The following is a 115,343-nucleotide window of genomic DNA, read 5'->3' as shown; positions in this document are numbered from 1 at the left end:
AGAAGAACCTCTATATAATAAGGTTAAGTCCTTTTTTTCTAAAATAAAAGGACCATCAATTAATACATCTATTTGTTCTAAAAATTCATTCCATAAAGGATTATTTTCATTAAGAAGTTGTTCGTAGGTATACCCAGTATAAGTCCATACATCCCAACCTATACTATGGCAAAACCTAGCTATTTCACTGCAGGCTTTTGGCTGAATAAAAGGTTCTCCGCCAGAAAAAGTAATTCCTTTTTGTAATTTTATATTTTTTAACTTCTCAATAATCTCTTCTGTTGAAGTTTCAAAACCTCCATTTAAGGGATGAGTTTCTGGATTATGGCATCCTAAACAATTATGGTTACAACCTTGAGTCCAAATAACAGTTCTAAGTCCTGGACCATCCACTATACTGTCATGAGTTATGGAAGAAGCAAGCCTTATTTTCATTTTATCCCCCCTAGAAATTTATATAAATCAAATTATATATAAAAACACTTTACATTATAAAAATAACATAAATAATATAAAATATAAAATTATACTTTTAATTTGTATTTTTTAAATATATTTTTTGCCATTTCAATTGTTTCAGCTGAAGGGGTAGGAGTATTTTTTAAACTATAAGAATATCCTAATTCTTCCCATTTGTATTCTCCCATTTTATGAAAAGGAAGAATTTCTACTTTTTCAATATTAGTTAATGTGGATAAAAAATTAGCCAAAGCCTCTATATGGGCTGGATTGTCAGTTAAATTGGGAACAAGAACATAACGTACCCACATAGGTTTATTAATATCTGAAAGATATTGTGCCATTTTTAATGTAGGTTCATTGGAAACTCCAGTTAAATCTTTATATAAATCAGGGTCAAAGGATTTAATATCTAATAGAACAAGGTCTGTATATTTAAGTACTTCTTTAACATTTTCTAGAGGAATGTATCCAGAGGTATCTAGAGCTGTATGAATACCTTCTTCTTTACATCTACGAAATAATTCTTTTGCAAACTTTGGCTGCATTAGAGGTTCGCCACCAGTTAATGTAACGCCACCTTTTGAAAAATTTATATAAGATTTGTATTTTTTTATATCCTCAATTAACTCATCAACAGTAATTTCTTGGCCATGGGATATATTCCAAGTATCAGGATTATGACAATATTTACATCTAAGAGGACATCCTTGAGAAAAAATTACGTATCTAATACCAGGGCCATCTACAGTTCCACAAGTTTCGATAGAATGAATTTTACCGGTTATACTCATAATAAGGCTCCTTTCCATAAGAATGAAGGAGAAGGTTTTTATTTCCTTCTCCTAATAATTTGCATACCTTATTTTAAAAATAAATTTTTAATTTTTATATATTTTAATGTTAGAGGGGATAAAAATTAGTCTAATTATTATATTTTAATTTATTATTTGGGAAGGGTAAATATATCTTAAAATCTATTATGGAAAGTTCTATTAATAACATCTAATTGTTGTTCTCTTGTAAGTTTTATAAAGTTAACAGCGTATCCAGAAACACGAATTGTAAGTTGAGGATATTTTTCAGGATGATCCATAGCATCAAGTAATGTTTCTCTATCAAGCACATTAACATTAATATGATGTCCTTCATCGTGGAAATATCCATCAAGTATACCAACTAAGTTATTTATTTTTTCATCTTCAGTTTTTCCTAAAGCTTTAGGAACGATAGAGAAAGTATATGAAATACCATCTTCAGCATGTTGATAAGGAAGCTTAGCAACAGAAGCCATAGAAGCAATAGCTCCTTTTTTATCTCTTCCGTGCATAGGATTAGCACCAGGAGCAAAAGGTTCGCCAGCTTTTCTTCCATCAGGAGTATTTCCTGTCTTTTTACCATATACAACATTAGAAGTAATAGTTAAGATAGATAATGTTGGAATAGAATCACGATAAGTTTTGTGTTTTCTTAACTTATTCATAAATCTTTTTACTATGTCACAAGCAATAGAATCTACTCTATCATCGTTATTACCAAATGCAGGATAATCTCCTTCTACTTCATAATCAACAGCTAAACCATCTTCATTTCTTATTACTTTAACCTTAGCGTATTTTATTGCAGATAAAGAGTCAGCTACAACGGATAATCCAGCAATACCACAAGCAGAAGTACGAAGAATATCTTTATCATGTAAAGCCATTTGAAGTTTTTCATAAGCATATTTATCATGCATATAATGAATGATATTTAATGTGTTAATATATAATTGAGATAACCAATCCATAATTTGGTCAAATTTACTCATCACTTCATCATAATCAAGATATTCAGAAGTAATAGGTGCAAACTTAGGAGCAACTTGTTCTCCGCTTTTTTCATCTTTACCACCGTTAATAGCGTATAAAAGGGCTTTAGCTAAGTTAGCACGAGCTCCAAAGAATTGCATTTGTTTACCAATTCTCATGGCAGATACACAGCAAGCAATTCCATAGTCATCTCCATACCATCTTCTCATTAAATCATCATTTTCATATTGAATAGAACTAGTATTTATAGATATTTTAGCACAGAATTTTTTAAAGTTTTCTGGTAATCTTTCAGACCATAAAACTGTTAAGTTTGGTTCTGGAGCAGGACCTAAATTATTTAAAGTATGAAGAATACGGAAACTAGATTTAGTTACAAGGGTTCTTCCATCTTCACCCATACCACCTATAGATTCAGTAACCCAAGTTGGATCTCCAGAAAATAATTCATTATAGGCAGGAGTTCTAAGGAATCTAACCATTCTTAATTTCATAACAAAATGGTCTATTAGTTCTTGAGCTTGTTCTTCTGTTAAAACTCCTTCTTTTAAATCTTTTTCAATATATATATCAAAGAAAGTAGATACACGTCCTAAAGACATTGCAGCTCCATCTTGTTCTTTAATAGCTCCTAAATATGCAAAATAAGTCCATTGAATTGCTTCTTTTGCATTAGCTGCAGGACGACTGATATCAAATCCATAGCTTTTAGCCATTTCTTTTAAGTCATTTAAAGCCTTAATTTGTTCTGTTATTTCTTCACGAAGACGAATAAGGGGGCTTTCCATATATTCCATTTCTAAAAGTTTCTTTTCGTTTTGTTTTTCTTCTATTAATCTATCCACCCCATAAAGTGCAACTCTTCTATAATCGCCAATAATACGTCCTCTACCATAAGCGTCAGGAAGTCCAGTTATAATACCAGTATGTCTTGCCTTTCTCATATCTTCTGTATAGGCATCAAATACTCCATCATTATGAGTTTTTCTATATGTCTTAAAAATTTTGCGAGTTTCTGGGTCAAGTTCATATCCATAAGCATCTAGAGCTTTTTCTACTACACGAATTCCACCAAAAGGCATAATTCCTCTTTTAAGGGGTTTATCTGTTTGGAATCCTACAATTTGTTCTAATTCTTTATCAAGATATCCAGGACCGTGGGAAGTAATACTAGAAGGAATTTTTGTTTCAACATCTAAAATTCCTTTTTCTCTTTCCTTTTTCATTAATTCTAGCACTTCGTCCCAAAGTTTTTTAGTTCTTTTTGTTGGACCTGCAAGAAAAGAATCGTCTCCTTCATAAGGAGTATAATTTCTTTGTATAAAATCCCTTACATCAATTTCTTTCATCCAATTACCTTCATTAAAACCTTTCCATTCCTCAAACATAGAAAAGCCTCCTTTAAAAAAATAATTCGTTTCATTGTTATTATTTTAACATATAAATGATATTATTTTATCATTTAGGTATATTATACATGAATACTGTATACACGTCAAGAGTTATTTAAAATAATAATTATTATTAAGATGTCAAACAGTAATGAATAAATCAATAAAAACTTTAATTTTTAAAAAGCTAAATAAATAAAAATAATAATCAATATCATTAAAAACAGATTTAAATTAAAAAAATATAGAATAAAATTCGACAAATCATTAACGATTTATATGTTTAGAAAAGCATAATAATATTTAATTTAAATTAAGAATTTATATGATATTGTCATATATGGATTTAAGAACTATAATAATAATGTTAAAATTTTATCTGATTATTATACGAGGTAAATATTTAGTTATTTATTAAAAATTAACAAAGAAATCAAAGACATAATGTGTTTGAATGGTATGATAAAGGATGATAAAATAACAAAAGGGGAGGTGTATTATGAAAATAGACAAGGATAATTCTCTTCCTATTTACATACAGTTAAAAGATATTATAGAAAAACAAATTTCAGAAGGCATTTTACAGCCAGGACAAAAAATTCCTTCTGAACGGCAATTAAGTGAAGAATATAAAATAAGTCGTATGACGACAAGACAAGCAATAAATGAATTGGTAAAAGAAGGGAAATTATATAGAGAAAAAGGAAGAGGAACTTTTGTATCTTCTCCTAGATTTCTTCAAGAAAATATGATGAGTTTTACAGAAACTATAAAATCTCAAGGGTATAATCCAGAAACTAATGTTTTAGAGTTTGAAACAGTAAGAAATTTAAAAGATATAAGTAAAAAGTTAGATACTCCTAAAGAACAAATATATTATAAGATAAAAAGACTTAGATTTGCAGATTTAATTCCTGTAGCCTTAGAAACAGTTTATATACCAAAAAACTATTGTGAAGATTTGGATAAATATAATTTGGCTACAGATTCTTTATATAATATTTTAACTAAAGAATATCATCATTCTATAAGTTCTACTTTTTCTACTTTGGAAGCTATTTTATCGGATAAAATGATGATGAAGATTTTTCAAGTTAATAAGGCCATTCCCTTGTTGAAAGCGGAGGGAATTACAAGAACTGAAGAAGGTAAAAATTTATTTTATGAGATATCTTATTATAGATCGGATATATATACATATAAAGTTAACATATATAGAAAAAAGACTGGATGGGGATAATTATGAATAAGACTATTTTTGTTTTTGGGCATTTAAATCCTGATACAGATTCTATTTGTTCTGCTATTGCTTATGCAAATTTAAAAAAGGAATTAGGATATAAAAATGTTCAAGCAGCAAGGTTAGGGAAAATAAATAAGGAAACAACTTATGCTTTAAATTATTTTAAAGTAGAACCTCCCAAATTATTAGATAATGTAGAACCTCAAGTAATGGATTTGAATTTTTATTCTACAGATGTAGTTCATAAAGAAGAACCTATAAAAACAGTATGGGAGCTAATGAAAAAAAGTAAAAGGAGTATGTTTCCAGTAGTAAATGAAGAAAACAGACTAAATGGGATAGTATCTATCACAGATATTGCCAGAACATATATGGAATTTGAAGATGAAACGGCCATAAATAATAATAAAACTAAGTTTTCTAATTTATTAAATGTATTAGAAGGAGAAATTATATATGGGAATTATCCATATGAATATATTGAAGGGAATATATATACAGATTCTACTTTAGAGGAAGATAAAAAGCTTAAAAAAGGAGATATAGTAATAACAGGTAATTTTAAAAAACTTAACAAAGCAGTAATAAAATCTGGAGCAGGATGTGTTATTGTAGCAGGAGGAGAAATTTCTGATAAACTTTATAAGATGGGAAAAGAAGTTAATTGTGCCATAATTAAAGTTCCACATAGTTTTTTTAAAACAATAAAATTAATTAATCAGAGTATTCCTGTATCTTATATTATGAAAAAACATAATTTAATTTATTTTCAAATGGATGATTATGTATATGAAATTAAGGAAATTATGCAAAGTTCAAGATACAGAAATTTTCCAGTAGTAGATTCTCAGGGAAGAGTAAAAGGAATTATATCTAGAAGACATTTAGTAGATATAAATAGAAAACAAGTTATCTTAGTAGATCATAATGAAAGAGGACAGTCAATAAAAGGTTTGGAGAAAGCTGATATATTAGAAATAATAGACCATCATAGAGTAGCAGATATTTATACTATGTCTCCTTTATATTTTAGAGCAGAACCTTTAGGTTGTACTGCTACTATTATTTCAAAAATGTATAGAGAAAATAATATAACTCCTACAAAATCTATGGCAGGACTTATGTTAAGTGCTATTTTATCAGATACTCTTTTATTTAAATCTCCTACTTGTACAGAAGAAGATAAAAAAGAAGCTGAGATTCTTGCTAAATTAGCTGAAGTAGATATAAAAACCTATGGAATGGACCTTATTACAGCAGGAACTTCCTTAGAAGGAAAAACTGCAGAAGAAATATATTATACAGACATGAAAAAGTTTGTATTTGGGAAATATAATGTTGCTATATCACAGATAAATACAGCAGATTTTAAGGGTGTATTTAATTTAATTAAAGATATAAAGAAAATTATGAATAAATTATGTGAAGTAGAAAAATTTGATTTAGCTCTTTTAATGGTAACAGATATTGTTTTAGGAGGAACGGAATTAATTGTCGTAGGAAAAAGAAAAGAATTAGTAGTAGAAGCTTTTGGCATGAATAGTAAAGATGAGAGCATATTCCTTCCAGGAGTATTATCAAGAAAAAAACAAGTTGTTCCAAAACTTATGAATGCAGCACAATAGTTAATAAATAATTAGCTAGATTTTCTATTGCATTATATCTATTAATTAAGATATAATAAAAAAGAAAAATAAAAATACTTATTTTATATATAAAGGAGGATGTAATATGGCTGCTAAAATAACAAAGGATATGATTATTGCAGATATAATTGCTATAGATAGAGGACTTATTCCTATCTTAATGGAAGCAGGTATGCATTGTATTGGATGCCCTTCATCTCAAGGAGAAACATTAGAAGAAGCAGGAATGGTTCATGGACTTAATGTAGATGAAGTAGTAGAAAAAATGAATGAGTATTTAGCAAATAAATAAAAAGCTGGTGCGTATGCACCAGCTTTTTATTTTTAAGCTAAATGTTTTTTTAGAATTTCGATAGCATTATTTTTAATCATAAGTTCTCCGTGTTCATTTAAAAATTCTTCGCTTAAAGGAGATGATTTATGTTTTTCTCCATATTCACTTAAAATAGCTTCTATGTGATTAGTATTAGAAGTTATAAAATAGTTTTTATGAAGGACAAGAAAATATTTCCCATTATTTATGTCTTTATATAAAGAATTGATACCACAATATAGTGAATAAATACGAGATGAAACATGTACCACATCATTTAAAGTGTTAAAAGAATAAATTAACAAATTATTAGTTTCAACTTTTTCTTCTACCCCAGTTTTTTTCTTAAAAGTACGAGTATTAGGTTTAGGACGAAAAGCATTTAATTTTTCTTCAATTTCTTCAGGATTTTCAACTTTAGTTACAATAATCATAATGCTATCCATAGAAAGAGGAACAGCTTCAATCATTAAAGGAGCGTTTTCCACATCAAAACCATATTCTTCAAAAGCTGCTTCCATCATATCTCTAAATAAATCTTGAGCTTTTTTAGAACCATAAGCTAATTCACTAATTTTTATGTCTCTATGCTTAAGATCTGCTTGATTTAAGATAATTTTAATTTGTGTATCACTAATTTTTTCTATTTTCACAAGCATCACTTCCAATCTAATTTAATTACAAATATAATTATATGTATAGTATATAGATATTGAGGGAAAATGTAAAGAGGGGAAAAATGTAACTTTAAAATCGAACATTTAATAACTATTCAAAAAAAATATTCGATATATATTGATTTTCTTTTTCTTTTTTGATATTCTTATGAAGAATTGTGTATTTATTATGGTGTTATTACTTTAGCACTCTATATGATTGAAGTAATGGAAAGGGGCGATTTTATGCCAGCTAAAGTTGTTATAGGAGCTCAATGGGGAGATGAAGGTAAAGCTAAAATCATTGATATTTTATCTGAGGAAGCGAATGTAGTGGTTCGTTCCCAAGGTGGAAATAATGCAGGTCATACGGTATCCGTAAATGGAGAAGTATATAAATTTCATCTTGTTCCTTCAGGTATATTATATCCAGGTACTATTTGTGTAGTAGGGAATGGTGTAGTAGTAGACCCTAAAGGCATATTAGAAGAAATTGATATGTTAGTTTCTAGGGGTATTTCTGTTTCAAATTTAAAAATTGATTTAAGAGCACATGTAGTTATGCCTTATCATAAAGCCTTAGATGGAATTAAGGAAAAATATAGAGGTAAAAAAGATATAGGTACTACTAAAAAAGGTATAGGTCCTTGTTATATGGATAAGGCAGAACGCAGTGGCATTCGTATAGGTGATTTTCTTTATCCTGAAATTTTCAAGGAAAAAGTTAGAGAAAATGTAAAAATTAAAAATGCTATTATATCAAAAGTATATGAAAGTGATGAGGTATTTAATGCCGAAGAAATAATAAAAGAATATATGGAATATGGAGAAAGATTAAAACCATTTTTAACTGATACAACAGCTATTATATATGAGGCTATTAAAGAAGGAAAAGAGGTATTATTTGAAGGAGCTCAAGGAACTCTTTTAGATATAGATTTAGGAACATATCCTTATGTTACTTCTTCACATCCTATTACGGGAGGAGTTTGTGTTGGAGCAGGTATAGGTCCTACTATGATAGATGAATGTATAGGAGTTATGAAAGGCTATGTAACAAGAGTAGGAAAAGGTCCATTTCCAACAGAACTCTTTGATGAGGATGGAGATAGAATTAGAGAAGTAGGAAAAGAATATGGAACAACTACAGGAAGACCAAGAAGATGTGGTTGGTTTGATGCTGTGATAGGAAGATTTGCAGTTAGAACTAGTGGACTTACAGCTATTGCATTAAATAAAATAGATGTATTATCAAATATTCCAGTAATTAAAATTTGTACTGCTTATAAAAAGGGAAATGAAATTATAAAAGAATTTCCAGCTCATTTAGAAGATTTAAAGCAATGCGAGCCAGTATATGAAGAGCTAGAAGGTTGGGGAGATATAAGTCATATAAGAAGATATGAAGATTTCCCAGAAGCTGTTAAAAAATATATAAAAAGAATAGAAGAACTTTGCGGAGCCAAGGTTACTATGGTAGGAGTAGGGCCATCAAGAGAACAAAATATAAATATATAAGAACGGTTTATGACCGTTCTTTTTATTTTACATTGAAGAATAATTTTTTGTATAATAGAAAATATATTAAATATGAATAAATAAGGGGTGATAATATGTATGATATGATTATAATAGGAGCAGGTCCTGCAGGTATGGCAGCCGCAATTTATGCTGGAAGAGCTAAATTAAATGCTCTTATGTTTGAAAAAGAGTTTCCTGGAGGCCAGGTTACAAAAACCTATGAGGTAGCTAATTATCCTGGAATTGCTGATGTAATAGGCCCAGAACTTGCTATTAAAATGCAAGAACATGCTAAAGAATATGGTATAGAACCAGTAGTAGAAGAAGTCATAGAAATAGATGTAGAAGGAAAAGTTAAAAAAGTTAAAACTAAAAATAAAGTATATAAAGCAAAAACTCTTTTATTAGGAATGGGAGCTAATTGGAGAGAATTAGGTGTTCCGGGAGAAAAAAAATTAAAAGCCCGGGGAGTATCCTATTGTGCTACTTGTGATGGAGCATTTTTTAATGGTAAAAATACTGTAGTAGTAGGAGGAGGGAATACAGGAGTAGAAGATGCAATTTTACTAGCTAAATTTTCTCCTAAGGTTTATTTAATACAGGACTTACCTCATCTTACAGCTCAAAAAATTTTACAAAACAATCTTTTTGCTCTAGAAAATGTAGAAGTGCTTACAAATCATAAAGTATTAGAAATATTAGGGGAAGATAAAGTATCAGGAATTAAGATACAAAATAAAGAAAGTGGAGAAGAAAGAGTATTAGATGTAGAAGGAGTTTTTATAGCAGTTGGAATGACTCCTAATTCTGATATTGCAAAAGGAAAGGTAGAAATTAACCAATGGGGATATATAAAAGCTAATGAAAATTGTGAAACTAATGTCCCAGGAGTATATGCTATAGGAGATGTTAGAGAAAAGAGTTTAAGACAAATTATAACAGCAACGGCTGATGGAGCTATAGCAGTATCAGCAGCAGAAAAATATATATTAGAAAATTATTAATAAAAAGATAGTATACCATTTATACAGGTATACTATTTTTTTATTATTTCTTGTAAAAAAATGTTTAATTATATGATATAATAGAGAAACATATTAAAAAGGGGGGATATTTTGAGGAAAAGAAAAATAAGATTCATAAGTTTATTCTTTATTTTAGGAATTATAATATTAATATTTATGATTAAAAAGTATATGCCTAATTTTAGGGTAGTTTCTGTACAAGAAGTATTCAATAATTTTGGAGGAGAAAAAACAGGATTAATTCTTGGTAAAGATATAATTGTTATGGAAAATGAGCCTAAAATTATTGATGAAGAAATTTTTCTTCCCTTTGATTTTGTAAAAGAGTATGTAGATCCTTATATATTTTGGGATGAAGAGGTTGAAAAGTTAACTATTACAACAAAAAATAAAGTTATTCGTATGAAAACAGATGAATTAACATATTATGTGAATCAACAACCTTTAACATTACAGCTTCCCCTTAGAAAGTTTGGGGATGTACCTTATATATCTTTTTCTTTTTTAAAGGATTTATTTAATATAGAAGCTAATTATAATGAAGAAAATAACATTGTTATTATGGATTATACAACTGATGTAAAAAAGATAGGAGAAATTATAACAAAAAAAGCTCCTATTCGTTATGAAGGGAATATTAAAAGTCCTATATTAAAAAAGTTAATTTTAGAAGATAAGGTTAGAATTTTTGAAGAAAATGAAGATTGGTATTATGTTAGAACTGAAGATGGAATCATTGGATATATTGCGAAAAAACATATAGGGAATATAGAGACTATACAAGGAGAAGAATTAGAAGTAGAAGATATAAGTCCTTCATGGAAACCGGTAGAGGGTAAAATAAATTTAGTTTGGGATCAAGTATTTAAGCCAGAAGATAGTGAAGCATCTTATAAATTTAATGAAATAAAAGGACTTGATGTATTATCTCCTAGTTGGTTTTCTATAGAAAATGAAAATGGAGATTTGAAAAATATAGCTAGTAAAAAATATGTAGATTGGGCTCATAGTAAAGGATATCAAGTATGGGCTATGATTACTAATCCTTTTACAGATTCTGACCTTACTCATAAAGTTTTGAGTAATACAGATAAAAGAGAAAACATTATAAAACAGCTTTTAGCTTTTGCATCTTTATATGATTTAGATGGAATAAATATAGATTTTGAAAGTTTAAGAACGGAAACAGGAGAATATTATGTACAATTTATAAGAGAATTAACTCCTCTTTTAAAAGAACAGGGATTAGTAGTATCTGTTGATATGTATGTGCCATCAGGATGGACTAGGCATTATAATCGTGCTGAAGTAGGTAAGGTAGTGGATTATATTATAGTTATGGCTTATGATGAGCATTGGAGTACATCTCCTGAAAGTGGTTCTGTGGCTTCTATTGGTTGGGTTGAAGAAGGAATAAAAAATACCTTAGAGGAAGTGCCAAAAGAAAAAGTAATATTAGGACTTCCTTATTATACAAGGCTTTGGAAGGAAGAAATAATAGATGGAGAAATACAGGTTTCTTCTAGAGCCTATGGAATGGCAAGAGGGGAAAATATTTTAAAAGAAAATAATGTAGAACCTGTTTGGTTAGAGGATATAGGTCAATATTATGGAGAATATAAAGAAGGTGATATAACCTATAAAATTTGGCTTGAAGAAGAAAGATCTATAGAAGAAAAAGTTAAGCTAGTAGATAAATATGATTTAGCAGGAGTAGCTGGTTGGAAAAGAGGATTAGAAAAAGAAGAAATATGGGATGTATTATATGAGTATTTAAAAAATTAAGCGGATGTAATTAATATCCCATAATTTATTCAATATAAAAAACTCCTTTCTGGTTTTATTGTTTTATATAATTATTACCAGAAAGGAGTAATTATTTTCGTTTAAGCACAGATTTTTTTACACTACTAGATATCTCATTTTTATTTCATTAATAATTCTTGAATTTGTTCTACCTGTTCTTCTGTTATTATTCCTTCTTCTACTAATTCTTCGAATAAAGGTTTATTTTCTTCTTTATTTTTTTCTAAATAAGCTCTTTTTTCTTCTTCTGTCATAGATTGAATGCTTTGTATTTCTGCTTGTCTTTCTTCTTCTTTTTCTTGATTAAATGCTTCCCATGCAGTAGCTTCATCTTCTGTTATTATTCCTTCTTCTAATGCTAAACTAATAATATTTCGAAATCCTTGTTGATTTTTTTGTTGTGGCATTGTTAATTTAATTTCTTCAGCCTGTTCTTCTGTTATTATTCCTGCTTCTACTAATTCTTCAAGTAAAGATTTATTTTCTTCTTTATTTTCTACTAAATAAGCTTGTCTTTCTTCTTCTGTCATAGATTGAATGCTTTGTATTTCTGCTTGTCTTTCCTCTTCTTTTTCTTGAACAAATGCTTCCCATGCAGTAGCTTGTTCTTGAGTTATAATTCCTTTTTCTATTAAATTTGATAAATTAAATCCTTGATTGTTTCTTATCATATTATTTACATTAACTGTAGGGCGTATAGGTTGTTGATTAGCAACATTTAAATTTAAAGCAAAAATATTAGAAGCACATGATAAAGTTAAACCTCCAGCAATAACCATACTTAATAAACTTTTTTTATTCATTTGTATCTCCCTTTCTTTATTTTTTATTTATTTACATTGACATTATGAATTATCGTTGTCACAATTTTGTTACAATAATTTAAATATTTCATGTATTTTATTTTAATAGATAGGTTGTTGAATAACTAAAATTACTATGTAAATAGTTGTCACTTAATATTATCATGTTAAATACCAACCAAAGACAATTATCTAGAAATGACGATTAATATAATCATAATATTTAACGTTATAAAATATAATTCTTTGAAAATTGTTAAAATATTTATGTTAAAAAATATATAACTAGTTTTGGTCATATATATTATTAATAAGAATAAAATATAATAACATAAGATATATTGGGGTGAAGATATGAATTTACATGTTAAAACTCCTAAGATTTATGTTGCTATTGGAATAATTTTAGTAATTTTTTTAGGTTATAATATATATGCAACTAGGACAGTAAGTACTTTTGCATTGCCTACTGCTAAACGAGTGATAGTTATTGACCCGGGGCATGGAGGATTTGACCCAGGAAAGTTGGGAACTAACGGAGTACATGAAAAAGATATTAATCTTGCAATAGCCTTAAAACTCCAATCATATTTAGAACAAAGTGGAGCTTATGTAATTATTACAAGAAATACTGATGAAGGATTAAATGAAGAAGGGGATACAAATAAAAAAAGTTCAGATATGAGAAGAAGAAAGGAATTAATTAATAGTAGTGAGGCAGATATATTAATTAGTATTCATCAAAACAGTTTTACTCAATCTAAATATAAAGGAGCACAAGTGTTTTATCATGGCCATTCCAAAGAAGGGGAAAGATTAGCAAAATCTATTCAAAATAAATTTAAAGAATTTGTAGATGCTACTAATAAAAGAGAAGCAAAAGCAAATACAGATTATTATATTTTAAGAACTACCGAGATACCAGCAGTTATTGTAGAATGTGGTTTTTTAAGTAATCCAGAAGAAGAAGCTAATCTAAATAATGAAATTTATCAAGAAAAGGTAGCTTGGGCTATATATGCGGGGATAGTTGATTATTTTAATAATGCAGAAGAAATGAATGATGATAAATAAATATAAATTTTAAAAATCCTCTTTACAAATTTTTGATATTTTCATATAATATAAAAAAGTAAAAATTTTAAAATCGATGATTAGAAAGAGTACTTTTAGGGTTTTGTTTCAGCGAGCCGGCGTTTGGTGTGAGGTCCGGTACAAAGTCCTTTAAGGAATGGTTCTAGGAGATGCTAGGTGAAATGTAAAAGAGTAGCCGATGCCGGGGCCTCCCGTTATAGAGGAAAGATATCGAGCGTAAGCTCCGTATCGGATTAGTAATACTTAAATGTATTGGGTGGCTAAATAAGACATTTGTCCCAAAGGATGAATGTCTTTTTTTATTTAAACCTAATACTTTAAGATATTGGGTGGCATAGCGAAGTAAATCCTTCGTCCCAATTTGGGGCGAAGGATTTTTTAGTTAATAATTTGTTTAGGAGGAATGATATGGAATTTAAAGTATATTTAAAACAATTAGAAGGAGATAGTTATACTCCTATAACTTTATTTCAAAAATATGTAGGATGTGAAAAAGGTTTTTTACTAGAAAGTAATCACGAAGAAAAGGGAAGATATTCCTTTATAGCAAAAAATCCTTTTGCAGAATTAAAAGGAATGGATAAAAAAATTATTATAAAGGAAGGTGATAAGATAACAGAAAAAAATGGGAAGATAATGAATATATTAAGGGAGTATATGTCAAATTTCAAAATAAAAAATCATAGTTCTATTCCCTTTGCAGGAGGTGCAGTAGGAACAGTAGGATACGATATTGTAAGGCAATATGAAAAATTACCAAAACCCAATAAAGATACTATAAAAGTTCCGGATGTTCATCTTATGTTTACTAAGGAAATCATAGCTTATGATAATTTAAAAGAGCAGGTTTTTCTTATGGTTTTAGAAGAAGATAATGAAGAAGGAAAGAAAAAAGCAGAAGAAAAAATAGCTTATATGGAAAGAGAATTGCAAAATAAACAAGAGATAGATATTCCCCGATTTGATAATAAAAATATTAAAAAAATCACTAGTAATATGACTGATGAAGAATATATGGATAAAGTTAAAAAAGCAAAAAAATATATATACGAAGGAGATATATTTCAAGTAGTTCTTTCTAAAAGATGGGTTGTAGAAGCTGATATAGATTCTTTCTTGCTTTATAGAAAACTTAGAAAACTTAATCCATCACCCTATCTTTTTTACTTAAATTTTGGAGAATACCAAGTAATAGGAAGTTCTCCTGAAATGCTAGTAGAGCTTAGAAAGGATAAGATTTATAACTGTCCTATTGCAGGGACAAGAAAAAGAGGAAAAGATAAAAAAGAAGATGAACTACTATCTAAGGAATTATTAAATGATGAAAAAGAAAAAGCAGAACATATTATGCTAGTAGATTTAGCAAGAAATGATATGGGAAGAGTAGCAAAAATAGATTCTGTTTCTGTTAAAAATTTTATGGAAGTGCATTATTATTCCCATGTAATGCATTTAGTATCTTTAGTGGAAGGAACTAAAAAGGAAGGAGAAGATGCTTTTTCTATACTTCATTCCTTTTTGCCAGCAGGAACCTTATCAGGAGCTCCTAAAATTCGTGCTATGGAAATAATAGATGAATTAGAAGAAGAAAAAAGAGGTATATATGGAGGAGCTGTTGGATATTTTGGTTTTGATGGTGATATGGATATGTGTATTGCTATTAGAACTATGATTAAAAAAGAAGGGAGAATATATATGCAAGCAGGAGCAGGGATTGTAGCTGATTCAGACCCTAAAAAAGAAAATGAAGAATCTGAAAATAAAGTGAAAGCCTTATTAAAGGTTTTAGAATAGGAGGGTAATATGGTTTTATTAATAGATAATTACGATTCTTTTACTTATAACTTATATCAATATATAGGTAGATATGAAAAAAATATAAAAGTAGTAAGGAATGATGAAATATCTATAGAAGAAATAGAAGATATAAATCCTGATTATATTGTTTTATCTCCAGGGCCTAAAACGCCAAAAGAAGCAGGAATTTGTGTTGATGTAGTAAAAAGATTTTATAAAAAAATACCTATACTTGGTATTTGCCTGGGACATCAATGTATAGGAGCAGCCTTTAAAGCTAAGATAGTCCATGCTAAAAAATTATTCCATGGAAAATCCAGCATAATAATGCATAAGGGTACTAGGATTTTTAAAGGAATAAAAAATCCTATGAAAGCAGCAAGATATCATTCTTTAGCAGTAGATATTAATACTATACCAGATTGTTTTGAAGTTGCAGCTACCACAGAAGATAAGGAAGTAATGGCAATATTTCATAAAGAATATCCTCTATTTGGACTACAATTTCATCCAGAGTCTATATATACACCTGATGGTATGAAAATAATAGAAAATTTTTTAAGAAAGGAAGATGAGCTATGTTAAGAGAAGCTGTAGAAACCTTATTGGAAGGGAAAGATTTAACAGAAAATCAAATGATAGAAGCTATGGAAAGTATTATGAATGGGGAAGCTACTAATACTTTAATAGGCAGTTTTTTAACAGCTCTTAAGATAAAAGGTGAAACCCCTGAAGAAATTACAGGGGGAGCTAAAGTAATGAGAAAAAAAGCAGAAAAAATAGATTTAGAAGGCCTTTATACTTTAGATACTTGCGGAACAGGTGGTGATGGAGCAGGAACTTTTAATATATCAACTGCAGTAGCGTTTATAGCAGCTTCAGCAGGGATTTATGTAGTAAAACATGGAAATCGTTCAGTGTCTAGTAAAAGTGGAAGTGCTGATGTATTAGAAGCATTAGGAGTTAATATATCCCTCACTCCAAAACAAGTAGAAGAATGTATAAAAGCTCAAAATATAGGATTTTTATTTGCTCCAACATTTCATAAGGCAATGAAATATGCCCTAGGGCCAAGAAAAGAATTAGGATTTAGAACTATATTTAATGTTTTAGGTCCTCTTACTAATCCAGCAGAAGCAAAAGCTCAAGTTATGGGTGTATTTGATGATAGCTTAACAGAAATTATGGCTAGAGTACTTTTAAACTTAGGAGTAGAACATGCTATGGTAGTCCATGGAATGGATGGATTAGATGAGATAACTATAACTGATAAAACAAAAGTAACAGAATTAAAAAATAAGGAAATAAATACTTATTTTATATCTCCAGAACAATATGGAATAGAAAAAGGGAAAAAAGAAGATTTAGTAGGAGGGGATGCTAAAGAAAATGCAGAAATTATAATGAATATATTAAAAGGCGAGAAAGGGCCTAAAAGAGATATTGTTCTTTTAAATAGTGGAGCAGCCCTTTATGTAGGCAAAAAAGCAAAATCTATAGAAGAAGGAATAAATATGGCTAAAAAATTAATAGATGAAGGTTATGCCCTTAATAAATTAGATGAATTTAGAGAATATACTAGGAGGTTTTTATGATACTAGATAAAATTGTAGAAAAGAAAAAAGAAAGATTAGAAGAACTAAAAAAAAATATAAGTATTTCTGTTCTAGAAGAAAAAATAAAAACACAAAAAATTCCTAAATCTTTTTATAAAGCTATGACAAAACCAGGGCTTTCAATTATAGGGGAGATAAAAAAAGCTTCCCCATCTAAGGGAATAATAAAGGAAAACTTTAAACCTATAGAAATAGCAAAGGAATATGAAACCTGCGTTGATGCTATTTCAATTTTAACAGAAGAAGATTTTTTCTTAGGGTCTAAAGAATATCTTAAGGAAGTTAATAAAGAAGTAAAATTACCTTTACTTAGAAAAGATTTTATAATAGATCCTATTCAAATTTATGAAGCAAGAGCTTTAGGAGCTAGTGCAGTTCTTCTTATAGCAGCTATATTAGATGATTATAAATTAAAAGAATTTATTAATATCACCCATTCCCTTTATATGGACGCTTTAATAGAAGTTCATGATGAAGTTGAATTAGAAAGGGTGCTTAATACTAATGGAGCAATAATAGGTATTAATAATAGAAATTTAAAGAATTTTAGTGTGGATATAAATACTACAATAAAACTTAGAAATAAAATTCCAAAAGATAAAGTAGTTATAAGTGAAAGTGGAATTTTAACTAAAGAAGATATAATAAAACTTAAAAAAGCTGAAATAAATGGGATTTTAGTTGGAGAAAGTTTTATGAAATCAGAAAATATTAGAAAAAAAGCTGAGGAGTTTAAAAATGCTTATAATACCTAAAATTAAGATTTGTGGTTTAAAAAAGTTAGAACAAATACATATGATAAATAAATATGAAGTAGATTATGTAGGGTTTGTATTTGCAAAAAGTAAAAGACAAATAAGTCCGAAGACTGCAAAAGAAATGAAATTAGCTTTAAGAGAGGATATAAAGGCTGTGGGAGTATTTGTTGATACTCCTATAGAAGAAGTAAATAAAATAGCTAAGTATTGTAATTTAGATATAGTTCAACTTCATGGAAGGGAAACGCCTAAAGAATGTGAACAGTCTATAGTTCCTGTATGGAAGGCATTCTCTGTTAAAGAAAAACTAGAACTTAATTTAATAGATGAATATAAAAAAGTATCAGGTTTTTTATTTGATAGTAGTAGAGGGGGGTCTGGAAAAACTTTTGATTGGGATTTAATAAAAGGAATTTCAAAATCTTATTTTACGATTTTAGCTGGAGGATTAAATATTGATAATATAGAAAATGCCATAAAAAAAGTTAACCCTCATGTAATAGATGTAAGTTCTGGAGTAGAAACTAATGGAGAAAAAGATGAAGAAAAAATAAAAGAGTTTATTAGACGAGCTAAAGCAATATAAAATATCAAAAAATAATGAATTATATAATTTTATAAAAATATCTTGACAAAACATATTTTAATCCTTATAATTCTTATAAAAATACTATAAATTAAAAATCAAAAACTCTTATCAAGAGTGGTGGAGGGACTGGCCCAATGAAGCCCAGCAACCGGTATTTTACCAGGTGCTAAATCCTGCAGTATATTTTTATACTGAGAGATAAGAGGGGAAATAAAACTCTCCTTTTATTTTAGGAGAGTTTTTTATTTTATAAATAATTTTAAAAGGAGAGATGGTTATGAATGAAAAAAAATACAAATTTGATACTATTCAAGTTCATGGAGGTCAGGAAGTAGACCCAGTAACAAGGTCAAGAGCAGTTCCTATTTACCAAACAACTTCCTATGTTTTTAAAGACGCAGATCATGCTGAAAATTTATTTGCCCTTAGAGAATCAGGGAATATTTATACAAGAATTATGAATCCTACAACAGATGTATTTGAGAAAAGAGTGGCACAGTTAGAAGGAGGAGTAGGAGCTCTAGCAGTAGCTTCTGGTTCTGCAGCTATAACTTATGCTATAACAAATATAGTAGGAGCAGGAGAAGAAATAGTTTCTGCATCTACCTTATATGGAGGAACTTATAATTTATTTGCCAATACCCTCCCTCGTTTTGGGATTAAAACCAAGTTTGTAGATCCGGATAATGTAGAAAATTTTAGAGAGGCAATTAATGAAAAAACAAGAGCTATTTATATAGAGTCTATTGGAAATCCAGGAATAAATATAATAGATATTGAAGAAGTAGCTAAAATTGCTCATGAAAATAAAATTCCACTTATTATTGATAATACTTTTGCAACTCCTTATCTTTTAAGACCTATTGAATATGGAGCTGATATAGTTGTTCATTCTGCAACTAAATTTATAGGAGGACATGGAACTTCTATAGGAGGAGTGATAGTAGACTCTGGAAATTTTGATTGGGAAGGAAGCGGGAAATTTCCTATTTTAACAGAGCCTGATAGGAGTTATCATAATATTAGATATACTGAAGCTGTAGGAAATTTAGCTTATATAGTAAAAGCTAGGGTGACACTTTTAAGGGATACAGGAGCAGCTATTAGTCCATTTAATTCCTTCTTATTTTTACAAGGTTTAGAAACTCTTTCTCTTCGTATGAAAGCTCATGTTTCAAATGCTAAAAAGATCGCAGAGTTTTTGCAAAACCATCCAAGAGTAGCTTGGGTAAATTATCCTGGATTAGAAGGAAATAAATATTATAAATTAGCTAAAAAATACTTACCAAAAGGAGCAGGTTCTATTTTAACCTTTGGAATAAAAGGAGAGGAAAAGGAAGCTAAAGAATTTATAAACAAATTAGAATTATTTTCTAATCTTGCTAATGTGGCAGATACTAAATCTTTAGTAATCCATCCAGCTAGTACTACTCATCAACAATTATCTAAAGAAGAACAGCTTAGTGCAGGAGTAACTCCAGATACGATTAGATTATCTATAGGTATAGAAGATGTAGAAGATTTAATAGATGATATAAAACAAGCGTTAGAAAATTAACAAAAAGATAGCCAGAGAAAATATAAAGTTTCTCTGGCTTATTTATTTTATGTAGATTAAAAATTTAAGAAAAAGATATTTAAATTTCAATAAAGTTAATGTAAGTAATACTGTTTAAGTAATTTTTTATTGCAAACTTATATATTATATGAAATAATATTAGCCGTATAATATAAATTGGAGGATAGTATTATGTTTTTACCAGATGGATATGGAAGTTTAGAAGTAATTTGTGGACCTATGTTTTCAGGAAAATCTGAAGAACTTATTAGAAGACTAAGAAGAGCTAAAATAGCAAAACAAAATGTATTAGTTTTTAAACCTAAAATAGATAATAGATATGAAAATGAATATGTTTGTTCTCATGATGGTAATAATATCAAGGCGATTAATATAACTAATTCAGAAGAAATATTAGAATACATAGATGCAGAGACAGATGTTATAGGTATTGATGAAGTACAATTTTTAGAAGGAGATATTGTATCTATATGTAGAAAGTTAGTAAAAGAAGGGAAAAGAGTGATATGTGCAGGATTGGATATGGATTTTAGAGGAGAACCCTTTGGATTAGTTCCGCAGCTTTTAGCTGTAGCTGATAATATAACAAAATTAACAGCTATTTGTATGAAATGTGGAAAACCTGCTATATTTACGCAAAGACTTGTGGATGGAAAACCAGCTAAATATGATGACCCTTTAATACTTATAGGGGCAAAAGAGTCTTATGAAGCAAGATGCAGAAAGTGTCATGAAATATAACATATTAGATATATTTTACTTAAAAAAAGTGCCAATAGGTTAACCTAATGGCACTTTTTTTACTTGAGAAGATATAGTTATTTTAACACATATAATTCCTAATATCATACCTACTATCCATCCGGTTACAATGCTCCACCAAATAGAATTATATCCTATAAAGTTAGCTAGAAAATAAGATAAAAATACTCTTAAAAATAGATTGGTTAAAGTTATAAACATAAAAGACTTCATTTTTGAAAACGCTCTAAGAATTCCGTTACTAATCATTAAAAGAGAAAAAGGAAAATAAAATAATGATGTAATAGTAAGATAAGAAACTCCTATTTTAATAACTTCTTTGTTAGAATCAGAATCTATAAAAAACCCAATAAAATTATTTTTGAATATAAATATAATAATAGCAGAAGCCACACTATAAATAAGCATGGCTTTAATAGCTGAATTTTTCCCATCAATAACTCTATCTAATTTTTTTGCACCTATATTTTGAGCTGTAAAGCTAGATACAGAATTTCCCATAATTATAGCTATAATTTTAAAAAATGAATCAATTTTAATGGCAGCAGAATATCCTGCTACTACATTAGAGCCAAAGCTATTGACTAAAGCTTGTATAAATAGCTGCCCTAAGGAAACAATTGATTGTTGAATTATACTAGGGATAGCTATTTTACTCATTTTAATTAACATATTAAATTCAAAATATTTAGGAGGATTTTTAGTTTCAATCTTTTTAATTGTGTAAAATAAATATACAATAGTAAGTATAGAAGAAATTCCTTGAGCAATAAAAGTAGCCCAAGCAGCTCCAGCAACTCCCATATTAAATCCTGCCATAAAAATAAGGTCGAGGATAATATTTAACATAGAAGAAAAAATTAAAAAATACAAAGGCGTTTTAGAATCTCCTAAAGCATTAAAGGTAGATGTTCCGATATTATAAATAAATAGAAATATTAATCCTAATACGTAAATACGAAGATATAAAGAAGAATCATCAAATATATTTTGAGGTGTATTTAAAAGTTTAATAATATGGGAACACAAGATATTACCTAAAATTGTTAGCAATATACTTAAAGTAGTGATTGAAATAATAGCTGTAAAAATAGCAGTTTTGGTTTTAGTATAATCTTTAAATCCAAATAATTGAGATATAATTATAGAGCATCCAATCCCACTTCCAGTAGCAATAGCAATAAAAAGCATGGTTATAGGATAAGAGGCTCCAATTGCTGCAAGGGCATCTACTCCAGCAAAATTCCCTGCAATTACACTATCAGCGATATTGTAGAATTGTTGGAACATTCCACTTAATATCATGGGCATAGCAAAACTTAGTAGTATTTTGGAGGGGTTTCCTTTCGTCATGTCTTTAATCATTTGGCTCACCTTCTGTCAAATTAAAATTTTATTCTAGTAATTATAGCAGAAAAAGATATGAGTGTCATGTATATTTAGGAAATTAGGGTCATTGTAAAAAAAATAATATATTGGTAATATAAATATACATATTATAAAGAGTGGAGGTATTGCCTTGAAATTAGTTAATTGCAAAAGGTGTGGTAAGTTATTTCAATATAATGGTATATCTCAATATTGTCCAGTATGTATGCGTTATGATGAAGAAAATTTTAAAAAGATAAAAGAATATCTTTATGAACATCCAAAAGCTACTTTATTCCAAGTAGCAGAAGATTTAGATATTCCCGTGAAAATGATTGAACATTATTTAAAAGAAGGACGCCTAGAAATTGTGGAATCAGAAAATCTTTTTTTAAAATGCGAAATTTGTGGAACTTCTATTAAAAGTGGAAGATACTGTGACAAGTGTGTGAGATATTTAGATAGCGATCTTAAAAAAGCTGCTAGTGAAGCAGCAAGAAATCTTTTAATGCAAAGAGAAAGAAGAGATGAAAGAATGCGATATTTAAATAAAAATAAAATAAAGAAATTTTAAATATTATTAATATAGATTGAATTAATAAACTTCTTAAGAAATTAAAACAATGGAATAACCCCTAAACTCGGATTCTAGTGGCAATATATTATTTTATAAAAATTTAATGTAAGTTTTTAAAATTTATAAGAAAGGTTATTTTTAATTATGATAAATATTACAACTATATGCGTCGTCATTTCTAGTGATTGTTTTGGATACTTAACATGATACTAGAAAGTGACGACTATTTTAATACTAATTTAATTATTCAACAATCTAAATAATAGTATAATAATTAAAAAAATAAGATATAAAAAGACTTGAAAATTTATATAAAAAATAGTAAAATCAAAATAAATGATAATAATACTTATTTAAAAATTAATTTTAAGTAATAATCTAAATACTTAATTTTTTATTTAAAAAGAGAGGATGGTAATATGGAAAATTATGATGTTATTTTAGAATATTTTCAAAATGCCAAAGAACCAGTTAATGCCAGTAAAGTTGCGGCTGATACAGGGATAGACAAAAAAGAAGTAGATAAAGTAATGAAAAAATTAAAAAAAGAAGAAAAAATAGTTTCTCCTAAACGTTGTTATTGGGAAATAAAAAAATAAATGAGAGGCTTTCCTCTCATTTATTTTTTTAGACTAATTCTCATAGCATTTAATACTGCTATTAAAGTAACACCTACATCTGCAAATACAGCAGCCCACATAGTAGCAAAACCAAGAGAACCAAGTAATAAAACAAATATTTTAACTCCTAGGGCAAAAATTATATTTTGCCATACAATACTTCGAGTTTTTTTAGCGATTTTAATTGCCTCTACTATTTTAGAAGGTTCATCAGTCATAAGAACAATATCAGAAGCTTCTATAGCGGCATCAGACCCTACACCTCCCATGGCAATTCCAACATCTGCCATAGCTAATACAGGAGCGTCATTTATCCCATCTCCTACAAAAGCAAGCTTTTTATTAGATGTTTTTTTGTTTTGCAGTAGCTCTAATTTTTCTACTTTTTCATGGGGAAGGAGTTCACTATAATATTCATTTATATTAAGAATATTAGCTACTGCTTTAGCAGTAGAAGTATTATCTCCAGTTAGCATAATAGTATTTATCCCTAAATTTTTAAGTTCACTTATAGTTTTAGCTGAATCTTCTTTAATTTCATCAGAAATGGTTATCATACCTTCATAATTTCCATTAACAGCTATATAAACAATAGTAGAAGAAGCTTTAGAATTAACTTTAATATTATATTTGTTCATTAATTTTTCATTTCCTACTAATACTTCTTTATCATCGATTATAACTTTAAGCCCATGTCCTGCAATTTCTTTAACATCTTTTATTCTATTGCTATCGATATTATTTTTATATTCTTTTAAAATAGAAATAGCAATAGGATGGGTGGAGTTACTTTCGGCTAAGGCAGCATATTCTAAAATTTCTTCTTTTGATAAATTGCCAACACTAGAAATATTAGATACTTTAAATATTCCTTTAGTTAAAGTTCCAGTTTTATCAAAGACAATTGTGTTTACATTATTTAAAGCTTCTAAATAGTTACTTCCTTTTATTAATATACCATTTCTAGATGATTTTCCAATACCACTAAAAAATCCAAGGGGAATAGAAACAACTAAAGCACAAGGGCAAGATATTACAAGAAAAATAAGGGCTCTATAAAACCAAATAGAAAAACTTTCGCCATTAATAATAGGAGGAATTACTGCAAGAAAAACCGAAGTTATAACAACTATAGGAGTATAATATCTTGCAAATTTAGTAATAAAATTTTCTGTAGGAGCTTTTTTAGAACTAGCATTTTGAACTAAATCTAATATCTTTGATACAGTAGATTCTTTAAAAGGTTTTGTAACTTTTACTGTTATAACTCCTCTTTGGTTAATGGCCCCTGAAAGAACTTCATCTTTTACTTTAACATCTCTTGGAAGAAATTCTCCAGTTAAAGTAGAAGTATCAAGGGTAGAGCTTCCTTCTACTATAATCCCATCAAGAGGGATTTTTTCTCCAGGTTTTATTAATATTAAATCTCCCACCTTTATTTCTTCAGGTGATACTTTTTTTATTTCATTTTTTAGTTTTAAATTAGCATAATCCGGACGAATATCCATTAAAGCTTGAATAGACTTTCTTGAACGGCTAACTGCCATATTTTGAAATAATTCACCTATTTGATAAAAAATCATTACTGCTGCAGCTTCAGGAAATTCTCCTATGGCAAAAGCACCAATAGTTGCAATGGACATTAAAAAGTTTTCATCAAAAACTTCCCCTTTAAAAATATTTTTAATTGCTTTTATAAGAATTTCCAAACCTACTAAGATATAACTAATAAAGAAAAGACTTTTTTCTACCAATGGAGGAAATGGAATTATCAAAGCTAGCAAAAATAAAGAAATACTTATACTAAGTGTAATAATTTCATTTTTATATTCATTTTTTTTAGAAATATTTTGATTATTGTCAATGATACATATACCAGACTCTATATTTGTAGCTATGGAAGAAGCTTTTTTAACTATGGTGTCTATATTATTTTTATCATTAATTTCTATGGTCAGTTTTTGGGATATAAAATCAATATATGCATTTTTAACTCCAGGGATTAATTTTACTTTATCTTCTATTTTAGTAGCACAATTAGTACAATGTAGTCCTTGTAATATTAATTCTTTTTTTATCATATAAAAACCTCCTTATTTATTCCCTAACATGTTCTAAGCCTTGAGCGAAAATTTGATTAACATGGTCATCAGCTAGGGAATAATAAACTACTTTACCTTCTTTTCTATATTTAACAAGTTTTGCTTGCTTTAAGACTCTTAGTTGATGAGAAATAGCTGATTGAGTCATACCAAGAAGAGCAGCTATATCACATACACACATAGAAGATGAAGATAGGGCATAAAGTATTCTAATTCTAGTACTGTCTCCAAAGACTTTAAATAATTCTGCTAAATCATAGAGTTGCTCTTCTGGGGGCATATTTTCTCTTGCTTTATTTACAAGGTCTTCATGTATTATAGTACAATTACATGTTTCTATTTTATTTTTTTTCATTATAATCCTCCTAGCATTTTAATACATGAACAATCATTCATATGTTTAATTATATTATACAATATTTTAAATAAAAATCAATATTAAAAAATAATTAAATAATAATTTTTAATGTATAATTAAATGAATGATTGTATAATTAAAAAAAAGAACCGGTGTTTCTAAAAAGAGCCACCGGTATATTTTATTAAACAGTATTATGACTAAAAGAAGCTATCATATATACAGGAATATGAGTTATAGAACCAGTTGTATAAATTTCATGATAATTCCCACAGTTATTATATCCTTTCCAGTTACTATATCCACCACAAGCATTTCCAAGAGGGCAATAAGGAGCAGGGCCTTGACCAGTTACTAAAGTTACAAAGTAAGGATTTACTCCTATTAATACACCAGTAAAACCAGAACCAGATTGTCCACCACTATTAGTAAAAATAGTAATAGTTTCACCTATAAATTTACTTAATTCATATAATATTCCTCCATAGCCATAACCATAACCATATCCGTATCTACCATAAAATCCATTCGACATCATATTACCTCCTTTACATATATTTGGCTTTTTAGCCTATTACATATTATGGGATTAACATGAAAAATGTTCATTTATGTCTAAAAATAAATATTAATAAAAAAAGGTGGCATTTGCCACCCACCATTATTTTTATACAGCATTGTGTACAAAGGAAACAATAGAATCAATAGGAATATCTGCTACAGAACCAACGGTATAAACTGGATAACCATTCCAGCCACCAGATGAAATAGTTCCATTTTCACTACCTGGAAGAATAGGACCATAACCACTACCATAATTATTGCCATAACCACATCCATATCCATATTCAGGACCATATCCAGGAGCAAAATTTGTGCATGAATTTCCAAGAGCACAGCCTGGAGGAGGTCCTATACGAGTAAGAAGACGTACAAAACAATTATTTACACTAAGAACAACTCCAGTAAAACCAGAACCAGATTGCCCACCACTGTTAGTAAAAATAGTTACAGTTTCACCAATATAGTCACAAAGAAGATTAGCAAAATTTCCACCAGTAACAACATTTCCGTTTGCCATATAATATCCTCCTTTCAACATTTAAGTCTTAATATAATATATGGCGTTTTTTAGCAAATAGTTCCGAAACTAGTCAAATTATTTAAAAGTCTTGTTTTAAAGACTACTTTATCATATTCTATATAATAAAAAATGGTTACTTATCTAAAATAAATTTAATATTGTATTCAAAGACTTAGGATATGATATAATAAAAAATATAATATTTTAGAAAATTATTAGATAAGAAAGGGAAAAGTATGGATACAGTAATAAAAACATTAGATAAAGATAATATAGATGAAGCAATTATAAAAGAAGCTTCAAAAATTATAAAAAAAGGAGGATTAGTTGCTTTCCCTACAGAAACAGTTTATGGTTTAGGAGCTAATGCTTTAGATGAAATAGCTGTTAAAAAAATATTTAACGCAAAGGGTAGACCTTCAGATAATCCACTTATTGTGCATATTTCAGATAAAGAAGAAATTTCTTCTTTAGTAGAATATATTCCTAAAAATGCAAAAGCTTTAATGAATGCTTTTTGGCCTGGACCTTTAACATTAATTTTTCCTAAATCAAAAAAAGTTCCATATGTTATTACTGCAGGACTTTCTAGTGTTGCCATAAGATTTCCAGAAAATAAAATAGCCAGAGCTTTAATTAAAGAATCAGGAGTTCCTATTGCTGCTCCTTCTGCAAATATTTCAGGAAAACCTAGTCCAACTAAAGCTTCTCATGTTATAGAAGATTTAAAAGGTAAGATTGATATGATACTAGATGGAGGACATGTTAAGGTAGGTTTAGAATCAACAGTAGTAGATGTAACAGGAGATATTCCTATGATACTTAGACCTGGAGGAATAACGAAGGAAATGATAGAAGAGGTAATAGGAGAAGTTTTAATTGATCCGTCTATACTTTCTTTAAAAACTGTAAATTTTACTCCTAAAGCTCCGGGAATGAAATATAAGCACTATGCTCCTCAAGCAAAAGTTATTATTGTAGAAGGGAATTTAGATAAAGTTATAATCTCAATAAATCAATTTGTGAAGGAAAAACAAGCAAAAAATTTAAAGGTTGGAGTAATGGCAACTCTTCAAACAAAAAAATATTATAATGCAGATGTTATACTTTCAGTAGGGGATAGAAATAATCCAAAAACTATAGCATCTAATTTATTTGATACATTAAGGGCTTTTGACGAAGAAAAAGTGGATATAGTTTTTTCAGAAAGTTTTTCTGATAAGGAAATAGGACTTGCGATTATGAATAGATTAAGAAAATCTGCAGGATATAATATTATTAATGTTTGAGGTGAGGATATGAAAAGGATATTATTTGTTTGTACTGGGAATACTTGTAGAAGTCCTATGGCAGAAGCATTAGCTAAAAAAGAAATAAACAAATATTCTCTTGATATAAATGCATTCTCTAGGGGAATTGCAGTTTATTTTCCATCAGAAGCTAGTAAGCATGCTATTGAAGCTATGAAGGAATATGATGTTGACTTAAGTGACCATAAATCAAAACAATTAGATATTAAGGACATAGAAGAGGCAGATATAATTTTAACAATGACTAATAGACATAAACAATATTTATTACTTAATTTTAAAGAACATAAAGAAAAGATATTTACATTAAAAGAATTTGTAGAGGAATTTGGAGATGTAAAAGACCCTTTTGGAGGAAATATAGAAGATTATAAGAATTGTGCTAAAGATTTAAACAATTTAATAAAAAAACTTATAGAAAAATTATATAAAAACATGTAAAATATGCTTTGTTATAGTAAGAGCAGTGTTATATTAAAAAAGAAAAATGGAGGTAATGTAATGATAGCAATAGGAAGTGACCATGGAGGATATCAATTAAAACAAGAGGTTATTAAATATTTGAAAGAGAAAAATATAGAGTATAAAGATGTTGGATGTTATTCAACAGAATCTTGTGATTATCCTGAATTTGGGAAATCAGTGGCTAATTTAGTTGCTAATGGAACTTGTGATAAAGGGATCATTATATGTGGAACAGGGATAGGAATTTCTATAGCAGCTAATAAAGTTAAAGGAGTAAGAGCAGCTTTATGCCATGATTGTTTTTCAGCTCAAGCAACAAGAGAACATAATGATGCTAATGTATTAGCTATGGGAGCAAGAGTAATAGGGCCCGGTCTTGCTATTAAGATTGTTGAAACTTTTCTTCAAACAGAATTTTCTAATGAAGAAAGACATATACGTCGTATTAGACAAATAGAAGAATAGAAATATATAAGTTTTTTGAAACAAAATAATTAGGAGGATAATATGAGACCTAGCTGGGATGAATATTTTATGGGGATTGTGGATTTAGTAAAACAAAGATCTACTTGTCTTAGAAGACAAGTAGGAGCCCTTATTGTAAAAGATAAAAGAATTTTAGCTACTGGTTATAATGGAGCTCCTACGGGATGTTCTCATTGTGAAGAAGTAGGGTGTTTAAGAGAAAAATTAAATATTCCTTCAGGGCAAAGACATGAATTATGTAGAGCTCTTCACGCAGAACAAAATGCAATTGTACAAGCAGCAATGCATGGAGTATCGGTAAAGGGAGGAACTTTATATGTAACTCATCAGCCCTGTGTTATGTGTGCTAAGATGGCTATCAATGCAGGAATTAAAAGAATTGTATTTAAAGGAAGTTATCCTGATGAACTATCTATGGAACTTTTAAAAGAAGCAGGAATAGAAATAGAAAATTACAAAGATAAAAAATAAAAAAGTTAAAAAGAATAGCTATTTATTTAAAATACACTTTTATTGGAATTTATATCCAATCTAAAAGTGTATTTTTTATTTTATAATTTTTTGTTATACTATTATTAGAGATTAATTTTAAGGATGATTTTTAAAGTAAATAAAATTTATTTGACAAGTACTGTATATAAATATAAAATATACATGGTTTATAAAATATGTATGATGAAGGATAATATTAAGGGGAGATTATAAATGGTTTTAGGAATAAATGCTGGAGAAACCATATTTTTATATATAGCGGCTTTTATTTTAGCTTTTTTTATTAGTCTTATTACTACACCTTTAAGCAAAAAAATAGCATTTATGGTAGGAGCTGTTGATCAACCAAAAGAAAGAGGAATGCATAAAAAACCCATGCCAAGAATGGGAGGAATAGCTATTTTTCTTGGATTTATAATTACAGTTTTAATAATTACTCCTATGGTAGAAGTTTTTGAATGGAAGGAAATTTCAGGATTACTTATAGGAGGTTTTATAATTTTTTTATTGGGATTTTTTGATGATATTTATGATCTTAATGCAAAATTAAAACTTTGTGTGCAAATAGTGGCTGCTCTTATTGTCATTTATTCTGGGATAAAGATAGAGTTTGTAACATGGCCCTTTGCTGAAAATAATACTTTGTTATTACAAAACTTAAGCGTTCCTTTTACTTTATTTTGGATTGTAGGAGTTACAAATGCAGTTAACTTAATAGATGGATTAGATGGATTGGCTGCAGGAGTTTCATCTATAGCAGCTATTTGTCTTATGATTTTATCTATTTTATCTCAAAATCCTATAGGTCCAGTAGCAGCATTATTAACAGCTGCTTTAGCAGGAGCATGCATAGGATTTTTACCTCATAATTTTAATCCAGCAAAAATTTTTATGGGAGATACAGGTTCAACATTTTTAGGATTTATATTAGCTACTACTTCAGTTCAAGGATTTATTAAAGGATATACAGCAGTTACAATTATTATTGCAATCTTAGTACTAGGATTCCCAATTTTTGATACTATATTTGCTATTATTAGAAGAATAGTTAATCACAGACCTATTATGGAAGCTGATAGAGGACATCTTCATCATCGTTTAGTAGATAAAGGATATAGTCAAAAAAGAGCTGTTATTACTCTTTATGGAATTAGTGGAGGATTTGGGATTATTGGTATTTTAATTGCCCAAAAAGATACTTTATTAGCTCTTTTAGTATTTATTGTTATGGCAGTATCCTTATATATTATTACAAAAACAAAAAAAAGTTAAATATTAATAAGATTTTAAGCTGTTGGCACAAAAAGTGTCGACAGCTTTTTAATATATAATCTTGAATAAAAAAATTATATGTGTTTAAATAATAATATTAATAAGTAAGAAAGGTTGAAAATAATGGCAATAAAAGTGATGAGTGTTTTTGGTACAAGACCAGAAGCTATAAAAATGGCCCCAGTAGTAAAAGAATTAGAAAAAACTAAAGGAATAGAAAGTATTATTTGTGTTACGGCACAACATAGAGAAATGTTAGACCAAGTTCTTGATATTTTTAATTTAAATCCAGATTATGATTTAGATATTATGAAACATAGACAAACTCTTATGGATATAACTATTAGGGCTTTAGAAGGACTTGATAAGGTAATAAAAGAAGTTAAGCCTGATATTATTTTAGTTCATGGAGATACTAGTACTACATTTGTAGGAGCTTTAGCTGCTTTTTATAATAAAATAAAAGTAGGGCATGTGGAAGCAGGTCTTAGAACTTATGATAAATATCAGCCATTTCCAGAAGAAATGAATAGAAAGCTTACAGGTTCTTTAGCAGATATTCATTTTGCTCCAACTGCTCTTGCCAAAGAGCATTTATTAAAGGAAGGGATTCCAGAGGAATTAATATTTATAACAGGGAATACTGCTATTGATGCTTTAAAAACTACTATAAAAAAAGATTATATTTTTGGAGTAGAAACTTTAAATAATATAGATTATAAAAATAAAAGAGTTATTACTATGACAGCCCATAGAAGAGAAAATTTAGGAGAACCTTTAAAAAATATATGTAAAGCAGTATATAGATTAGTAGAAGCTTTTAAAGATGTAGAAGTAGTTTATGCAGTACATAAAAATCCAGCAGTTCAAGAAATAGCTTACAAAATTTTAGGTAATCATAAAAGGATTCATTTAGTTGACCCATTGGATTTGAAAGATATGCATAATTTAATGAATTTATCATATCTTGTAATGACAGATTCAGGAGGACTACAAGAAGAAGTGCCTTCCATGAAAAAACCAGTATTAGTTCTTAGAAATGTAACAGAGCGTCCCGAAGGAGTTGAAGCTGGAACTCTTAAACTGGCTGGTACAAAGGAAGAAGATATATTTAATATAGCCTCTATGTTACTTAAAAATAAAAAGGAATATGAAAAAATGACACAAGCTAAAAATCCCTTTGGAGATGGGTATGCTTCTTCTAGAATTGTAAAAGCTATATTATATTTCTTTGGGAAAAGAAAAGAAAGACCTGAAGATTTTTAATATTATTAAAATTCATGCATAGTAGACACTAAAAAAAGAAAAGTGTATAATAGATAAAAAGTTTTAATAGGTGGGGAGTATTATGAAAAAAAATTTAGAATTTTTATCATTTATTTCTTTAATAACTCAAATAGGAATTGTAATGGCCCTGCCTATTATAGGATGTATACTTATTGGTAATTTTTTGGATAATAGACTTAATAGTGGGGGATTATTTTTAGTAATTTTTTCTGTTTTAGGAGTTGGAGCAGCTTTTAGGAATTTATTTATTATTACTGCTAAGGGTACAAAAAGCGGAAAAAAGAGAAAGGATGGAAAGAATGAGTGATCGTATTCCAGATGGGAAGCGACTCATTATTGGTATTATTATTACTGGAGTTATTATAGGAGTGATAGGTAGCTTAATAGTGGAAAAACCATTTGTTTTTATAAAAGGTGTTTTATTTGGAAGTATTTTTTCTATATTAAAACTTAGATTAATGGAATTAAGTATAAAAAAATCCCTTAGTATGCCACCGCACAAAGCTAGTAAGTATGCCACAGGGAATTATATGATTAGGTACATAATAACTGGGATAATTTTACTTGTGGCGGCTTTAGAGCCTAGTATTAGTTTAATAGGGACTTTTTTGGGCTTACTTACTATGAAATTTTCAGTTTTTCTCATGTTTTTTGGATACAACATAATAAAAAATAAAAAGGAGGTGTAAAGATTGGAAAATCTAGATTTTTATAATCATAATATTTTTCCTATACAAATAGGGGATAATCAATTTTGGATTACAACTACAATTGTAAACACATGGATTATAATGGGAGTACTTTTTGTTTTTGCTATTATTGTGAGACTCTCTTTAAAGAAATTTGAAGACATACCAAAGGGATTTCAAAATGTTATAGAAGCTATAGTAGATATATTTTATTCTTTTACTTCTAGTACCATGGGAGAAAAAAACAAAGGCTTTGCACCCTTTTATGGAAGCATGTTTTTGTTTATATTATTGGCCAATTTATCAGGACTAGTAGGGTTAAGACCCCCTACAGCAGATATTGCAACTACTTTATCTTTAGCTTTAATGACATTTTTTATGGTTCAAGGTTATGGTATTAAAAGTAATGGAATAGGCAAATATATAAAAGGGTTTTTTGAACCTATACCATTTTTATTCCCTTTAAATGTTATAGGAGAATTAGCCAACCCAGTTTCTCTTAGTTTCCGTCTTTTTGGGAATATTCTAGGAGGAACAATTATAATGGCTCTTTGGTATTCTATGCCTTGGATTGCTCTTAAAATAGGATTACCTGCAGTTTTGCATGCTTATTTTGATGTATTTGCAGGGGTATTACAGACTTTTATTTTTGTAATGCTTAGTATGACCTTCGTATCTAGTGCTATGGAAGGTTAAATGGACCTCATTAACATAAGAAAGAGGTGAAGATATGGATGTAATGGGAATTTTAGATTTGCTTATAGGCTGGATGGAAAAGGTAGATAAAAGAGCTTTGATTCTTGGTTTTTCAGCAATAGGTGCAGGAATTGCCATGATAGCAGGAATAGGACCTGGAGTAGGACAAGGATTTGCGGCAGGAAAAGCAGCAGAATCAGTAGGGAAAAATCCAAAAGGAGGAAGACAAGCTACTTTAGTAATGCTTCTTGGAGCAGCAGTAGCAGAAACATCTGGGATTTTTTCATTAGTTATTGCTATAATTATGCTATTTGCCAATCCTTTGGTAACAAAAGAAGGAGTTGGGATAGTCTTAGCTGCCAGTGCTTTAGGGGCAGGAATATCTATGCTAGCAGGGATAGGACCTGGAATAGGACAAGGATATGCAGCAGGGAAAAGTGCAGAGGCTGTTGGTAAAAGGCCAGGACTTCAAAGCGTGATTGTAAGAACTATGTTGCTTGGGCAGGCAGTTGCTCAAACAACTGGTATTTATGCATTAGTTATTGCGTTATTATTATTATTTTCACAAATATTAACAAAATAAATTAAATTAATTTAAAGGAGGAATTTATAATGGAACAAATCGATGGAAGAGCTTTAATATTAGCATGTTCAGCAATAGGAGCAGGTCTTGCTATGATAGCAGGGATAGGACCTGGGATAGGACAAGGATATGCAGCAGGTAAGGGAGCAGAAGCTGTAGGGCGTCAGCCAGAAGCTCAAGGAGATATTATAAGAACAATGTTACTTGGAGCAGCAGTAGCAGAAACAACAGGTATTTATGGACTTATTATTGCCATTATTTTACTCTTTGCTAATCCACTTGTTGCTAAATATATTAGCCTTTTAGGATAATAGTATATTAATATCCATCTTAGGCAGCAAAGAGGAAGGAGGATGTCTCTTGGATGGCGGGATAATTAGTTTTGATTCACAGCTTTTATTTAGTTTAGGAATGCAACTTCTAAATACAGCTATTTTGTTTGCAGGACTTAGTTATTTACTTTTTAAACCTGTTAGAGAGTTTATGGAAAAAAGAACTCAGAAAATAAAAAGTCAAATAGATGAAGTAAAAGCAGAAGAAAAAAGAGTATTAGAAATGAAAAATGAATATGAAAGCAAATTAGAAAATGTTGAAGAAGAAGCAAATCAAATTTTAAAAGAAGCTAGAAGAAAAGCTTTAGAAAAAGAACAAGAAATAGTAGAACAAGCAAAAGAAGAAGCCAATGTCATAAAAGATAGAGCATTAACAGATATAGAAAGAGAAAAAGCAAAAATGCAGGATGAAATAAAGAAAGAAATGATAGACATAGCATCTTTGGTGGCTTCAAAATTAGTTGCATCTTCCATAGATGATAAAAAGCATAATGAGTTAATTGATGAAGTAATTGATCAGATGGGGGATGTGACATGGAACAATTAATCGCAAAAAGATATTCTAAAGCTTTATTTGATTTAGCTATAGAAAGAGATACACTTGATGAATTTGAAAATCAAGTAGAAATAGTATACCAAATTTTAACAAACAATAAAGAATATATTCAAATTTTACAGAATCCTCGTGTGTTAATGGAGGAAAAAATAAAATTAATAAAAGAAGCATTTTCATCTAAAGTACTGGATGAAATAATGGGGCTTTTAATTTTAGTAGTTAAAAAAAATAGAGAGGAATACCTCTTAGATATATTAAATACATTTTTAGAAGAAGTAAAAAAATATAAGGGAATTGTAAAAGCTGTAGTTATTTCTGCAGTACCCTTAAATAGTGAACAAATAAGTCGAATAAGAGAAAAACTTACATATAGCCTAAAGAAAAATATACAAATAGATACACAAATAGACCCATCAATTATTGGAGGACTTAAGATTAGAGTTGGAGACAGAATATTAGATTCTAGTATTAAGGGAAAACTTGATTCATTAAAAACTAGGCTATACGATTTGCAACTTGTATAAAAAGGGGTGTAACCAAAAATATGAATTTAAAACCTGAGGAAATAAGTGCTGTTATAAAACAGCAAATAAAAAATTATCAGACTAATCTGGAAGTTGCAGATGTAGGAACTGTTATTCAGGTTGGGGATGGTATTGCTAGAATTCATGGTTTAGAAAAAGCAATGGCAGGAGAATTGCTAGAGTTTCCCAACGGCGTATATGGAATGGTACTAAATTTAGAAGAAGATAATATAGGAGTTGTACTTCTTGGTTCTGATGAAAAAATAAAAGAGGGAGATATAGTAAAATCAACTGGTAGAGTGGTAGAGGTTCCAGTAGGAGATGCTCTTATTGGAAGAGTTGTAAATGCTCTAGGACATCCTATAGATGGGAAAGGGCCTATTTCTACTAATAAATACCGTCAAGTAGAAAGAGTAGCTCCTGGAGTTATTGAAAGAAAATCAGTAGATACACCTCTTCAAACAGGGATAAAAGCTATTGATTCCATGGTGCCTATAGGCCGTGGACAAAGGGAATTAATAATTGGAGATCGTCAGACTGGGAAAACTGCTATTGCCATTGATACTATTATAAATCAAAAAGGAAAAGATGTTCTTTGTATTTATGTAGCAATTGGACAAAAAGCTTCTACTATAGCACAATTAGTAAAAACTCTTGAAAATCATGGAGCAATGGATTATACCACTATAGTGGCATCTACTGCTAGTGAGTTAGCTCCCCTTCAATACATAGCACCTTATGCTGGATGTGCTATGGGAGAAGAATGGATGGAAGAAGGAAAAGATGTATTAATTATATATGACGATCTTTCTAAGCATGCTGTAGCGTATAGAGCTATGTCATTACTACTTAGAAGACCACCAGGACGAGAAGCTTATCCTGGAGATGTGTTCTATCTTCATTCAAGACTTTTAGAAAGAGCAGCAAAACTTTCTGATGAAAATGGTGGAGGTTCTCTTACTGCACTTCCTATTATTGAAACTCAGGCAGGAGATGTATCAGCATATATTCCTACAAATGTTATTTCCATTACAGATGGACAGATATACCTTGAAACAGAACTTTTTAATGCAGGGGTTAGACCTGCTATAAATCCTGGGCTTTCAGTATCTCGTGTAGGAGGAGCAGCTCAAATTAAAGCAATGAAAAAGATAGCAGGCCCTATTCGTGTGGAATTAGCACAATATAGAGACCTTGCTTCTTTTGCTCAATTTGGATCAGAGTTAGATAAAGCTACAAGAGATACTTTAGCTCAAGGAGAACGAATTATGGAAGTGCTAAAACAACCGCAGTATAAACCTATGGCTGTTGAGCATCAGATATTAATTTTATTTGCTGCTACTAGAAAATACTTAATGGATATAGAAGTAGAAGATATTAGAAGATTTGAAGAAGAATTTATTGAATTTATTGACACTAAATATTCTGATATAGTAAGTGAGATTAGAGATAAAAAAGAAATAGATGAAGAATTAGAAGGTAAAATAGATAAAGCAATAAAGGAATTCAAAACTCAGTTTAAACATCAGTAAATATATTTACTGATGTTTAATAAATATAAATTAGAGAATTTATTCCCTTTAACTTAAATATGAAAGGGGTGAAATAATGGCCTCAATAAGGGATATAAAAAGAAGAATTAAAAGTGTTGATAGTACTAGTCAGATAACTAAGGCAATGAAGCTTGTTGCAACAGCAAAAATGCAAAAAGCAAAACAAAATTTAGAGGCTACAAGACCTTTTTTTAATAAGATGCAAGCTACTATTGCCTCTATTGTAAATAGGAGTAATGGGATTATCCATCCATATTTGACGGAAAGAAAAGTAAAAAATACCATGTATATCGTAATGGCTTCTGATAGAGGATTAGCTGGAGGATATAATGTTAATATATCTAAATTTGCGTATAATCATATGAGTGATAAAAATAATGTAAAACTTATAACTATTGGGAAAAAAGCTAAAGATTATTTTAATAGAAGAAATTTTAATATTTATGATTCATACTTAGGAATTTCAGAGAATCCTAAATATTTTTATGCTGCAAAGATTGGAGAAACAATATTAGATTTATACAAAAAGCAAGAAATAGATGAAGTGTATTTAGCTTATACTTCCTTTAAATCAACTATTAATCAAGAACCTATGATAATTAAAATACTTCCTGTAGATGTTTCAAAATTTGAAGAAGTAAATGAAATTGATAATACAGATATAATGAATTATGAACCTTCTGAAGAAGGTGTTTTAAATTATGTTATTCCAAAATATATAAGTAGCATTATTTATGGTGCTATGGTTGAAGCTGCAGCTAGTGAACAAGGAGCAAGAATGACAGCTATGGATTCAGCCACAGAAAATGCAGAAGATATAATTAGTAAATTAACTCTTCAATATAATAGAGCAAGACAAGCAGATATTACCCAGGAAATATCAGAAATAGTAGCAGGAGCAGAGGCTCTAAATTAGGCAGTAAATGGATAAAGGAGTGAAAACCTATGGCAGATGCAAATATAGGGAAGATTGTTCAGATTATAGGTCCTGTATTAGATATAAAATTTTCCCCAGAAAATGTACCTGCTCTTAATAATGCTATAATTATTAAGAGGCAAAATGGTGAAGAATTAACCGTAGAAGTAGCACAGCATTTAGGAGATGATATTGTAAGATGTGTTGCTATGGCTTCTACGGATGGATTAATTAGAGGGATGGAAGCTATAGATACGGGAAGCCCAATAAAAGTTCCAGTAGGGGAAGAAACCCTTGGAAGAATATTTAATGTGGTAGGAAAGGCTATAGATAATAAGCCAGACCCAGAAACAGAAGAAAAATGGTCAATTCATAGACCAGCTCCAAGTTTTGAAGAACAATCAACAGAGATAGAAATATTAGAAACTGGAATAAAAGTAGTAGATCTTTTATGTCCTTATTCTAAAGGTGGGAAAATTGGTCTTTTTGGAGGAGCTGGAGTAGGGAAAACAGTACTTATACAAGAACTCATTAGAAATATAGCTACAGAGCATGGTGGATATTCTGTATTTACAGGAGTTGGAGAAAGAACAAGAGAAGGAAATGACCTTTATCATGAAATGAAAGCTTCAGGAGTAATAGATAAAACAACTATGGTATTTGGACAAATGAATGAGCCTCCAGGTGCAAGAATGAGAGTTGGGCTTACAGGTCTTACCATGGCAGAATATTTTAGAGATAAAAGTGGTCAAGATGTACTTTTGTTTATTGATAATATTTTTAGATTCATTCAAGCAGGGTCTGAGGTATCGGCTCTCCTTGGACGTATGCCAAGTGCAGTAGGATATCAACCAACTTTAGCAACAGAAGTAGGAGCTCTTCAAGAGAGAATTACTTCAACTAAAAATGGTTCTATTACATCAGTTCAAGCAGTATATGTACCTGCAGATGACTTAACAGACCCAGCGCCAGCTACTACTTTTGCTCACTTAGATGCAACAACGGTATTATCTAGAGCAATAGTTGAGCTTGGAATTTATCCTGCAGTAGATCCTCTAGACTCTACATCAAGAATTTTAGACCCAGCTATTGTAGGGGAAGAACATTATGCTGTAGCTAGAGGAGTACAAGAAATATTACAAAGATATAAAGAGTTACAAGATATCATAGCTATATTAGGTATGGACGAATTATCAGAAGAAGACAAACTTATAGTAAGTCGTGCAAGAAAAGTTCAAAGATTTTTATCACAACCATTCTTTGTAGCAGAAACATTTACAGGAATGCCAGGAAGATATGTTCCTTTAGCAGAAACTATAAGAGGATTTAGAGAAATATTAGATGGAAAACATGATGAGCTTCCAGAAAATGCTTTTCATATGGTAGGAACCATAGATGATGCTATAGAAAAAGCTAAAACATTGTAGGTGATAAAGTGAAAATGAATCTTCAGATCATAACACCGGATAAGAAATTTTTTGATGAAGAAGTAGATAGGATAGTATTTAAAACAACAGAAGGAGATATAGGAATACTTCCAAATCATGAGCCTTTGACAACAATTATCTCCATTGGTTATATAAAAATAAAACAAGAAGAAAAAGAAAGAAAAGCTTCTTTAATAGGAGGATTTGCAGAAATACAACCAGATAAGGTTACAATTCTTGCAGATGCGGCAGAATGGCCACATGAAATTGATAGATCTAGGGCAGAAGCTGCAAAACGTAGAGCAGAAGAAAGATTAGCTAAGAAAAGTGCAGAAATTGATAGAGCTAGAGCCGAGACTGCTCTTAAAAGAGCATTAGTAAGATTAGAAATTAGTCAATATAGTGATAAATAAATTACATTTTTTAATAATAAAAAGCCGTGTATGAAATTAATACACGGCTTTTTATTAATTTTTAGCAACACTTATTTTAGCTGTACTCATTATTTCATTTATTTCAGGTAAAAGATTTTCATAATCTTCAATAGGAACAGAAAATGTCACGTAATAAAAATCATTATTTTTTACTAAAAAATACATAATAAGATTGTAAGGTTCTTCATTTGGATGTTCTGAACTTACAACTTCTTTAGCCCATTTTTCTCCATTTATTTCTATTTCTTCAGTTTCTTTTAATCGTTTAAAATAATATGAATCTATCATTATATCAACCGTTCCTTTAGCAAAATCTAATGTTTCTGAAGAAACATTTTCTGGTGCTATATGATGAATTTGTAAAGTTAAATTATCTTTTACAAATTTTTTTACTTCCATTAAATCTTCATTAATACTAGTAACATTTTCATCAGGTTTAAAATCCTTAGAACATTCTAAAGACAACGTATTCATAGTAATAACTTGTTTAGATGAATTTTCTTTTTTATCATTTTTAGATTCTAAACTTTTTTCGATATCTTGAGATGTTAAATTTTCTTTATCATTGTCCTCAGAAATATCAATTTTAACAGTATTTATTATTTCATTTATTTCAGGTAAAAATTTCTCATAATCTTCAATAAGAGTATAAAATGATATAGAGTAATAATCAGTGTCTTTTACTAAGAAATATGAGACAATATTTTTAAAATCTGTGTTAGGGATTTTGGTTGTTATAGCCGCTCTAACCCATTTTTGTTCATTTATTTCTACTTCTTCTGGTTCGTCTAATAGATAAATATAATCATCACTTATCATAGAGTCAATGATTTCTTGGGCAAAACGATCGGTAGTTATAATAAACATTTCGCTAGAGTATTTAATATCTACAGTTAATCCGCTTTTTATTAGACGTATAAAATTTTCATTAGAAACAAATTCATCAATTTGCATATCATTAGAACATTCTAAAGATAACTTATGCAAATTAATAATTTGTTTTTCAGCATTATCTATTGAAGATTTTTGATCATCTTCTGTCATAGAAATTTCTTCATTATTTTCTAATAATGTTTCATTTTCAACATTATTGTTTATCAAATTATAACTTGAGATAAAAAATAATAGACATATAAACAAAAAAATTATTTTTTTCATTATTTTTCCTCCTAAAATTATTTTTGTCAACATTATAATATATAATGCAATATATTACAATTATTAAATATATAATTTTTTATTTAAAAAAATGTTTTAGTTAATAAATAATTACTTATTAGTTTAAAAATAAATAAAATTGAATAAAAAATTTTTTATAGTCAATAATTTAGGTAGATTATAGGGTGGGAGGGAAAATAATGAAAAAAAAATTTAGTATTTTTTTTCTTGTTTTAGTAATTGTTTATAGTGTAGCTTTTTTTAAAATAGGTAATAATATAAATGGAGAAAAGATAGTTTTTGAGACATTTTTAGAGTCTGATTTTAATACAATTCAAATTAACCTTAATAGTTGGGGTGCTTTAAACCAATCATTTTCTAATATAGAAGAATTAAAAAAATATGCTAATATAATTTCTTCTTCTTTAGGAATCAATAATATAGATGATATGAAAATAGCAGATGAAAATACATTTAAAAAATTAGTTATAACTAGGGTGTCTAAAAATGCAAAAACTACTATTAAATTAGAGTCTATTAAGTATGAAAATGAAGAAAAGGCAAATACTTATATAATTATTGATATAATTCTTTATGGCCAGTATAAAAGTATAGTTGATTTAAAAGAAAAAATAGATAATATTTTTAAGCAAAATAATATGGATAATACTACTAATATTACAATTACAGGAACTAGTGATAAGAAATTAACAAAAGAAGAAAAAGAAAATATAGCATATGAAATGATGGAAAATATTAAAGCTAAAATAGAAGAAACTTATGAAACAGAAAATATATATAGTGTTTACGGATATACAAAATTAATAAATGATTGGTTAGTTTCTAATAATAAAAAAATTAATGTAAATATTGCTTTTAAATATAATGAGTATGAACAAAAAACTTATATTTATCTTGCAACTCCAGTGATTACAGTAGATTACTAGAAAGGAAAGAGTATATTGGCAAAATTAATCATAAAAAAAAGTCCACCATTAAAAGGAACAGTTAAAATAAGTGGTTCTAAAAATTCTGTACTGCCTATACTTACTGCTTCATTATTGGGGCAAGGGAAAAGTAAAATATTAGATGTTCCTGACTTAAAAGATGTAGTTATTATGCAAGATTTACTTCAACATTTAGGAGCAAGTATAAAATGGGATAAAGTTAAAAAAGAAATAGAAATAGAAACAGACAATATTAAAGAATATGAGGCTCCTTATGAATTGGTAAGCAAAATGAGAGCTTCATTTTTAGTCATGGGTCCATTACTTGCAAGGATAAAAAAAGCAAAGATTCCTCTTCCAGGAGGATGTGCTATAGGAAGTAGACCGGTAGACTTGCATCTTAAAGGATTTTCTGCATTAGGAGCAGAAATTATACAAGAAAATGGATATGTAGAAGCTTATGCAGATAAGTTAGTAGGTAATAAAATTTATTTAGATTTTCCCAGTGTGGGGGCCACAGAAAATATAATGATGGCTGCAGTATATGCAGAAGGAACAACTATTATTGAAAATGCAGCAGTAGAACCTGAAATAGTAGATCTTGCTAATTATCTTAATGCAATGGGAGCAGATATAAGAGGGGCAGGAACAGATTCCATAAAAATTAATGGAGTTAAAAATCTTACTGGAACAAGTCATTGCGTAATACCCGATAGAATAGAAGCAGGAACTTTTATGGTAGCAGGAGCTATTACAAGAGGAGATATCCTGATAGAAAATGTAGTCAGTGATCATTTAAAACCTATAATAGCAAAATTAAAAGAATGTAGGGTGGAAGTAATTGAAACTGATAAAGGTATTAGAGTATGTGGAAAAGATTCTATAAAATCGGTTGATATTAAGACTTTACCTTATCCCGGTTTTCCCACAGATATGCAAGCTCCTTTTATGAGTTTATTAAGTATGGCTGAAGGAACAAGTGTAGTTATAGAAACAGTATTTGAAAATAGATTTATGCATGTTGGAGAATTAAAAAGAATGGGAGCTAAAATAAAAATAGAAGGCAGGAGTGCTATTATAGATGGAGTTAACAAACTTACAGGAACTCAAGTTAGAGCAACAGATTTAAGAGCAGGAGCCTCTCTTATTTTAAGTGCTTTAGTAGCAGATAAAACAACAGAAATAAGTGACATTTATCATATAGAAAGAGGATATTCAGAGTTGGAAAAAAAATTAGCAGCCTTAGGTGCAAATATAGAAAAAGTCAAATAACTTACAGAAAGTATATGTCTGTAGGTTATTTTTTTGTTGTTATAAAATTTTGTTGTTATACATATAAATGTACAAGACATCTTATAGGGGAGGGGATAACTTGAAAAAAATAGGAGTTCTTTTTTTAACAATATTTTTAGCTATAATAGGAGTTCCAGCTTTAATAACTTCATTTTTTGGAAAGTCATATTATGAACATAATAATATAATATCAGAGGAAAAAATAATTAAAGTATTAGATGAAAAAACTAATAAAATTATGGAGATAGAATTTGAAGAGTATATAAAAGGAGTACTAGCTGCAGAAATGCCAGCATTATTTGAATTAGAAGCTCTAAAAGCTCAGGCAGTAGCAGCAAGGACTTATGCTATAAAAAAAATAGAACAAAAATCGGAGGCAAATTTAAAAGGAGCAGATATTAGTACAGATTTTTCAAAAGGACAGGCATATTTATCAAAAGATGAATTAAAAGAAAAATGGGGAGAAAACTTTGAGGCATATTATAATAGAATTTCTCTTGCAGTAGAAGAAACAAAAGGAGAAATTATGACTTATGAAGAAGAGCCTATAGAAGCAGTATTTCATTCTACTAGTGCAGGATTTACTCAAAGTGCAAAAGATATATGGGATGTAGATGTTCCATATTTAAAAAGTGTAGAAAGCCAAGGAGATATAGAATCACCAGTTTTTAAAGATGAACAAAAAATTTCAAAACAAAAAATAGTAAATCTCTTAAAAGAAAGATATCCCGATATAATTATTAATGATTTAGTAGGAGAATTTCAAATTGTAGAAAGAAGTAGTGGAGGATATGTAAAAAAAATTCAAATAGGAAATAAATTAATATCTGGAGAAGAAATAAGAGATATATTTAATCTTAAATCTAGTTGCTTTTCGGTTCAAGAAGAAGGAGATAGTTTGATATTTATAACTAAGGGGTATGGTCATGGAGCAGGAATGAGCCAATATGGAGCTAATTATATGGCTAAACAAGGAAAAACTTATAAAGATATTTTAAAACATTATTATCAGAACATTGATATAATCAATATAAATGAAGTAAATGAAAATCTTTTAGATAATGAATAGCTTATATTTCCTCCGGTTATACTATAAACGGAGGTGGATACAATGAAAAATAAATTTTGGACATATCTAAATAAAAAGGGGTATTATGTTATTTTATTGCTTTGCATTTTAACTGTAATAGGAACAACTACATTTATAACGAATCATAATATGCATATATTAAACAAAATAAATGAACAAAATTCTATTGATTTAGATGAAGAATTTGGAGACTATGATTTAGAAAATGTAGGAACTATTAATGCATATCAAAATGATTTAGATATTACTACAGAAGATATAGAAGGAGCAGGAAGTGTAATTGCAGAAAATAGCGATACAAACCAATCCCCAGAAAATAATGAAGATAAGTCTATAGAAACTAAAAAAGAAGAAATAGAACAAGATATTATAGTAGTATCCTCAAATAAAAATAATGAAGATACAGAAAGAGAAAAGCAAGAGACAGAGGAAGAGGCTAAAGAAGTTGAAGAAACTTTTTCTTTTAATGAAAATACTGCAATAATTTGGCCTATATCGGGTCAAATTGTAATGGATTATAGTTCTGATAAACTAATATTTGATAAAACATTAGAACAATATAGGGTGCACCCTGCCATTTGCATTAAACCTTCTGAAGATACGAATGTAAAGGCGGTAGCTAGAGGAAAAGTGGAAATGATAAAAAATGATCCAGAAACAGGAATAACTGTGATTTTAAATCATGGAGATGGATGGAGAACAATTTATGGACAGTTACAAAAAAATGTTTCTGTAAAACAAAATGACATAGTAGAGCAGGGTCAAATAATAGGAGAAATAGGCTCTCCTACAAAATATTCCATATTGCTTGGAGAACATGTATATTTTCAAGTTACAAAGGATAATAAACCAGTTAATCCAAAGGAATTACTAAATAATAAAAACTAATCCACAAATCATAAAAGCCCCCCTTTAAACATATATATAAAACAAGAGTTCTATTAAAGGGGGCTATTGTTTGAAGGGGTATATAGAAGAAAGAGCCATAGAAGTAGCAAAATTTATTATTGCTTCAAATGCTACTGTAAGAGAAACAGCCAAAAAATTTGGAATAAGTAAAAGTACAGTGCACAAAGATGTTACTGAACGATTAGAAAAAATTAACCCTGAATTAGCTGTAAAAGCAAGAAAGGTTTTAGAATTTAATAAAGCAGAAAGGCATTTAAGGGGTGGTTTAGCAACTAAAGAAAAATATATGAGGATAACATCGAAAAAAAATAAAAAATAAAATTTAAGAGATGTAATACTTAAATTATTATAATAATAAAAAAATTAAAAAAATATTGACATTTATATATTAATATAGTATTATTATATTGTAAATAGCAATATATAGAAAAATATATTTATATAACCAAATACAACAGATAAATAAAAAATTATAGATTTTTGCAATTATACGATTAAAGTAATACAGCCAAATTTAAATTTTTAAATTAGAACATAATATAAAAATTAAAACGGTTGTATTATATTTAATTAGTATAATTGTAAAAAAATATATAATTTAGGGGGGTACATATGAAGGGAAGATTAAAAAAATGGTGTAGTGGCTTTCTAATTGCTATGTTAGTATCTACACCAACAGGAATGGTTAATGCAGCAAGTTTGCTTCCATCAGACATTTTAGATTTGACTAATTGGAAACTTACATTACCTATTAATGATGCAGAAGAAATTACGCAACCAGAATTAGATAGTTATGAACATAGTGAGTACTTTCATGTAAATGATGATGGAGATGCAGTCGTATTTAAAGCACACTGTGGAGGAGATACTACAGAGGGTTCTTCGTATCCAAGATGTGAACTTAGAGAAATGACAAATGATGGACAAGATAAGGCTAGTTGGTCTACTACATCTGGAACACATACTATGATAATTGATCAAAAAATCACACATCTTCCCGAAGTAAAAGACCATGTTGTTGTGGGACAAATTCATGATTCAGATGATGATGTTATAATGATTCGTTTAGAAGGAAATCATTTATTTGTAGAAGGGGATGGAGAGGAACTTGCAGATTTAGATACAGATTATGAATTAGGAACAAGATTTACTGTAAAGATAGTGGCATCCGGAGGTAAAATTAAAGTATATTATAATGGAGATTTAAAATTAACTTATAATAAGAGTGTTTCAGGATGTTATTTTAAAGCAGGTATGTATACTCAATCTAACACCAGCAAAGGTGATAGTGAGGATGCATATGGGGAAAATGAAATTTATAATCTAGTAGTAACCCATAGTTAATAAGGATTTTATAAAACTACCTAGGTATATATTATGTATGCCTAGGTAGTTTTTTGTTTATGTATTTTTAATAATATTAAATATTTAATATTACAAAATAAAAACATATATAGTTATTATGAAAAAAATTATATTAAATTCCTTTGAATATTTTAAATAAATTATATATAATAAAAATAAAAGGCATTTAAATGTAGAAAATGGGATGAAATTACTAATAATAAAATGTTTATTATATGTCGATAAAATAAATGAGATTATAAAGGAGAATGAAGATGTTCGGAACTGATATAGGGATAGATTTAGGAACTGCTAGCGTGCTAGTTTACATAAAAGGACAAGGTATAGTATTAAAAGAGCCATCTGTAGTAGCTATTGATAAGGATAAAAATAATATTTTAGCAGTAGGAGAAGAAGCAAGAAGAATGTTAGGACGTACTCCGGGGAATATTGTAGCTATTCGTCCTCTTAGACAAGGAGTTATTTCTGATTATGATATAACAGAAAAGATGTTAAAATATTTTATACAAAAATCAATAGGTAGAAGGCTTTTTATAAAACCCCGTATTGCGGTATGTGTTCCTAGTGGCGTAACAGAAGTAGAAAGAAGAGCAGTAGAAGATGCAACAAAACAAGCAGGAGCAAGACAAGTTTTTATTATAGAAGAGCCTATAGCAGCAGCTATTGGAGCTGGTATTGATATCGGACGAGCTTGTGGAAGTATGGTAGTAGATATTGGTGGTGGAACAACTGATATAGCAGTTATTTCTCTTGGTGGAACTGTAGTGAGTTCTTCTCTTAAAATAGCTGGAGATAATTTTGATGAAGCGATTATTAGATATATGAGAAAGAAACATAATGTTTTAATAGGAGAAAGAACAGCAGAAGATTTAAAAATTAATATAGGAACAGCTTATGAAAGAACACAATCAGTTTCTATGGATATAAGAGGGAGAAATCTTATTACAGGACTTCCAAAGACAATAACAGTTACTTCAGAAGAAATGTTAGAAGCTTTACAAGAACCAGTTTCTAATATTGTAGAAGCAGTTCATTCAGTATTAGAAAAAACTCCTCCAGAATTATCTGCAGATATATCTGATAGGGGAATAGTAATGACAGGAGGAGGAGGACTCCTTTATGGTCTTGATAAATTAATAAAAGAGAAAACAGGTATTAATGTAATAATTGCAGAAGATGCAATTTCTTGTGTTGCTATTGGAACTGGAAAGTATGTAGAGTATATATCAGGAAACAACAAATAAAAATGATAAAAATATAAATAGGGGGAGTTAAATTGATTAGAGGATTATATACTTCTGCAATTGGCATGACAACTCAATTTAAAAAAATGGATGTTATATCAAATAATTTAGCAAATGTAAACACTACAGGCTTTAAAAAGGATATAGTTGTAACCCATTCTTTTCCAGAAGAATTAACAAAAAGAATAAACGATAGAAAAGGAGATTTCCCTAACAATGAGAATATAGGAAGAATGAGTTTGGGGTTATATGTAGATGAAATACATACAAATTATCTACAAGGTTCTCTTAAAGAAACAAATAACTCTCTAGATTTAGCAATTCAAGGGGAAGGATTTTTTGTAGTAGAAACTCAAGATGGTACAGAAATGTATACACGAGATGGTTCGTTTGTATTATCCCCTGATGGAAGACTTATGACAAAAGAAGGGAATTTTGTAGTAGGAGAGAATGGGCCTATCTATTTAGAAAATGGAGAAATTAGAGTTGATGATTATGGAAATATTTATGTAGAAGATGAACTTATAGATACATTACAAATTGTAGAATTTGAAAATCCAGAAACTTTAAGAAAGGTTGGAGATAACCTTCTAGAAAGAACAGAAGAAACAACTGAAAAAGATGTGAAAAGTACAATATTGCAAGGTTTTTTAGAAGCTTCTAATGTTAATGTAATAAGGGAAATGGTAGATATGATTACAGCTACAAGAATTTATGAAGCTAATCAAAAAGCTGTTCAAACCCATGATGAAACTTTAAGTAAAGCAGTTAATGAAGTAGGTAAAATATAGTAAGTAGGGAGGAATAAGTTATGATGCGTTCTTTATGGACATCTGCCTCAGGAATGGTATCACAACAAATGAATGTAGATACTATTGCTAATAATTTAGCAAATGTTAATACAATAGGTTATAAGAAGAGTAGAATGGAATTTAAATCTCTCTTATATGAAACAATGCAAAGGTCAGGTTTAGATGAGAATGGAGAAGGAAGACCAGTAAATCTTCAAATTGGACATGGAGTTAGGCCTATAGCTACGGTTAAAACTTATACCATGGGGAATATACAAGTAACAAATAATCCTTTAGATTTGGCTATTGATGGGGACGGATTTTTTGCAGTTCAAAGGTCTGATGATGAGATAGTATATACAAGAGATGGAAGTTTTAAGATTAGTGTAGTTGATGGAGAAGCTATGATTGTTACATCTGATGGTTATCCTGTACTTAGTATTGATGATGAGCCAATATATATACCAGAAGATGTTAATATTTCAGATTTAATTATTAATGAAGATGGAACTATTTCTTATGTAGATGAGGATGGAGAAACAGTAGAATTAGATGGACAAATTCAAATTGTACAATTTCCCAATAGAGCAGGACTTGAAAATATAGGACAAAACTTTGTAAAACCAACTAGTGCCTCGGGAGACCCTATTTATGAAGTTGATGGAGACGTAAATAATATAAGTAAGATAATTCAAGGAAGTTTAGAATATTCAAATGTGCAAGTTGTAGAGGAAATGGTTAATTTAATAATTGCGCAAAGAGCTTATGAAATTAATTCAAAGGCTATTCAAACATCAGATGATATGCTGGCTCAGGCAAATCAATTAAAACGATAAAAGTTGAGGTGTAAAAATGAAAATAGATGGGATAAATATAATGGATTCTTATTCTATAGATAGTACTTTTAAAATAGAACAACAATTAAATAAAGCAGAAGAATTTGAAAAAGTTTTAGAAAAAGCTAAAGAAGAAAAAAATGATGAAGCTTTAAAAAATGCTTGTAAGGAATTTGAATCTTATTTTATTCATCAACTTTTTAAGGAAATGAGAAAAACTATTCAATCAGGAGGACTTATACAAAAAAGTAGAGCAGAAGAAATATTTCAAGATATGTTAGATGAAGAATATTCTAAAAATGCTACTAAAGGCCAAGGAATAGGCCTTAGTGATATGCTTTATAAGCAACTTTCACAATATACAAAAACAGAAAATACAACAAATTAAAAAATTGCCTTAGGGCAATTTTTTTTATAGAGATTTAATAAATTATTTAGAAATTTTCTTTTATAATAGTTATAATAAATGTTATAATTGTATAGATTTTATATATAATAAAAATAGCAGGTGAAAATATGAATTTTATCTCAAAAGAATTAAAAACCTTATTTATTTCTGCAATTCCTGTACTAGAACAAAAAGCAGCTATTCCCTATGGAATTATACAAGGGATAGGTTTTTGGGAAGTATATTTTTTAACTCTAATAGGAGCTGTACTGCCAAGTCCTTTTATAATTTTATTTGTTAATAAGATATTTAATTTACTTAAAAAAGTTAGTTGGATTAATCCGTTTATAAAATGGATAGAAAAACGAACTATGAAAAAAAGTAAAAATATTGTTCGGTATGAGTTATTAGGTTTATTTTTATTTGTTGCTATCCCTCTTCCAGGAACAGGAGTATGGACAGGGTCAATAGCAGCCTCCCTACTACATTTAGAATTTAAGAAATCCATTTTAACAGTATTTTTAGGAGCAGGAGTTTCAGGGGTTATTATAAGTATTTTAAGTTATGGAGTAGGTATCCTATTTTAAGGCTTCATTGACAATACTATATATTCTTGTTATACTAATTATTACATAATAATTTCTTATCAAGAGAGGTGGAGGGAAAGGGCCCGATGAAACCCGGCAACCAGCATTATTATGCAGTGGTGCCAACTCCCCCAGGGTTTCCTGGAAGATGAGGAAGGAATGCGTCAGCCTCGTCTAGAGGTTTTTTTTATTGCCCAAATGTATGAAATAAAGATTTTAATTTAAAATATATTCTAAGGAGATGATATTATATGTCAAGAAGATTATTCACATCAGAATCAGTGACAGAAGGACATCCAGATAAAATTTGCGACCAAATTTCTGATGCAGTTTTAGATGCCATATTAGAAAAAGATCCTGATGCTAGAGTAGCTTGTGAAACAGCAGTAACAACAGGAATGGTATTAGTAATGGGAGAAATTACGACTAATTGTTATGTAGATATACCTAAAATAGTAAGAAATAAAGTAAAAGAAATAGGATATAATCGTGCAAAATTTGGTTTTGATGGGGATACATGTTCAGTAATTACATCCCTTGATGAACAATCAGAAGATATTGCTATGGGAGTGGACAAGTCCCTAGAAGCTAAATCATCAAATATTAAAGATGAAATAGAAGTTATTGGGGCAGGAGACCAGGGCATGATGTTTGGCTTTGCTTGTAATGAAACAGAGGAGCTTATGCCTATGCCAATCTCTCTAGCTCATAAACTTACAAAAAGATTAGCGGAAGTTAGGAAAAATGGAACCATACCATATTTAAGACCTGATGGAAAAGCTCAGGTTACTATAGAATATGAAGATGATAAACCCCTTAGAGTTCATACTATAGTATTATCAACTCAACATGGACCAGAAGTAGGTTTAGAAAAAATAAAAAAAGATATTATGGAATATGTAATAAAACCAGTAATACCTGAAAACCTTTTAGATAATGATACTAAATATTATATTAATCCCACTGGAAGATTTGTAATAGGAGGACCACAGGGTGATTCAGGACTGACAGGAAGAAAAATTATAGTAGATACTTATGGAGGTTATGCTAGCCATGGAGGAGGAGCATTTTCAGGAAAAGATCCAACCAAAGTAGACCGTTCAGGAGCTTATGCAGCTAGATATGTAGCTAAAAATATAGTAGCTGCTGGCATAGCTAGTAAATGTGAAATAGAATTAGCATACGCTATAGGAGTTGCAAAACCTATCTCCATATTAGTTAATACTTATGGAACAGGGAAAATATCTGATGAAGCTATTACAGAACTTGTAAAAAAACATTTTGATCTTCGACCTGCAGCAATAATAAAAAATTTAAACCTTAGAAGACCTATTTATTCACAAATAGCAGCTTATGGACATTTTGGAAGAACAGATTTAGACCTTCCTTGGGAAAAAACTGATAAGGTGGAAATACTAAAAAAGGAAGCAAATATATAAAAAAGCGCACATAGGAAGTGCGTCTTTTTTTTACCCCTTTTAATTTATACCAAAATGCTTTATTATAAAAGTATTATAAGAAAAGATATATAAATGAGTGATGAAAAATGAGTGAACAAGTAATTATAGAAGGAATTATAGAAGATATAATTTTCCATAATGAAGAAAATGGATATACAGTTTGTTCTATAGAAACTGCTGAAGAAGAAATAATATGTGTAGGAACTCTTTTAGGGGTTAACCGAGGAGAAAATATAAAGGTAGTAGGCTCATGGGTAACACATCCCATTTATGGGCCTCAATTACAAGTAAATACTTATGAAAAAACAGTACCTAAAACTGAAGAGGGTATAGAAAGATATCTAAGTTCAGGAGTAATAAAAGGAATAGGTCCAAAACTTGCAAAAAGGATAGTGGAAAGGTTTGGATTAGATACTTTAAGAATTATAGAAGAAGAGTGGGAGAAATTAGAAGAAATTAAAGGAATAAGCAAGAAAAAAGCTGTAGAAATAGGAGAAATATTCCATGAACAAAGAGAACTTAGAAAAGCAATTTTATTTTTACAAGATTATGGAGTATCACCAACTTATGCATTAAAAATATACAAACAATATGGTGAAAATACCATTAATATTATAAAAAACAACCCTTATCGTCTTGCAGAAGATATATTTGGTATAGGGTTTAAAATGGCAGACAGAATAGCTCAAAATATAGGAATATCTAAGGATTCTCCTAATAGAGTTAAGGCAGGAATTAAATTTATACTAAATCAATATTCAAATAATGGTCATACATATATGTTAAGAGAACATTTAAAACAAGCTGCTTGGGAACTTTTAGGAGTGACTGAAGAATTAGTGGAAAATGCCCTAATAGAACTTCAAATATATAAACAGATTTGGCAAGAAAAAATAGAAGAAAAAGAAGTGGTATATCTTACTCCTTTTTATTATGCAGAAATGAATATAGCTAGAAAATTAATAGAGTTTTCAAGAATGAGAAATGAAATAAATTCAAATGAAATAGATAAAAGGATAGATCAGTTAGAAAAAGAAACAAATATAAAATTAGCAAAACAACAGCGACAAGCAGTAAAAGAAGCTATGTCAGAAGGAATGCTTATTATAACAGGAGGTCCTGGAACAGGAAAAACTACTACTATAAATGCCATAATATCTCTTTTAGAAGAAGAAGGTTTAGAGATTATTCTAGCTGCACCTACAGGAAGAGCAGCTAAAAGGATGAGTGAGGCTACAGGAAAAGAAGCTCAGACAATTCATAGGTTATTAGAAATTAGTTTTTTAGAAGAAGATCACAAAAAACAAGTTTTTGAAAGAAATGAAGAAAGACCACTAGAAGCAGATGTAATAATAATAGATGAAATGTCTATGGTAGATGTACTTCTTATGAATAGTTTTTTAAAAGCAGTTGTGGAAGGGACAAGGCTTATATTTGTAGGAGATGTAGACCAACTTCCTTCTGTTGGACCTGGTAACGTATTAAAAGATATGATAAAAAGTGAAACTATTAAAGTAGTAAGACTTACAGAAGTATTTAGACAAGCAAGAGAAAGTGCAATAATAATGAATGCTCATAGAATTAATAAAGGAGAATATCCAATTGTTAATGAGAAAGATAAAGATTTCTTTTTTATAAGAAGAAATACACAAGAAGAAGTAATAGAAACAATAAAAGATTTAATATTAAATAGACTTCCAAATTTTTCAAAATGCAATTCTATAAAAGATATACAAGTTTTAGCCCCTATGAGAAAAAGTATATTAGGAGTAAATTATTTAAATTCTATTCTTCAAGAAGCCTTAAATCCCCCATCTAAAGAAAAGAATGAAAAGGAATATAGAATGCAGATATTTAGAGAAGGGGATAAAGTAATGCAAATAAAAAATAATTATAATATTCCTTGGAAAATATATAGTGATGTAGGGGTAAAGATAGATGAAGGAGTTGGAGTTTTTAATGGAGACGCAGGAAGAATAGTAGAAATAGATAACGAAGCACAGACTTTAACAGTTTTATTTGATGATTTAAAAACCGTAGAATATGATTTTAGTCAATTAGATGAATTAGAATTAGCTTATGCAGTAACTATACATAAATCACAAGGGTCTGAATATCCAGTAGTTATTATTCCTGTACATAGTGGACCTCCTATGCTTATGAATAGAAATTTACTATATACAGCTGTTACTAGAGCGAAGAAGTTAGTAGTTATAGTAGGACTTCAAAGTACATTAAATCGTATGGTAGATAATAATCGGGAAATTAATAGATATTCTGCGTTAGCTTATAGACTAACAAAAATGAAGGAATTATCTTTTTGAAGGTGAAATAATGTTAATAGATATTATTTTAAATATAATATACCCGCCTAAATGTATTTTTTGTAACACAATAATCCCTATTCAAAAAGAAAAGGGCATATGTGATGATTGTAAAAAAAGTCTGCCTTTTATAAAAGAAAAAGTATGTCAAAAATGTGGGAAACCTATAGATAATATTGAGGAGAGAAATACATGTTTTGATTGTATTAAATATCCGCCAATATACGATAAAGGATGGGCATTACTTGTATATGAAGGTATAGTTAGAGATATGATATACAGATTTAAATATGGAGGACATAAGGAATATGCAGTTTATTTAGGAGTTTTAATGGCTAATAAAATTAAAAATGAAAATATTAAAGAGAAATTTGACTTAATAATACCTATTCCAATGCATTTAAAGAAAAAGAGAATAAGAGGATATAATCAATCAGAGGAATTAGCTAAAATAATATCAAAACAATTAAAAATTCCTATTGATATAACCATATTAACTAGAATAAAAGAAACAAAACCTCAAAGTGGATTATCCATAACTCAAAGAAAAAATAATTTAAAGAAAGCATTTAAAATTAAACAAAATACAGATTTAAAAGGCAAGAAAATACTTTTAATTGACGATATATATACTACAGGGAGTACTATTAATACCTGTGCTAATATATTAAAAAAGAAAGGAGTAAAAAAAGTATGCTTCCTTTCTCTTAGTATAGGACGTGATAAATAATAAAAATAAAGAGGGTGAAAATATGGAAATTAGAAATTGTAAAAAATGTAATAGACTTTTTCAATATGTAACAGGAAGAGTAATTTGTCCAGCATGTAAAGAAGAAGAAGAAAAAGTATTTAAAAAAATAAAAGAATATTTATATGAACATCCAAAAGCTACTTTAGTACAGGTATCCCAAGAAACAGGAGCTTCTATTCCAACAATTAAACATTATATTAGAGAAGGAAGACTTATTATTACTCCAGAATCTCCTATAGGGATAGAATGTGAAAGATGTGGTACAATGATAAAAACAGGAAGATTTTGCGAAAAATGTGCTTATGAGATAGAAAGAGATATGAAAAAAGCTACTAATGGACTTATTAAAAATTCTACAAAATATACTAATTCTAATTTAAAAAAATCTAAAATGCATTATTTGAATAAAAATAAAATAGAAAGATAGGGCAAAAATGCCCTTTTTTATTTGTAATACTAAATATATATTTAATTGGTGACGATATATTAGTAGAAAGATTATTAAAAAGCAGGTGAAAATATGAAAATAACAAGAGTAAATCAAATATTAAAAATTTATAATAAAAATAATACTATAAGATCAGAAAAAATTAATAAATCTAATGGAAGAGATGAATTTAATATATCTCAGCAAGGGAAAGATTTTCAAACAGCTCTTGAAGCACTTTCAAAAGTTCCAGATATAAGAGAGGATAAAGTAAATGATATAAAAAGAAGAATAAAATCAGGAACTTATAATATAAGTGCTGAAGAAGTAGCAAATAAAATAGTAGAAAGAGCTTTTGATAAAAAGATTTAAAAAAAGAGGGATTAAGGTGGCAGGATTAGTATATGATCTCATGGATATTTTAGAAGATGAGTTGCTACTTTATAATAAGCTCTTAGAAATATCTAAAAGAAAAACAGATATAATAGTAGCAGGAGATGTTAATGCCCTTCATGAATTAACTAAAGAAGAGCAAGAAGTAGTGGCAAAAAACTTAAAATTAGAAAAACAAAGGGAAGAAATAATAGGAGATATTGCTCTTGTTTTAAATGAAAAAAAAGAAACCTTAACTATAACTAGACTAATAGAAAGATTAGGAGATTTAGAAGAAGATAAGAAAAGATTAAAAGAAATACAAAGCAAAATTAAAGATGTGCTAGCTAAGTTAAAACAATCTAATGAACAAAACAAAGTGCTTTTAGAGCAATCAATGGAAATGATTAGTTATACCATAAATGCTATACAAAGTACTCGTTCTTTTTCAACTAATGATTATAGCAATGGTGGAAAGATCCAAAATCAAAGTGGGCAAAATTTCTTTGATACAAGGCAGTAGGGGGAGATTATATGAGTTCAATATCAAGTTTATCAAGAGTTGCCTCTGGTCTTATTGTTAGTCAAAGAGGACTTGAAGTAACAGGACATAATATAGCTAATGCCAATAGTATAGGATATGTAAGACAACAAGTGCTACAAAATGATAGTTTTTATCAAACTATAGGAAGAAATGGTAATGATCTCTTATCCCTTGGAGCAGGATCAGACATAACGGAAATAAGACAAATAAGAGATGAATTTTTAGATAAAGCTTATAGAAACCAAATTTGTTCTAAGGAATTTTATGAAGTTCAATATAATGCAGCTATGGAAATAGAAACTATTATGGGAGAAGTAGATGGAGAAAGTTTTAGCAGTGTTTTAAGAGATTTTTGGAACCAACTTCAAAATCTTTCTATAGCACCTCAAGACCAAGGAACAAGAACTCAATTTATACAAAGTGCCAGTGTATTAGTAGATAAAATTAATTATATAAATGATAAACTTATAGAATATCAAAATAATTTAAATAATCAAGTGGTAGAAACAGTAGATAGAATTAATGAAATAGCAGAGGAAATAAGAGACCTTAACGAACAAATTGTAAAATATGAAATTAGTGGAGATAATGCCAATGATTTAAGAGATAGAAGAAATGTTCTTTTAGATGAGTTATCTCAATATATCGATATTTCTTATAAGGAAGATCAAGCAGGAAGAGTTAATGTATCAGCAGAAGGTTATCCTTTAGTATCAGAACAATCTGTATATAAAATAACTTTAACTCAAGCTGATCCTAATTCTAAATCTCCTTTTTTAAAACCAGTATGGGAACATACAGGAGATGATGTAATTAGATTTAATAAGCCAATAGGATCAGAATTTGGCAATGATACAGGAAAGTTAAAAGCACTACTTTTAACTAGAGGAGATAGATATGGAAATTATTTAGATACAGAAACTGCTAGTGCTTATGAAGACATAGAACCTTATTTTATTCCAAGGGTTCAAGCAGAATTTGATACCTTAGTACATGATTTAGTAACTACTATAAATGATATATTAGCTCCTCAAATACAAAGTTCAGATTCACCACAAGGTTTAGACGGAACTCAACATGTGGAATTATTTAAAAGAAAATATATGGATCGATATGATGGGAGTGGAACTTATCAAGTGGAAGATCCAAATGATCCCAACACACTTTATTCCGCAGGAAATATAGAAATAAATCCTATTCTTTTAGATGAAGATGGATATAATAAACTTTGTTTATCATCAGATGGAAGCGTAGGAGATACTAAAATTATTCAAGAGATTTTAGATGCATGGCAAGAACCCAATACTACCTATGATCAAACTTCAGCTCATAAACTTAATTTTGAAGATTATTATTCAGAATTTATAACTAGAATCGCAGAAGTAGGCAACAAAGCTTCACAAAAAGTGGAAGAAAAAGAAATAGTAGTAAATAGCATAGATAATAGTAGAAGTAGTATATCAGGAGTATCTACTGATGAAGAAATGACTAATTTAATGAAATATCAACATGCGTATAATGCCTCAGCTAGAATGGTAAGTATTATTGATTCTATGCTTGATACAGTTATAAATCGTACAGGAATTGCAGGAAGATAGGGGGGATATTTTGAGATCATCATTTTTTGGATTAAATATAGGAGCTCAAGCTTTATTTTCAGCAAGAACAGCTTTAGATGTAACGGCTCATAATATAAGTAATACTAATACAGAAGGCTATTCAAGACAAATAGTAAAACAAAGGGCTTCTACTCCTCTCCCATTAAATACTGGGACAGGGATGGTAGGAACAGGTTCAGAAATATATGATATTATAAGAGAAAGAGATTATTATTTAGATGTGAAGTACTGGAATGAAAGTAAAACATTAGGAGAGTATTCTATAAAAAATACTCAGCTTTCATTAATAGAAGGAATTTTTAATGAACCTTCAGATGAAGGATTTAATGCAGTTTATAATGATTTTTTTAATATGTTGCAAGAATTAGCTAATAATCCTGAAAGTGCAGAAATAAGAAATGGATTAAAAGAAACAGCCATGACTTTTGTCCAATTTTTTAATGATGCAGCTACAAGGCTTAAAGAATATCAAAAAGACATTAATTTTGAAATAAAGACTATAGTTTCTGATATTAATGTAATTGCTGAGAAAATACAAAATTTAAATAAAGAAATATATAGATATGAACAATATGGTGCTAGAGCTAATGATTTAAGAGATCAAAGAGACCTTTTAATAGATGAACTTTCTAAGTTAGTAAATGTAGAAGCAAAAGAGATAGAAGTAGAAAGTGCTAGTGGAGATATAGAAAAACGTTTTATAGTTTCCATTAATGGACAAACTTTAGTAAATCATTTTGATTGTAATCAATTAGAAGTTAGAGTGAGAGAAGAAAAAGCTAATCCTGAAGATGTGGAAGGCTTATATGATATATACTGGGATAGTGGTATTAAGTTTGATACTACAGATCCTAATTTAAGTGGTGAATTAAAAGGATACTTAGATATAAGAGATGGGAATAATAGTAATATATTTACAGGGACAGTTACTTCAGTAGATTCTTCAACCCAGGAAATAACCATAGAAAATATATCAAGGGAAGATATGCAATCAGAAGGAGAAATATTAATAGATGGTAAAAAATATAAATATAATTCCTTTACATATGATGCGGCTAGTAATACTGTTACTATTACTTTAGAAGGAACAATAGATCCAGCGGATCTTACTGCTATGGTAGGAACAGACACACAGATAGGAACTTCTATGGATTATAAAGGAATACCTCATTATATGAACCGATTAAACGAATTTGTAAGAACTTTTTCTAAAGTATTTAATGATATACATAAGGCAGGATATGACTTAGATGGAGATGATGGTAATTATTTCTTTGCATATAAAGATGATAGTGGCAATATAGTAAATGCTACTACAGATGAAGCCTACCAATTTATGACTGCAGAAAATTTTACTTTATCATCTGACATAGATGATGTTAATAATATAGCAGCAGGACTTGAAGAAGGTTTAGTAGGAGATGGAAGAAATATTCAAAAATTATTTGACATAAAAATAGATACCGAAGCTTTTAATGAAGGAACTCCTAGTTCTTATATGCAATCTATAATAGGAGAGTTGGCTGTTGACGCAAAACAAGCAGTTGTAATGGAAGAAATGCAAACTAATATTTCTAAAGTAGTAGAAGGACAAAGATTATCTGTATCAGGAGTAAATAGTAATGAAGAAATGACAAATCTGGTAAAATATAATCAAGCCTATAGCATGGCAGCTAAAATGATTAGTGTAATGGATGAAATCTATGATGTAACTATAAATCGTATGGGTGCTAGTTAATAGGGAGGTGTAATCATGAGAATTACTAATAATATGATGATAAATAACACTTTATTAAGTTTAAATAGAAATATGGAAAAGTTAGATACTTTATATATGCAAATGACAACTTTAAAAAAAATACAAAGACCTTCTGATGATCCTATAATAGCAGGCAGAGCTTTAAAATTTAGAACGAGAATTTCAGAAACTCAGCAGTTTCAAAGTAATGTAGAGCAAGCTCTTAGTTGGATGAGTTCTACAGAAACAGCAATTGATAATATAGAGTCTATACTACAAGATATGAGAACTCTTGCTAATCAAGGAGCTAATGATACTCTAGGAATATCTGAACAAAAGGATATAGTTGATCAATTAGAAGAATTAAAAAAACAACTTATAAATGAAGGAAATGTAACCTATGAAGGTAATAGATATATATTTTCTGGATTTAGAACAGATACTAAACTAGTATATGATGAAGATAATACAGAAAACTTTAGGATAACACAAAGTTTTACTAAAGATGATATAGAAGAAATTTCAGTACCTGGGGATAATATGTATTGGAATTCATCTTTGCCAGACCCTACATCTAATACGCCTCCTACAACGGCATATAGAATTCGTTTAGGATATGATGATGTAACTTTAAATAGTATAACAGGACTAGGGTTGACAGTAACAGCTATGGATTCTACATCTTCTACTCCAGACGCTTATGCACCTCCAGCAGGAGAAGTATATTTCTTAGAAGATACTGGAGAAATTATATTTAATAGTGCAGATATATCCAGTATACCAGACTTTACTGTACAGTATGACAAACAAGATTTTAAAGAAGGAGATTTAAATCCTATCTTTTACTTTGAATGTGAAGACTTAGCAACAGGGGAAGTATATAATTCTCCCTTTGATTTAGATAAAATAAATGAGAAAATAGAGTATGAAGTAGGTATTAATAATAAGATAGAAGTAAATGTATTGGGAAAAGATATTCTTACTACTGATTTAATGAGAGATATAGATGAAATAGTAAAATTAGTTTCAGAAACATATAATGCGCAAGTTAAGGCTGAAGAATTATCTAAAGAGGGAGAAGATGGAGAAAAAATAGCAGAATTTATAAAAAATAGTATGCCTAATATATCTGAAGCATTTACTGAATTAATAGGGAAATTAGATAAACATCTTAGTCAAGTTTCTACAGAAAGAGCTGGATTAGGTAGCCGTATGAAAAGACTTGAATTAATTAATAATCGTCTTGAAGATGATGAGTTAAATTTCCAAGAATTAAATAATGATAATGAAGGAATAGATTTAGAAGAAGTATATACAGAATTTAGTATGCAGCAGGTAATTTATAATTCTGCTTTAAATGCAACTGCTAGAATAATTCAGCCTACTTTATTAGATTTTATACAATAGTTTAGCCTCACCGAAAGGTGAGGTTTTATGTTATAATGATAAAAAATATAATGGAGGGGTATAATGCGTTTAAAAACAAAAAATTTTGGAGAAATAGAAATAAATGAAGAAAAGATAATAACCTTTGAAGATGGAATACCAGGCTTTGAAAATTACAAAAAATATCTTTTAATTACAGATAAAGAAGATAAAGAAAGTCCTTTTTGTTGGCTGCAGTCAGTAGAAGATGGGGACTTAGCTTTTGCACTTATTAATCCCTATTCATTTTGTCCAGATTATTCTCCTAATATTGAAGAAAAACAAATAAAAAAATTAGGGGAGATAAAAGAAGGTTCCTATATAATATATTCTATTGTAGTAATACCAGAGGATATAAAATCTATGACCGCTAATTTAAAAGCTCCCATTATTATTAATATAGAAACTAAAAAAGCTATGCAAGTAATATGCGAAAATGAAGAATATAAAATAAAACATAGTGTTTATGATGAATTAAAAAAAGTTAGTGTAAAAGAGGCAGGTGAATGATATGCTTGCTCTTTCAAGAAAAAAAGGAGAATCTATAATAATAGGGGATAATATAGAAATCACTGTATTAGAAGTACAGGGAGAACAAATAAAAATAGGAATAGAAGCTCCAAAAAATATTCCTATCTATAGAAAAGAGATTTATCTTCAAATAAAAGAAGAAAATAAAATAGCCACAAAAACTAATAAAGAAAATATAGAAAAAATAAAAGGATTTTTTAAAAAAATTTAAAAAAAGTATAAACTTATTTCTACAATATCCGATAAAATATATGAAAACAAAATTGATTGGCCAATCAATTCTCCGCCTACTACGGAATAAATTTATAGTATCAGCAGGGTAGGCTGCATGATACAAAAAAAGACATGGATGTCTAAAAATTTTCAAGGAGGAATGTATTATGAGTAATATGGTAATTAACACTAATACATTAGCAATCAATGCTCACAGAGCATTAAAAATGACAGGTTCAGATCAGCAAACAGCAGTAGAAAGATTATCATCTGGTCTTAGAATTAATCGTGCTGCAGATGATGCTGCTGGACTTGCTATCTCTGAAAAAATGAGAGGACAAATTTATGGATTACAACAAGCATCAAGAAATGCTCAAGATGGTATTTCTATGATTCAAACAGCAGAAGGGGCATTAACAGAAACTCATGCAATGCTTCAACGTATGAGAGAATTAACTGTTCAAGCTGCTAATGATACATATACTGAAGAAGACCGTGAAAAAATTGCTGCAGAGTTAGAACAATTAACTGAAGAAATTACAGGAATTACAGAAAAAACAGAATTTAATACTAAGACATTATTGAATGGAAATTTATCTACTGTTTCTGTATATCTTCAAGTTGGAGCTAATGAAGGTCAAAGTATTACATTTACAATTGGCGATATGAGTGCTGAAGCTTTAGGACTTACTTCAATAGCAGTGACTATTGGTGGAACAAGTATTACAGATAGTTTAGCAGATATTGTATCAAATGCGAGTGTAACAGGTGATGTTATTAGTAGTTTAACATCAGTTATTGATGATGCTATTGAGTTAGTTTCAAATGAAAGATCTAAACTTGGAGCAGTTCAAAATAGACTTGAACATACTATAAATAATGTAGATGTTGCTGCTGAAAATCTTCAAGCTTCTGAATCTCGTATTCGTGACGCAGATATGGCAGAAGAAATGATGAACTTTACAAAATCTAATATTCTTCAACAAGCTGCAACAGCTATGCTTGCTCAAGCAAATCAAGCACCTCAAAATGTACTTCAATTATTAAGATAATAAGTTTAAAAGGGGTTTTAAAACCCCTTTTTTTAAAAGAATTATTTAAGCATTAAAAGTTTTTAATACTTAAATAATTCTTTTAAATTCAAGGGGGATTTTTATGCTGCTTAGTATTGTTATGATGGTTAAAAATGAAGAGAAATATTTAGATAGATGTCTTACAAGTTTAAAGCCAATATTAGATAGTATTTCTTCTGAACTTATTATTCTAGATACTGGTTCTACAGATAAAACTGTAGAAATAGCAAAGAAACATACAAATAAAGTATATTATCATCCATGGGAAAATGACTTTGCTAAAATGAGAAATATATCTATAAGTTATGCTAAAGGAGAGTGGCTTTTTATATTAGATGCAGATGAGATGATAGATAATCCTGAAACAATTATTGAGTTTTTTAAAACCAATAAATATAAAAAATATAGAACTTGTGTTTTAAAAATTAAAAATTTTTTAGACAGTAAAGAAAAACATTGGAATATAGTTCCCATTATGAGGTTGTTTAAAAAGACTTCTGATTTTAGATATACAGGTGCTGTTCATGAGCAACCATTAGCTGTTCCTCCTTTTTATTATCTTGACACTATTCTTAACCATTATGGATATGTGGCTACAGATCCTGTTTTAATGAAGAGAAAATTTAAAAGAAATGTTAAAATATTAGAACAAGAACTACAAAAGGATCCCAATAATTATTATTATTTATTTCAACTATCACAATCCTATGGGATGTATGGAGATAAAAAAACAGCTTTATATTATGCAGAAAAGGCTTATAAAATTATTAAAGAAAAAAATATTAATTTAATACACATATATATACATTTAATACAAATGTTTATATCTAATAAAAAATATAGAAGAGTAGAGCAAATAGTTAAGGAAACATTAAATATAAGTGATGAATATATAGATGTATATTATTATTTTGGGAAGGCACAACAGGCTTTACATAAAAGTCAAGAAGCTATTAAGACCTATAAAAAATATCTTGAAATGGCTAAAAATTACAAAAATTATGCAGGATATAAAGATATGATTACTCCTACTAATACATTAAATTTTGTACAGGAAATTTATAAAGAATTATGTTTACTTTATTATGATGTAGAAAAGTATGAAAAGGTATTGACTATAAAAGATAAAATAGATTTTGATGAAATATCACTTTTAGACAGTGCTTTTTATTTTATAATATTATCCTATATAAAACTTAATAAATGGAATGGATTAAAAGAATATTATGAGAAGATAAGACTAGAAAAAGAAGAATTAAAAGAAAGCTTTATAAATAATTTAGAAGCTGTTAAAAGAGATATTCAGTTAGATGAGAAAGAAAAATTAGAAGAATTATTTATCTCTTATGAAGATAACTATGGATTGTTAAATAAGATTAGAATTGCGCTGCAAAGAAAGGATTTTAAAGAATTAGATAATATAGAAAAGGACATAAAAATATTAGATTTTAAAGAATTACCATATTTTTATGGAGATATAATATGGTATTACATTATTAAACAAAAATCTATATATGAACTTTTATCTAATGTCAGTGAAGAAAAGATATCCCAATATATACAATATATTTTAAATGAAAAAAAGAAAATGTGTTTTGATATTTTAGTTGAATATGTAAAAAATCAATATCCTATTATTAATATTAAAACAGCTTTGATTAATAAAATTTTACTTAAGGCTTTACTGCTAGATGAAAGTATAGAAGATAATTATTACAAGGGTATTTTAGAAAGATACATTTTTAATGGAAGTTGCTTAATAGAATATACTTATAAAGAATATATTCTAAAAAAGGAATTGCAAGAATATTTAAAAAATGATGAAGAACGATTTTTTATGTATATGGTTAAAGCAATAGAATCAAAGCGAGAAAATTTATCTAAATCTATTAAGTATTTAAGGAAAGCTTTAAGAGTATTTTCTATTATGAAAAAAGGTATCCAGTTATATATTGATGAATATAAAAAGTTAATTAATCAAAGTAAGGAACTTGAAGAATTAAAAATTAATTTACAAACAAATATTAATAATTTAATTCAAGCTGGGAAAATAGAAGAAGCAAATTTATTTATAAAAGAATATGAAAATATAATAAAAAGTGATTCCTTTATATATTCAGCTAAAAGTTCCATTGCTATAATGAAAAATAATATAGAAGAAGCAGAAGAACTTATTAAAGAAGGGTTATTAAAATATCCTAGGGATTTTGATTTATTATGTAATGGTGCATATTTATTACAACATAATAAACAAGAAAAATTAGCCCTTGAGTTATATAAAGAAGCATATAAAGTTGCTTCGAATAAGGAATATAAAAATCAGATAAAAGAAATTATTAATAATTTAAGTAATGAAGAAGGAAAAACAACGGTTTCCATAAATGATGAGTTAGAAATGTATAAAGGAAAAGTAAAAGAACAAATTAATAATTTAATGAATAAAAAACAATATGAGGAATGTATGAAAATAATAGAAGAATATGAGAAAATTATTCCTAATGATTTAGAAATACTTTTATTAAAATCTCAGTTGTATATCAAACAAAATCAATAAGGAGATTCAATAGGGATGAATGATACAAAATCTTTAGAAAAACAGTTAAAAGATAATATTTATACATTGATTAATATGGAAAAATTTAATGAAGCACATGAATTAATACAGCAGTATGAACTTATAAATAAAAATGATATAGAGATTTATTATATAAAAGGTATTATGCACATGATAGAAGAAAATATAGAAGACGCTAAAAGATTTTTACACAGAGGAATTGAAATTTTTGATGGAGATTTTGAGTTGTTATATAATTTTGGATATGTATATAAAATTAAACAGAATTATAATTTATCTTTATATTTTTATTTAAAAGCTATACAAAAAACAAATTCCCAAGAATTAATAAAACAAATTAAAAATCAAATAAAAAAATTGCAAATTCTAATAAATAAGGAAGAAACAGAAATACAAAAAAGAAGGTTTAAAAAAGTAGAATATGGGGAAAAACATTTAACAAGTAATGGTAAAAAAAGAATAACTTTGGTATATACAAATTTATCAGGGTCTAATACGGTAGCATTATATAAATTTGCAAATAAAGAAATAAGAGAAAAATATAATATAGAATTAGTATTAGGAGATTTATCAGGAGACTATTTAAATAATATTATAAATAGCGATATGGTTATTTTTACTGAAGGGAATTATCCTTTTTCTTCAAGACCAAAAGATAAACTACCTATAGTTTTGGATTTGTGGCATGGTTTCCCAATTAAGGCCATGGGATATGCAGATAAGGGAGAAAAATATAAACATTTAATAAAAAAAATGTGGGATAATGTTGATTATATTACTTCTTATTCTCCATTGTTTAATGATGTTATGAATAGATGTACAGCTATAGATATATCAAAGTTTATAATCACAGGGGCACAAAGAAATGATTTATTATTGCAAACGGATGGAAGAAAAAATATAGAAAATTTATTTGAAGAAAAATTTTACGATAATAAATTTGTATTTTATATGCCTACTTATAGATATACTCCGAGAGGAGATAGAAAAGAAGGTAATAGAAGTTGGAGAAACATATTTGGTTTCAAAGAATTTAGTATAGATAAATTTATAGATTTTCTTCAAAAAAACAATATTATATTTTTTATTAAATTACATCCTGCAGAAGAACATAAATTTATAAAAGAACTTCCTCAAAATGAAAATGTAAAGATAATTACGAATAAAAATTTGTATGAAAAAGGCATGGATTTGTATGAAGTTCTTAATGCAGCTAATTTATTAATTACTGACTACTCTTCTGTATATTTTGATACATTATTGTTAAATATGCCAGTAATATTTACTCCTGTAGATTTACAAGAGTATCAAAAAAGTAGAGGTTTTATATTAGAACCATATGAAGATTGGACTCCAGGACCTAAATGTATAACTCAAGAAAATTTAGAAAACGAAATAATCAAGCTTTTATCAGACGCCAATTACTATAAAAATGAGAGAATAAAAATTTTAAAAAAGACACATAAATATTTAGATGGTAATTCTTGTGATAGAACATGGAAGTTTATTGAAGAAGTTTTAAAAAATCGGTTTTAAAGCTGATTTAGTATATCTATATTTAATAAATTTATAAATTTTAAATGTGATAGTTAATTTTTGATATCTGATTTGTCAGGAAAACAAATAATTTTTTTAGAGAAGGTATTAATATGGATTTAAAGATATTAATAGATATATATAAATCTATAATGATAGCCAAGCAATAAATTGGATAGAACGATTAAAATATGACTACAGACAATGGAAAGAAGAAATACAAAAGACATTAATTTATATAATGCCTAGAGTTTAAAGCCCGTTAAAGAGGGCTTTTTTATATAAGGATATTAAAAAATTTTTTTATTATACCGATATTTAAGATAGATGATGGAGGTGTTGATTATGAAGATTGATGGAAATTCTTTAGAAACATCTAATATAATTTCAGAAATAAAGACTAAACAAGATACTACAGAAAATATAGATAAGAATATTAATAGTGACATTGACATTATAGAAAAAATGCAATTATATCCAGAATATAGACCTACTATTAGCGAAAAAGCAATAATTAATGCCATTGAAAAAGCAAATAAGAAATTAAGTGGAGTGAAAGCAGAATTTGAATTTACCATTCATGAAAAGACAAAAGAAATTATGGTAAAAGTTATTAATAAAGAGACAAAAGAAGTAATAAGGGAGATTCCTCCTGAAAAAATTTTAGATATGGTAGCAAAACTTTGGGAAATGGCAGGAATTTTAGTAGATGAAAAAAGATAAAAGGAGAGATTTTTATGGTTAGTAGTACTTCAAGTATTAGATTTACAGGTTTAGCAACAGGCCTTGATACTGAAAGTATCATACAAGAATTAATGAAGGTAGAACAAATTAAAGTAGATAATGTTTATAAAGAAAAACAAAAATTAGAATGGAAAAAAGAGATATGGCAAGAAATGAACCAAAAAATATATTCTTTTTATACAGAAGAGCTTTCACCTATGAGATTTACAAATACTTATAATGCTAAAAAGGCAGTATCTTCTAATGAAGATGTTATTGATATTAATTCAGTAGGAAGTGGAGTTAATGGTTCTTTTAGTTTAGAAGTTAGTAATTTAGCTACTGCTTCCAAGCTTACAGGAAGTTCTGTTGATGATATTTTAGAAAAAACAGTTTCTGGAGAAGCTAGTTTTACTATATCAGCTGAAGATGGAAAAGAAGCTACTATTACTTTAGAAGACGGAGATAATATTGAAGTTTTAGTTTCTAAAATAAATAATGCAAAGGATGAAGATGGAAATTCCTTAGGGCTTTCTGCGTATTATTATGCAGATGATAATGGAAAGGGTAGTATATTTATTTTTAGTCAAACAGGAGCGGGAAAACAGATAGAAATAACCAGTGCAAATAGTAGTGCAGATCAATTTTTAGATGATATTGGATTAGATGTTAATAATAGAATTGGATCAGAAGGAACTAATGCTAAATTTACAATTGATGGGGAAGAATTTGAATCAGAAAGTAATGATATTACTATTAATAAAGTGGATATTACCTTAAAAGAGATAGGAACAACTAATATAACTGTTAGTACTGATACGGATGCCATTTATGATAAAATAAAGAATTTTATAAATAAATATAATGAGCTTTTAGTAACTATAACAGAAAAAGTAGATGCTGATAGTGCATATGGTTATGAGCCTTTAACCGATGAAGAAAAAGCAGCTATGACAGAAGAAGAAGTTAAACTTTGGGAAGATAAAATTAAGAGTGCTTTATTAAGAAATGATTCTATTTTAGAATCCTTACGAACTTCTATGAGAAGTATTTTGACTTCAAGTATAGGAGTTGATGTAAGTGAGCTTTCTAAAGGATTTCAATATTTATCTGATATAGGGATAGTTACAGGATATTATACTGAAAAAGGAATATTACATATACAGGGAGATGAAGATGACCTTATTTATTCAGATGAGCCTAACAAACTTAAAGAGGCTATTGAAAAAAATCCCGATGAAGTGGTAAAATTAATGACAACCTTATGTCAGGCTTTATATGATGAATTAACAGAAAAAATGAAATCCACAGAATTAAGTAGTGCTTTTACTTTATATAATGATAAACAAATAGATGAACTAATAGATGATTATGAAGATGAAATATACGAATTAGAAGAAAGGATGTATGAAAAGGAAGAATATTATTATCAAAAATTTGCAGCTTTAGAAACAGCTATACAACAGTTAAATAGTCAAAGTGCTTGGCTTTATCAACAGTTAGGCTAATAGATTAGGAGGAATATATGGTGACTAATAATAGATATGAGCAATATAAAACAAATGCTATAATGACTGCTTCTCCGCAAGAATTAACTCTTATGTTATATAATGGAGCTCTTAAATTTTGCAAACAAGCTATAGAAGCTATAAAAAATAAAAATATTTCTAAGGCTCATGAATACATAATAAGAGTAGAAGATATTATACAGGAATTAATGATTACTTTAGATAAAAAATATCCTATTTCTAAAGATTTTGAGTTATTGTATGATTATATATATAGAAGATTAGTTGAGGCTAATGTATCTAAAAATATAGAAGTTTTGGAAGAAGTATATGGGTTGATAAAAGAATTTCGAGATACATGGAAAGAAGCTATGAAAAAAGCTAAAATGCATTTACCTCAAGATGTAATAAATAAATAATTGCTTGGATGTGATTAAATGGATAATGAAAAATTAAAACAAATTGAGAAAAAAAGAGAATTATTTAATAAAATATATGATATTACTGCCAAGCAAAGGGAAGTTTTAAAATTAAAAGATATTGATACAGATACTATTAAAAAATTAATAGATAAAAGACAAGAATATATTGATGAAATTAATAAAATAGATGAAGCTTATAATTTAAAGGGAGTATTATCAGAAGATATTAAATCTATAATTTATAAAATTCAAGAATTAGAAAAAGAAAATATAAAGATGTTAAATGGTCATTTTGAGGCTTTAAAAAAAGAAATGTTTAATTTTAACAAATCCAGAAATGTAACTAAAAGTTATAATATGTATAATAAAAATACTTATAATGTTGGGGCTATCTTTTTTGATAGAAGTAGATAAAGAGGTGCTTTATGAATGAAATAAAGACCCAAATTAATATACTAATAGATATTTTATTAAAAAAACAAAAATTATTAGAAGAAATTTTAACTCTTACTATTAATCAAACTGCTGTTTTAGAATATAAACCTGTAGATTTTAATATATTTGAGAAGTTATCAGAAGAAAAATTAATTAAAATAAAAAAAATAAATTATTTAGATGAAGGGTTTATAGGAATTTATGATAATATAAAAACTTGGATACAAAATAATATAGATGATTGTTCAAAACAAATAAAAACTATGCAAGATTTAATCTATAAAATATCTGATTTAGGAGTAAAGATAAATATTCAAGAAGAAAAAAATAGAAAAATTTTAAGTATAAATTCATTGAAAAAAAAGAAAAAAGTTATAGATATTTATAAACATAATATGTTTTTTCATAAGAAATAACGCATTTTGTTGAATTTTTGTAAATAAAATTAAGATAGAATTAGAATTATGGTAGAAACTTTTTAAATATTAATCTGTTATTTGTTGATGTTAGGGATTATCTGGACTATTAATAGATTAAATATTTAGATAGTTTAATTTAAAAATATTAAATAATGCAAACAATAAATCGTATATAAATTAAATAATTAAATCTATAAAAATTTTGATTTTCTAAAAGTAGCTAGATAACCATAAATGAGGTGAAAATGTGATTAATAATATAATCGAAAATCTTTTTCGATATGATAAAGATACAAATAAAAAAGAATACATAGAGGAGATTTTAAATATTTTACAATCTGAGAATATAACAGAAGAAAAAATTATAGAATTAATATTAAGTGAAGAATTAAAGAATAAAAATATAATATTGAATAATTTGGCAGTTATAGCATATGAAAAAGGGTTATATGACTTTATTATACCATTTTTGCAATCGTCATATAAAATTAATAAAAATTGTATTGATACTTTATATAATTTTTCGTTTTTTTTAAGTATAATAAATCAAGAGAATTTAGCATTAAATTATTATAATAGATTAATTAAATTAATAGTCAATAGTAAAGAACAAAAATTAATCGAAGATATAGTATCAAATGAATATTTTAAAAAATTATTTTTGAAACTACCTAATGAAAATAGTATCTTGAAGAACATAGAAGTCCTTAGTTATAAGTCAGACCTTATTATATATAGATTTAATATTGTTAAAAAAGATAATCCAAAAAAGAAAAATATTTTTACTTTAGATGATTATAAAAATAATATAAAGAGCAATATAAATATATTAATAAAGAATAATATATTAGAATATGCAAAAATAATAAGTAGGCAATATAAAGATTTTATTCAAGATGATATAGATATTTATTTAATTATGGGTATAATTTCAAAATTAGAAGGGAATTTTGAAGAAGCAGAAGAAAATTTTATTAATGGGTTATTAATAGATAGTGATAATTATGATTTGTTGTATAATATAGCTAATTTATATAAAATTACAGGTAGGATTAAAAAAAGTTTTTATTTTTATAAAAGAGTTTATCAAAAAACATCGGATTTTAATGTAAAAAAAGAAATTGAAAGTTTTTTAAAATCAAATAATGAAGATATAAATTTTAAAGTTTTAATAGGGAGTCCGATACATCAAAAACCTAAGATATTAAAAGAATTTTTACAATCATTAAAAGATTTAAATAAAAAAAATATAAATGTAAGTTTTTTCTTTATAGATGATAATAATATAATGGAGTCTAGCGATTTGCTATATGAATTTTCAAATAAAGAAAACAACGTAATAATTTATAAATCTTTTAATAGAGATAGATATGTATGTGATGATTTTACACATCATTGGAAAGAAAATTTAGTTTGGAAAGTAGCAGAATTTAAGAATAAAATAATAAATTATGCGAAAGATAACTATTATGACTATATTTTTTTAATAGATAGTGATCTAGTATTGCACCCTAATACATTAGTACATTTAATATCAACAGGAAAAGATATAATATCTGAAATTTTTTGGACTAAATGGCAGTCCAACACAGAAGAATTGCCTCAAGTTTGGTTGAAAGATACTTATACACAATATAATTATGAAAGAGGCGAGAAATTAAGCCAAAGTGAAATAAATTTTAGACATAAACAATTTTTAAATCAATTAAAAACTCCTGGAATTTATGAAGTTGGTGGATTAGGAGCATGTACATTAATCAGTAAATTAGCTATAGATAAAGGTGTCAATTTTAGTGAATTAAAAAATGTATCATTTTGGGGTGAAGATAGACATTTTTGTATAAGAGCGGTAGCTTTAGGACTAAAATTGTATGTAGATACATATTATCCAGCTTATCATATTTATAGAGAAAGTGATTTACTTAATGTTAATGATTTTAGATTAAAAAACAAAACAAAATAAAATTTAATATTAATTTTTCATAAATATTTAAATTAAATTACTTTTATTTTCTGTCAACCATTTTTGAAAATGTTTCAAAAAAATTTTAATATAAGCACCAAAATATTGGCGCTAAATTTAACTTAAATTTATAGAGAAATATTTATTGTATAATCAATTTTAGGGTAACTTTAATAAGCCTACTATTTACTATTTTTCATTTAAAAACTAAGCTATTTTATTTCTATGAGATTGTTTTTTTGCATATTTTTCAAAAGAGGCTTGTTTCCAAGGATGATTCATGGGTGGAATATATTTTTTCTTAGGTTTTTCATGAAGAATTGCTAGGTCAAATGCTTTTGAAGAAGGTTTATGCTCTGGTAATAATTCTAGTGCATAAACTTGATCTCCTATACAGCTATAAAGGGCACCATTAAAAGCCTTAATTACCATAGCAGTAGTACCTTTTCTGTAATGTACAGCAACTCCTTTACTGTTTACAGGAAGGTAATAATTATTATTATATTTAAGGCAACTCCCATTATCTATCTTTCTAGAAGATAATACCGCTAATATTAGATTAATTTTATCTAAATCTGGTTGTTTTTCGAATACAGATTTGATATTATTAGCAGGTAAGGCGAACTGCTTATTGAATTTCTTTATGTAGGAGTTTAGAAATTCATTTGCTTCCTCAATAGAGGAAACATTGGCTAAACGCAGTTCTATTGTAAGGCGGGATTGAAGGGTGCCAAACATTCTTTCAACCCGCCCTTTTGCTTGTGCAATGCTGGATGTACGAATGTTTATACCTAATTGTTTACAAGCATATCCAAACTGTGTAAAAGTATCATTTTCAATAGACTTTTGACCTTTCTTTTTATATTCAAATACAGTACGGTTATCTGTAAAGAATTGATAAGGAATACCGTAATTATTTAGAATCTGATAAAGCACATGATAATAGCCATTTAAAGTTTCTTGTTTATCAAAGTAAGCACCAACAATTTGTCCTGTAGCATCATCAACAGCGATGTGAAGGTAAGATTTAAGGTTACCAAACCATAGATGAACAGAAGCATCCATTTGAATCATTTCACCGAAATAAGTACATCTGGGACGTCGTGGATGAGAGTCTTCAAGAGCTAAAATAGAGCTTTGAATAATAGCTTCTTTCTTTTTAGATTTAGTTTTAGACTTAAGAGCTTTAAGTTCTTTTTTAAGAGCTTTTTTTGTAGAACGTCTAGCTTTTGGGGAAAGGATGTATTCCTTTCTTAAGATAGATGAAATGGTACTGACAGATACAGAGATACCCTCTCTTTCTTTAAGAAGTTCAGAGTAATGTGTTAAGTTGCAGTCAGAATATTTAGTAAGATATAGGTCTAGAATTAGTTGTTTTGTATCTTGAGGAATAGTGATAGCAGGTTTTCTACCACGGTTACCATGAATAAAGAAAGCTTTACCTTCTTTTTTGTATCCATTTATTAAACGATTGATGTGACGATATGAACAACCTATTTTAAGAGCTGCTGCTTTTTTATTACCATTAGTTTCTACAAGTTTTTTAATAATTTCATATTTTTGATTTTCATTCATAGTTAGTAACAACTTTCTCATTATAGCCACCTCATTTTTTAGTTATGAGATTCTATTATAATATATTTAATAGTATTTGGACATAATCTTTTGTGATACATTAAGACATTATCATAAATGAATCATAAAAAATAAAGATAATTTCATTATTTTCTTGACTTATTCGTCACTTCATGATATATTTATTTAGTGGCGAGAGGTCTTTTTTTTATGCCAAAAATCATGAAACTCATTAGTAGTAAGTGGAGGTGGAAGTTGTGAGAGTAAAGGTTACTTTAGAATGTACAGAATGTAAGCAAAGAAATTATAACACAACAAAAGAAAAAAGAAATAATCCCGATAGATTAGAACTTAAAAAGTATTGTAAGTTCTGTAGAACACATACATTACACAAAGAAACAAAATAATAGGTCCCCAAAGTATTTGTAAAGGGAAGTGGAATGATGAAAAGTTTTTTTCAACAGTTTAAAGGAGAATTTAAAAAAATCATTTGGCCCAATAGAGAAGATTTAATCAAACAAACAACAACAGTTATTGTTACTTCTTTGATAGTATCAGGAATTGTTTTTGTTATAGATATTGTTTACAGCAAAGGCTTTGACTTCATAATGGAAATTTTTAGTTAAAAGGATGATTGTATGGCTGATGAAGCAAAATGGTATGTGGTCCATACCTATTCCGGGTATGAAAATAAAGTAAAAGCAAATATTGAAAAAGTTATTGGTAATAGAAATATGCATGAACTGATCCAAGAAGTAGTGGTTCCAATTCAAGAAACTGTTGAAATTAAAAATGGGAAAAAAAGGATGGTTCAAAGAAAGGTATTTCCAGGGTATGTATTGGTTAAAATGATTATGACAGATGATACTTGGTATATTGTAAGAAATACCAGAGGAGTAACCGGATTTGTAGGACCTGGTTCAAAGCCTGTTCCTCTTTCGGAAGAAGAAATCAAAAATATGGGGATTGAGCTTCCGAAAGCGAAGATAGATTTAGAAGTCGAAGATGCTGTAAAAGTAATAACAGGACCATTTGAAAATTCAATTGGTGTTATAACAGAAATAAATGAACATAAAAGAACAGTTATTGTTAAACTCTCTATGTTTGGAAGAGAAACACCAGTTGAACTTGATTTTACTCAAATTCAAAAGATTTAAGTTTAAAGCATGTAAAACATGCAAGTGGGAGGGAAGTTCCCGCAATTACCACATTATTAGGAGGTGCGCTTAAATGGCGAAAAAAGTTACTGGAATAATCAAATTGCAGATTCCTGCAGGAAAGGCAACACCAGCTCCACCAGTTGGCCCAGCTTTAGGACAACATGGAGTAAATATCATGGGATTTTGTAAAGAATTTAATGAAAGAACAGCACAACAAGCAGGACTTATTATTCCTGTTGTTATCACTGTTTATCAAGACAGAAGTTTTACATTTATTACAAAAACTCCACCAGCAGCAGTATTACTTAAAAAAGCATGTAAAATCGAATCTGGTTCAGGAGTTCCAAACAAAAATAAAGTTGCAACTATTTCCAAAGAAGAAATTAAAAAGATTGCAGAACTTAAAATGCCTGACCTTAACGCTTCAACATTAGAAGCTGCTATGAGTATGATTAAAGGAACTGCAAGAAGTATGGGAATAGTAGTAGAAGACTAATTAATTAAATTTAGTGGGAGGGAATTTGTCCCCGATAACACCACAAGGAGGTAATAGAATGAAAAGAGGAAAAAAATATATAGAAGCGGCAAAATTAATTGACCGCACTACTTTATATGATCCACAAGAAGCTATAGAGTTAGTGCAAAAAACAGCTGTTGCAAAATTTGACGAAACAGTAGAAGCACATATTAAATTAGGTGTTGATTCAAGACATGCTGACCAACAAGTTAGAGGTGCAGTTGTTCTTCCTCATGGTACAGGGAAAAAAGTAAGAGTACTTGTATTTGCAAAAGGAGATAAAATAAAAGAAGCAGAAGAAGCAGGAGCAGATTTTGTTGGAGGAGAAGAACTTATTCCTAAGATTCAAAATGAAGGATGGCTTGATTTTGATGTTGTAGTTGCAACACCTGATATGATGTCTGTAGTAGGACGTCTTGGACGAGTTTTAGGACCTAAAGGTTTAATGCCAAATCCTAAAGCAGGGACAGTTACTATGGATGTAGCAAAAGCAATTGCAGATATTAAAGCCGGTAAAATTGAATACCGTTTAGATAAAACAAATATTATTCATGTACCTATAGGAAAAGTATCCTTTGGGGCAGAAAAATTACTCGAAAACTTCCAAACACTTATGAGTGCAATTATAAAGGCAAAACCAGCAGCAGCAAAAGGACAATATTTAAAAAGTGTTGCTGTAACTTCCACTATGGGACCTGGTATTAAAATTAATACTGCAAAATTATCAGAATAAATTTTGGTAATAAATGTTTTATAAGAGAATGTGTTGACAAGCAAAATATAAAAATATATAATGAATCTTGTTGATTAAATTAAATACTTTGCGACCGTAGACAGTAGGTGCCATAGGGCATAACGAGTAATCTACCTACCGAGGCGATGAGATTAGATTAGATACCTAAAACCTCTTTGTCTGCGGGCAAAGAGGTTTTATTTCATATCTAAGGAGGTGTAAAATAGTGGCTAAAATAGAACAAAAGCAGTTAATTGTAAACGAAATAAAAGAAAAGTTCAATGGAGCAGCATCTGCTGTATTAGTTGATTATAGAGGATTAACTGTAGAACAAGATACAGAACTTAGAAAAAAACTTCGTGAAGCAGGAGTAGACTACAAAGTTTATAAAAATACAATGATGAACTTTGCAGTTAAAGATACAGAATTTGAACCACTAAAAGATTATTTAGAAGGGCCTAGTGCTATTGCTTTTAGTTATGATGATCCAACTAGTGGGCCTAGAATACTAGACGAAATTGCATCAAAGCACAAGGCTTTAGAATTTAAAGCAGGTATTGTAGAAGGAAAACTATATGATGCATCAGGAATTTCTAAAATAGCTAAAATACCACCAAAAGAAGAATTACTTTCAAAATTACTTGGAAGCTTTAATTCTCCAATCGCATCCTTTGCTCGTGTGGTAAAAGCTATTGCAGAAAAGAAAGAAGAGGGCGCAGAAGTAACTGCGGAATAAAGATTATAAAAATAAAAAAATATTCGGAGGTGTCGTAAATGGCAAAATTATCAATTGAAGAAATTATTGATGCTATAAAAGAACTTACAGTTTTAGAACTTAATGAATTAGTAGAAAAATGTGAAGAAGAATTTGGAGTATCTGCTGCTGCAGGAGTTATGGTAGCTGCTGGAGCTGCTGCAGGTGGAGCAGCTGCTGAAGAAAAGACAGAATTTGATGTTGAATTAACTGAAGCAGGTTCACAAAAGATTAAAGTAATTAAAGTAGTTAGAGAAGTAACAGGTCTTGGATTAAAAGAAGCTAAAGACCTTGTAGAAGGAGCTCCAAAAGTAATTAAAGAAGCTCTTCCAAAAGAAGAAGCAGAAAGCTTAAAAGCAAAATTAGAAGAAGTTGGAGCAAAAGTAACATTAAAATAATCATAAAAAATAAAATCTCAAAAAGAGATTTTCAGAAAATAGATAAATCGGATCTAGATTTTAATAATCTAGGTCCGATTTTTTATTTATAATTATATTTAAAGAAAATAATGTTATTAAAAATAAAGTTATATAAAATTTGACTTTACATATCATAATAAAAGAATCTTATTTAATATAAAATTAAAAAAGAAAGTTGAATTATGACATAATTTTAGAATGAAAATATAGAATCATTTTACATTATGTATTAGTTTTATTAATAAATATTAAAATTTTATTTGATAATTTTAGTCTAAAACCCATATTTAAGATGAAAAAGAAGAATATAATTTATTTTTTTACATAAATTATATTCTCGTGGAGGTTTAAATAAATGGGTAAAAAAAAATTTAAAAATCCAGATTATTTTATTAATAGAGAATTAAGCTGGTTGGAATTTAATTATAGAGTATTAAAAGAAGCTAAAAATACTAAAAATCCTCTTTTTGAAAAAATAAAATTTTTAGCTATAGTAAGTTCTAATTTAGATGAATTTTTTATGGTAAGAGTTGCAAGATTAAAAGACCAAGTAGAAGTTGGATTGAATAAAAAAGACCACTCAGGGCTTACACCTAAAAAACAGCTACTAGAAATTTCAAAAAGAACTCATAAAATGATAGAAGAACAATATGATTTTCTTAACAGAGCCATTTTACCTACACTTAAGAAAAAAGGAATTGAAATTATTTATAAAGAAAGATTAACAAGACAACAAGAAGAATATATAGAAAAATATTTTACTAATATAATCTATCCAGTTTTAACTCCCATGGTTGTAGATGGGAGTAGGCCCTTTCCGTTTATCATTAATAAAAGTTTAAATATAGCAGTTTTATTAAAAAATGAAGAAAGTTCTGAAGATAAAAAAGGTGAGTATGATTTTGCAACTATACAAGTACCATCTGTTTTATCAAGATTAGTTGAATTACCTTCTTCTAATAAGGATAAAAAATGTTTTATTTTTTTAGAATATATTATTATTAAATATTTATATAAATTATTTAATGGAAGGAAAATATTAAGTGCTCATCCTTATAGAATAACTAGAAATGCAGACTTTAGTATAGAAGAAGATAAGGCGAAGAATTTGCTTATCCAAATAGAAAAATCTTTAAAACAAAGAAAATGGGGGAATGCTATAAGATTAGAAATAGATCATGAAATGGATAAAAGATTAATAAATATTTTAAAAGAAGCTTTAGAGATTAAAGATGATGATATTTATTATATAAATGGACCTTTAGATTTAACATTTTTTAATAAAATTTATTCACAAGAAGGATACGAAGATTTAAAATATCCTAAATATAATCCTCAAATTCCCAAAGATTTACTAGGAGAAGAAGACATCTTTGAAGTTGTATCTAAAAAAGATATTTTACTTCACCATCCTTATGAATCTTTTGAACCAATTGTAGATTTTATAAAAAAAGCAGCTTATGATGAAAATGTTTTAGCTATTAAACAAACTTTATATAGAGTTAGTGAAAATTCACCTATTATAAAGGCACTAGAAGAAGCTTCAGAAAATGGAAAGCAAGTAACAGTTTTAATAGAATTAAAAGCAAGATTTGATGAAGAAAATAATATTAAATGGGCAAAGAGATTAGAAAAAGCTGGATGTCATGTTATATATGGTTTAATAGGATTAAAAATTCATAGCAAAATGACTCTTGTTATACGAAAAGAAAAAAATAAAATAAAAAGATATGTCCATTTAGGTACAGGAAACTATAATGATATTACAGCTAAATGTTACACAGATTTAGGATTTATTACTAGTAATGAATATTTTGGAGCAGATGCAACAGCTTTTTTTAATATGTTATCAGGATCTTCTAAATTACCAAAATGGTACAAAATAGAAACATCTCCCATAGGACTAAGAAAACGTTTCATAAAATTAATACGAAGAGAAATGGATAATGCCAAAAGAGGGGAAAAAGCAAAAATTATAGCAAAAATGAATTCTTTAGTAGATTCTAAAATTATAATGGCTTTATATGATGCATCAATAGCGGGAGTAAAAATTGATTTAATAGTTAGAGGAATTTGTTGTTTAAAACCAGGTATTTCAGGAATTAGTGAAAATATAACCGTAAGAAGTGTGGTAGGAAGGTACCTAGAACACAGTAGAATTTATTATTTTTATAATAATGGAGATGAGGAAGTATATTTATCTAGTGCGGATTGGATGCCAAGGAATTTAGATAGAAGAATAGAGATATTATTTCCCATAGAGGATAAGAATTTAAAAAACAGATTAATTAATATTTTAGAGAATATTTTAAAAGATAATATGCAAACTAGTATAATGAATAGTGATGGAAAGTATTCAAAGATTAATAGAAGAAGAAAGCAAGCCTTTAATTCACAAGAGTATTTTGGTGAATTAGCGATAGAAGATGTAAAAAATTACAATAAAAAAATAAATTCTTTAGAGTTTAAAATTATTATAAAAGCATAATAAATAAAAAATGACTTATTTTAATAATATAGAGAATGCACACAAGTTTAGATGTGTGCTTTTTAAATGATAAAAAAGGAGAATATTAAATGAATAAAAAAATGGCTATTATTGATTTAGGCTCTAATTCAGTTCGAATGATTATAATGATGATTTTAGAAGATGGCTCTTATAAAATGCTCGATCAAATTAAAGAAATGGTAAGACTTAGTGAAGGGATGGGAAAAGATAATATATTAAAACCCTTAGCTATAAAAAGAACTATATATACTTTAAAATTATTTAGAAAATTAATAGATGTTCATGATGTGAAAGAGATTTATGGTGTAGCTACTGCGGCAGTAAGAAATGCTAAAAATCAAAAAGAATTTTTAAATGAAGTAAAAATAAAAACAGGTTTTGAATTTAAAGTAATTACAGGAGAAGAAGAAGGATACTATGATTATTTAGGAGTTATTAATACAATAGATATTAAAAATTGCGTAATGATTGACACAGGTGGGGCTAGTACAGAGATAGGAATAGTTTTTAACAGGAAATTAGAAAATGTAATAAGTTTACCCTATGGAGCTGTAGTATTAACAGAGAGATTCGACAATGAACTAAAAAATAATAATCATGTAGAAAAATTTATTAAGAATAAATATAAAGAAATTCCTTGGCTGATTAAAGGTAAAAAATTTCCTGTAGTAGGTTTGGGAGGATCTATTAGAACTTTAGCAAAAGTACATAAAAGGGAAATAGGGTTTCCTTTAGAAGGATTGCATAACTATAGAATGAATTTTGAAGATGTTAAAGGAATATATAAAAAAATTATTAGTACAGATGTAAATGAAAGAAAAAATATTCCAGGAATATCAAAAAGCAGGGGCGATATTATTGGAAAAGGATTAGCTCCAATAAAAGTTTTAATGGAGTTTTTAGGAAGCAAGAAATTAATTATTAGTGGAAATGGTTTAAGAGAAGGGATATTTTACAAACATTATATTAAAGATAATAAAGAAAATACTTTAGAGGTATTAAATCATAGTTTAGAAAATATTTTAAAAAATTACTCTGTTAATATTAAACATAGCTATCATGTACAAAAATTATCAATATCTCTTTTCGAACAATTAAAATCTTTACATAAAATGGGAGAAAATGAGAAAAAAATATTAAAAGTAGGAGCATTACTTCATGATATAGGAATGTGTGTAGATTATTATAATCATCACAATCATGGATTTTATTTAGTATTAAATTCAAGAATTTATGGTCTTACAAATAGAGAATTAGTGATGTGTGCATTTATTGTAGGTATGCATAGAAATACTGATTTAAAAAAAGATTGGAGAAATTTTAAGATAATAATTAATAAAAACGATTATGAAATTATAAAAAAACTTTCTTTATTAGTTAAAATTGCTGAAAAATTAGATAGAAGTGAGTATGGCAATGTAGAAGATATAATTTGTAATATTACTAAAAAAAATATTGTTATGACTTTAAAAACAAATAGTACATCGGAATTAGAAATTGCTTCAATAATGAAAAATGAAAAAGACTTTGAAAAAATATTTGATAGAACATTAATAATAAATAAGTATTAAAAAGTAATTATAAAAAATAAACAAATAAAAAATTAAAAAGCATAAACAAAAGGTCATATATTTTGGATATATGACCTTTTATATTAAATATTTTCATGATATTATAATAATCAGATATAATTTAAGAAAAGACCTTGACATGCATAACAAAGTATGCTAATATTTTAAAATGCGTCAATATGTATATGAGAGAAATTTTATTTTTATTTATTATAACATATTCACATAGAATTGACAATATGCATTGTAGATTTTATTATTTTCTACTTAAATATTTGGAATTTTTAAACATTAAGTTTTGTTCACAAAATGCAATAATATATTGCATTTATTAGTATAAAAATTCAAGGGGTGAGAGTATACATGGAGAAAAATAGAATTCATCCTGTATCAGTCGGGAAGGGAGTTCGAATGAGCTATGCCAGGATGGATGAAGTTCTGGAAATGCCAAATTTAATTGAAGTACAAAAAAACTCTTACAAATGGTTTTTGGATGAAGGGTTAAAAGAAGTTTTTCAAGATATCTCCCCTATCACAGATTACAGTGGTAATCTTGTGCTGGAATTTATCGATTTTTCTTTAGATAGTAAAACAAAATATTCAATTGAAGAATGTAAAGAAAGAGATGCAACATACGCAACAGCTCTTAAGGTAAAAGTTCGTTTGCATAATAAAGAAACGGAAGAAATAAAAGAACAGGAAATTTTCATGGGAGATTTCCCTTTGATGACAGAAAATGGGACTTTTATTATAAATGGAGCAGAAAGGGTTATAGTAAGCCAATTAGTTCGTTCACCAGGAATTTATTATGGAATAGATCATGATAAAGTTGGGAAAAAACTTTTTTCTTCAACAGTTATTCCAAATAGAGGAGCTTGGTTAGAGTACGAAACAGATTCTAATGATATTTTTTATGTTAGAGTAGACCGTACAAGAAAAGTTCCTGTTACAGTTTTAATTCGTGCTCTGGGGATAGGTACTGACGAACAAATAAAACAGTTATTTGGCGAAGAACCAAAGATATTAGCTACAATAGAAAAAGATAGCACTAAATCCCATGAAGAAGGATTAATAGAAATTTATAAAAGGATTCGACCAGGAGAACCACCAACAGTAGAAAGTGCAAAATCCTTATTAAATAATATGTTCTTTGATCCTAAAAGATATGACTTAGCTAAAGTAGGTCGATATAAATTTAATAAAAAATTAGCTTTTAGAAATAGAATTCGTAATGCTATTTTAGCAGAGACAGTTATTGACCCTAGTACTGGAGAAATTATAGCAGAAGAGGGAACAAAAATTACATCAGAATTAGCAGAAGCTATACAAGATACAGGGATTGAATCAGTAATTGTTAGAAGTAAAGAAGCGGATAGAGAAATTAAGGTTCTTAGTAATTTAGCCGTTAATATAGAAAGTCATTTAGATATTAACCCTGAAGAGCTAGGGATAAAAGAAAAAGTATATTATCCTGTATTAAAAGAATTAATTGAAACTTATGATGATGAAGAAGAATTAAAAAATGCTATAAAAGAAAATAAACATAGATTAATTCCAAAGCATATTACTCTTGAAGATATTATGGCATCTATTAATTATAATATTCATTTAGAATATGAAATAGGACATACAGATGATATAGACCATTTAGGGAATAGGCGAATCCGTGCAGTGGGAGAATTGTTTCAAAATCAATTCCGCATAGGTTTGTCTAGGATGGAAAGAGTAATAAGAGAACGTATGACAATTCAAGATATGGAAGATGTTACTCCACAAAATCTTATTAATATTAGACCAGTTTCAGCGGCTATAAAAGAATTCTTTGGTAGTTCACAGTTATCCCAGTTTATGGACCAAACCAATCCATTAGCAGAATTAACTCATAAAAGAAGATTATCAGCTCTAGGGCCTGGAGGTCTTTCAAGGGAAAGAGCAGGTTTTGAAGTTCGTGATGTACATTATTCTCATTATAGTAGAATGTGTCCTATAGAAACTCCTGAAGGACCTAATATAGGTCTTATTAACTCTTTAGCTACCTATGCTAGAATAAATGAATATGGATTTATTGAAGCTCCTTATCGTGTTGTGGATCATTCAAATGGTAAGGCTATAGTTACAGATAAAGTTGTTTATCTAACTGCAGATGAGGAAGAGAATTACACAGTAGCTGAAGCTAATCAACCTCTTAATGAAGATGGTTCATTTAAAAATAAAAAGGTAACAGGTAGACATAAAAAAGAAATTATAGAGGTAGATGCAAGTGAGATTGACTTAATGGATGTATCTCCAAAACAATTAGTTTCTGTAGCGACAGCTATGATACCTTTCTTAGAAAATGATGATGCTAACCGTGCTCTTATGGGTTCTAACATGCAACGTCAGGCAGTACCCCTTTTAACAACTGAAGCTCCTATTATTGGTACAGGGATGGAATATAAAGCAGCTAGAGATTCAGGAGTTGTTGTCATTGCAAAAGAAGGCGGAATAGTAGAAAGAGTTTCAGCAACAGAAATTGTTATTAGAACAGATAAAGGAGAACGTCATACTTACAAACTCTTAAAGTTTTTAAGAAGCAACCAAGGAACCTGTATTAATCAAAAAGCCATTGTAAGTAAAGGACAAAGAGTAGAAGCAGGTGAAGTGATAGCAGATGGGCCATCTACTGAACAAGGAGAAATTGCATTAGGGAAAAACCCATTAATAGGATTTATGACTTGGGAAGGATACAACTATGAAGATGCAATACTTCTTAGTGAAAGATTAGTTCAAGAAGATGTCTATACTTCAATTCATATTGAAGAATATGAGGCAGAAGCAAGGGATACAAAGTTAGGGCCTGAGGAAATCACAAGAGATATTCCTAATGTTGGAGAAGATGCTCTTAAAGATTTAGATGAACGTGGTATAATTAGAATAGGTGCCGAAGTTCGTTCAGGAGATATATTAGTTGGTAAAGTGACACCTAAAGGAGAAACAGAATTAACTGCAGAAGAAAGATTACTTCGTGCTATTTTTGGAGAAAAGGCAAGAGAAGTAAGAGATACCTCCCTTAGAGTACCCCATGGAGAATCAGGGATTATTGTAGATGTGAAAATATTTACTAGAGAAAATGGTGATGAATTAGCTCCAGGAGTAAATAAATTAGTACGTTGTTATATTGCTCAGAAAAGAAAAATTTCTGTTGGAGATAAAATGGCAGGACGTCACGGAAACAAAGGGGTAATTTCTCGAATTCTTCCAGTAGAAGACATGCCTTTCTTACCTAATGGTCGTCCTTTAGATATAGTTCTTAATCCTTTAGGAGTACCATCTCGAATGAATATTGGGCAGGTGTTAGAAGTCCATTTAGGACTTGCCGCTAAAGTTTTAGGGTGGAAAATTGCTACTCCAGTATTTGACGGAGCTAATGAAATAGACATTATGGATACCTTAGAACTTGCTAATGACTATGTTAATACAGAATGGGAAGAGTTTGTTAAAAAATGGAAAGATAAGTTACATCCAGAAGTATTTAAATATTTAGATGAAAATAAGGAACATCGAGAAGAGTGGAGAGGAGTTCCTATTTCAAGGGATGGTAAAATTCGTTTAAGAGATGGTAGAACAGGAGAAGAATTTGATAATCCTGTTACAGTAGGATACATGCATTATTTAAAACTTGCTCACTTAGTTGATGATAAAATTCATGCTCGTTCTACAGGTCCTTATGCTACTATTACTCAGCAACCTTTAGGTGGTAAAGCACAATTTGGAGGACAACGTTTTGGAGAGATGGAAGTATGGGCTTTAGAGGCATATGGAGCAGCATATACTCTTCAAGAAATTTTAACTATTAAATCAGATGATGTAGTAGGACGTGTAAAAACTTATGAGGCAATTGTAAAAGGGGAGAATATTCCAGAGCCTGGAGTACCAGAATCTTTTAAAGTTCTTTTAAAAGAATTACAATCTCTTGCATTAGATGTAAAAGTCCTTACAGAAGACCAAACAGAAGTAGAAATTAAAGAGTCAGTAGATGATACTGATGAGCTTAATGTTAATATAGAAGGAATAGAAGATGATATGGATGAAGATGATAATATCAATCAAAATGACGAAAATTATGAAGATGATGACGAAAATATCATAGGGTTACATGAAGAATTATTCGATACATCAGAAGATGAAGACGATATGTTTGATTTTCTTTCTGATAAAGAAGATATTGATTTTTAAACGGAATAGGAAAGGGGAATAATCCATGCCTATATCAAACAATAATATGGATCAATCCGTTTTGTTTGATGCAATAAAAATATCTCTAGCTTCTCCTGATAAAATAAGGGAATGGTCTAGGGGTGAAGTTAAAAAACCAGAGACAATTAACTATCGTACTTTAAAACCAGAAAAAGATGGTCTGTTTTGTGAAAGAATTTTTGGACCTAGTAAAGACTGGGAATGTCACTGTGGAAAATATAAACGTATTCGTTACAAGGGAGTTATATGTGACCGTTGTGGAGTTGAGGTAACAAAATCTAAAGTAAGAAGAGAAAGAATGGGGCACATAGAATTAGCTGCTCCAGTATCTCATATTTGGTATTTTAAAGGGATTCCAAGCCGAATGGGACTTATTTTAGATATGTCTCCTAGAGCTTTGGAAAAAGTATTATATTTTGCATCTTATATTGTATTAGATGCAGGAGATACAGGTCTCCAATACAAACAATTATTGACAGAAAAAGAATACAGAGATGCTGTTGAAAAATATGGGAATAATTTCCGTGTTGGAATGGGAGCGGAAGCTATCAAAGAATTGTTAATGGCTATTGACCTTGAAAAAGAATCAAATGAATTAAAGAAAGCTTTAAAAGAAACAACAGGGCAGAAAAAAGTTCGTATTATAAAAAGGTTAGAAGTTGTAGAAGCATTTAGATTATCAGGGAATAGACCTGAATGGATGATTCTTGATGTTATTCCTGTACTCCCCCCCGACCTTAGACCTATGATTCAATTAGATGGAGGAAGATTTGCAACTTCTGATTTAAATGACTTATATAGAAGGGTTATAAATAGAAATAATCGTTTAAAAAGATTGTTAGACTTAGGAGCTCCTGATATTATAGTTCGAAATGAAAAAAGGATGTTACAAGAAGCAGTAGATGCTTTGATTGATAATGGAAGAAGAGGACGTCCTGTAACAGGACCGGGAAATAGACCATTAAAATCCCTTTCCGATATGTTAAAAGGAAAGCAAGGACGTTTCCGTCAAAACTTACTTGGGAAAAGAGTTGACTATTCTGGACGTTCTGTAATCGTAGTAGGCCCTAACTTAAAAATTTATCAATGTGGACTTCCAAAAGAAATGGCTATAGAGCTTTTTAAACCATTTGTAATGAAAAAACTTGTAGAAAAAGATTTAGCTCATAATATTAAATCTGCAAAACGTATGGTAGAAAGACTTCAACCAGAGGTATGGGATGTATTAGAAGAAGTAATTAAAGAACATCCTGTTATGCTAAATCGTGCTCCCACATTACACAGATTAGGAATTCAAGCTTTTGAACCAGTATTAGTAGAAGGTAGGGCTATTAAACTTCATCCATTAGTATGTACTGCATATAATGCAGACTTTGATGGAGACCAGATGGCGGTGCATGTTCCTTTATCTGTTGAAGCTCAGGCAGAATGTAGATTTTTACTTCTTTCTCCTAATAATTTATTAAAGCCTTCAGATGGGGCCCCAGTAACAGTACCTTCTCAAGATATGGTTTTAGGAACATATTATTTAACCCTTGAAAAAGAGGGAGAATTAGGAGAAGGAAAAGTTTTTAAAGATGAAAATGAAGCATTACTTGCTTATGATAATAAAGTTGTTTCTTTGCATGCTAAAATAAAAGTTAGAAGAACCATGGAGATAGATGGAAAAGTGGAATCAGCTATAGTAGAAACTACTGTTGGGCGTATTATATTTAATGAAGCAATTCCACAGGATATAGGATTTGTTGATAGAACTAAAAAAGAAAATAAATTTAAATTTGAAATAGACTTTTTAGTAGATAAAAAATTATTAGGAAAGATTATTAATCGTTGTATTAATAAACATGGTGCTACTAAAACAGCAATGGTTTTAGATAAAATAAAAGAATTAGGATTTAAATTCTCTACTATCGGAGCTATAACAGTATCTGTTTCCGATATGGAAATACCAAAAGAAAAACCAAAATACTTAAAAGAAGCAGAAGAAACGGTTGATCGTATTACTAAATTATATAAAAGAGGATTAATGACTTATGAAGAAAGATATCAAAAAGTTATAGATGCATGGAATAAAGCTAATGATAAAATTACAGAAGCATTGCTTCGTAATTTAGGAAAATATAATAATATTTATATGATGGCACATTCAGGAGCCCGTGGTTCTACTAATCAGATTAAACAATTAGCAGGTATGAGAGGACTTATGGCGAGTGCTACAGGTAAGATTATAGAACTTCCAATTAGAGCTAATTTCCGTGAAGGGTTATCTGTTTTAGAATACTTTATATCTGCTAATGGTGCTAGAAAAGGATTGGCAGATACAGCTCTTCGTACTGCAGATTCAGGTTATCTTACAAGACGACTTGTTGATGTTTCACAAGATCTTATTATTCGTGAGGCAGATTGTGTGCATGAAGGTGAAGAAGTTCCAGGAATGTGGGTTAGTGCATTTAAAGATGGAGATGAAGTTATAGAATCTTTACAAGATAGAATTCGTGGAAGATGGGCAGTAGAGGATATTATTCATCCTGAAACTGGTGAAGTAATAGTAAAAGCAGATACCATGATTAAACCAGATCAAGCAGAAGCTATAGAAAAAGCAGGAATTAAAAAAGTTCATATAAGAACAGTTTTAACTTGCAGATCAAAAATAGGAGTATGCTCAAAATGCTATGGTGCTAATATGGCATCAGGACGTCCAGTTAGAGTAGGAGAATCTGTTGGAATTATTGCAGCACAATCCATTGGAGAACCAGGAACACAGCTTACAATGCGTACATTCCATACAGGAGGAATTGCAGGAGACGACATTACTCAAGGTCTTCCTCGTGTTGAAGAATTATTTGAAGCAAGAAAACCAAAAGGTTTAGCTATCATTGCAGAATTTGGAGGAGTAGTAAGGATTAACAATACTAAAAAGAAAAGAGAAATAATTATAACTAATAATGAAACAGGAGATTCTAAATCTTATCTTGTTCCTTATGGTTCCAGAATAAAAGTACATGATGGAGATATAGTTGAAGCAGGGGATGAACTAACAGAAGGAAGCGTTAATCCTCATGATATCTTGAAGATAAAAGGACTTAGAGGAGTTCAAGATTATATGCTCCAAGAAGTACAAAGAGTATATCGACTTCAAGGGGTTGATATTAACGATAAACATATCGAAGTTATTGTTCGTCAAATGCTTAAAAAAGTAAAAATAGAAGAACCTGGAGACACAAACTTCCTTCCAGGAAGTTTAGTAGATAGACTAGAGTACGAAGAAGTTAATAAGAAAATGAGAGAACAGGGATTAAAAGAAGCTGAAGGAAAACAAGTACTTTTAGGTATTACAAAAGCTTCATTAGCAACAGATTCTTTCTTATCTGCAGCATCATTCCAAGAAACGACAAGAGTATTAACAGAAGCAGCTATTAAAGGGAAAACAGATCCATTAATTGGGCTTAAGGAAAATGTAATAATTGGTAAACTGATTCCAGCAGGAACAGGAATGCAAAGATATCGTAATATAGAATTAGAAACAGTTGAATAAATTATAGGATGCCAAAAAAAGGCGTCCTAACAGTTAGAAAATACAACATTACCTTGACAATTTTTTAAGTAAGTGATAAAATTCATCAGTGTGTATTTTAAACATAAAAATGAACCTGAAAGGGGGATTTATGTGCACAGATTAAAAACACATAAAAAAGTAGTAGGAGCAAAGCAAACAGCTAGAGCTTTAGAGAAAAATGAAGCAGAAACTGTTTACGTTGCTAAAGATGCAGACGAGCGCGTAGTGCGCAGAGTTCTGGAAATTGCTAAAGAGCAAAATGTACCAATTGTAATGGTAGAAACCATGAAGCAATTAGGAGAAGCATGCAATGTAGAAGTGAACACTGCAACAGCAGCACTAATTAAATAAGTAAGGAGGTGTAAGGTATGCCTACATTTAATCAATTAGTTCGCAAAGGAAGAAAAACTGTTGAGAAAAAGTCAACAGCACCTGCTCTTCAAAAGGGATTTAACTCTTTAAAGAAGAGACCAACTAACGTTTCTTCTCCACAAAAAAGAGGGGTTTGTACAGCTGTTAAAACAGCAACTCCTAAAAAACCAAATTCAGCTCTTCGTAAAATTGCAAGGGTTCGTTTAACAAATGGTATTGAAGTAACAGCATATATTCCAGGAGAAGGACATAATCTTCAAGAACACAGTGTTGTTCTAATAAGAGGTGGAAGGGTAAAAGATCTTCCAGGTACAAGATATCACATTATTCGCGGTACATTAGATACAGCTGGGGTTGCTAATAGACAACAAGCTCGTTCTAAATATGGTGCTAAAAAAGCAAAAAAATAAGTAAGACATTGAGTGCTCAGATAAATACAGATATAACTCTGCCACAAGCGGTATAATATAGATGTAGGAAACTTGAGCATGTAACGTACATTTTGTACGAGTACCGATGATGTAATTTAATTTATTAAGGAGGGAAGAATCGTGCCACGTAAAGGACATATTTCTAAAAGAGAAGTATTACCTGATCCAATGTACAATAGTAAAGTAGTTACAAAACTAATTAACAATGTGATGTTGGATGGTAAAAAAGGTATTGCTCAAAAAATAGTGTATAATGCTTTTCAAATAGTTGCTGAAAAATCAGGTAAAGATCCTTTAGAAGCTTTTGAAGAAGCTCTAAATAATATTATGCCTGTTTTGGAAGTAAAAGCTCGCCGTGTAGGAGGAGCTACTTATCAAGTGCCTGTAGAAGTAAGACCAGATAGAAGACAAACATTAGGACTTCGTTGGTTAGTTAATTATGCTAGACAACGTGGGGAAAGAACAATGATGGAACGTCTTGCCGGAGAAATTTTAGATGCTATGAATAATACAGGTGGAGCAGTTAAAAAGAAAGAAGATACTCATAAAATGGCAGAAGCTAATAAAGCCTTTGCGCATTATAGATGGTAATGATATACTTTTGTATATCATTGCTTTGTATATGAATTTAGCTTACTTGTATTTGCATAAAAGAACAGAAAAAGCAAAAACTATCGTAGTAAATAGGTAGTAAATAAAAAGATTAGATATCACCAAAGGAGGAGTAACTTTGGCAGGAAGAGAATTCCCGCTTGAGAAAACCAGAAATATTGGTATTATGGCTCATATTGATGCGGGGAAAACAACATTAACAGAACGTATTTTATTCTATACCGGACGTACTCATAAGATTGGGGAAACCCATGAAGGTGCTGCTACTATGGACTGGATGGAACAAGAACAAGAAAGAGGGATTACAATTACCTCCGCAGCAACAACTTGTCAATGGCTTAATCATAGAATAAATATCATCGATACACCTGGACACGTGGACTTTACTGTTGAAGTAGAACGTTCTCTTCGTGTACTAGATGGTTCCGTTGGAGTGTTTTGCGCAAAAGGTGGAGTTGAACCTCAATCTGAAACAGTATGGCGTCAGGCTGATAAATACAATGTGCCAAGAATGGCCTTTGTAAATAAAATGGATATTATGGGAGCAGATTTTTATAATGCTGTAGCCATGATGAAAGAAAGACTTAATGCTAATGCTGTTCCTATTCAATTACCAATAGGTAAAGAAGAAAATTTTGTAGGAATTATTGACTTAATGAAAATGAAGGCATTTATTTATAAAGATGACTTAGGAAAAGAAATACTAGAAGAAGAAATTCCAGAAGATATGAAAGAGCAAGCAGAAGAATACAGGATGGCTATGGTAGAAGCTATTGCTGAAACAGATGAAGAATTAATGATGGCTTATCTTGAAGGAGAAGAATTAACGGAAGAACAGTTAAAGAAAGCTCTTAGAAAAGCAACAATAAATGTACAAATTATTCCTGTATTATGTGGTTCTGCTTATAAAAATAAGGGTGTTCAAAAATTATTAGATGCTATTGTTGAGTATCTTCCAGCACCAACGGATATTCCTTCTATTAAGGGAGTAATTCCAGGTACTGAGGAAGAAATAGAAAGACATTCTTCAGATGAAGAACCATTTTCAGCTTTAGCATTTAAAATTATGAGTGATCCTTATGTTGGAAAACTTGCTTTCTTTAGAGTATACTCTGGAACAATGAGTTCAGGTTCCTATGTACTTAACTCTACTAAAAATAAGAAAGAAAGAATAGGTCGTATCTTACAGATGCATGCTAATCATAGACAGGAAATTGACAAAGTATATGCTGGAGATATAGCAGCAGCTGTTGGATTAAAAGTAACAACAACAGGAGATACTCTTTGTGATGAACAAAATCCTGTAATATTAGAATCCATGGTATTCCCAGAACCAGTTATTTCCGTTGCAGTTGAACCAAAAACAAAAGCTGGTCAAGAAAAAATGGGAATTGCTCTTTCAAAACTTGCAGAAGAAGATCCAACATTTAGAACTTATACAGACAAAGAAACAGGTCAAACAATTATTTCAGGTATGGGAGAACTTCACCTAGAAATCATTGTAGACCGTTTGCTTCGTGAATTTAAAGTAGAAGCTAATGTAGGTGAACCACAGGTTGCTTACAAAGAAACCATTCAAGCAGCTGCAGATGTAGAAGGAAAATTTGTTAGACAATCTGGTGGACGTGGACAATATGGACACTGTAAAGTTAAATTTGAACCTATGGATCCTAATGAAGAAAAAACTTATGAATTTGTTAATAAGATTGTTGGAGGAGTTATTCCTAAAGAATATATTCCAGCAGTTGATAGTGGTATTCAAGAAGCAATGCAAAGTGGTATTTTAGGTGGATATCCAGTTCTTGGTGTTAGAGCTACATTATATGATGGTTCTTACCACGAAGTTGACTCATCTGAAATGGCATTTAAAATTGCAGGATCAATGGCATTCAAAGAAGCAATGAAAAAAGGAAATCCAGTTCTTCTTGAACCTATTGAAAAGGTAGATGTAACAGTTCCTGAAGAATATATGGGAGATATCATAGGAGATCTTAATTCTCGTCGTGGTAGAATAGAAGGAATGGAACCAAGAAATGGAGTTCAAGTTATTCATGCTTTTGTTCCATTAGCTGAGATGTTTGGATATGCAACAGATCTTCGTTCAAAAACTCAAGGACGTGGAACATATTCTATGGAATTCCATCATTATGAACCAGTACCAAAAAGCATTCAAGAAAAAGTTGTTGCTGGTAGAGCAAAAGCTTCTGAATAATGCTTGAAATATATACAAACTTCAAATATAATAAAAGTTGAATGTAAAGGTAAATAAAAGGAGGAAAATTAAAATGTCAAAAGCTAAATTTGAAAGAACAAAGCCACATGTTAACATTGGTACAATTGGACACGTTGACCATGGGAAAACAACATTAACAGCAGCAATTACAAAAACACTTCATGCTAGATATGGATTTGGAGAAGCTGTAGCTTTCGAAAATATCGATAAAGCTCCAGAAGAAAGAGAACGTGGAATTACTATTTCCACAGCACACGTTGAATATGAAACACCAAATCGTCACTATGCACACGTTGACTGCCCAGGACATGCTGACTATGTTAAAAACATGATCACAGGAGCAGCTCAAATGGATGGTGCAATTATCGTTGTTGCTGCAACAGATGGTCCTATGGCTCAAACAAGAGAACATATTCTTCTTGCTCGTCAGGTAGGAGTTCCTTACATCGTTGTATTTATGAACAAATGTGATATGGTAGACGATGAAGAATTACTTGATTTAGTTGAAATGGAAATTCGTGAATTATTAAGTGAATATGACTTCCCAGGAGATGATATTCCTGTAATTAGAGGATCTGCTCTTAAAGCATTAGAAGATCCAAATAGTGAATGGGGAGACAAAATCATCGAATTATTTGAAGCTATTGATGAATATATCCCAGCTCCAGAACGTGATATTGACAAACCATTCCTTATGCCTGTAGAAGATGTATTCTCTATTACAGGACGTGGAACAGTTGCTACTGGTAGAGTAGAACGTGGAGTACTTAAAGTACAAGACGAAGTAGAAATTGTAGGACTTGTTGATGAACCAAGGAAAGTAGTTGTAACAGGAGTAGAAATGTTCCGTAAATTATTAGACCAAGCACAAGCTGGGGATAATATTGGAGCACTTCTTCGTGGAGTACAAAGAGATGAAGTTGAAAGAGGACAAGTTTTAGCTCAACCAGGTTCTATTACACCACATACAACTTTCAAAGCTCAAGTTTATGTTCTTAAGAAAGAAGAAGGTGGACGTCATACACCATTCTTTTCAAGCTACAGACCACAATTTTATTTTAGAACAACAGACGTTACAGGCGTTATAACTCTTCCAGAAGGAGTAGAAATGTGTATGCCTGGAGATAACATAGAAATGACAATTGAACTTATTGCACCAGTTGCTATGGAAAAAGGACTTCGTTTTGCTATTCGTGAAGGTGGTAGAACAGTTGGTGCAGGTTCTGTTGTAGAAATCATTAAATAATACAACATAAAAAGTCACATCCTAAAAAGATGTGACTTTTATTTTCAGTTGGATAAAATTACCTTGAAAAAATCAAGAAGAAATTTAAAAAAACCTTGCAATAAGGGTTATTTTATTGTATACTCATAAATGTTGTGACATTGAGAGTGATGAAGTGAAAGGTTGCCACACAGTGGGAGAATTTTCACGGAGCGAATGTCCAGTTCAAGAAACGGGGCGACAAGGTCACTGTACTATATCGACGGAATGCATTTATGATGCAGTTGTGTATTATTAGATACACCCGGGTGAGTGTGCAGTCGCCACTTGTCGTACTAAATAAAGAGTGCGAAAAGGAGGGGACTTTTTTTATGGCAAATCAAAAAATTAGGATTAGTTTAAAGGCATATGACCACAAATTAATCGATCAATCAGCTGAAAAGATAATTTCAACTGCTAAAAAAACTGGAGCTAAAGTAAGTGGACCTATTCCATTGCCAACTAAAAAAGAAATTATCACAATTTTAAGAGCGGTTCATAAATACAAAGATTCCAGGGAACAATTTGAAATGAGAATTCATAAAAGATTGATTGATATTGTGGTTCCAACGCCTAAAACTGTAGACGCATTAATGCGTTTAGATTTACCAGCTGGTGTGGATATAAAAGTAGATGTAAAGTAATTTTAGATGAAATAGATTCAGTATTCTAATATGTTTACGAATGATAATTCATCTAGAATGATTGTACAGTATTGCAATCCGCTGTAGATTAATAGGAGGTGTAAAAATGAAAAAAGCTATTTTAGGTACTAAAATAGGAATGACTCAGATTTTTGATGAAGATGGGAAACAAATTCCTGTAACAGTTTTACAAGCAGGACCATGTGTTGTAATCCAAAAGAAAACAGTAGAGAATGACGGATATAATGCAATTCAAGTAGGTTTTATTGATGCTAAAGAAAAACATGTTAATAAACCATTAAAAGGTCATTTTGAAAAAGCTGGAGTATCTCCAAAAAGAAAAATAAAAGAATTTAGATTAGAAGATATCAGTGCTTATGAAGTAGGAAGCGAAATAAAAGTAGATATCTTTGCTCCTGGAGATAAAGTGGATGTAACAGGTATTTCTAAAGGAAAAGGATATCAAGGTGCTATTAAAAGACATGGTCAACATAGAGGACCTATGGGACATGGTTCTAAATATCATAGAGCGGCTGGTTCTATGGGTGGAAGTTCTTTCCCTTCAAAAGTATTTAAAGGTAAAAAATTACCAGGTCACATGGGAGCTGAAAAGGTAACTATTCAAAATTTAGAAGTAGTACGTGTAGATGTAGAGAAAAATTTACTCCTTATTAAAGGAGCAGTTCCAGGACCTAAAAAATCAGTAGTATTTATAAAAGATAGTGTTAAGGCGTAATTGATATTTGAGGAAAGGAGGAGTTTATTATGGCTAAGGTTGCTGTATATAATATGCAAGGACAGCAAGTTGAAGAAATTGAATTAAATGATGCAATATTTGGAGTAGAAGTAAATGAACATGTACTTCATTCTGCAGTAGTACAGTATTTAGCAAATCAAAGACAAGGAACACAAAGTGCTAAAACACGTGCAGAAGTGCGTGGAGGCGGAAGAAAACCTTGGAGACAAAAAGGAACAGGAAGAGCAAGACAAGGTTCTATCCGTGCACCACAATGGACAGGTGGTGGAGTTGTATTTGCTCCAAAACCAAGAGATTATTCATTTAAATTAAATAAAAAAGTAAAGAGATTAGCGTTTAAATCTGCTTTATCTAGTAAAGTAAATGAAAATAAATTAATCGTTTTAGATGAATTAAAATTAGATGAAATTAAAACTAAAAAAATGAAAGAAGTTTTAGATAACTTAAAAGTTAATAAAGCGTTAATTGTAACAGGAGAAGATGATAGAAATATAGTTTTATCAGCAAGGAATCTTCCAAATGTAAAAACTACTCCTGTAAATTCAATGAATGTATATGATATTTTAAAATATGATTCATTCATTGTAAGCAAAGATGTACTTAAAAATATTGAGGAGGTGTATGCATAATGGCAGATTTAAAATACTATGATGTTATTTTAAAACCAGTTATTACTGAAAAAAGCATGAATCAAATGGCAGAAAAAAAATACACCTTCCTTGTACATCCTGATGCAACAAAAACACAAATTAAAGAAGCAGTAGAAAAAATGTTTGAAGGTGTTAAAGTAGATAAAGTAAACACATTAAATCAAAAAGGAAAAACTAAAAGAAGAGGAATGAATGTAGGAAGAACTGCAAAAACAAAAAAGGCGATAGTTAAATTAACAGCTGAAAGTAAGGATATTGACTTTTTTGAAGGAATGTAGTTTAATTAAGGGATGAAACGCAAGGGTACGTGTAAGAAAGTTGAAAGGAGTGAAGACGATGGGTATCAAAAAATATAAACCATATACCCCTTCAAGAAGACATATGACTTCGTCTACTTTTGAAGAGATTACAAAGACTACTCCAGAAAAATCATTAGTAGTTTCTTTGAAAAAACATGCAGGTAGAAATAACCAAGGGAAAATTACAGTTCGCCATCGTGGAGGAGGAGTTAGAACTAAATATAGAATCATAGATTTTAAAAGAAATAAAGATGGAATTCCAGCAAAAGTAGTTTCTATTGAATATGACCCAAATAGAACAGCAAATATTGCTCTTTTACATTATGCTGATGGAGAAAAAAGATATATTATAGCTCCTAATGGATTAAAAGTAGGAGATAAATTAATGAGTGGAGAAAATGCAGAAATTCGTGTAGGAAATTCACTTCCTATGAAGAATATTCCTGTAGGTGCAACCATTCATAATATAGAAATGAAACCAGGAAAAGGAGCACAACTTGTTCGTTCTGCAGGGGCAGTAGCTCAATTAATGGCTAAAGAAGGGAAATATGCTACAGTTAAACTACCTTCTGGAGAAACAAGATTACTTCCAATTGAATGTAGAGCTACAATAGGACAAGTGGGAAATATAGATCATGAGCTTATCAATATAGGTAAAGCTGGTAGAAAACGTCACATGGGTATTCGTCCAACAGTGCGTGGTTCTGTTATGAACCCTAATGACCATCCTCATGGTGGAGGAGAAGGTAAAGCACCTATTGGTCGTCCAGGACCATCTACTCCTTGGGGTAAACCAGCACTTGGATTAAAAACAAGAAAGAAAAATAAAACTTCAGATAAATATATTATTAGAAGAAGAGGTCAGAAGTAATTTTAGATTGGAAGGAGGATTATTATGGCTCGATCCCTTAAAAAAGGACCTTTTGCAGATGAACATCTATTAAAAGCAATTGAGGCAATGAATAAAAGTGGTGAGAAAAAAGTTATAAAAACTTGGTCACGTCGTTCAACAATTTTTCCACAAATGATTGGTCATACAATTGCTGTACATGATGGAAGAAAACATGTTCCTGTGTACATTACAGAAGATATGGTTGGTCATAAATTAGGAGAATTTGCGTTAACAAGAACTTATAGAGGACATGGAAAAGACGCAGAAAAGAAATCGAAAGTAAGATAGTTTGATGGAAGGAGGGTCGCTTCATGGCTAAAGGACATAGAAGTCAAATCAAAAGAGAAAGAAATTCAAATAAGGATACAAGACCTAAGGCACATGTAAGATATGCAAGAGTATCTGCATCTAAAGCAAAAATTGTTCTTGATATTATAAAAGGAAAACCAGTAGGAGAAGCACTTGCAATTCTTGCTTATACTCCAAGAAAAGCGGCAAGAATTATTGAAAAAGCATTAAAATCAGCTATGGCAAATGCAGAGAACAATCAAGGATTGGATGTTTCAAAGTTATATGTAGAAGAAGCTTATGCAAACAAAGGACCAACAATGAAAAGAATTCGTCCAAGAGCACAAGGAAGAGCATATAGAATAGAAAAGAAAACCAGTCATATTTCGATTATACTCAATGAGAGATAAGGAGGTAAGATATGGGACAAAAAGTTAATCCCCATGGTTTAAGAGTCGGTATTAATAAAGACTGGAGCGGGAAATGGTACGCTCCAAAGAAAGATTTTGCTGATTTATTAATTGAAGATACTAAGCTTAGAAAATATATTAAAAATAAATTATATGAAGCAGGAATTTCTAATATTGAAATAGAAAGAGCAGCAGAAAGAGTAAAAATACACATTCATACTTCTAAACCAGGTATGGTAATAGGTAAAGGTGGAGCAGCTATAGAAGAGCTTCGCAAGGAACTTCAAAAAATGACAACAAATAAAGTTATGATTAATATAGTAGAAGTTAAAAAGCCAGAAATAGATGCACAACTTGTTGCAGAAAATGTTGCTCTACAATTAGAAAATCGTATTTCTTTTAGAAGAGCTATGAAACAAGCTATGGGAAGAGCAATGAAAGCAGGAGCAAAAGGAATTAAAATAGCTTGTTCAGGACGATTAGGAGGAGCAGAAATAGCTCGTACAGAACATTATCATGAGGGAACAATTCCTCTACAAACATTAAGAGCAGATATTGATTATGGTTTTGCAGAAGCGAATACAACTTATGGTAAGATTGGTGTAAAAGTATGGATCTATAAAGGTGAAATTCTTCCTCAGAAAGCTAAAAAGGAAGGGAGCGATGAATAATGTTAATGCCTAAAAGAGTAAAGCACCGTAAACAATTTCGCGGTCGTATGAAAGGTAAAGCTACTCGTGGTAATAAGATTACTTACGGTGAATATGGACTTGTAGCAGAAGAACCAAGCTGGATTACTTCTAATCAAATAGAAGCAGCTCGTATTGCTATGACAAGATATATAAAACGTGGTGGAAAAGTTTGGATTAAAATATTCCCTGACAAGCCAATCACACAAAAACCTGCAGAAACTCGTATGGGAAAAGGAAAAGGTTCTCCAGAGTATTGGGTAGCAGTTGTTAAACCAGGTAGAGTAATGTTTGAACTTGCAGGAGTACCAGAAGAAACAGCAAGAGAAGCTTTACGTCTTGCAATGCACAAATTGCCAATCAAATGTAAAATTGTATCACGTGCAGAACAAGAAATGGACGGTGATAGTAATGAAGCGTAATGCATATTTAGAAGAATTAAGAAATAAGACATATGAAGAGTTGAAAAATGAGCTAGTTTCTGCAAAAAAAGAATTATTTAATTTAAGATTTCAAAATGCTACAAATCAATTAAGTAATACAGCTAGAATTAGAGAAGTAAGAAAAAATATTGCAAGAATTCAAACAATCATTACACAAAAAGCAAATAGTTAATGATTGCTGGGGAAGGAGGAATTCATTGTGGGAGAAAGAAATCTTCGTAAAACATTAATAGGTAAGGTTATCAGCGATAAAATGGATAAAACCATTGTTGTAGCTGTTGAAAATAATGTAAAACATCCTTTATACGGAAAAATTATAAAAAGAACTTATAAATTAAAAGCACATGATGAAAATAACGAATGCAGAATTGGTGACCGTGTAAAAGTAATGGAAACAAGACCTTTATCTAAAGATAAAAGATGGAGATTAGTTTCTATCGTTGAAAAAGCAAAATAATGTCTCAACTCGGAAGGAGGGTATATCATGATTCAACAAGAAAGTAGATTAAAAGTTGCTGACAATACTGGAGCAAAGGAACTTTTATGTATTCGTGTTTTAGGAGGATCCAAAGTTAGATATGCTAACGTTGGAGATGTTATTGTTGCTTCAGTTAAAGATGCAACACCTGGTGGTGTTGTGAAAAAAGGAGACGTTGTTAAAGCAGTTGTTGTTAGAACTGTAAAGGGCGTTAGAAGAGCAGATGGTTCTTATATAAGATTTGATGATAATGCAGCAGTTATTATAAGAGAAGATAAAAATCCAAGAGGAACTCGTATTTTTGGGCCAGTAGCGAGAGAATTAAGGGAAAAGAAATACATGAAGATATTATCCTTGGCACCAGAAGTATTATAAGGAGGTGTTTGGTGTGAAAATTAAACTTAAAAAAGGCGATAAAGTACGAGTTATTGCAGGTAAAGATAAAGGAAAAGAAGGAAAAATTCTTAAAATAGACCGCAAAAATAACCGTGTTATCGTTGAAGGAGTTAATATGATTACAAAACATAATAAGCCAAATCCTATGGGACAAGGCGGAATTGTTCATAAAGAGGGACCAATTCATATTTCTAATGTAATGTATGTACACAATGGTAAACCTACAAGATTAGGAATAAAAACTGTAATAGAAGAAAGAAATGGTCGTAAAAAAGCAGTTCGTTATAGAGTAGCTAAATCTACAGGAGAAATAATTGATTAAGCATCGGAAGGAGGGTAAGCTTTGAGTAGAGTAAGAGAAATGTATGAAAACGAAATCGTAGATGCAATGATAAAGAAGTTCGGGTATAAGAATAGATTAGCCGTACCTAAGATTGAAAAAGTTGTAATCAATATGGGTGTTGGAGAAGCAAAAGATAACTCAAAAGCATTGGATTCTGCAGTAAATGATTTAACAATCATTGCTGGTCAAAAACCAATTGTAACAAGAGCAAAAAAATCAGTAGCTGCATTTAAAATTCGTGAAGGGATGCCTATTGGATGTAAGGTAACTCTTCGTGGAGAAAGAATGTATGATTTTATAGATCGTTTAATAAACTTAGCATTACCTCGTGTTCGTGACTTTAGAGGAGTTAATCCAAATTCCTTTGATGGAAGAGGAAATTATGCTTTAGGAATTAAAGAACAGCTTATTTTCCCAGAAATTGAATATGATAAAGTGGACAAAATAAGAGGAATGGATATTATTTTTGTTACCACAGCAAAGACAGATGAAGAAGCTCGTGAGTTATTAAGGTTATTTGGAATGCCATTTAGAAAGTAATTAAAGGAGGGAAACGAATGGCAAAGAAGGCAATGATAGTCAAGCAACAACGTAAACCTAAGTTTTCTACAAGAGCTTATAATCGTTGTAGAATCTGTGGAAGACCCCATGGTTATTTAAGAAAATTCGGTATATGCCGTATTTGTTTTAGAGAATTAGCGTATAAAGGTCAAATTCCAGGTGTGAAAAAAGCTAGTTGGTAAAAAGGGAAGGAGGTACATTCAATGACAATGAGTGATCCAATTGCAGATATGCTAACAAGAATCAGAAATGCTAATATTGCAAAACATGATACAGTAGATATTCCTGCTTCAAAAATGAAAAAAGCTATTTCTGATATATTATTAAATGAAGGTTATATTAAAGGATATGAAATTATTGAAGATGGTGCAAAAAAGATAATTCGTATTACATTAAAATATGGAAGAGATAAAAACGAAAAAGTTATTTCAGGATTAAAAAGAATTTCTAAACCAGGACTTAGAGTTTTTGCAAGCAAAGATGAATTACCTAAAGTATTAGGTGGACTTGGAACTGCAATTATTTCTACAAGTAATGGAGTATTAACAGATAGAGATGCTAGAAAATTAGGTGTTGGTGGAGAAGTAATAGCATTTATTTGGTAATAATTTTATAAGAAGCTTAAGGAGGTGCAACCATGTCACGAATTGGTAAGTTACCGATTACAATTCCATCTGGAGTAGAAGTAAAAGTAGGAGATGGAAATATTGTAACTGTAAAAGGACCAAAGGGACTTTTAGAAAAAAAATTATCTTCAGAAATTTCAATAGAGGTTAAAGACAACGAAATAGTAGTAACAAGACCAAGTGATCTAAAAAAACATAGAGCACTTCATGGTTTAACGAGAACACTGGTTGCTAATATGGTAGAAGGAGTAACTAATGGGTTCTCCAAAGTATTAGAAATTAATGGTGTTGGATATAGAGTACAAAAACAAGGTAAAAAACTCATATTGTCTTTAGGATATTCTCATCCAGTAGAAATGGAAGATCCAGAAGGCATTGAAAGTAAAGTGGAAGGACAAAATAAAATAATTGTTAGTGGAATCGATAAAGAAAAAGTAGGCCAATATGCAGCAGAAATAAGATTTAAACGTCCTCCAGAGCCTTACAAAGGAAAAGGAATTAAATACGCAGATGAAGTAATAAGACGTAAAGAAGGTAAAACAGGTAAGTAATAGAAAAGGGGTGAAATCCATATGATAAAAAAAGAATCTCGTTCTAAAGTTCGTGCTAAAAAGCATTTAAAAATACGCAGAAAGCTTTATGGTACAGCCCAAACACCAAGATTGGCCGTATTTAGAAGTGATAAACACATATATGCTCAAGTTATAGATGATGTTAAAGGTGTTACTTTAGCAGCAGCATCTACTTTAGAAAAAGATATAAAAAATCAATTAGAAAAAACTAATAATGTAGAAGCTGCTAAGGTAGTAGGAGCGGCAGTAGCTAAAAAAGCTTTAGATAAAGGAATTACAAAAGTTGTATTTGATCGTGGAGGCTATGTGTATCACGGAAAAGTAAAAGCTTTAGCAGATGCAGCTAGGGAAGCTGGACTACAATTCTAGTAAAGGAGGGAAAAAGATGCCTAGAGCTAAAATTGATACAAGTAATATGGAATTAAAAGAAAGAGTAGTTACAATAAAAAGAGTTACTAAAGTTGTTAAAGGTGGACGAAATTTTAGATTTTCTGCTTTGGTAGTTGTTGGAGATGAAAATGGTCATGTTGGAGCAGGTTTAGGAAAAGCAAGTGAAATTCCTGATGCAATTAGAAAAGCTATAGAAGATGCAAAGAAAAATTTAATATATGTGCCAAGAGATGAACATGATAGTATCCCGCATGAATTTATTGGTGAATTTGGAAGTGCTAGAGTACTTTTAAAACCTGCCCCAGAAGGAACTGGAGTAATTGCAGGAGGTCCTGCTCGTGCTGTACTTGAATTAGCAGGGATCCGCAATATTAGAACAAAATCCTTAGGTTCCAATAATAAAAGAAACGTTGTAAATGCAACAATAGAAGCATTAAAAAATCTTAAAAGTCCAGAGTATGTTGCAAAATTACGAGGCAAAACATTAGAAGAGTTGTTAGGGTAAGGAGGAATTGCGGTGGCTAATAAGTTAAAGATTACATTAGTAAAATCTACAATTGGAGCAAAACCAAAACAAAAGTTAACAGCACAAGCTTTAGGCCTTACTAAACTTCATAAGACTGTTGAACAAAAAGACAACGCTGCTATTCGTGGAATGATTAATAGAATTTCTCATTTAGTAAAAGTTGAAGAAATGTAAGAAGATAAGATTTTAAAGGAGGTGCAAAAATGAATTTAAGCCAATTAAGACCAGCTGAAGGATCTAAAAAAAGTCGTTTTAGAAAAGGAAGAGGGCATGGATCTGGTGCAGGAAAAACTGCAGGGAAAGGACATAAAGGACAAAAAGCTCGTTCCGGAGGCGGAGTAAGACCTGGTTTTGAAGGTGGACAAATGCCTCTTTATAGACGAATTCCTAAAAGAGGATTTACAAATAGAAACTCTAAAGAAATTATTGCAATTAATGTAGAAAAATTAAATATTTTTGATGATAATACAGTTGTTACTATTGATAAATTAAAAGAAGTAGGAATTATTAAAAATCCTAAAGATGGCGTAAAAATTCTTGGAAATGGAGAGCTGAATAAAAAGTTAACTGTAATGGTGAATCAATACAGTAAATCAGCGGTTGAAAAGATAGAAGCTGCTGGTGGAAAAGCAGAGGTGATTTAGGTGTTTAAAACCCTTAGAAATGCCTGGAAAATACCTGACTTAAGAAAAAGATTAACGTATACTATTATGATGCTTCTAGTCATCCGTTTAGGAGCGCATATTCCTGTTCCTGGTGTTAATTCCTCTGCTATCAAAGATTTACTTGAACAGCAGGGGGGAGCCTTAGGGCTTTTTGATATGATTTCTGGTGGGGCATTTCAAGATATGACTATTTTTGCAATGGGGATTATCCCCTATATTAATGCTTCGATTATTTTTCAACTTCTACAAATAGCTATTCCTAAAATAGAAGAAATAGCTAAAGAAGGAGAAGAAGGACGAAAGAAAATAGCAAAATATACTAGATATTTGACAATTGTATTGGCTGCTATTCAAGCTTGGGGATTTACATTTGCTCTAAGAAGCCAAAACATTTTAATTAACCCTAATATTTGGTCATGGATAATAGCTATTATTTCCTTTGTAACTGGTACAGCATTCCTTATGTGGATAGGAGAACAGATTACAGAAAAAGGAATAGGGAATGGTATTTCCTTAATTATTTTTGTAAATATTGTTTCAAGATTGCCAGTTGGAATAAATGTACTTCTTAGTTATAAAGATTATGTAAAAACTGTTATTCTAGTTGCCATCTTTATTTTAATAGTTGGTTTTGTTGTTCTTGTTCAAAATGGAGAAAGAAGAATTGCAGTACAATATGCAAAAAGAACAGCAGGAAGAAAAGTATATGGAGGGCAATCCACTCATATTCCTATTAAAGTTAATTTAGGTGGAGTTATTCCTATTATTTTTGCTATGTCCTTAATTCAATTCCCAGAAACTGTTACAAGGTTTTTTAATTCTAATCCAACAGGAATTTGGGGTACTATATTAAATTGGCTACGTTGGACTCACCCATTTGGAGCAGCATTATATGCATTACTTATTATATTCTTTACATTTTTCTATTCAACAATTGCTTTTAATCCAATAGATGTTGCAGACAACATGAAAAAAAGTGGGGGATTTATTCCAGGTATTAGACCAGGGAAACCAACCGCTGATTACCTAACTAAAGTTGCAAACCAAATTACAATGGTAGGAGCACTTTTCTTAGCTATTGTTTCTTTAATGCCTGTATTATTAGAAGTAATATTTAAGATGAACATAGTATTTGGAGGAACATCTTTACTCATCGTGGTAGGTGTAGCTTTAGAAACTGTAAAACAAATAGAAGCCCAAATGCTTATGAGACATTATAAAGGTTTTTTAAGTTAAATTAGGAGGGAATAATATGAGAATAATCATGTTAGGTGCACCAGGAGCTGGAAAAGGAACACAAGCCCTCCTTTTATCTAAAAAATTTAATATTCCTCAGATTTCAACTGGAGATATATTTAGGATGCATATAAAGAATAAAACAGAATTAGGGAAAAAAGCAAAAGAATATATGGATAAAGGGCTTTTAGTTCCTGATGATTTAGTTGTTGAGATTGTAAAAAATCGCCTTATAGAAGAAGATTGTAAAAATGGATTTATACTAGATGGATTTCCAAGAACTATTCCACAAGCAGAAGAATTAGATAAAGCTTTAGAAGAAATGGGAATTAAATTAGATAAAGCAATTAATGTAAATGTTCCAGATGATAATATAATAGTTCGTATGGCTGGAAGAAGAGTATGTAAAAAATGTGGAGCATCTTATCATATAAAATACAACAAACCTTCACAAGAAGGAATTTGTGATGAATGTGGCTCTAATTTAGTACAAAGAGATGACGATAAAGAAGAAACTGTTAAAAAAAGATTAAATGTATACCATGAACAAACAAGACCTTTGATTGAATACTATGAAAAAATGGGTATACTTTTAACAGTAGATGGCGTTGGAGATGTTGATGAAATAAATAATAGGATTCAAAAGGCATTGGAAGTGAATAAATAGTGGGAATAACTATAAAATCTGAAAATGAAATTAAGAAAATTAGAAAAGCAGGATTAATTCTTGCCAAGACGCATGAACTTCTAGCTCAAACACTAAAGCCAGGAATTTCCACGATAGAATTAGATCAAATAGCTGAAGAATTTATCCGCAGTCAAGGTGCAGCTCCTTCATTTAAAGGATTATACGGCTTTCCTGCATCCATATGCACATCAATCAATGAAGAAGTTGTTCACGGAATTCCTAGTAAGAAAGTAAAATTAAAAGAAGGGGATATAATAAGTATTGACATTGGTGTGTATTTGGATGGATTTCATTCCGATGGAGCAAAGACCTATGCAGTTGGAGAAATTCCTAGAGAAACAAAAAAACTTATTGATGTAACAAGAGAAAGTTTTTATAAAGGACTTCAATATGCAAAGGCTGGTAATCATTTATATGAAATTTCTACTGCGATACAACAATATGTAGAGGCCAATGGATTTTCTGTTGTTAGAGATCTTGTAGGACATGGAGTAGGTAAAAAACTTCATGAAGATCCACAGATTCCAAATTATAAATTACCTGGACGTGGGCCCAAATTACAAAAAGGAATGGTACTTGCTATTGAGCCTATGGTTAATATGGGGACCTATGAAGTAAGAATACTAAGTAACAATACAGTTGTTACAAGGGATGGTTCTTTATCAGCACATTATGAGCATACTATTGCTATAACAGATGGAGAGCCAGAAATTCTTACTATTTTGTAAAAGAGGTCAGGTGAAAAATATGAATGAATATACCATCGGTCAGGTTGTATTTTCCAAGTCAGGTCGAGATAAAGGAAGACCATTTATTGTTATAAAGGTAGATAAGCAGTACCTATATTTAGTAGATGGATCCTTGAGAAAATTGGAAAAGCCAAAAAAGAAAAAAAATATACATGTGCAAAAAACACATGATATAATAGACCATATAAAAAAGAATATAGAAGAAGGGAAAAAAATTACGGATTCAGATATAAAAAAAGCATTAAAAAAATATTATCCTTCTTCTAATAAAAAGGATTAAAATGAGGAGACGTGATACCTTGGCGAAAAGTGATGTTATTGAAGTAGAAGGAACTGTGCTAGAAAAATTACCAAATGCAATGTTTAATGTTGAATTAGAAAATGGGCATAAAATTTTAGCACATATATCTGGTAAACTTCGAATGAACTTTATTCGTATTTTACCGGGGGATAAAGTTACTGTTGAACTTTCTCCCTATGATTTAACAAAAGGTCGAATTGTTTGGAGATCCAAATAATTCGAATTAAGAAAGGAGATAAGCAAATGAAAGTAAGACCTTCTGTAAAACCTATTTGTGAAAAATGTAAAGTAATAAAAAGAAAAGGTCGCATTCGTGTTATTTGCGAAAATCCAAAACATAAGCAAAAACAAGGATAATAAAAATATTATATGCTTGTCTAAGGGGCAAGAAACCTTAGGCAAGCTTAATGATAAATTTAAAAATAAAATAATTGATAAATTATATAATTTATTATATAATCTCATAAGCGGCTGTTGTAAAAAGTTATTGCTGATAGAAGAGAGTATGATAATAGATAAAAAATAAGATTGTAGGAGGTGCACACATTTTATGGCACGTATTGCAGGAGTAGATTTACCAAGAGATAAACGTGTAGAAATCGGTCTTACCTATATTTATGGGATTGGTCGTTCTAGTTCTCTTAGAATTTTAAAAGAAGCAGGAATTGACCCAGATACAAGAGTAAGAGATTTAACAGATGAAGAAGTAGGAAAGCTTCGTGAAATTATTGAAAAGACTCAAGTGGTTGAGGGAGATTTACGTAGAGAAATTGCTCTAAATATAAAACGTCTTATGGAAATAGGTTGTTATAGAGGAATTCGTCATAGAAGAGGACTTCCTGTAAGAGGACAAAATACAAAGAATAATGCTAGAACAAGAAAAGGGCCAAGAAGAACCGTTGCTAACAAGAAAAAATAAGGGTTAAAGGAGGTTATATAAAATGGCAAAGAAAGTAGCTAAAAGAGCAACAACCCGTAGACGTCGTGAAAGAAAAAATGTTGAGCGGGGTCAAGCGCATATAAAGTCTACTTTTAACAATACAATTGTAACATTAACAGACATGAATGGAAATGCTCTTTCATGGGCAAGTGCTGGTCAATTAGGATTTAGAGGATCAAGAAAGTCCACTCCTTATGCAGCTCAAATGGCTGCAGACACTGCAGCAAAAGCAGCTATGGAACATGGATTAAAATCTGTTGAAGTATTAGTAAAAGGACCTGGATCTGGTAGGGAAGCGGCTATTCGTGCTCTTCAAGCAGCAGGATTAGAAGTAACAATGATTAAAGATGTTACGCCAGTTCCCCATAATGGATGTCGTCCACCAAAACGTAGAAGAGTTTAGATTTAGGAGGTGTAGATAAAATGGCAAGATATAGAGGACCTGTTTGCAGATTATGCCGTAGAGAAGGGCAAAAACTGTATTTAAAAGGAGAAAAGTGTTTTTCACAAAAGTGTCCTGTAGATATAAGACCTTATGCTCCAGGGCAACATGGACAAAATAGAAAAAAATTATCAGAATATGGACTTCAGCTTCGTGAAAAGCAAAAAGCAAAAAGAATTTATGGTGTTCTTGAAACACAATTTGCAAATTATTTCAAAAAAGCAGATCGTATTCCAGGTATTACAGGGGAAAATTTACTTCGTTTATTAGAAATGAGATTAGATAACGTAGTTTATCGTTTAGGATATGGACGTTCAAGAACAGAAGCAAGACAAGTTGTTCGTCATAATCATATTCTAGTAAATGGTAAAAAAGTAAATATCCCATCTTATGAAGTAAAAGTTGGAGATGTTATAGAAATAAAAGAAGATTCTAGAAATCTTGAAAGATTTAAAGAGATAGTTGAAACAACATCATCTAGAATTGTACCCGAATGGCTTGAAGCTGACAAAGATAACTTAAGTGGTAAAGTTATTTCTTTACCAAATAGAGATCAAATCGATACTGATGTTCAAGAAACACTTATAGTAGAGCTATATTCAAAATAATTATAAGTGTTTTTGGGAAAATGCTATATGGTATATTGTCACCCTCAATATGATTAAAAACAAAAAAGGAGGGCTTATCGGGTGTTTGGAATTGAAAAACCTAATATTGAAATCGCTGAGTTATCAGAAGATGGGAAATATGGACGTTTCGTTGTGCAACCTTTAGAAAGAGGATATGGAACAACTTTGGGTAATGGGCTTAGAAGAATATTACTTTCTTCTCTTCCTGGTTCTGCCGTTAGTAGTGTTAAAATTGAAAATGTACTTCATGAATTTAGCACAATCCCAGGAGTGAAAGAAGACGTAACAGAGATTATTCTTAATATCAAGAATCTTGCTATAAGAAATCACAGTGATAGTTTCGAACCTAAAGTTGCTTATATAGAAGCTTCAGGAGAATGTGAAGTTACGGCAGCAGATATAAAAGTAGATTCAGATATTGAAATAGTAAATCCAGACCTTCATATTGCTACATTAAGTGGAGGCCCAGATAGCAAATTATTTATGGAAATGACTATCGTAAAAGGTAGAGGATATGTAAGTTCTGATAAAAATAAAACTAAAGACCAACCTATAGGAGTAATTCCTGTAGATTCTATTTTTACTCCGGTAAGTCGTGTTAATTTTAATGTTGAAAATACAAGAGTTGGACAAATTACTGATTATGATAAATTAACATTAGAAGTATGGACAAATGGAGCTATGAAACCGGACGAAGCAGTTAGCTTAGGTGCTAAAGTTTTAAGTGAACATTTGAATTTATTTATAAATTTATCAGAAAATGCTAAAAATGTTGAAGTGATAGTTGAAAAAGAAGAAGATAAAAAAGAAAAAGCGTTAGAAATGACTATCGAAGAGTTAGATTTATCTGTTCGTTCTTACAACTGCTTAAAACGAGCAGGTATTAATACAGTAGAAGATTTAACTAATAAAACCGAAGAAGAAATGATGAAAGTGCGTAATTTAGGTAAAAAATCCTTAGAAGAAGTATTGAATAAACTTGCGGAATTAGGCTTTTCACTAAAGCCAAGTGACGACTAAATTGATTGTTTATGTTTACGAAAAGGAGGTTGAATGATGGCTGGATACAGAAAACTAGGTCGTACTTCTTCTCAACGTAAAGCATTGTTGAGAAATCAAGTAACTAATTTATTATATTATGGAAAAATAAAAACAACTGAAGCCAAAGCTAAAGAAATTAGAAAAATTGCGGAGAAACTTATTACTCTTGCTATTAAAGAAAAAGATAATTTTACAGAAGTAACTGTTAAAGCTAAAGTGGCAAAAAAAGATGAAAATGGTAAACGTATAAAAGAAGTAGTTAACGGTAAAAAAGTTACAGTTTTTGAAGAAGTAGAAAAGACCATTAAAAAAGATAATCCATCTCGTCTTAATGCTAGAAGAAAAATGCTACAGATCTTATATCCTGTAGTAGAAACTAGCAAAGTAAAAAGAAGGAAAAATACTAAAAAAGTAGATATGGTAGAAAAATTATTTACTGATATAGCACCTAAGTATGTAGACCGTAAAGGTGGATATACAAGAATTATAAAAATTGGACCTCGTAAGGGCGATGGTGCAGAAGAAGTATTTATTGAATTAGTATAATTAAGTAGGGATTAAGAAGAATTTCTTAATCCCTATATTATATATGAATTTATAATTGAAAATTAATTATTATATATAATAATTAATTTTCAATTATAAAGCTTTAATGAAGGCTGGTGAAGATATGGAAAAAATAATAACAAGCAAGGGACTTATTTATGAATATTATACCCATAATGATAAAGGAGAAATTGAATCTAAACATAGAGCTTTAGATGAATTAAATTTAGAAATACAAAAAGGGCAATTTGTAGTTATATTAGGACATAATGGTTCAGGAAAGTCTACCCTTGCAAAACATATGAACGCCATTTTACATCCTACAGGAGGAACTTTATTAATAAAAGGGATGGATGTTAAAGATCAAAAAAATCTATGGGATATTCGTCAAACAGCAGGAATGGTATTTCAAAATCCTGATAACCAAATAATAGCAGCTATAGTAGAAGAAGATGTTGCATTTGGACCAGAAAATTTAGGAATAGAACCAAAAGAAATAAGAAAAAGAGTAGATGAATCTATAAATGCAGTTCAAATGGCGGAATATATGACCCATTCTCCTAACTTATTATCAGGAGGACAAAAACAAAGAATAGCCATAGCAGGGGTTTTAGCTATGAAGCCAGAATGTATTATATTAGATGAACCTACAGCTATGTTAGACCCAGTAGGAAGAAAAGAAGTACTAGAAACAATATATAGATTAAATAAAAAAGAAAATATAACTATTATACATATAACTCACTATATGGAAGAAGCTATAAAAGCAGATAGAGTAGTTGTTATGGATCGTGGTAAAATTGTAATGGATGATACTCCAAGAAAAATATTTAGTCAAGTAGAAAAACTAAAAGAATTAGGACTAGATGTTCCACAAGTAACAGAATTAGCTTTTTATATGCAAAAACAAGGAATAAATATTTCTACAGAAATACTTACAATAGAGGAAATGGTGGATGAAATATGGCAATTAAATTCGAGAAAGTAACCCATGTCTATAGTAAAGGAACCCCTTTTGAAAAAATAGCCTTAAATAACATTAATATTCACATTAAAAAAGGGGAATTTGTTGGAATCATAGGTCATACAGGGTCAGGGAAATCAACGCTTATACAGCACTTTAATGGTTTATTAAAGCCAACAGAAGGGACAATTACTGTCCTAGGGAAAAAATTAAACGATAAAGATACTTCCTTAAAAGAAATTAGACAAAAAGTAGGATTAGTATTTCAATACCCAGAACATCAGCTTTTTGAAATGACAATATTTAAAGATGTAGCTTTTGGTCCACAAAATATGGGATTATCAAAAGAAGAAGTAGAGGCTAGAGTAAAAGAAGCTTTAGATATGGTAGGAATAAAAGAAGACATGTATGAAAAATCTCCTTTTGAATTATCAGGAGGACAAAAAAGGAGAGTAGCCATAGCAGGAGTTTTAGCTATGAAACCAGAAATATTAGTTTTAGATGAACCAACGGCAGGATTAGACCCTAAGGGAAGAGATGAAATACTAACACAAATACAGAGATTACATAAAACTTTAGGAATTACTGTTATACTAGTATCTCATAGTATGGAAGACATTGCAAAACTAGTTGATAGAATCATTGTTATGCATAAAGGAAAAGTAGCTTTAAATGGAGCGCCAGTTAGTGTTTTTGAACATGTTGAAGAATTAGAAAAAATGGGATTAGCTGCTCCACAAATTATGTATATTATGAAAGCTTTAAAAGAAAAAGGACTTGATGTTTCCACTAACATATTAACAGTGGAAGAAGGAGCTAAAGAAATAGCTTCAATATTGAAAAAACAAAAGTAGGTGCAAATATGTTTAGAGATATAACAATAGGACAATATTATCCAGCTAATTCTTTAATTCATAAATTAGATTCAAGAGTAAAAATTATAGCAACATTTATTTTCATAATCGACCTATTTATTGCTAATAATTATATAGGATATGGTATAACTTCAATATTTTTAGGAATAATTATATTTTTATCTAAGGTGCCGATTAAATACATGCTAAAAGGGCTAAAAGCCATTTTTGTTATAATCCTTATTACAGGAGCTCTTAACATATTTATGACACCGGGAGAACATGTTCTTTGGAGTTATAAAGGAATAACTATAACAGGAGAAGGATTATATACAGCAGGCTTAATGGCTACAAGACTCATTTTTCTTATTATAGGTTCTTCTATATTAACGCTTACAACTTCTCCAATACAATTAACAGACGGAATAGAAAGCATTTTAAATCCTTTTAAAAAAATAGGTATACCAGCCCATGAAGTAGCTATGATGATGACCATCGCCCTTAGATTTATTCCTATATTATTAGAAGAAACAGACAAAATAATGAAAGCACAAATGGCTAGAGGAGCAGATTTTGAAAGTGGAGGAATTATAAAAAGAGCCAAAAGCCTAATTCCTCTTTTAGTACCTTTATTTATATCAGCTTTTAGAAGAGCAGAAGAATTAGCCATGGCAATGGAAGCTAGATGTTATCGTGGAGGAGAAAATAGAACAAGAATGAAACAGTTAGTAATAGAAAATAAAGATTATATTGCAATGACAATAATAGCTATATTTACTTTAATCATGATATTAATTCGATTCATATAAAAATTAGTATTATTAGTATTATAAGAAACTGTAAAAATACAGTATGGGAATGGTGTTTTAAAATTGAAAAACATATTACTTACAATCTCATATGATGGAACAAATTATAATGGATGGCAACGTCAGCCTAATGGTATAGGAATTCAGCAAAAAATAGAAGAAGCCTGTAAAAAAATATTTAAACAAGATATTACCGTTATAGGAGCTAGTAGGACTGATAGAGGAGTGCATGCTTTAGGGCAAAGAGCCTTAATAAAAGTAGACACTACTATTCCCTTAGATAGAATTCCTTATGCTTTAAATTCAGCACTACCAGAAGATATTATAATAAATAATGCAGAAGAAGTAGAAGAAAACTTTCATCCAAGATATAGTGTAAAACAAAAGATATACCAATATAAAATATTAAATAAAAAATTTAAAATTCCACAATATAGAAATATAAGTGTCCATATTCCTAAAAAATTAGATTTAAATTTAATGAATAAAGGAGCAAAATATTTTATTGGAACCCATGATTTTATATCCTTTTGTTCTACAGGAAGCTCTGTAAAAACTACTATAAGAACAATTTATGATGCAAAAGTATTAAAAAAAGACTCATTTATAATATTCGAAGTAAAAGGCAATGGCTTTTTATATAATATGGTAAGAATAATGGCAGGGACTTTAATAGAAATAGGAATGGGGAAAAAAGAACCTTCAGATATAGAAAAAATAATATTATCTAAAGATAGAAATTTAGCTGGAAAAACAGCACCTCCCCAAGGATTAACCCTAGTAGAAATATTATATTAGTAGAATAGAGGGAATCTATGTAAAAAAAATATATTCCTTGACACGCTAGGATGGATATAATATAATGTTCTTTGTGTAATTATGCCACTTTAAAATCCTTAGCCCCGGATTTTAAATAGATTCGTGAAAAATAAATAAAAGTATTAAGGAGGGTATGCAATGAGTAATGCAACATATATGGCGAAAGCTGAAAATATTGAAAGAAAATGGTATGTTGTTGATGCAACAGGCATGACATTAGGACGCCTAGCATCTGAAGTAGCAAAAATTCTTCGTGGAAAACATAAACCAATTTATACACCTCATGTAGATACTGGGGATCATGTAATTATAATAAATGCAAAAGATGTAAAATTAACAGGTAAAAAATTAGATCAAAAATATTTAAGATATCATACAGGATATCCAGGTGGATTAAAAGAAATTAAATACAGAGATCTTATGGCTACAAAACCAGAAAAAGCTGTTTTCTTAGCAGTAAAAGGAATGCTTCCTAAAAACAAATTAGGAAGAAAAATGATAAAGAAACTTCGTGTTTATAGAGACGCTGAACATAATCATGAAGCTCAAAAACCAGAAGTATTAGAAATCAAGTATTAGAAGGATGAAGGGAGGATATCTAAATGGCTGAAGTAAGATATTATGGAACAGGTAGAAGAAAAAAATCAGTTGCAAGAGTATATTTGGTTCCTGGAAATGGGAAATTTACAATAAATAAAAGAGATATGGATGACTATTTTGGATTAGAAACTTTAAAAGTAATAGCTAAACAACCTTTAGTATTAACAGATACATTAAATAAATTTGATGTACTAGTAAATGTTTATGGTGGAGGATATACAGGTCAAGCTGGAGCTATTCGTCACGGTATTGCAAGAGCATTACTTCAAGCAGACCCTGAACTAAGACCAGCACTCAAAAAAGCAGGTTTCTTAACAAGAGACCCAAGAATGAAAGAAAGAAAGAAATACGGACTCAAAGCAGCAAGAAGAGCTCCTCAATTCTCAAAGAGATAATTACTATCAATTACCAAACAAGTTTGCTTGGAATTACAAAGTATGCTTGTTACGATATCAAACCGTCGGGGGAATACCACTCTTGGCGGTTT

The 115,343-nt window shown here is 29.7% G+C and carries 130 protein-coding genes, 1 pseudogene, 2 riboswitches and 1 other annotated feature (1 of these 134 cut by a window edge); of the genes and pseudogenes, 119 read left to right on the top strand and 12 right to left on the bottom strand.

The window, feature by feature from the left end:
- The 3 genes from nrdG to pflB all read right to left on the bottom strand — a co-directional run.
- Window positions 1-435: the 5' portion of an anaerobic ribonucleoside-triphosphate reductase activating protein gene (nrdG, locus tag OM90_RS06300; protein WP_058486051.1), read on the bottom strand. Its footprint begins 66 nt before the window's first position; only the first 435 of its 501 coding nucleotides appear in the window; its start codon is at window positions 433-435; the stop codon falls past the left edge of the window.
- Between the two features lie 89 nt (window positions 436-524).
- Complete coding sequence (gene pflA / locus OM90_RS06295; protein WP_058486050.1) at window positions 525-1,253, bottom strand: pyruvate formate-lyase-activating protein; 729 nt, start codon at window positions 1,251-1,253, stop codon at window positions 525-527.
- 176 nt (window positions 1,254-1,429) lie between these two features.
- On the bottom strand, window positions 1,430-3,658 hold the full coding sequence (gene pflB / locus OM90_RS06290; RefSeq protein WP_058486049.1) for a formate C-acetyltransferase: 2,229 nt from the start codon (window positions 3,656-3,658) through the stop codon (window positions 1,430-1,432).
- A gap of 502 nt (window positions 3,659-4,160) precedes the next feature.
- On the opposite strand from pflB, the gene OM90_RS06285 reads away from it, so the two are divergent.
- The 3 genes from OM90_RS06285 (at window position 4,161) to OM90_RS06275 (ending at window position 6,842) form a co-directional block, all read left to right on the top strand.
- Complete coding sequence (locus OM90_RS06285; RefSeq protein WP_058486048.1) at window positions 4,161-4,901, top strand: GntR family transcriptional regulator; 741 nt, start codon at window positions 4,161-4,163, stop codon at window positions 4,899-4,901.
- A gap of 2 nt (window positions 4,902-4,903) precedes the next feature.
- On the top strand, window positions 4,904-6,529 hold the full coding sequence (locus OM90_RS06280) for a putative manganese-dependent inorganic diphosphatase (protein ID WP_058486047.1): 1,626 nt from the start codon (window positions 4,904-4,906) through the stop codon (window positions 6,527-6,529).
- A 106-nt stretch (window positions 6,530-6,635) separates the two neighbouring features.
- A complete protein-coding gene (locus OM90_RS06275; protein ID WP_058486046.1) occupies window positions 6,636-6,842 on the top strand; it encodes a DUF1858 domain-containing protein in 207 nt (68 codons plus the stop codon).
- Between the two features lie 32 nt (window positions 6,843-6,874).
- On the opposite strand, the gene OM90_RS06270 is transcribed toward OM90_RS06275, so the two are convergent.
- Entirely contained in the window at window positions 6,875-7,516 is a 642-nt protein-coding gene (locus OM90_RS06270; RefSeq protein ID WP_058486045.1) for an adaptor protein MecA, read from the bottom strand.
- A gap of 219 nt (window positions 7,517-7,735) precedes the next feature.
- On the opposite strand from OM90_RS06270, the gene OM90_RS06265 reads away from it, so the two are divergent.
- From OM90_RS06265 to OM90_RS06255, 3 genes are all read left to right on the top strand, one after another.
- Window positions 7,736-9,037 carry an adenylosuccinate synthase gene (locus OM90_RS06265; protein WP_330381842.1) on the top strand — a complete coding sequence of 434 codons (1,302 nt, stop codon included), beginning with the start codon at window positions 7,736-7,738 and terminating at the stop codon, window positions 9,035-9,037.
- A gap of 95 nt (window positions 9,038-9,132) precedes the next feature.
- The gene (gene trxB, locus OM90_RS06260; RefSeq protein WP_058486043.1) at window positions 9,133-10,044 is read left to right on the top strand and encodes a thioredoxin-disulfide reductase; all 912 of its coding nucleotides are present in this window, start codon (window positions 9,133-9,135) and stop codon (window positions 10,042-10,044) included.
- A gap of 111 nt (window positions 10,045-10,155) precedes the next feature.
- Window positions 10,156-11,850, top strand: coding sequence for a glycosyl hydrolase family 18 protein (locus OM90_RS06255; protein WP_058486042.1), 1,695 nt, complete (start codon window positions 10,156-10,158; stop codon window positions 11,848-11,850).
- A 140-nt stretch (window positions 11,851-11,990) separates the two neighbouring features.
- Here OM90_RS06255 and OM90_RS06250 read toward each other — a convergent pair whose 3' ends face one another.
- On the bottom strand, window positions 11,991-12,674 hold the full coding sequence (locus OM90_RS06250) for a hypothetical protein (protein ID WP_058486041.1): 684 nt from the start codon (window positions 12,672-12,674) through the stop codon (window positions 11,991-11,993).
- A 354-nt stretch (window positions 12,675-13,028) separates the two neighbouring features.
- On the opposite strand from OM90_RS06250, the gene cwlD reads away from it, so the two are divergent.
- From cwlD to OM90_RS06210, 8 genes are all read left to right on the top strand, one after another.
- Window positions 13,029-13,748: an N-acetylmuramoyl-L-alanine amidase CwlD gene (gene cwlD, locus OM90_RS06245; RefSeq protein ID WP_058486040.1), complete on the top strand. Its 720-nt coding sequence runs from the start codon at window positions 13,029-13,031 to the stop codon at window positions 13,746-13,748.
- A gap of 429 nt (window positions 13,749-14,177) precedes the next feature.
- Window positions 14,178-15,563 (top strand): anthranilate synthase component I, encoded by a 1,386-nt coding sequence (trpE, locus tag OM90_RS06240; RefSeq protein WP_058486039.1) that lies wholly within the window; start codon window positions 14,178-14,180, stop codon window positions 15,561-15,563.
- 9 nt (window positions 15,564-15,572) lie between these two features.
- Complete coding sequence (locus OM90_RS06235) at window positions 15,573-16,151, top strand: anthranilate synthase component II (RefSeq protein ID WP_058486038.1); 579 nt, start codon at window positions 15,573-15,575, stop codon at window positions 16,149-16,151.
- Entirely contained in the window at window positions 16,145-17,161 is a 1,017-nt protein-coding gene (trpD, locus tag OM90_RS06230) for an anthranilate phosphoribosyltransferase (RefSeq protein ID WP_058486037.1), read from the top strand. The genes OM90_RS06235 and trpD overlap by 7 nt, the downstream gene beginning before the upstream one ends.
- A complete protein-coding gene (gene trpC / locus OM90_RS06225) occupies window positions 17,158-17,937 on the top strand; it encodes an indole-3-glycerol phosphate synthase TrpC (RefSeq protein WP_058486036.1) in 780 nt (259 codons plus the stop codon). The genes trpD and trpC overlap by 4 nt, the downstream gene beginning before the upstream one ends.
- Window positions 17,921-18,526, top strand: a complete 606-nt coding sequence (locus tag OM90_RS06220; protein WP_084757985.1) for a phosphoribosylanthranilate isomerase — start codon at window positions 17,921-17,923, stop codon at window positions 18,524-18,526. Before trpC ends, OM90_RS06220 begins: the two co-directional genes overlap by 17 nt.
- Window positions 18,527-18,631: 105 nt before the next feature.
- Window positions 18,632-18,734, top strand: a riboswitch (SAM riboswitch).
- A 72-nt stretch (window positions 18,735-18,806) separates the two neighbouring features.
- Window positions 18,807-20,087: a homocysteine synthase gene (locus OM90_RS06215; protein WP_058486035.1), complete on the top strand. Its 1,281-nt coding sequence runs from the start codon at window positions 18,807-18,809 to the stop codon at window positions 20,085-20,087.
- A 192-nt stretch (window positions 20,088-20,279) separates the two neighbouring features.
- Entirely contained in the window at window positions 20,280-20,849 is a 570-nt protein-coding gene (locus OM90_RS06210; RefSeq protein ID WP_058486034.1) for a thymidine kinase, read from the top strand.
- Between the two features lie 39 nt (window positions 20,850-20,888).
- Here OM90_RS06210 and OM90_RS06205 read toward each other — a convergent pair whose 3' ends face one another.
- Complete coding sequence (locus tag OM90_RS06205) at window positions 20,889-22,235, bottom strand: MATE family efflux transporter (protein WP_058486033.1); 1,347 nt, start codon at window positions 22,233-22,235, stop codon at window positions 20,889-20,891.
- A 154-nt stretch (window positions 22,236-22,389) separates the two neighbouring features.
- On the opposite strand from OM90_RS06205, the gene OM90_RS06200 reads away from it, so the two are divergent.
- Both OM90_RS06200 and OM90_RS06195 read left to right on the top strand, forming a co-directional pair.
- Window positions 22,390-22,812 carry a hypothetical protein gene (locus OM90_RS06200; protein ID WP_058486032.1) on the top strand — a complete coding sequence of 141 codons (423 nt, stop codon included), beginning with the start codon at window positions 22,390-22,392 and terminating at the stop codon, window positions 22,810-22,812.
- 422 nt (window positions 22,813-23,234) lie between these two features.
- Window positions 23,235-23,414, top strand: a complete 180-nt coding sequence (locus tag OM90_RS06195) for a hypothetical protein (RefSeq protein WP_058486031.1) — start codon at window positions 23,235-23,237, stop codon at window positions 23,412-23,414.
- 20 nt (window positions 23,415-23,434) lie between these two features.
- Here OM90_RS06195 and OM90_RS06190 read toward each other — a convergent pair whose 3' ends face one another.
- From OM90_RS06190 to OM90_RS06175, 4 genes are all read right to left on the bottom strand, one after another.
- Entirely contained in the window at window positions 23,435-25,516 is a 2,082-nt protein-coding gene (locus OM90_RS06190; RefSeq protein WP_058486030.1) for a heavy metal translocating P-type ATPase, read from the bottom strand.
- 16 nt (window positions 25,517-25,532) lie between these two features.
- Complete coding sequence (locus tag OM90_RS06185) at window positions 25,533-25,892, bottom strand: ArsR/SmtB family transcription factor (RefSeq protein WP_058486029.1); 360 nt, start codon at window positions 25,890-25,892, stop codon at window positions 25,533-25,535.
- 187 nt (window positions 25,893-26,079) lie between these two features.
- Window positions 26,080-26,430, bottom strand: a complete 351-nt coding sequence (locus OM90_RS06180; RefSeq protein ID WP_064505509.1) for a hypothetical protein — start codon at window positions 26,428-26,430, stop codon at window positions 26,080-26,082.
- Window positions 26,431-26,562: 132 nt separating this feature from the next.
- Window positions 26,563-26,976, bottom strand: a complete 414-nt coding sequence (locus OM90_RS06175) for a hypothetical protein (RefSeq protein WP_058486028.1) — start codon at window positions 26,974-26,976, stop codon at window positions 26,563-26,565.
- Window positions 26,977-27,215: 239 nt separating this feature from the next.
- Here OM90_RS06175 and OM90_RS12585 point away from each other — a divergent pair, with 239 nt between their 5' ends.
- The 18 genes and pseudogenes from OM90_RS12585 (at window position 27,216) to OM90_RS06090 (ending at window position 39,980) form a co-directional block, all read left to right on the top strand.
- A complete protein-coding gene (locus OM90_RS12585; protein WP_058486027.1) occupies window positions 27,216-28,268 on the top strand; it encodes an L-threonylcarbamoyladenylate synthase in 1,053 nt (350 codons plus the stop codon).
- 9 nt (window positions 28,269-28,277) lie between these two features.
- The gene (locus OM90_RS13145; RefSeq protein ID WP_058486026.1) at window positions 28,278-28,730 is read left to right on the top strand and encodes a low molecular weight protein arginine phosphatase; all 453 of its coding nucleotides are present in this window, start codon (window positions 28,278-28,280) and stop codon (window positions 28,728-28,730) included.
- Window positions 28,731-28,790: 60 nt separating this feature from the next.
- Complete coding sequence (rpiB, locus tag OM90_RS13140; protein ID WP_058486025.1) at window positions 28,791-29,219, top strand: ribose 5-phosphate isomerase B; 429 nt, start codon at window positions 28,791-28,793, stop codon at window positions 29,217-29,219.
- 42 nt (window positions 29,220-29,261) lie between these two features.
- Window positions 29,262-29,711, top strand: coding sequence for a deoxycytidylate deaminase (locus OM90_RS06155; protein ID WP_058486024.1), 450 nt, complete (start codon window positions 29,262-29,264; stop codon window positions 29,709-29,711).
- A 234-nt stretch (window positions 29,712-29,945) separates the two neighbouring features.
- Window positions 29,946-31,004, top strand: a complete 1,059-nt coding sequence (locus OM90_RS13135) for a glycosyltransferase family 4 protein (protein ID WP_058486023.1) — start codon at window positions 29,946-29,948, stop codon at window positions 31,002-31,004.
- A 123-nt stretch (window positions 31,005-31,127) separates the two neighbouring features.
- Window positions 31,128-32,270: a non-hydrolyzing UDP-N-acetylglucosamine 2-epimerase gene (wecB, locus tag OM90_RS13130; RefSeq protein ID WP_064505508.1), complete on the top strand. Its 1,143-nt coding sequence runs from the start codon at window positions 31,128-31,130 to the stop codon at window positions 32,268-32,270.
- Between the two features lie 82 nt (window positions 32,271-32,352).
- The gene (locus OM90_RS06140; RefSeq protein WP_058486022.1) at window positions 32,353-32,598 is read left to right on the top strand and encodes an AtpZ/AtpI family protein; all 246 of its coding nucleotides are present in this window, start codon (window positions 32,353-32,355) and stop codon (window positions 32,596-32,598) included.
- Window positions 32,591-32,980, top strand: a complete 390-nt coding sequence (locus OM90_RS06135; RefSeq protein ID WP_058486021.1) for an ATP synthase subunit I — start codon at window positions 32,591-32,593, stop codon at window positions 32,978-32,980. The genes OM90_RS06140 and OM90_RS06135 overlap by 8 nt, the downstream gene beginning before the upstream one ends.
- Before the next feature lie 3 nt (window positions 32,981-32,983).
- Window positions 32,984-33,676 carry a F0F1 ATP synthase subunit A gene (gene atpB, locus OM90_RS06130; protein WP_064505507.1) on the top strand — a complete coding sequence of 231 codons (693 nt, stop codon included), beginning with the start codon at window positions 32,984-32,986 and terminating at the stop codon, window positions 33,674-33,676.
- Window positions 33,677-33,749: 73 nt separating this feature from the next.
- A pseudogene (locus tag OM90_RS13450) lies at window positions 33,750-34,010 on the top strand (ATP synthase Fo subunit C); the annotation flags it as partial.
- A complete protein-coding gene (gene atpE / locus OM90_RS13445) occupies window positions 33,999-34,259 on the top strand; it encodes an ATP synthase F0 subunit C (protein WP_408605911.1) in 261 nt (86 codons plus the stop codon). The pseudogene OM90_RS13450 and the gene atpE (OM90_RS13445), both read left to right, overlap by 12 nt.
- Before the next feature lie 29 nt (window positions 34,260-34,288).
- Window positions 34,289-34,570: an ATP synthase F0 subunit C gene (atpE, locus tag OM90_RS06120; protein WP_058486019.1), complete on the top strand. Its 282-nt coding sequence runs from the start codon at window positions 34,289-34,291 to the stop codon at window positions 34,568-34,570.
- A gap of 49 nt (window positions 34,571-34,619) precedes the next feature.
- Complete coding sequence (gene atpF / locus OM90_RS06115) at window positions 34,620-35,138, top strand: F0F1 ATP synthase subunit B (protein ID WP_058486018.1); 519 nt, start codon at window positions 34,620-34,622, stop codon at window positions 35,136-35,138.
- On the top strand, window positions 35,126-35,671 hold the full coding sequence (locus OM90_RS06110) for a F0F1 ATP synthase subunit delta (RefSeq protein WP_058486017.1): 546 nt from the start codon (window positions 35,126-35,128) through the stop codon (window positions 35,669-35,671). The genes atpF and OM90_RS06110 overlap by 13 nt, the downstream gene beginning before the upstream one ends.
- Window positions 35,672-35,691: 20 nt before the next feature.
- The gene (gene atpA / locus OM90_RS06105) at window positions 35,692-37,203 is read left to right on the top strand and encodes a F0F1 ATP synthase subunit alpha (protein WP_058486016.1); all 1,512 of its coding nucleotides are present in this window, start codon (window positions 35,692-35,694) and stop codon (window positions 37,201-37,203) included.
- Window positions 37,204-37,279: 76 nt separating this feature from the next.
- Window positions 37,280-38,140 (top strand): ATP synthase F1 subunit gamma, encoded by an 861-nt coding sequence (atpG, locus tag OM90_RS06100; protein ID WP_058486015.1) that lies wholly within the window; start codon window positions 37,280-37,282, stop codon window positions 38,138-38,140.
- A gap of 29 nt (window positions 38,141-38,169) precedes the next feature.
- Complete coding sequence (atpD, locus tag OM90_RS06095) at window positions 38,170-39,567, top strand: F0F1 ATP synthase subunit beta (RefSeq protein WP_058486014.1); 1,398 nt, start codon at window positions 38,170-38,172, stop codon at window positions 39,565-39,567.
- A 14-nt stretch (window positions 39,568-39,581) separates the two neighbouring features.
- Window positions 39,582-39,980, top strand: coding sequence for a F0F1 ATP synthase subunit epsilon (locus OM90_RS06090; protein ID WP_058486013.1), 399 nt, complete (start codon window positions 39,582-39,584; stop codon window positions 39,978-39,980).
- A 54-nt stretch (window positions 39,981-40,034) separates the two neighbouring features.
- Here OM90_RS06090 and OM90_RS06085 read toward each other — a convergent pair whose 3' ends face one another.
- The gene (locus OM90_RS06085) at window positions 40,035-41,159 is read right to left on the bottom strand and encodes a hypothetical protein (RefSeq protein WP_058486012.1); all 1,125 of its coding nucleotides are present in this window, start codon (window positions 41,157-41,159) and stop codon (window positions 40,035-40,037) included.
- 200 nt (window positions 41,160-41,359) lie between these two features.
- Between OM90_RS06085 and OM90_RS06080 the strand changes: the two genes are divergently transcribed.
- The 31 genes from OM90_RS06080 (at window position 41,360) to OM90_RS12275 (ending at window position 72,667) form a co-directional block, all read left to right on the top strand.
- Entirely contained in the window at window positions 41,360-42,106 is a 747-nt protein-coding gene (locus OM90_RS06080) for a YwmB family TATA-box binding protein (protein ID WP_058486011.1), read from the top strand.
- A gap of 15 nt (window positions 42,107-42,121) precedes the next feature.
- Complete coding sequence (gene murA, locus OM90_RS06075) at window positions 42,122-43,378, top strand: UDP-N-acetylglucosamine 1-carboxyvinyltransferase (RefSeq protein ID WP_058486010.1); 1,257 nt, start codon at window positions 42,122-42,124, stop codon at window positions 43,376-43,378.
- 100 nt (window positions 43,379-43,478) lie between these two features.
- Window positions 43,479-44,468, top strand: coding sequence for a stage II sporulation protein D (gene spoIID / locus OM90_RS06070; RefSeq protein WP_058486009.1), 990 nt, complete (start codon window positions 43,479-43,481; stop codon window positions 44,466-44,468).
- Between the two features lie 42 nt (window positions 44,469-44,510).
- Window positions 44,511-45,377, top strand: a complete 867-nt coding sequence (locus OM90_RS06065) for a M23 family metallopeptidase (protein ID WP_058486008.1) — start codon at window positions 44,511-44,513, stop codon at window positions 45,375-45,377.
- Between the two features lie 70 nt (window positions 45,378-45,447).
- Window positions 45,448-45,717, top strand: a complete 270-nt coding sequence (spoIIID, locus tag OM90_RS06060) for a sporulation transcriptional regulator SpoIIID (protein WP_058486007.1) — start codon at window positions 45,448-45,450, stop codon at window positions 45,715-45,717.
- 293 nt (window positions 45,718-46,010) lie between these two features.
- Entirely contained in the window at window positions 46,011-46,742 is a 732-nt protein-coding gene (locus tag OM90_RS06055; protein WP_058486006.1) for a polysaccharide lyase family 7 protein, read from the top strand.
- Window positions 46,743-47,017: 275 nt separating this feature from the next.
- Entirely contained in the window at window positions 47,018-48,007 is a 990-nt protein-coding gene (gene mreB, locus OM90_RS06050; protein ID WP_058486005.1) for a rod shape-determining protein, read from the top strand.
- Between the two features lie 32 nt (window positions 48,008-48,039).
- Complete coding sequence (gene flgF / locus OM90_RS06045; protein ID WP_058486004.1) at window positions 48,040-48,798, top strand: flagellar basal-body rod protein FlgF; 759 nt, start codon at window positions 48,040-48,042, stop codon at window positions 48,796-48,798.
- A gap of 20 nt (window positions 48,799-48,818) precedes the next feature.
- Window positions 48,819-49,634 carry a flagellar basal-body rod protein FlgG gene (gene flgG / locus OM90_RS06040; protein WP_058486003.1) on the top strand — a complete coding sequence of 272 codons (816 nt, stop codon included), beginning with the start codon at window positions 48,819-48,821 and terminating at the stop codon, window positions 49,632-49,634.
- Between the two features lie 16 nt (window positions 49,635-49,650).
- Window positions 49,651-50,022, top strand: a complete 372-nt coding sequence (locus tag OM90_RS06035; protein WP_058486002.1) for a rod-binding protein — start codon at window positions 49,651-49,653, stop codon at window positions 50,020-50,022.
- Between the two features lie 128 nt (window positions 50,023-50,150).
- Window positions 50,151-50,609, top strand: a complete 459-nt coding sequence (locus tag OM90_RS06030; protein ID WP_058486001.1) for a COG2426 family protein — start codon at window positions 50,151-50,153, stop codon at window positions 50,607-50,609.
- A 53-nt stretch (window positions 50,610-50,662) separates the two neighbouring features.
- A riboswitch (SAM riboswitch) is annotated at window positions 50,663-50,764 on the top strand.
- A gap of 96 nt (window positions 50,765-50,860) precedes the next feature.
- Entirely contained in the window at window positions 50,861-52,048 is a 1,188-nt protein-coding gene (metK, locus tag OM90_RS06025) for a methionine adenosyltransferase (RefSeq protein ID WP_058486000.1), read from the top strand.
- 107 nt (window positions 52,049-52,155) lie between these two features.
- Window positions 52,156-54,393 carry an SF1B family DNA helicase RecD2 gene (gene recD2 / locus OM90_RS06020; RefSeq protein WP_058485999.1) on the top strand — a complete coding sequence of 746 codons (2,238 nt, stop codon included), beginning with the start codon at window positions 52,156-52,158 and terminating at the stop codon, window positions 54,391-54,393.
- A gap of 10 nt (window positions 54,394-54,403) precedes the next feature.
- Window positions 54,404-55,123, top strand: coding sequence for a ComF family protein (locus OM90_RS06015; RefSeq protein WP_058485998.1), 720 nt, complete (start codon window positions 54,404-54,406; stop codon window positions 55,121-55,123).
- A 22-nt stretch (window positions 55,124-55,145) separates the two neighbouring features.
- Window positions 55,146-55,571, top strand: coding sequence for a TIGR03826 family flagellar region protein (locus OM90_RS06010; protein ID WP_058485997.1), 426 nt, complete (start codon window positions 55,146-55,148; stop codon window positions 55,569-55,571).
- A gap of 93 nt (window positions 55,572-55,664) precedes the next feature.
- Window positions 55,665-55,943: a flagellar biosynthesis anti-sigma factor FlgM gene (flgM, locus tag OM90_RS06005; RefSeq protein ID WP_058485996.1), complete on the top strand. Its 279-nt coding sequence runs from the start codon at window positions 55,665-55,667 to the stop codon at window positions 55,941-55,943.
- A gap of 16 nt (window positions 55,944-55,959) precedes the next feature.
- Entirely contained in the window at window positions 55,960-56,466 is a 507-nt protein-coding gene (locus OM90_RS06000; RefSeq protein WP_144428548.1) for a flagellar protein FlgN, read from the top strand.
- A gap of 11 nt (window positions 56,467-56,477) precedes the next feature.
- Window positions 56,478-58,085 (top strand): flagellar hook-associated protein FlgK, encoded by a 1,608-nt coding sequence (flgK, locus tag OM90_RS05995; RefSeq protein WP_058485994.1) that lies wholly within the window; start codon window positions 56,478-56,480, stop codon window positions 58,083-58,085.
- Window positions 58,086-58,095: 10 nt separating this feature from the next.
- Window positions 58,096-59,844, top strand: coding sequence for a flagellar hook-associated protein FlgK (gene flgK / locus OM90_RS05990; RefSeq protein WP_058485993.1), 1,749 nt, complete (start codon window positions 58,096-58,098; stop codon window positions 59,842-59,844).
- A gap of 15 nt (window positions 59,845-59,859) precedes the next feature.
- Window positions 59,860-61,251: a flagellar hook-associated protein FlgL gene (gene flgL / locus OM90_RS05985; protein ID WP_058485992.1), complete on the top strand. Its 1,392-nt coding sequence runs from the start codon at window positions 59,860-59,862 to the stop codon at window positions 61,249-61,251.
- Between the two features lie 63 nt (window positions 61,252-61,314).
- The gene (fliW, locus tag OM90_RS05980; RefSeq protein ID WP_058485991.1) at window positions 61,315-61,779 is read left to right on the top strand and encodes a flagellar assembly protein FliW; all 465 of its coding nucleotides are present in this window, start codon (window positions 61,315-61,317) and stop codon (window positions 61,777-61,779) included.
- 1 nt (window position 61,780) lies between these two features.
- Window positions 61,781-62,011: a carbon storage regulator CsrA gene (gene csrA / locus OM90_RS05975; protein ID WP_058485990.1), complete on the top strand. Its 231-nt coding sequence runs from the start codon at window positions 61,781-61,783 to the stop codon at window positions 62,009-62,011.
- Between the two features lie 169 nt (window positions 62,012-62,180).
- Entirely contained in the window at window positions 62,181-63,065 is an 885-nt protein-coding gene (locus OM90_RS05970; RefSeq protein ID WP_330381841.1) for a flagellin N-terminal helical domain-containing protein, read from the top strand.
- A gap of 103 nt (window positions 63,066-63,168) precedes the next feature.
- On the top strand, window positions 63,169-65,640 hold the full coding sequence (locus OM90_RS05965) for a glycosyltransferase (RefSeq protein WP_058485989.1): 2,472 nt from the start codon (window positions 63,169-63,171) through the stop codon (window positions 65,638-65,640).
- 15 nt (window positions 65,641-65,655) lie between these two features.
- The gene (locus OM90_RS05960) at window positions 65,656-67,197 is read left to right on the top strand and encodes a CDP-glycerol glycerophosphotransferase family protein (protein ID WP_058485988.1); all 1,542 of its coding nucleotides are present in this window, start codon (window positions 65,656-65,658) and stop codon (window positions 67,195-67,197) included.
- A 345-nt stretch (window positions 67,198-67,542) separates the two neighbouring features.
- Window positions 67,543-67,920: a flagellar protein FlaG gene (locus tag OM90_RS05955; protein WP_058485987.1), complete on the top strand. Its 378-nt coding sequence runs from the start codon at window positions 67,543-67,545 to the stop codon at window positions 67,918-67,920.
- Window positions 67,921-67,934: 14 nt separating this feature from the next.
- The gene (fliD, locus tag OM90_RS05950; protein ID WP_058485986.1) at window positions 67,935-69,428 is read left to right on the top strand and encodes a flagellar filament capping protein FliD; all 1,494 of its coding nucleotides are present in this window, start codon (window positions 67,935-67,937) and stop codon (window positions 69,426-69,428) included.
- Between the two features lie 17 nt (window positions 69,429-69,445).
- A complete protein-coding gene (gene fliS, locus OM90_RS05945) occupies window positions 69,446-69,847 on the top strand; it encodes a flagellar export chaperone FliS (RefSeq protein ID WP_058485985.1) in 402 nt (133 codons plus the stop codon).
- Between the two features lie 18 nt (window positions 69,848-69,865).
- Entirely contained in the window at window positions 69,866-70,264 is a 399-nt protein-coding gene (locus OM90_RS05940; protein WP_058485984.1) for a flagellar protein FliT, read from the top strand.
- Window positions 70,265-70,275: 11 nt separating this feature from the next.
- A complete protein-coding gene (locus OM90_RS05935; RefSeq protein ID WP_058485983.1) occupies window positions 70,276-70,701 on the top strand; it encodes a hypothetical protein in 426 nt (141 codons plus the stop codon).
- 250 nt (window positions 70,702-70,951) lie between these two features.
- On the top strand, window positions 70,952-72,667 hold the full coding sequence (locus OM90_RS12275; RefSeq protein WP_064505506.1) for a hypothetical protein: 1,716 nt from the start codon (window positions 70,952-70,954) through the stop codon (window positions 72,665-72,667).
- A 207-nt stretch (window positions 72,668-72,874) separates the two neighbouring features.
- On the opposite strand, the gene OM90_RS05925 is transcribed toward OM90_RS12275, so the two are convergent.
- A complete protein-coding gene (locus OM90_RS05925) occupies window positions 72,875-74,242 on the bottom strand; it encodes an ISNCY family transposase (protein WP_058486067.1) in 1,368 nt (455 codons plus the stop codon).
- A 257-nt stretch (window positions 74,243-74,499) separates the two neighbouring features.
- Between OM90_RS05925 and rpmG the strand changes: the two genes are divergently transcribed.
- The 54 genes from rpmG to rpsI all read left to right on the top strand — a co-directional run bounded on the left by rpmG (window position 74,500) and on the right by rpsI (window position 115,251).
- Complete coding sequence (gene rpmG / locus OM90_RS05920; RefSeq protein ID WP_058485982.1) at window positions 74,500-74,649, top strand: 50S ribosomal protein L33; 150 nt, start codon at window positions 74,500-74,502, stop codon at window positions 74,647-74,649.
- A gap of 36 nt (window positions 74,650-74,685) precedes the next feature.
- The gene (gene secE / locus OM90_RS05915; RefSeq protein ID WP_058485981.1) at window positions 74,686-74,868 is read left to right on the top strand and encodes a preprotein translocase subunit SecE; all 183 of its coding nucleotides are present in this window, start codon (window positions 74,686-74,688) and stop codon (window positions 74,866-74,868) included.
- Between the two features lie 12 nt (window positions 74,869-74,880).
- Window positions 74,881-75,399: a transcription termination/antitermination protein NusG gene (nusG, locus tag OM90_RS05910; RefSeq protein ID WP_058485980.1), complete on the top strand. Its 519-nt coding sequence runs from the start codon at window positions 74,881-74,883 to the stop codon at window positions 75,397-75,399.
- Window positions 75,400-75,472: 73 nt separating this feature from the next.
- Window positions 75,473-75,898 (top strand): 50S ribosomal protein L11, encoded by a 426-nt coding sequence (gene rplK, locus OM90_RS05905; protein WP_058485979.1) that lies wholly within the window; start codon window positions 75,473-75,475, stop codon window positions 75,896-75,898.
- Window positions 75,899-75,956: 58 nt separating this feature from the next.
- A complete protein-coding gene (gene rplA / locus OM90_RS05900) occupies window positions 75,957-76,652 on the top strand; it encodes a 50S ribosomal protein L1 (protein ID WP_058485978.1) in 696 nt (231 codons plus the stop codon).
- Window positions 76,653-76,728: 76 nt separating this feature from the next.
- Window positions 76,729-76,862 (top strand) — a sequence feature (ribosomal protein L10 leader region).
- 16 nt (window positions 76,863-76,878) lie between these two features.
- Window positions 76,879-77,388, top strand: a complete 510-nt coding sequence (rplJ, locus tag OM90_RS05895; RefSeq protein WP_058485977.1) for a 50S ribosomal protein L10 — start codon at window positions 76,879-76,881, stop codon at window positions 77,386-77,388.
- Window positions 77,389-77,426: 38 nt separating this feature from the next.
- On the top strand, window positions 77,427-77,804 hold the full coding sequence (gene rplL, locus OM90_RS05890; protein ID WP_058485976.1) for a 50S ribosomal protein L7/L12: 378 nt from the start codon (window positions 77,427-77,429) through the stop codon (window positions 77,802-77,804).
- A 376-nt stretch (window positions 77,805-78,180) separates the two neighbouring features.
- A complete protein-coding gene (locus OM90_RS05885; RefSeq protein ID WP_058485975.1) occupies window positions 78,181-80,313 on the top strand; it encodes an RNA degradosome polyphosphate kinase in 2,133 nt (710 codons plus the stop codon).
- A gap of 89 nt (window positions 80,314-80,402) precedes the next feature.
- Window positions 80,403-81,905 carry a Ppx/GppA phosphatase family protein gene (locus OM90_RS05880; RefSeq protein ID WP_058485974.1) on the top strand — a complete coding sequence of 501 codons (1,503 nt, stop codon included), beginning with the start codon at window positions 80,403-80,405 and terminating at the stop codon, window positions 81,903-81,905.
- Between the two features lie 363 nt (window positions 81,906-82,268).
- Window positions 82,269-86,120, top strand: a complete 3,852-nt coding sequence (gene rpoB / locus OM90_RS05875; protein ID WP_058485973.1) for a DNA-directed RNA polymerase subunit beta — start codon at window positions 82,269-82,271, stop codon at window positions 86,118-86,120.
- A gap of 25 nt (window positions 86,121-86,145) precedes the next feature.
- Window positions 86,146-89,676 (top strand): DNA-directed RNA polymerase subunit beta', encoded by a 3,531-nt coding sequence (rpoC, locus tag OM90_RS05870; RefSeq protein ID WP_058485972.1) that lies wholly within the window; start codon window positions 86,146-86,148, stop codon window positions 89,674-89,676.
- 132 nt (window positions 89,677-89,808) lie between these two features.
- Entirely contained in the window at window positions 89,809-90,048 is a 240-nt protein-coding gene (locus OM90_RS05865; protein WP_058485971.1) for a ribosomal L7Ae/L30e/S12e/Gadd45 family protein, read from the top strand.
- Window positions 90,049-90,065: 17 nt separating this feature from the next.
- On the top strand, window positions 90,066-90,479 hold the full coding sequence (rpsL, locus tag OM90_RS05860) for a 30S ribosomal protein S12 (protein ID WP_058485970.1): 414 nt from the start codon (window positions 90,066-90,068) through the stop codon (window positions 90,477-90,479).
- Between the two features lie 141 nt (window positions 90,480-90,620).
- Window positions 90,621-91,091 (top strand): 30S ribosomal protein S7, encoded by a 471-nt coding sequence (gene rpsG, locus OM90_RS05855; protein ID WP_058485969.1) that lies wholly within the window; start codon window positions 90,621-90,623, stop codon window positions 91,089-91,091.
- Window positions 91,092-91,230: 139 nt separating this feature from the next.
- On the top strand, window positions 91,231-93,324 hold the full coding sequence (gene fusA / locus OM90_RS05850; protein WP_084757980.1) for an elongation factor G: 2,094 nt from the start codon (window positions 91,231-91,233) through the stop codon (window positions 93,322-93,324).
- A gap of 73 nt (window positions 93,325-93,397) precedes the next feature.
- The gene (tuf, locus tag OM90_RS05845) at window positions 93,398-94,591 is read left to right on the top strand and encodes an elongation factor Tu (protein WP_058485968.1); all 1,194 of its coding nucleotides are present in this window, start codon (window positions 93,398-93,400) and stop codon (window positions 94,589-94,591) included.
- 350 nt (window positions 94,592-94,941) lie between these two features.
- Window positions 94,942-95,253, top strand: a complete 312-nt coding sequence (gene rpsJ / locus OM90_RS05840) for a 30S ribosomal protein S10 (RefSeq protein ID WP_058485967.1) — start codon at window positions 94,942-94,944, stop codon at window positions 95,251-95,253.
- A gap of 106 nt (window positions 95,254-95,359) precedes the next feature.
- Window positions 95,360-95,989: a 50S ribosomal protein L3 gene (gene rplC / locus OM90_RS05835; protein ID WP_058485966.1), complete on the top strand. Its 630-nt coding sequence runs from the start codon at window positions 95,360-95,362 to the stop codon at window positions 95,987-95,989.
- Between the two features lie 29 nt (window positions 95,990-96,018).
- Entirely contained in the window at window positions 96,019-96,639 is a 621-nt protein-coding gene (gene rplD / locus OM90_RS05830; protein ID WP_058485965.1) for a 50S ribosomal protein L4, read from the top strand.
- Window positions 96,639-96,938, top strand: coding sequence for a 50S ribosomal protein L23 (gene rplW, locus OM90_RS05825; protein ID WP_058485964.1), 300 nt, complete (start codon window positions 96,639-96,641; stop codon window positions 96,936-96,938). The genes rplD and rplW overlap by 1 nt, the downstream gene beginning before the upstream one ends.
- A gap of 58 nt (window positions 96,939-96,996) precedes the next feature.
- Window positions 96,997-97,830 (top strand): 50S ribosomal protein L2, encoded by an 834-nt coding sequence (rplB, locus tag OM90_RS05820; protein ID WP_058485963.1) that lies wholly within the window; start codon window positions 96,997-96,999, stop codon window positions 97,828-97,830.
- Between the two features lie 24 nt (window positions 97,831-97,854).
- Window positions 97,855-98,139, top strand: a complete 285-nt coding sequence (gene rpsS, locus OM90_RS05815; RefSeq protein WP_058485962.1) for a 30S ribosomal protein S19 — start codon at window positions 97,855-97,857, stop codon at window positions 98,137-98,139.
- Window positions 98,140-98,162: 23 nt separating this feature from the next.
- The gene (gene rplV, locus OM90_RS05810) at window positions 98,163-98,549 is read left to right on the top strand and encodes a 50S ribosomal protein L22 (RefSeq protein WP_058485961.1); all 387 of its coding nucleotides are present in this window, start codon (window positions 98,163-98,165) and stop codon (window positions 98,547-98,549) included.
- A gap of 11 nt (window positions 98,550-98,560) precedes the next feature.
- Complete coding sequence (rpsC, locus tag OM90_RS05805) at window positions 98,561-99,220, top strand: 30S ribosomal protein S3 (RefSeq protein WP_058485960.1); 660 nt, start codon at window positions 98,561-98,563, stop codon at window positions 99,218-99,220.
- A complete protein-coding gene (gene rplP / locus OM90_RS05800; protein WP_058485959.1) occupies window positions 99,220-99,660 on the top strand; it encodes a 50S ribosomal protein L16 in 441 nt (146 codons plus the stop codon). The genes rpsC and rplP overlap by 1 nt, the downstream gene beginning before the upstream one ends.
- Window positions 99,650-99,853, top strand: a complete 204-nt coding sequence (gene rpmC / locus OM90_RS05795) for a 50S ribosomal protein L29 (RefSeq protein ID WP_058485958.1) — start codon at window positions 99,650-99,652, stop codon at window positions 99,851-99,853. Before rplP ends, rpmC begins: the two co-directional genes overlap by 11 nt.
- A gap of 27 nt (window positions 99,854-99,880) precedes the next feature.
- Entirely contained in the window at window positions 99,881-100,138 is a 258-nt protein-coding gene (rpsQ, locus tag OM90_RS05790) for a 30S ribosomal protein S17 (RefSeq protein WP_064505504.1), read from the top strand.
- Window positions 100,139-100,165: 27 nt separating this feature from the next.
- On the top strand, window positions 100,166-100,534 hold the full coding sequence (rplN, locus tag OM90_RS05785) for a 50S ribosomal protein L14 (RefSeq protein ID WP_058485957.1): 369 nt from the start codon (window positions 100,166-100,168) through the stop codon (window positions 100,532-100,534).
- A 19-nt stretch (window positions 100,535-100,553) separates the two neighbouring features.
- A complete protein-coding gene (gene rplX / locus OM90_RS05780) occupies window positions 100,554-100,877 on the top strand; it encodes a 50S ribosomal protein L24 (RefSeq protein WP_144428550.1) in 324 nt (107 codons plus the stop codon).
- Between the two features lie 21 nt (window positions 100,878-100,898).
- A complete protein-coding gene (gene rplE / locus OM90_RS05775) occupies window positions 100,899-101,438 on the top strand; it encodes a 50S ribosomal protein L5 (RefSeq protein ID WP_058485955.1) in 540 nt (179 codons plus the stop codon).
- Window positions 101,439-101,455: 17 nt separating this feature from the next.
- The gene (locus OM90_RS05770) at window positions 101,456-101,641 is read left to right on the top strand and encodes a type Z 30S ribosomal protein S14 (RefSeq protein ID WP_058485954.1); all 186 of its coding nucleotides are present in this window, start codon (window positions 101,456-101,458) and stop codon (window positions 101,639-101,641) included.
- A 21-nt stretch (window positions 101,642-101,662) separates the two neighbouring features.
- Entirely contained in the window at window positions 101,663-102,064 is a 402-nt protein-coding gene (gene rpsH, locus OM90_RS05765; RefSeq protein ID WP_058485953.1) for a 30S ribosomal protein S8, read from the top strand.
- Window positions 102,065-102,096: 32 nt separating this feature from the next.
- Window positions 102,097-102,636, top strand: coding sequence for a 50S ribosomal protein L6 (gene rplF, locus OM90_RS05760; RefSeq protein WP_058485952.1), 540 nt, complete (start codon window positions 102,097-102,099; stop codon window positions 102,634-102,636).
- Between the two features lie 21 nt (window positions 102,637-102,657).
- Window positions 102,658-103,026, top strand: a complete 369-nt coding sequence (gene rplR / locus OM90_RS05755; protein ID WP_058485951.1) for a 50S ribosomal protein L18 — start codon at window positions 102,658-102,660, stop codon at window positions 103,024-103,026.
- Window positions 103,027-103,042: 16 nt separating this feature from the next.
- Window positions 103,043-103,552: a 30S ribosomal protein S5 gene (rpsE, locus tag OM90_RS05750; RefSeq protein ID WP_058485950.1), complete on the top strand. Its 510-nt coding sequence runs from the start codon at window positions 103,043-103,045 to the stop codon at window positions 103,550-103,552.
- Window positions 103,553-103,564: 12 nt separating this feature from the next.
- A complete protein-coding gene (gene rpmD, locus OM90_RS05745; RefSeq protein ID WP_058485949.1) occupies window positions 103,565-103,747 on the top strand; it encodes a 50S ribosomal protein L30 in 183 nt (60 codons plus the stop codon).
- A 29-nt stretch (window positions 103,748-103,776) separates the two neighbouring features.
- Window positions 103,777-104,217 (top strand): 50S ribosomal protein L15, encoded by a 441-nt coding sequence (gene rplO, locus OM90_RS05740; protein ID WP_058485948.1) that lies wholly within the window; start codon window positions 103,777-103,779, stop codon window positions 104,215-104,217.
- Complete coding sequence (secY, locus tag OM90_RS05735) at window positions 104,218-105,474, top strand: preprotein translocase subunit SecY (RefSeq protein ID WP_058485947.1); 1,257 nt, start codon at window positions 104,218-104,220, stop codon at window positions 105,472-105,474. It begins immediately after the preceding gene.
- 16 nt (window positions 105,475-105,490) lie between these two features.
- The gene (locus OM90_RS05730) at window positions 105,491-106,141 is read left to right on the top strand and encodes an adenylate kinase (protein WP_058485946.1); all 651 of its coding nucleotides are present in this window, start codon (window positions 105,491-105,493) and stop codon (window positions 106,139-106,141) included.
- Entirely contained in the window at window positions 106,141-106,890 is a 750-nt protein-coding gene (gene map / locus OM90_RS05725; protein WP_084757979.1) for a type I methionyl aminopeptidase, read from the top strand. Before OM90_RS05730 ends, map begins: the two co-directional genes overlap by 1 nt.
- Before the next feature lie 10 nt (window positions 106,891-106,900).
- Window positions 106,901-107,191, top strand: coding sequence for a KOW domain-containing RNA-binding protein (locus OM90_RS05720; RefSeq protein WP_202813789.1), 291 nt, complete (start codon window positions 106,901-106,903; stop codon window positions 107,189-107,191).
- A gap of 19 nt (window positions 107,192-107,210) precedes the next feature.
- Window positions 107,211-107,429 carry a translation initiation factor IF-1 gene (gene infA, locus OM90_RS05715; protein WP_058485944.1) on the top strand — a complete coding sequence of 73 codons (219 nt, stop codon included), beginning with the start codon at window positions 107,211-107,213 and terminating at the stop codon, window positions 107,427-107,429.
- Window positions 107,430-107,455: 26 nt separating this feature from the next.
- Window positions 107,456-107,569: a 50S ribosomal protein L36 gene (gene rpmJ / locus OM90_RS05710; protein WP_058485943.1), complete on the top strand. Its 114-nt coding sequence runs from the start codon at window positions 107,456-107,458 to the stop codon at window positions 107,567-107,569.
- Window positions 107,570-107,762: 193 nt separating this feature from the next.
- The gene (gene rpsM / locus OM90_RS05705) at window positions 107,763-108,131 is read left to right on the top strand and encodes a 30S ribosomal protein S13 (RefSeq protein WP_058485942.1); all 369 of its coding nucleotides are present in this window, start codon (window positions 107,763-107,765) and stop codon (window positions 108,129-108,131) included.
- Between the two features lie 22 nt (window positions 108,132-108,153).
- Window positions 108,154-108,555 carry a 30S ribosomal protein S11 gene (gene rpsK / locus OM90_RS05700; protein ID WP_058485941.1) on the top strand — a complete coding sequence of 134 codons (402 nt, stop codon included), beginning with the start codon at window positions 108,154-108,156 and terminating at the stop codon, window positions 108,553-108,555.
- A gap of 20 nt (window positions 108,556-108,575) precedes the next feature.
- A complete protein-coding gene (gene rpsD / locus OM90_RS05695; protein WP_058485940.1) occupies window positions 108,576-109,202 on the top strand; it encodes a 30S ribosomal protein S4 in 627 nt (208 codons plus the stop codon).
- A gap of 81 nt (window positions 109,203-109,283) precedes the next feature.
- Window positions 109,284-110,243 (top strand): DNA-directed RNA polymerase subunit alpha, encoded by a 960-nt coding sequence (locus tag OM90_RS05690; RefSeq protein WP_058485939.1) that lies wholly within the window; start codon window positions 109,284-109,286, stop codon window positions 110,241-110,243.
- Window positions 110,244-110,279: 36 nt separating this feature from the next.
- Window positions 110,280-110,810: a bL17 family ribosomal protein gene (locus OM90_RS05685; RefSeq protein WP_058485938.1), complete on the top strand. Its 531-nt coding sequence runs from the start codon at window positions 110,280-110,282 to the stop codon at window positions 110,808-110,810.
- Between the two features lie 124 nt (window positions 110,811-110,934).
- Window positions 110,935-111,798 carry an energy-coupling factor transporter ATPase gene (locus tag OM90_RS05680; protein WP_058485937.1) on the top strand — a complete coding sequence of 288 codons (864 nt, stop codon included), beginning with the start codon at window positions 110,935-110,937 and terminating at the stop codon, window positions 111,796-111,798.
- Window positions 111,774-112,628 carry an energy-coupling factor transporter ATPase gene (locus OM90_RS05675; RefSeq protein ID WP_058485936.1) on the top strand — a complete coding sequence of 285 codons (855 nt, stop codon included), beginning with the start codon at window positions 111,774-111,776 and terminating at the stop codon, window positions 112,626-112,628. The genes OM90_RS05680 and OM90_RS05675 overlap by 25 nt, the downstream gene beginning before the upstream one ends.
- 8 nt (window positions 112,629-112,636) lie before the next feature.
- On the top strand, window positions 112,637-113,437 hold the full coding sequence (locus OM90_RS05670) for an energy-coupling factor transporter transmembrane component T family protein (RefSeq protein WP_058485935.1): 801 nt from the start codon (window positions 112,637-112,639) through the stop codon (window positions 113,435-113,437).
- A gap of 63 nt (window positions 113,438-113,500) precedes the next feature.
- Window positions 113,501-114,235 carry a tRNA pseudouridine(38-40) synthase TruA gene (gene truA / locus OM90_RS05665; RefSeq protein ID WP_058485934.1) on the top strand — a complete coding sequence of 245 codons (735 nt, stop codon included), beginning with the start codon at window positions 113,501-113,503 and terminating at the stop codon, window positions 114,233-114,235.
- A gap of 159 nt (window positions 114,236-114,394) precedes the next feature.
- The gene (gene rplM / locus OM90_RS05660) at window positions 114,395-114,835 is read left to right on the top strand and encodes a 50S ribosomal protein L13 (protein WP_058485933.1); all 441 of its coding nucleotides are present in this window, start codon (window positions 114,395-114,397) and stop codon (window positions 114,833-114,835) included.
- Window positions 114,836-114,858: 23 nt separating this feature from the next.
- A complete protein-coding gene (gene rpsI / locus OM90_RS05655) occupies window positions 114,859-115,251 on the top strand; it encodes a 30S ribosomal protein S9 (protein WP_058485932.1) in 393 nt (130 codons plus the stop codon).
- Window positions 115,252-115,343 lie beyond the last annotated feature (92 nt).

It is taken from the genome of Defluviitalea phaphyphila (genome assembly GCF_001466305.1).
Classification (GTDB): domain Bacteria; phylum Bacillota; class Clostridia; order Lachnospirales; family Defluviitaleaceae; genus Defluviitalea_A; species Defluviitalea_A phaphyphila.
The sequence above is the reverse complement of the archived record's forward strand: the minus strand, read 5'-3'. Positions and strand labels throughout refer to the sequence as shown.

What these genes read in the sequence shown, in the direction of transcription:
- pflA (WP_058486050.1), bottom strand. Translation starts at nt 1,253, where the DNA reads ATGAGTATAACCGGTAAAATTCATTCTATCGAAACTTGTGGAACTGTA.
- pflB (WP_058486049.1), bottom strand. Translation starts at nt 3,658, where the DNA reads ATGTTTGAGGAATGGAAAGGTTTTAATGAAGGTAATTGGATGAAAGAA.
- OM90_RS06285 (WP_058486048.1), top strand. Translation starts at nt 4,161, where the DNA reads ATGAAAATAGACAAGGATAATTCTCTTCCTATTTACATACAGTTAAAA.
- OM90_RS06280 (WP_058486047.1), top strand. Translation starts at nt 4,904, where the DNA reads ATGAATAAGACTATTTTTGTTTTTGGGCATTTAAATCCTGATACAGAT.
- OM90_RS06275 (WP_058486046.1), top strand. Translation starts at nt 6,636, where the DNA reads ATGGCTGCTAAAATAACAAAGGATATGATTATTGCAGATATAATTGCT.
- OM90_RS06265 (WP_330381842.1), top strand. Translation starts at nt 7,736, where the DNA reads ATGATTGAAGTAATGGAAAGGGGCGATTTTATGCCAGCTAAAGTTGTT.
- trxB (WP_058486043.1), top strand. Translation starts at nt 9,133, where the DNA reads ATGTATGATATGATTATAATAGGAGCAGGTCCTGCAGGTATGGCAGCC.
- OM90_RS06250 (WP_058486041.1), bottom strand. Translation starts at nt 12,674, where the DNA reads ATGAATAAAAAAAGTTTATTAAGTATGGTTATTGCTGGAGGTTTAACT.
- cwlD (WP_058486040.1), top strand. Translation starts at nt 13,029, where the DNA reads ATGAATTTACATGTTAAAACTCCTAAGATTTATGTTGCTATTGGAATA.
- trpE (WP_058486039.1), top strand. Translation starts at nt 14,178, where the DNA reads ATGGAATTTAAAGTATATTTAAAACAATTAGAAGGAGATAGTTATACT.
- OM90_RS06235 (WP_058486038.1), top strand. Translation starts at nt 15,573, where the DNA reads ATGGTTTTATTAATAGATAATTACGATTCTTTTACTTATAACTTATAT.
- trpD (WP_058486037.1), top strand. Translation starts at nt 16,145, where the DNA reads ATGTTAAGAGAAGCTGTAGAAACCTTATTGGAAGGGAAAGATTTAACA.
- trpC (WP_058486036.1), top strand. Translation starts at nt 17,158, where the DNA reads ATGATACTAGATAAAATTGTAGAAAAGAAAAAAGAAAGATTAGAAGAA.
- OM90_RS06220 (WP_084757985.1), top strand. Translation starts at nt 17,921, where the DNA reads ATGCTTATAATACCTAAAATTAAGATTTGTGGTTTAAAAAAGTTAGAA.
- OM90_RS06215 (WP_058486035.1), top strand. Translation starts at nt 18,807, where the DNA reads ATGAATGAAAAAAAATACAAATTTGATACTATTCAAGTTCATGGAGGT.
- OM90_RS06210 (WP_058486034.1), top strand. Translation starts at nt 20,280, where the DNA reads ATGTTTTTACCAGATGGATATGGAAGTTTAGAAGTAATTTGTGGACCT.
- OM90_RS06205 (WP_058486033.1), bottom strand. Translation starts at nt 22,235, where the DNA reads ATGATTAAAGACATGACGAAAGGAAACCCCTCCAAAATACTACTAAGT.
- OM90_RS06195 (WP_058486031.1), top strand. Translation starts at nt 23,235, where the DNA reads ATGGAAAATTATGATGTTATTTTAGAATATTTTCAAAATGCCAAAGAA.
- OM90_RS06190 (WP_058486030.1), bottom strand. Translation starts at nt 25,516, where the DNA reads ATGATAAAAAAAGAATTAATATTACAAGGACTACATTGTACTAATTGT.
- OM90_RS06185 (WP_058486029.1), bottom strand. Translation starts at nt 25,892, where the DNA reads ATGAAAAAAAATAAAATAGAAACATGTAATTGTACTATAATACATGAA.
- OM90_RS06180 (WP_064505509.1), bottom strand. Translation starts at nt 26,430, where the DNA reads ATGTCGAATGGATTTTATGGTAGATACGGATATGGTTATGGTTATGGC.
- OM90_RS06175 (WP_058486028.1), bottom strand. Translation starts at nt 26,976, where the DNA reads ATGGCAAACGGAAATGTTGTTACTGGTGGAAATTTTGCTAATCTTCTT.
- OM90_RS12585 (WP_058486027.1), top strand. Translation starts at nt 27,216, where the DNA reads ATGGATACAGTAATAAAAACATTAGATAAAGATAATATAGATGAAGCA.
- OM90_RS13145 (WP_058486026.1), top strand. Translation starts at nt 28,278, where the DNA reads ATGAAAAGGATATTATTTGTTTGTACTGGGAATACTTGTAGAAGTCCT.
- rpiB (WP_058486025.1), top strand. Translation starts at nt 28,791, where the DNA reads ATGATAGCAATAGGAAGTGACCATGGAGGATATCAATTAAAACAAGAG.
- OM90_RS06155 (WP_058486024.1), top strand. Translation starts at nt 29,262, where the DNA reads ATGAGACCTAGCTGGGATGAATATTTTATGGGGATTGTGGATTTAGTA.
- OM90_RS13135 (WP_058486023.1), top strand. Translation starts at nt 29,946, where the DNA reads ATGGTTTTAGGAATAAATGCTGGAGAAACCATATTTTTATATATAGCG.
- wecB (WP_064505508.1), top strand. Translation starts at nt 31,128, where the DNA reads ATGGCAATAAAAGTGATGAGTGTTTTTGGTACAAGACCAGAAGCTATA.
- OM90_RS06140 (WP_058486022.1), top strand. Translation starts at nt 32,353, where the DNA reads ATGAAAAAAAATTTAGAATTTTTATCATTTATTTCTTTAATAACTCAA.
- OM90_RS06135 (WP_058486021.1), top strand. Translation starts at nt 32,591, where the DNA reads ATGAGTGATCGTATTCCAGATGGGAAGCGACTCATTATTGGTATTATT.
- atpE (WP_058486019.1), top strand. Translation starts at nt 34,289, where the DNA reads ATGGAACAAATCGATGGAAGAGCTTTAATATTAGCATGTTCAGCAATA.
- OM90_RS06110 (WP_058486017.1), top strand. Translation starts at nt 35,126, where the DNA reads ATGGAACAATTAATCGCAAAAAGATATTCTAAAGCTTTATTTGATTTA.
- atpA (WP_058486016.1), top strand. Translation starts at nt 35,692, where the DNA reads ATGAATTTAAAACCTGAGGAAATAAGTGCTGTTATAAAACAGCAAATA.
- atpG (WP_058486015.1), top strand. Translation starts at nt 37,280, where the DNA reads ATGGCCTCAATAAGGGATATAAAAAGAAGAATTAAAAGTGTTGATAGT.
- atpD (WP_058486014.1), top strand. Translation starts at nt 38,170, where the DNA reads ATGGCAGATGCAAATATAGGGAAGATTGTTCAGATTATAGGTCCTGTA.
- OM90_RS06090 (WP_058486013.1), top strand. Translation starts at nt 39,582, where the DNA reads ATGAATCTTCAGATCATAACACCGGATAAGAAATTTTTTGATGAAGAA.
- OM90_RS06085 (WP_058486012.1), bottom strand. Translation starts at nt 41,159, where the DNA reads ATGAAAAAAATAATTTTTTTGTTTATATGTCTATTATTTTTTATCTCA.
- OM90_RS06080 (WP_058486011.1), top strand. Translation starts at nt 41,360, where the DNA reads ATGAAAAAAAAATTTAGTATTTTTTTTCTTGTTTTAGTAATTGTTTAT.
- OM90_RS06065 (WP_058486008.1), top strand. Translation starts at nt 44,511, where the DNA reads ATGAAAAATAAATTTTGGACATATCTAAATAAAAAGGGGTATTATGTT.
- OM90_RS06055 (WP_058486006.1), top strand. Translation starts at nt 46,011, where the DNA reads ATGAAGGGAAGATTAAAAAAATGGTGTAGTGGCTTTCTAATTGCTATG.
- mreB (WP_058486005.1), top strand. Translation starts at nt 47,018, where the DNA reads ATGTTCGGAACTGATATAGGGATAGATTTAGGAACTGCTAGCGTGCTA.
- flgG (WP_058486003.1), top strand. Translation starts at nt 48,819, where the DNA reads ATGATGCGTTCTTTATGGACATCTGCCTCAGGAATGGTATCACAACAA.
- OM90_RS06035 (WP_058486002.1), top strand. Translation starts at nt 49,651, where the DNA reads ATGAAAATAGATGGGATAAATATAATGGATTCTTATTCTATAGATAGT.
- OM90_RS06030 (WP_058486001.1), top strand. Translation starts at nt 50,151, where the DNA reads ATGAATTTTATCTCAAAAGAATTAAAAACCTTATTTATTTCTGCAATT.
- metK (WP_058486000.1), top strand. Translation starts at nt 50,861, where the DNA reads ATGTCAAGAAGATTATTCACATCAGAATCAGTGACAGAAGGACATCCA.
- recD2 (WP_058485999.1), top strand. Translation starts at nt 52,156, where the DNA reads ATGAGTGAACAAGTAATTATAGAAGGAATTATAGAAGATATAATTTTC.
- OM90_RS06015 (WP_058485998.1), top strand. Translation starts at nt 54,404, where the DNA reads ATGTTAATAGATATTATTTTAAATATAATATACCCGCCTAAATGTATT.
- OM90_RS06010 (WP_058485997.1), top strand. Translation starts at nt 55,146, where the DNA reads ATGGAAATTAGAAATTGTAAAAAATGTAATAGACTTTTTCAATATGTA.
- flgM (WP_058485996.1), top strand. Translation starts at nt 55,665, where the DNA reads ATGAAAATAACAAGAGTAAATCAAATATTAAAAATTTATAATAAAAAT.
- flgK (WP_058485994.1), top strand. Translation starts at nt 56,478, where the DNA reads ATGAGTTCAATATCAAGTTTATCAAGAGTTGCCTCTGGTCTTATTGTT.
- flgL (WP_058485992.1), top strand. Translation starts at nt 59,860, where the DNA reads ATGAGAATTACTAATAATATGATGATAAATAACACTTTATTAAGTTTA.
- fliW (WP_058485991.1), top strand. Translation starts at nt 61,315, where the DNA reads ATGCGTTTAAAAACAAAAAATTTTGGAGAAATAGAAATAAATGAAGAA.
- csrA (WP_058485990.1), top strand. Translation starts at nt 61,781, where the DNA reads ATGCTTGCTCTTTCAAGAAAAAAAGGAGAATCTATAATAATAGGGGAT.
- OM90_RS05970 (WP_330381841.1), top strand. Translation starts at nt 62,181, where the DNA reads ATGAGTAATATGGTAATTAACACTAATACATTAGCAATCAATGCTCAC.
- OM90_RS05965 (WP_058485989.1), top strand. Translation starts at nt 63,169, where the DNA reads ATGCTGCTTAGTATTGTTATGATGGTTAAAAATGAAGAGAAATATTTA.
- OM90_RS05960 (WP_058485988.1), top strand. Translation starts at nt 65,656, where the DNA reads ATGAATGATACAAAATCTTTAGAAAAACAGTTAAAAGATAATATTTAT.
- OM90_RS05955 (WP_058485987.1), top strand. Translation starts at nt 67,543, where the DNA reads ATGAAGATTGATGGAAATTCTTTAGAAACATCTAATATAATTTCAGAA.
- fliD (WP_058485986.1), top strand. Translation starts at nt 67,935, where the DNA reads ATGGTTAGTAGTACTTCAAGTATTAGATTTACAGGTTTAGCAACAGGC.
- fliS (WP_058485985.1), top strand. Translation starts at nt 69,446, where the DNA reads ATGGTGACTAATAATAGATATGAGCAATATAAAACAAATGCTATAATG.
- OM90_RS05940 (WP_058485984.1), top strand. Translation starts at nt 69,866, where the DNA reads ATGGATAATGAAAAATTAAAACAAATTGAGAAAAAAAGAGAATTATTT.
- OM90_RS05935 (WP_058485983.1), top strand. Translation starts at nt 70,276, where the DNA reads ATGAATGAAATAAAGACCCAAATTAATATACTAATAGATATTTTATTA.
- OM90_RS05925 (WP_058486067.1), bottom strand. Translation starts at nt 74,242, where the DNA reads ATGAATGAAAATCAAAAATATGAAATTATTAAAAAACTTGTAGAAACT.
- secE (WP_058485981.1), top strand. Translation starts at nt 74,686, where the DNA reads ATGAAAAGTTTTTTTCAACAGTTTAAAGGAGAATTTAAAAAAATCATT.
- nusG (WP_058485980.1), top strand. Translation starts at nt 74,881, where the DNA reads ATGGCTGATGAAGCAAAATGGTATGTGGTCCATACCTATTCCGGGTAT.
- rplK (WP_058485979.1), top strand. Translation starts at nt 75,473, where the DNA reads ATGGCGAAAAAAGTTACTGGAATAATCAAATTGCAGATTCCTGCAGGA.
- rplA (WP_058485978.1), top strand. Translation starts at nt 75,957, where the DNA reads ATGAAAAGAGGAAAAAAATATATAGAAGCGGCAAAATTAATTGACCGC.
- rplL (WP_058485976.1), top strand. Translation starts at nt 77,427, where the DNA reads ATGGCAAAATTATCAATTGAAGAAATTATTGATGCTATAAAAGAACTT.
- OM90_RS05885 (WP_058485975.1), top strand. Translation starts at nt 78,181, where the DNA reads ATGGGTAAAAAAAAATTTAAAAATCCAGATTATTTTATTAATAGAGAA.
- OM90_RS05880 (WP_058485974.1), top strand. Translation starts at nt 80,403, where the DNA reads ATGAATAAAAAAATGGCTATTATTGATTTAGGCTCTAATTCAGTTCGA.
- rpoB (WP_058485973.1), top strand. Translation starts at nt 82,269, where the DNA reads ATGGAGAAAAATAGAATTCATCCTGTATCAGTCGGGAAGGGAGTTCGA.
- rpoC (WP_058485972.1), top strand. Translation starts at nt 86,146, where the DNA reads ATGCCTATATCAAACAATAATATGGATCAATCCGTTTTGTTTGATGCA.
- rpsL (WP_058485970.1), top strand. Translation starts at nt 90,066, where the DNA reads ATGCCTACATTTAATCAATTAGTTCGCAAAGGAAGAAAAACTGTTGAG.
- tuf (WP_058485968.1), top strand. Translation starts at nt 93,398, where the DNA reads ATGTCAAAAGCTAAATTTGAAAGAACAAAGCCACATGTTAACATTGGT.
- rpsJ (WP_058485967.1), top strand. Translation starts at nt 94,942, where the DNA reads ATGGCAAATCAAAAAATTAGGATTAGTTTAAAGGCATATGACCACAAA.
- rplC (WP_058485966.1), top strand. Translation starts at nt 95,360, where the DNA reads ATGAAAAAAGCTATTTTAGGTACTAAAATAGGAATGACTCAGATTTTT.
- rplD (WP_058485965.1), top strand. Translation starts at nt 96,019, where the DNA reads ATGGCTAAGGTTGCTGTATATAATATGCAAGGACAGCAAGTTGAAGAA.
- rplW (WP_058485964.1), top strand. Translation starts at nt 96,639, where the DNA reads ATGGCAGATTTAAAATACTATGATGTTATTTTAAAACCAGTTATTACT.
- rplB (WP_058485963.1), top strand. Translation starts at nt 96,997, where the DNA reads ATGGGTATCAAAAAATATAAACCATATACCCCTTCAAGAAGACATATG.
- rpsS (WP_058485962.1), top strand. Translation starts at nt 97,855, where the DNA reads ATGGCTCGATCCCTTAAAAAAGGACCTTTTGCAGATGAACATCTATTA.
- rplV (WP_058485961.1), top strand. Translation starts at nt 98,163, where the DNA reads ATGGCTAAAGGACATAGAAGTCAAATCAAAAGAGAAAGAAATTCAAAT.
- rpsC (WP_058485960.1), top strand. Translation starts at nt 98,561, where the DNA reads ATGGGACAAAAAGTTAATCCCCATGGTTTAAGAGTCGGTATTAATAAA.
- rplP (WP_058485959.1), top strand. Translation starts at nt 99,220, where the DNA reads ATGTTAATGCCTAAAAGAGTAAAGCACCGTAAACAATTTCGCGGTCGT.
- rpmC (WP_058485958.1), top strand. Translation starts at nt 99,650, where the DNA reads ATGAAGCGTAATGCATATTTAGAAGAATTAAGAAATAAGACATATGAA.
- rplN (WP_058485957.1), top strand. Translation starts at nt 100,166, where the DNA reads ATGATTCAACAAGAAAGTAGATTAAAAGTTGCTGACAATACTGGAGCA.
- OM90_RS05770 (WP_058485954.1), top strand. Translation starts at nt 101,456, where the DNA reads ATGGCAAAGAAGGCAATGATAGTCAAGCAACAACGTAAACCTAAGTTT.
- rpsH (WP_058485953.1), top strand. Translation starts at nt 101,663, where the DNA reads ATGACAATGAGTGATCCAATTGCAGATATGCTAACAAGAATCAGAAAT.
- rplF (WP_058485952.1), top strand. Translation starts at nt 102,097, where the DNA reads ATGTCACGAATTGGTAAGTTACCGATTACAATTCCATCTGGAGTAGAA.
- rplR (WP_058485951.1), top strand. Translation starts at nt 102,658, where the DNA reads ATGATAAAAAAAGAATCTCGTTCTAAAGTTCGTGCTAAAAAGCATTTA.
- rpsE (WP_058485950.1), top strand. Translation starts at nt 103,043, where the DNA reads ATGCCTAGAGCTAAAATTGATACAAGTAATATGGAATTAAAAGAAAGA.
- rplO (WP_058485948.1), top strand. Translation starts at nt 103,777, where the DNA reads ATGAATTTAAGCCAATTAAGACCAGCTGAAGGATCTAAAAAAAGTCGT.
- OM90_RS05730 (WP_058485946.1), top strand. Translation starts at nt 105,491, where the DNA reads ATGAGAATAATCATGTTAGGTGCACCAGGAGCTGGAAAAGGAACACAA.
- rpmJ (WP_058485943.1), top strand. Translation starts at nt 107,456, where the DNA reads ATGAAAGTAAGACCTTCTGTAAAACCTATTTGTGAAAAATGTAAAGTA.
- rpsM (WP_058485942.1), top strand. Translation starts at nt 107,763, where the DNA reads ATGGCACGTATTGCAGGAGTAGATTTACCAAGAGATAAACGTGTAGAA.
- rpsK (WP_058485941.1), top strand. Translation starts at nt 108,154, where the DNA reads ATGGCAAAGAAAGTAGCTAAAAGAGCAACAACCCGTAGACGTCGTGAA.
- rpsD (WP_058485940.1), top strand. Translation starts at nt 108,576, where the DNA reads ATGGCAAGATATAGAGGACCTGTTTGCAGATTATGCCGTAGAGAAGGG.
- OM90_RS05685 (WP_058485938.1), top strand. Translation starts at nt 110,280, where the DNA reads ATGGCTGGATACAGAAAACTAGGTCGTACTTCTTCTCAACGTAAAGCA.
- OM90_RS05680 (WP_058485937.1), top strand. Translation starts at nt 110,935, where the DNA reads ATGGAAAAAATAATAACAAGCAAGGGACTTATTTATGAATATTATACC.
- OM90_RS05675 (WP_058485936.1), top strand. Translation starts at nt 111,774, where the DNA reads ATGGCAATTAAATTCGAGAAAGTAACCCATGTCTATAGTAAAGGAACC.
- OM90_RS05670 (WP_058485935.1), top strand. Translation starts at nt 112,637, where the DNA reads ATGTTTAGAGATATAACAATAGGACAATATTATCCAGCTAATTCTTTA.
- rplM (WP_058485933.1), top strand. Translation starts at nt 114,395, where the DNA reads ATGAGTAATGCAACATATATGGCGAAAGCTGAAAATATTGAAAGAAAA.
- rpsI (WP_058485932.1), top strand. Translation starts at nt 114,859, where the DNA reads ATGGCTGAAGTAAGATATTATGGAACAGGTAGAAGAAAAAAATCAGTT.